Origin of the sequence: Micromonospora sp. NPDC049107 (assembly GCF_040648595.1) — a bacterium.
In the GTDB taxonomy this organism is placed as follows: Bacteria; Actinomycetota; Actinomycetes; order Mycobacteriales; family Micromonosporaceae; genus Micromonospora.
Genome location: NZ_JBEZEC010000003.1, coordinates 514,449 through 629,791, shown reverse-complemented (window position 1 = coordinate 629,791; position 115,343 = coordinate 514,449). Strand labels below are relative to the sequence as shown.

Genomic DNA, 115,343 nt, shown 5'->3' with positions numbered 1-115,343 from the left:
CACTCCCGCAACAATCCGGAAGCGCGTACCCGGGTCTGCTGCGTGCGCTACGGCAACGTCATGTACTCGCGCGGATCGGTGATCCCGCTGTTCATCGACCAGATCCTGCGCGGCGGCCTACCGACGGTCACCGAGCCGTCGATGACCCGGTTCCTGATGTCCCTGCCGCAGTCGGTCGACCTGGTGGAGCACGCCTTCCGGTACGGCCAGCCAGGCGACGTCTTCATCCGCAAGGCCGACGCCTGCACCATCGGCGACCTGGCCACCGCGCTGTGCAACCTGTTCCGCGTCCCGGCGAAGTTCAACGTGCTCGGCATCCGGCACGGGGAGAAGCTGTACGAGACGCTGGCCAGCCGCGAGGAACTCGCCCACGTCGAGGATCTCGGCGAGTTCCTTCGGGTGCCGGTGGACAGTCGTGACCTCAACTACTCCCTCTACTTCGAGGAGGGCGACGTCGAGAGCGGCAACATGGCCGACTTCCACTCGCACAACGCCCGGCGGTTGTCCGTACCGGAGATCGAGGCGCTGCTGCTGACGCTGCCCGAGGTACGGGCGCAGGTCGAGGCCGCGGCGGCGGCGGTCGTAACGGCATGAGCACCGGCACCGGTGGCCGGCGACCGGAGTTCGTCCCCCGCCGACGCAGCGGCCCCGGCGCGGACGAGCCGCGCCCGACGCGACGGGTCCTCGTCGTCGGCGTCACCGGCATGCTCGGCCACGCTGTCCTGCGGGAGCTGAGCGACGACGCGGACCTCGACGTCCACGGCGTCGCCCGGAGCATCGAGGACCGCGCGGGGTGGTACCCGCCGCGTCTGCTCGACCGGATCACCCCGGCCGTCGACGCGACCCGCTTCGACGAGGTCCGGCAGATCGTCGACGACCTGCGGCCGGACGTCGTCGTGAACTGCGTGGGTGTGATCAAGCAACGGCCGGACGTGCAGGACGCGGTGCAGACGGTCACCCTCAACGCGCTCTTCCCCCATCTGCTCGCCGAGGCCTGCGGGCCCCTCGGCAGTCGCCTGATCCACGTCAGCACCGACTGTGTCTTCTCCGGCCGGCGGGGTGGCTACGTCGAGGACGACCTGCCGGACCCGCCGGACCTGTACGGGCGGTCGAAGCTGCTGGGTGAGGCGCGCGGGGTCTCCGCGCTCACGCTCCGCACCTCGATCATCGGGCACGAGCTGGACACGAACCGCTCCCTCGTGGACTGGTTCCTCTCCCAGCGAGGCCAGGTACGCGGTTTCACGAGGGCCATCTACAGCGGCGTGACGACCGTCGAGTTCGCCCGACTGCTCCGGACGGTGATCCTGCCCCGGACGGAGCTGGCCGGGCTCTACCACGTCGCCGCCGAGCCGATCTCCAAGTACGACCTGCTCCGCCTGGTCGCCGAGGTCTACGGGTGGCCCGGTGACATCGTCCCGGACGACGAGTTCACCTGCGACCGGTCGATGAACGCGGACGCCCTCGCCAAGGCCACCGGGTACCGACCGCCGCACTGGCCGGACATGATCCGGGCGATGCACGCCGCCAGGGCCCGCTGGGCTGCCGAAACGGCCCAACCGGGCCTACAGGACCTGCCTCGCTGAGGGCGGTCCACCCAACGACCGCGGGCAACGCCGGCGGCCGGACTTCAAAGGACATCACGTGGGAAACCGGATGGGCCAACTGGGCCTGCTCGTCGTCGCGACGTGTCTGGTGGTGGTCACCACCGTCGCCGCCATCACCGCCCCGCTTGTCGCGACCGGGTTGGTCGCGCTGGTGCTGCTGCTCGCCTTCAGCCGGCGGGTCGACGGCTGGCGGTGGATGGTGACCCTGACCATGGGGCTACTGGTATGCGCCTCGTCCAACGTGCCGGCGCTCGTCGACGCCAGCTTCTACCCTCGGTACGCGGCGGTCAGCGGCCTGGTCCTCTGGGGCCTCTGCCTCCCGGTCCGGACGCCGGCCCGCAGCGATGCCTGGACCAGCGTGTTCGTCGGCGCGCTCTGGGCGATGGCCGGTCTCGCCACGGTGAGCTTCGCCTGGTCGGTGGTTCCGATGGAGACCCTCCAGCGGGGCGTCGCGCTGCTGCTCCTGGCCGCCCTGGTGCACGTACTCGTCCGGCGTCGATGGCCCGATCGTGCGGTCATGATGGCCGACCTGCGCGTGGTCTACCTGGTCCTCACCGCGTCCATCGTGGTCAGCCTCGGCATCGGGTTCGTCGACGGCACGCTCGTCGCGGCGACCTCCAGCGTCGCCCGGTTCCAGGGCCTCTACAACAACCCGAACATGCTCGGCATCGTCTGCGCCCTGACGATCCCGCTGGGCTGGGCCGTCCACCGGCAGTCCCGGCGGCCCGTCACGCTCCTCGGCCTGGCGCCGGCCGCCGTCAGCCTCCTGTTGTCCCAGTCGCGTACCGCGCTGATCGCCGTGCTCGTCGGCGCGCTCTGGCTCGTGGTGCGCCACGGTCTCGGCCGGGTGGTCCGGCTGGCCGCCGGGGCGACCGCCCTGCTGCTGGTGGCATACCTGCTCAACCTGCTGCCCACCATCTTCGCCGCACCCTGGATGCGCCAGTTCGTCATGCGCTTCACCGACCCCACCGGCGGCGACCTGTCCAACGGGCGAACCCAGATGTGGCAGACGACCATCGACCTGTGGTGGCAGAACCGGCCCACGCTGGGCTTCGGGTACGCATCGCGGAATCACCTGTTCGAGCTGGCCAGCGCCGACGAGTTCTTCGGGACCGCCGGCGTCAGCGTGGTGCACAACAGCTACCTCCAGCTGCTGCTGGAGTTGGGGCTCGTCGCGGTGCCACCGCTGGTGGTGTTGCTGGTGGCCGCCGGGCGGGTCGCGGTGCGGGCCCCGGTGCGGCGGGCCGACGCGGGGCTGGTCTGGCTCGTCGTCACCGGCCTGCTGATCCAGGTCACCGAGTCGGCCATGTTCGGCACGGGCCAGACCTATCCGTACGTGTTCTGGACCGTGGTCGCCGCCGCGCTGCTGCACCTGCCGAAGGATCGGGCCCCCGCCGGCCGGGACGCCGCTCAGGCCAACCCGCCCCACGCGGAGGCGCGCCGGCAACGGGCCGGCATGTTCGACGACGCCACACCGCGCCGACCCATCGTCCTGCTGCGCTGAGTGCCCGCCGGCAGCGCCGACGGCCGCCCCGGGATGCCCTGGCGCGTGCCTTCGGCGGGCGGGCGTCGCCTCAGTCGCCCCGGCCCGCCGTCACGAAGGCGCTGACCCGGTCCCGCCAGGAACGGTGGTCGAACGACTCCCGGGCCCGCGAACGGGCAGCTCCGCTCATCGCCGTCCACTCCTCGTCGCGCAGCCGCAACGCCCGCTCGATGGCCACCCGGACGTCGTCCGGGCCGTTGCCGTCGAGCACCAGACCCTCGATCCCGTCGTGGACGTAGGCGGCCAGGTCACTCGTGTGGTTGAGCAGCACCGGGCACCCGGCGGCGAGGCTCTCCGGCACCTTGGACGGAAACCCGTTGGCCGCGTACCCGCCGGTGGGGCGGACCAGCATCGAGAAGTGCGACTCCGACAGGAGGGTCAGCACGGTCTCGCGCGGAACGCGGCCGAGGAACCGCACGTCGGCCGAGACGGCGTCCAGCACCGTCAGGTCCAGGTCGGAGTGGGCGGCGGCGTCCCGCGCGCTCACCCCGGCGATCGTAAGGCTGACCCGCCGCTGCTGCTCCGGAGTGAGCCGGCTGAGCCCCCGCAGGATCACGTCGAGCATGTCCTTACGCCCGGGCGTGCCGGCGTAGAGCAGGCGCAGGCCCGCGCTGATCGGGGGTGGTTGCGGCGCCCGGAACTCGTCGCAGTCCACCTGCGGCGGCACCACCAGCACGTCCAGGCCGTGGCCCGTCAGGTAGTCGGCCAGCGTGGTGGAGACCGCCGTGGCCCGATCCACGAGCCGGGTCGCCAGGAACGTCGACCAGCGGTGCCGGACGAAGTACGGGGTGAGCCAGCCGCGGCGGAACTGCCGTCGGTCGTGGCGCTCGCTGGCGTCCACCACCACCGGGCAGCGCAGCACGAGGCGCAGGGTCGCCCAGTTGCCGAGGGTCAGCAGGGCCATCGGCAACAGCACGACGCTCACGTCCCCGCGACCCACCCGCGCCCGGCGGACGGCCCGCAGGACCCGCAGCGGCCGGGCGAGCCGGGCCGACGCGCGGGTGAGGTGGTGTCGACCTCGGATCCGCAGAGTGACCAGGTCGATCCCGGCCGCGCCGAGCTGCCCGGCCGGGAAGGCCACCTCGCACGGCCAGTCGTTGACGACGAGCGTGCGCGCACCCTCGGGCGCGGCGCAACGGGCGAGTTGCAGCAGCCGGTTCGAGGTGGCGTCCCCGTACGGGAACGCGTACGCGCCCACCAGCAGTGGACGCGGCCGGGCGGTGCGGGCGGTCGACCCCGCCGCCGGTCGCGGCTGCCGGCCGAGCACCGTTGTCTGATCGTTCATCTCTCTCCCCGTGTCGAGAAGGCGGGCGGCTGGGGCCGCGCCGGGCGGCGCGACACCCACCGGCGGTAGATCGCCAGGTGGGTGGTGACCGCCGTGTCGATGGCGAAGACGCTGCGCGCGAACCGTTCCGCCGCCGTCGAGGCCGAGGTCTGCTCGGTGTACGTCGCCGCCACGCACACCGCGTGCGCCCACTGCCCCGGTGCCGCCTCGGTGTCGACGATGGTCACGCCGGGCAGATGCTCGTTGATGAAGCGCACCCCCGGCAGGTCGGCGGCCACCGTGCCGATGCCGAGGGCGACCGGCTCCAGCACGCCCCCGGGCAGGCCCTCCAGGCAGGACGGGTGGACGACCACGTCGGCCTGGCTCAACAGGCCGCCCACGTCGTCGCGCGGGCCCAACAGGTGCACCCGCTCGGCCAGACCGGCGGCGACCGCCGCCGCCCGGACGCGCTCGTCGTCGACGTCGTCGCCCGGCCCGACGAGGACCGCGTGGGCCCGCACTCCCCGGGCCCGCAACTCGGCGAGGATCGGCGGCAGGAGCCAGCGCCGCTTCTCCGGCGAGGCCCGGCCGACGCTGACGCAGACCAGATCGGCCGGGCGCGCGCCGATCAACTCGCGTAGGTCGTCCCGACTGGGGCGACGCAGCCGGTCCAGGTCAAGTCCGTTGAGCACCACCCGGCAGCGGGGATCGTCGTACCAGCGCGGGTCGTAGGCGACGGCGAGCGAGCTGGGCGAGACGCCCAGGATGTCGGTGGCGAAGACCCGCAGCAACCGTCTGAAGGCCCGGCGGTAGACACGTCGGCGTAGATCGCGATGCTGGTTGTCGTCGCCGCGGAAGTGGGCGACGCGGACGGGCACACCCCGGAGGGCGGCGAGCGCGAGCAGCACCCCGGAGAAGTTGGCGCAGTCGACGTGCACCACATCGGGGCGTAGCCGCCGCAGCAGTCCGAGGAAGCGGGCGGCGAAGCGGAAATCGAGCGGGATCGGGGTGACCGTGCCGCCGTGCCGGCGGACCACACCGGCCAGCGGGCCGGGCCCGATGTGGTCGCTGAGCGTCGCGAGGTGCACCTGGACGCCGGCGGCCCAGAGCCGGGGCAGCAGTTCGGCGGTACGCATCTCGGTGCCGCCGAAGTTCAGCTCGCCGACGACCCGCAGCACCCGGCACTCCCCGGTCACGTCGACGCTCCCCTGGTGACCGCCCGCCGGTACCCCACGAACACGGCCGGCCACATGGTGAGCACGTACGCGACACAGGCGGCCACCGGCAGGCCGGCGAGCCCGAACCGTCGCAGCGCCCAGACCTTGAGCGCGGTCGCCAACAGCAGGAACGCGGCCCAGCCGACGAACTGCGGCCGGAGCAACCCGATGCTGTTCTGTACCAGGATCAGCGGTGAGGTGACCGCGATCAGGAGGGACCAGCTCGCCAGCCCGACCAGGACCGCGACGGGGATCTCGGTGCGGTCGATGCCGCCCACCCACAGGTCGATCAGCCGGTGGCCGTAGCCGACCAGCACGACCCCGACCGCCCCCACGATTCCCCCGTAGAGCAGCACCATGCGGCGCGTGTTGCGACGCACCCAGGCAACCTCGCCCCGCGCCAGAGCCGCGCCGTTGACCGGCCAGACCGTCATACCGACCAGGCCGACGAAGATCGAGAGGACGCCGAACAGCTTCCCCACCACCGCGTAGTGCGCCGCCGTGGTGGCCCCGAGGACGTTCGCGACGAGCGGGCTGTCCACGTTCAGCGCGATCGCCGACATCGTGGTGAGCGCGAAGAACCGCAGACCCAGCCGGAGCAGGCCGACCGCGGTGGCCCGATGCACGTGCTTCGGGCCCGGCCGCCGTCCGCGATCCTGCGACCAGAAGTACGTCACGCAGTTGAGCAGGTTGGTCACCGGCACGGCCAGCACCGCGCAGGCGATGACCGCCAGTGGTCGCCACCCGGCGGCGATGGCGCCGAGCACGGCCGCCATGCCCAACAGCGCGCCGGCCGACTGCCAGATGTTGCTCTGCACCACCTGGCCACGGGCGTATTGCACCCGCTGGACCAGCGAGAGCGGAATGTTGACCGCGAAGGCGCCGAAGCAGAGCAGGACCAGCGCGGGCGCCTCCGCGGCGACGCCCGGGTCGGTGACGTTGAACAGCGCGGCCCAGGACACCACGGGTACGACAAGCACGAGGCCCGCGAGCAGCGCCAGCGCGACCACACCGAGGGTGGCGAACGCGCTGGAGACCTCCCGGGCCTGTTGCCGGGGGTCGTCGGCCAGGTGACTGAGCCGGGTGAGCAGCCCGTTGCCCAGTCCCAGATCGGCGAACCAGGCCATCCCGGTGAGGGCGGTGACCGCTATCCAGAGGCCGTACCGTTGGTCGCCGAGGAATCGGAAGCAGGCCGGGGTGATGACCAGCGGGGCGCCCAGGCCGATGCCCTTGGCCACCATCGCGGCGGCGATGCCCACCGTGACGGAGCGATCCCGATCCTTCGACGCCGCCGAGGGCCGCTCGCCGGGCGCGAGCGTGCTGCCGGTCGGTGGCGCGGCGGCCGGCACCCGGGCCAGCGGCTCCGGTACGGCCCGACTCGCTGCCCGGGTCACCGAGGCGCGGCGGCTACGGCACGCTCGGCGTCCAACCGACCGGCCATCCACTCGACCGTCGCCCGCAGGCCCTGGGCACGGGCGACAGGTGCGACGTTCGGAAAGAGCTGACGCAGCGCGGCGTTGTCGGCGAGGGAGTGCGCGACATCGCCGGTGCGTGGCGGCGCGTACTCGCGGACGATCGGCCGGCCGCACAACCACTCAAGCTCGTCGAGGACCTGCAACAGGCTGGCCCGCGCGCCAAAGGCGAGGTTCACCGGGTGCGGGTGGTGTACCCGGCGGCGGACGGCGTCCAGGATGACGTCGCAGACCGTACCGACGTAGGTGAAGTCACGCGACTGCGTCCCGTCGCCGTGCACCACCGCGGGTTCGTCGCGCAGCGCGGCGTGCACGAAGCGGGGGATGACGGCCGCGTACGCGTGGTCGTGTCGCTGCCCGGGGCCGAACACGTTGAAGAAGCGGAAAGCCACTGTCGGCAGCCCGAACGACGCCTGGTGGGCCAGGGCGTACGCCTCGGTGGCGAGCTTGCTGGCCGCGTACGGGCTCATCGGGCGGGTCCAGGTCAGCTCGGTCTTGGGCAGGGCCGGGTTCATGCCGTACACCGACGAGGAGGAGGCGACGATGACGTGCGCGACCCGGTGTCGTCGCGCCGCCTCCAACACCATGAGGGTGCCGGTGGCGTTCGCGTGGTGGGAGGCCAGCGGGTCACTCAGCGACCGGGGAACGCTGGGCAACGCGGCCAGGTGGACCACCGCGTCGCGGCCCGTCATCGCGGCGTCCAGGGCGGCCGGGTCCAGGATCGAGCCCTCGATCAGCTCGACGTGCAGACCGTCGAGGTTGGTCCGCAGTCCGACCGAGAGGTCGTCGAGGACGGTCACCCCGCCGATGGTGGGCTCGACCATCGCGGCGCGGGCCAGATTGGACCCGATGAAACCGGCTCCGCCGGTGATCAGAATGCGCATGAAAACCCCCGTTTACACCGATCACCTGTTCATCGAGTGAACACGGGACACGTGACGGCGACAGCGGGAAATTCACCCTGTCCGGGTGCTGACCGAAAACGGCCAGCCTCGCCGCGGCGGCGCACAGTGAAGTTCATCGTCATGCGTTCGCGGCGGAGGTGCCGACCATGTCCGAGTTGATCGTCTACCGATCCAACGCCCTGATGTCCGTCAGGTCTCGCTTCGACGGCACGCGGGACCTGGTGATGCCGGCCAACCTGGCGTACGCCGAGGCGATGGTCGGCATGTGGCACTCGGGTCTACCCCAGGTCACCCTGGTGCCCTCGACCGCGACCGACGCCCAGGTGTGGCCGGTGATGTCCGCCGTCGGAACGAAGATCCACGACACCGCCGACGACAACTGCCCGATCAACACCGGCTGGTCGTACGTCGGCGGCAACCACGGCTACAACGTCGGCAACCAGATCGCCGTCGCCAATCACGGCAAGACGACAGTCGACGTGGGCTCGCAGTGGACCGACGGGACGCGCACCTTCACCCTGCTGGCCATCACCAACGCGGACAGCCTGCTCTTCGGCAACCCGTACACGATCGTCGACGGCATCGCGCAGGGCGCCCGGGTCAAGCCGGCCGCGCCGCTCACCCACCTCTCGGGGGCGACCCACACGGCGACCGTGCCGATCACGGGTCTGACGCCCGACGTGCAGATCCGTCCGGCCACCCACTCCCACACGGTGACCGTCGAGCTCGACGGACGGCCGGTGCCGGACGGCCGGTTCACGGGGCAGGAGCTGACCATCCGGGAGTCCTACGTTATCCCGTCCTACCAGGGGATGATCGACACCGCTCGGGCGAACGTCGGCACGCCCATCGCCACGATCATGTCGCGGATCCCGTCCCTGTGCCGCATCTCGAACGTCTACCGCTGGTCGCAGGGGGGTCTGCTGGTCCGGCAGACGGTGGCCGCGTTGGAACGCTTCGCGCTGAACGCCGGGGTGACCCAGTGCGGTCCGTTGACCCCGGTGGCCGGCGGCACCCGCCGGCAGTTCATGCCGAACGTGGGCACGGCCGGCGGTCTGAACTGGTCGGTGTGGGCCAACATCGACACGCTCGCGGCCCTCACCGACTTCACTCCGGCGACCCTCACGAACCGGCTGATGCCGGCGAGCAGCATGACCCAGTGGGTGGTCAACAGCGGCCAGGTCCAGCAGTGGGGCATCGCCGTCGGTCTGCTGCCGGTCGCCGACGGCGTGCCGGAGATCCGGTCCCGGCACACCACGGCCAAGGGCTGGTTCATCACCTCCAGCCTGAAGAAGAACTACCCGCAGCTGGTGTGGGGTCGCACCCTCGACGCCGGCGAATCAGTGACCGGCACCGCCTACCGGCGCTACCTCGCGCCGCCCTCGGCGGCCACCGAGATCGTCGTGTCGGACTCCGCCAACGACTTCGTGATGATCGAACGGGTCGAGGCGGTCGCCCAGACCCAGATGGCGGCGCCGCAACTGTTCCACCGGTTGCTGGTCCCGGCGGGGCCGACGAATCTCACCGTGCCGGACCGGGTCGCGGTGGCCGGCATCTCGTACGCCATGGCGGTGCCCACCGGGTACGGCATGTGGCGTGCGGAGCCCGGCCCGGCGCAGGTGGGGCCACTGCCCGGGACGACCTGCCCGCGCGGCAGTTACTTCCTGGCCCTCGCCGGCCCGACCCAGAACGTGACCTACACCGGCGCCTACCAGTCGCTCCTGCTGCACCCGGTGTACCTGGCGGAGCCCACCCCGGTCGACCGGGTGTGCGTCGAGGTGACCGTCGCGGGATCGGGGGTGCTGCGGCACGGCGTGTACGCCCACGATCCGACCACCGGTCGTCCCGCCCTGCTCGGCCCGATCGCCGACTTCGGCAGCGTCGCCGTCACCTCCGTCGGGGTCCGGGAGTCGGTGCTGAGTGTCCCCGTGCTGCTGCCCGCCGGCTGGCACTGGTACGGGCATGTGTGGCAGACCAGCGGTGTCACCCCGCCCACGTTGCGGGCCAGCAGCACCGGCGCGGCCACCGGCCTCAATCTCGGCACGAGTTCGGCGGCGATGACCGGCGACCGGTTCGGTTACGAGGTGACCGGGACGACCGGTGCCCTGGGGGCCATCACCCTCGCCGGAGTGCACCAACTGCCGCCACCGCGGGTCGCCTACCGGCGTGCCTGAGCGGGCCGGCGGGACTCAGACCGTCGTCACCCCGTAGATCTTCTTCATCGCCTCGTGCTTCTCCGGGACGGGAAGGTGCCCGATGCCCAGCGACTTGGCCTGCAACCGTTCGAGGTACTCGTCGGTGGTCCGCAGCGGGCGTGCCGGGACACCGGCCGCCACCGTGTTGTCGGGGATGTCGCGCGTCACGATCGAACCTGCCCCGATGACGCACCGGTTTCCGATGGTGACACCGGCCAGGATCATCGACCGCATACCGATGTACACGTCGTCGCCGATCGTGATCGGCGCGGTCCAGTCCAGGTCGGGGTGGTCCTTGCGCAGGATCAGCGTGCCGCCGTCGTGGGTGACGAACTGCACCTCAGAGGTGATGTAGACGTTGTCTCCGATGGTGATCAGCCACGGCTCCGAGCCGAACATCGCCCGGCTGATCCCGTAGAACCGGACCCGTCCGTTCAGCTTCACCCCCAGGGACCGCGCGAAGGCCTCGGGATTCCGGGTGGCGGCCAGGTGGTCCGCGACTCGTCGGACCATCGTGCGAACGCGACTGGGCACCTGCTGTCCTCGCTCATCGGAGCCGGCCGGGGTGGCGGACGACGGACCCGCCCACGCGGACCCGCCACTGCAACGAACCAGCTCCGGCCGGGGTGACGCGGTCCCGGCCAGCCGCAGGGGCGCGGCCCGCCGGATCAGCCGCAGAACTGTCGGGCGTGGTCCAGCACGTTGGGTTCGCGGAGCTGCTGTCGCCAGAGTCGGTATCGCCGGCCCGCGATCTCCTTCGCCTCGGCGCGCTCCCCGGCGGACCGGTCAGCGAGCCGGTCGAGGGTCTCGCTCAGGCCCGCCGCCGACGCCGGCCGGACCACCGCTCCCCCACCGGCCGCGATCAGGTCGCTGAACGGCGTCGCGTCGGAGCAGACCACCGGGCAGCCGGATGCGAGGCTCTCCAGGATGACGTGCCCGTAATTCTCGCCAAGTGTCGGAAAGAGGAACGCGTCGTACCGGCTGAAGGTCGCCATCACCTCGTCCGCCGCCAGTTCCCCGAGGTAGCGGACCCGCACATGATCGGGCATCGCGTCGATGAGTCGCCGGCAGCACGCCCAGTACTGCTCGTCCTCCCGCGGACCGTAGATGTCGAACTCCAGCGGGCGGGTGGCGCCAGCGACCGCCTCCAACGCCCTGGTCAGGTTCTTCATCGGGGAGATCCGGCCGACGAACACCAGCCGCAACGGCCCGTCGTGCGCGACGGCTCGGGGTGCCGGCTGTTCCGGGATGGGGCACTCGTTGCCGTTAACCATGATCTGCGCCCATGGCATGTTCGCGCGGATCTGGTCCTCCTCCAGCCGACTGCAGGCCTGCCACCGCACGTCGAGCCGGCGCAGCAACGGGGCCCAGACCGCGAGGAAGAGCCGCTTCTTGCGGGCCTTGATGGCGAGCGCGCCGGGCGAGAGCTCGCCGCGCGGGGCCAGCATGATCGAGCGGACCCGCACCAGCCGCAGCGCCACCGCCAGGATCGGCAGCACCGAGAAGAGCGACCAGAGGCTGTTGACGTAGACCAGGTCGAGTGGGCGGGACCGGACGTGCCGCGCCAGTCGCACCCAGTGCCGCAGCGCGAACGCGCCGAGATAGAAAATGGCGCAGCGGTCGTCGCGGCGCACCAACCGGCCGGACAGGCCCGGGTACGGTGTGGACGAGCAGAGGTCCCGGTCCGCGGTGACCAGGGTGACGTCGAGGTCGTCCGGCAGGGTGTCGAGGATGAACCGCAGCGAGCGGATCGGCCCGCCGCCACGAAAGCCCGGCTCGAACACGCGGGCGGTGGCGAGCACCCGGTACCCCGTCGTGGTCGTGGATCGCGCCGTGTTCCTCGGCGTTCCGGTGCTGTCGGGCGCACGCGTCATTGCCAGCTCGTTCACCTTGGGCTCACCTTCCGAAATCCTGTTCCGGCGTCGGTGCGGGCACGTCTGCGCACCTGGAACGCGCGAGGATCGGCCAGGGCGCCGCCGCTCACCCCGTCACCATCGGCACCGGTAACCGGTTCAGATGACGGAGAGCGGCCAGCGTTCTCCGTAGCCGAGGGAGAGCCGCGGTTGACGACCGACGTAGTGATCGTAGGCACCGGCGGGATGGGCCGAGAGGTATATGGGGTAATTCGCCTTTTGAATACCGTTTCGGGCGCTAGGGCATCCTGGCGGGTGCTGGGCTTCGTCGACGACTACCCCACCGAGAGAAACGTCGAGTCGGTACACCGCCTCGGCGTCGCCTTTCTCGGTCCGACCCGTTGGCTGGCCGCCCAACCGGCCAGCACCCACGTGGTGCTCGGCGTCGGGCACCCCCGGCTGCGCCGCGAGACCGACCAGACCATCTCCCGGTACGGCCTGCCGGCGGCCACGGTGGTGCATCCGGCCGCGGAGATCGCCCCCGACTGCGTCCACCAGCAGGGACTGTTCGCCGCCGGTGGCGCCCGGGTCACCACGAACGTGCTGGTGGGGCGGCACGTGCACCTCAACCAGAACTGCACGGTCGGGCACGACACGGTGCTCGGCGACTACGTCTCGGTCAATCCGCTCGCCGCGGTTTCCGGGTACTGCCGGCTGGAGGACGGCGTGCTGGTGGGTACCACTGCCGCGATCCTGCCGAAGCTGACCGTCGGCCGGGACGCCACCGTGGGCGCCGGCGCCTGCGTGACCCGCGACGTACCGCCGGGCGTCGTCGTGACGGGTGTGCCGGCCCGACCGGTGGAGCGGTCAGCGGCGGATGCCCGCCCAGTCGTGATGGCGGCGCACGGTCGACAGGATGAAGTCGACGACCCGGCGTGACGTATCGGGGACCTGGTAGTCGAGCGGGCAGGCGACCGAGCCCTCGGCCACCTGCGCCACCACCACCCGGATGGCCTCGACGACCCCGTCCGGATCGAGGCCGGTCATCACGATCGCCCCGCTGTCCAGCGCCTCCGGCCGTTCGATGGACTCGCGAAGGGTCACCGCCGGGAATCCGAGAATCGCGGCCTCCTCGCTGACGGTGCCACTGTCCGAGAGGGCGCATCGGGCGTTGCGTTGCAGGGTCACGTAGTCGAAGAAGCCGAACGGCTCGTGGAACGCCACACCGTCGAGGTGCAGGCCGTCACCGGCGAGCGCCTCCAGCCGCTTGCGCGTACGCGGATGCGTGGAGACCAACAGCGGCAGCCGCCACTGGTCGCGGACCGCCCGCAGGCATTCCAGCAGTCGACGGAGTCGGTCCGGGTGGTCGACGTTCTCCTGCCGGTGCGCGCTGACGACGAAGTAGCCGCCTGGTTCGAGTTCGAGTTGGGCCAGCACGGTGGACCCCTCGATCTGCCGCCGGTAGTGGTCGAGCACCTCCCGCATGGGTGAGCCGGTGTGCAGGATGCGACGCGGGTGCAGCCCTTCGGCGAGCAGGTTGCGCCGGGCGTGCTCCGAGTAGACCAGATTGAAGTCGGCGATGTGGTCGACCATGCACCGGTTGGTCTCCTCCGGCACGTTCAGGTCGAAGCAGCGGTTGCCAGCCTCCATGTGGTACACCGGCACGTTCATCCGCCGGGCCATCAGCGCCGAGATCGCACTGTTGGTGTCGCCGAGCACCAGCAGGGCGTCCGGGCGTAGCTCGGTGATCGCCTTCTCCGTACCGACCAGGACGGCACCCAGGAGGCTGCCGAGAGACTGGGTGTCGGCCCGCAGGAAGACGTCCGGCGCGCGGACCCCCAGTTCGCTGAAGAAGACGTCGGAGAGCGAGGGATCCCAATTCTGCCCGGTGTGCACCAGGGTGTGGTCCACGGTCCGGTCGAGCGCGTCGATCACCCGGGCCAGCCGGATGATCTCCGGCCTGGTCCCGACGACGGTCATCACGCGGGTCACTTGACGCCTCCTGGTGGCAGTTGGACGGATTCGGCCCGCTGGGCGGGCAGTGGACAGGGCTCCCGATGCGCCGGGTCGTGGATCACCCGCCGGGCCTGATCGAGGACGCTTATCGGCGCCCTGCTCGCCCGCCACCGGCGATAGGCGGCGCCCGCCTCGATCCGGGCCGCGTGTCGCTGCTCCGGGGTGGCGGTCGCCACCTGCGTGACGAGGGCGCCCAGCGCGGCCGCGGTCAGCTCGGTCAGGACCAGTCCGCCGCCGTCGCGCAGCACTCCCGTCCACGGTGTCCGGTCGGAGCAGACCACCGGGCAGCTTGCGGAGAGGCTCTCGGCGATGGCGTTGCCGTAGTTCTCCCCGCGGGTCGGCATGACGAAGGCGTCGTAGCGGGAGAAGGTCGGACAGACCTGCTCGGGCGGCAGCTCACCCCGGTAGCCGACGGCGACCGAGTCGGGCAGCTCGGCCAGGCGCTCCCGGCACCGTCGCCAGTACGCCGGGTCCTCCACCGGGCCGTAGATGTCCAGCCGCACCGGCACCGGCACGAAGGCGAGCGCGGCAAGCACCAGGTCGAGGTTCTTCATGGGCGAGATCCGCCCGATGAAGACCAGCCGCGCGTGGTGGGTCGAGAGCATCTCGACCGGCTCCGTCTGCGGCTCAGGGCCACGACTGACCGCTACGACACCGATCCGCGCCCGGGGCAGCACCCGCTTGATGTCGTTGGCCTCGACCGGCGTGGTGGCGTGCCACAGCACCCGACGGTCGAGCAGCATCCACCGCCAGGCGGCCAGGAAGATCCGCTTACGCAATCGGTGCACCCGAAGCGCGGCCGCGCCGAACTCACCTCGGGGGGCGACCAGGATGCGGCCCGCCCGCAGCAACCCGAGCCGGGCCGCGGCCATGGGCAGGATGGAGAAGGTCGACCAGACGCTGTTGACGTACAGCAGGTCGAAGCGGTCGGCGCGCAGCGAGCGCCAGAGCGACCGCCACTGCTCCGGCCGACGCACACCGAGATAGAAGACGTTCGTCCGGCCGACCCGGACCCAACGCCCGGAGAGCCCCGGATAGGGGTCGCGGCATCCGAGGTCGCGGTCGCGGGTCAACATCGACGTCTCGATGTCGTCGCTGGCCAGAGCGAGCACTTCGCCAATGGACCGGACCGGCCCTCCGGCCCGCCATCCCGGAGCGAAATAGCCGGCGGTGACAAGGACGCGGAATTTGTTTGCGTTAGCCGATGCCAAGCGTTCCTGGGCGTCCGCCGCGGGGGTGGGGTCGCCAACCATCCGCACTCCTCGCTCGTGCCACAGGATCAATTCACCCAACGATCGAAAGCTCGATACGTGACTGATCCTTCTCTCCACTGAGCTGGGAGGTTGGACGGGAAGAATAAATTCCGCCAGTTACCTGAAACCCGAGTTACGCCGACGTCGAGAGCGATATAAGGAAGCGCGGGGGAAATTGGCCCAGCAGGAGAGGGACTTCATGTCACGAACGGCGCTCATATCCGGTATCACCGGGCAGGACGGCAGTTACCTGTCGGAGTTCCTGCTCGACAAGGGATACACGGTGCACGGCATCAAACGGCGATCGTCCTCTTTCAACACCGAGCGGATCGACCACGTGGACGTTCATCCGCGCAGCGGCGACGCCCGCCTCTTCCTCCACTACAGCGACCTCTCCGACCCGGCCTCGCTGACGGCGCTGATCCGGGACATCCGCCCTCACGAGATCTACAACCTGGGCGCCCAGAGCCACGTCCGGGTGTCCTTCGACATCCCCACGTACACGGCGGACGTCACCGGCCTCGGGGCGCTGCGCATGATGGAGGCGGCCCGCTCCGCCGACATCGGCTGCCGGTTCTACCAGGCGTCCTCGTCGGAGATATTCGGCTCGACCCCACCCCCGCAACGCGAGGAGACCCCGTTCCACCCGCGCAGCCCGTACGCCTGCGCCAAGGTGTACGCCTACTGGTCGGCGGTGAACTACCGCGAGTCCTGGAACATGTTCTGCGCCAACGGCATCTTGTTCAACCACGAGAGCCCGCGCCGGGGTGAGAACTTCGTGACCCGCAAGGTCACCCGGGCGGTGGCCAGGATCGAGGCCGGCATCCAGGACAAGCTCTACCTGGGCAACCTGGACGCCGTTCGGGACTGGGGCTACGCACCGGAGTACGTCGAGGCGATGTGGCTCGCCCTCCAGCGGGACACCCCGGACGACTACGTGGTCGCCACCGGTGAGGGCCACACGGTGCGCGAATTCGTGGAGGCCGCGTTCGACCGGGTCGGGTTGGACTGGCAGCGGTACGTGGAGTTGGACCCCGCCTACTTCCGCCCGGCGGAGGTCGATGCCCTCGTCGGCGACTACTCGAAGGCCCGGCGCGCCCTGGGGTGGGCCCCGAAGACGCTCTTCAGCGACCTGGTCCGGATCATGGTCGACGCCGACCGGCAACTGCTCGAGGACGAGCGGATGGGGCGACTGATCCGGGTGGACCGGTGAGGGTCGCGGTCGACGCCGCACCCATCCGTCCCGGTCACGCCGCAGGGCTGGAAGCCTTCACCTACGGACTGTTGACCGGCATGGCCGCCGACGACTCCTGCGAGCTGCGGGTGAACGTCCTGCGGGGCACGCTGGACCAGTGGCGGGAACAGGTGCCCGTCGCGCGCATCGGCTGGACCGAGGTGACCCAGCCGCTGCGCTCCGACAACCCCACCGGCCAATTGCTGCGCAGGTGGACACCGACGGTGGTGCGCAACTCCCGTACGGTCCGCACGGCGGTCAACGCGGTCCGGCAACGCTCGGTCGTACGGCATGCCGACACCGACGTCACCCTGTTCCCGTTCCACTCTGCCCCGATCGGGTCGGGCCCCTCGGTCGTCGTCCTGCACGACACACGCCACCTGCGGACCGAGTTTCACGCCCCCGGCTTCGCGGCGGTCGTCCGGGAGAACGTGGCCCGCGCGGCGGCGATCGTGGTCACCTGGCCCCATCCGTACCGGGAAACCCTGCGTCTCTTCCCGGAGGCCGCGGAGCGGACCGTGCTCATCCCGACCCCGGCGTTCCAGCCGGCGCCGGAACGCGCGCACGCGCGGCCCGAACCGGGGCTGCTGGTCTACCCGTCGTCCACCGCGGAGCACAAGAACCACGCCACGCTGCTGGAGGCGATGGCGCTGCTGCCCGACTGCCGCCTGATCTGCCCGGGCCCGCTGGTCGAGCCCGAGGCGAGCCGACTGCTCGCCCGCGCCGCGCAGGCCGACCTGCGCGGCCGGGTGTCGTTTCCCGGCTTCGTCAGCCTCGACGAGCTGAACGCCATCTACGCGAGGGCGGACGCGGTGGTCGTACCCTCGCTCTGGGAGGCGGCCAGCGGCGCGATGCTGGAGGCGTTCACCTGGGGTCTCCCGGTCGCCTGCGCCGACGTCGAGCCGCTGCTCGACCAGTTGGAGTTCAACCACGCCGAGGCGGCGGTCTTCCGGGCGCGGGATCCACGGTCCCTGGCCGACGCGGTCCGGCACCTCCTCGACGACCGGGAGCGCTATGCCGCGGCCTCCCGGCGGGCGAACGACCGGCTGGCCGCTCGCACGTGGGCGGCCACCGGCCGCGACTACCTGGACGTCCTCGCCTGGGCGGCGCGGGGCGGATCGGGTCCGGTGCCCCGCTCCCCCTTCGTCACGACGGCGAACGACGCCGTGCCCAGCGGAGGTGACGGGCCATGAGCATCGCGGACGACACCTATCCGGTGGCCCGACCGAGCCTCTCCGCGTTGGAGGAGCGGTACGTCGTGGACGCCCTGCGGAGCGGGTGGATCTCCTCGCAGGGTCCGTACCTGCGGGACTTCGAGGAACGGTTCGCCAGTCGCTGCGCCGCCGGCACCGCGCTGACGACGAGCAACGGCACGGTCGCGCTGCACCTGGTCCTGGCGGCGGCGGGCATCGGGCCGGGGGACGAAGTGGTCGTCCCCGCGCTGACGTACGTGGCGACGGCCAACGCCGTGGCGTACTGCGGTGCGCGTGCCGTCTGTGTGGACGTCCTGCCGGGGAGCTGGTGCGTCGACCCGGCGGCGGTACGTGCCGCGATCGGCCCGCGTACCCGGGCGGTCATCGCCGTCGACCTGTATGGACATCCGGCCGACTACTCCGCCCTGCGGCAACTCTGTGACCAGCACAATCTGCTCCTGGTCGCCGATGCGGCAGAGTCGTTCGGCGCCACCCTCGACGGGCGGCCCACCGGCTCACTCGCCGACGTCACGACCTTCTCGTTCTTCGGCAACAAGGTGCTCACGTCCGGCGAGGGCGGCTGCGTGACCACCTCCGACGCGGCCCTCGCCGAGCGGATGCGTCTCCTCCGTAACCAGGGCATGGATCCGCACCGTCGGTACTACTTCCCGGTGCTCGGTTACAACTACCGGATGACGAACCTGTGCGCCGCGGTGCTCTGCGCCCAACTGGAGCGCGCGGACGAGATCATCGCCCTTCGGGACCGGGTCATCGCCGGTTACGAGGAGCAGTTGGCCGACGAGCCGACGCTGTCGGCGCAGCCGGTGGCCGCCGGGGTCCGCCGCGCGCCCTGGATGGCGGCCTTCCTCGTCGGGGCCGAGGGGGACGCCACGTCCCGGGATGCGCTGGCCCGTGCGCTCACCCGGCTCGGCGTGGAGACCCGCCCGTTCTTCGTGCCGATCCCGGACCTGCCGGCGCATCACGATCCGGGCGCGGACTGTCCGGTCACCGAGGACCTGAGTCGGCGCGGCCTCAATCTGCCCACGTACGCCGATCTGAGCGAGCCGGCGGTCAAGGCCGTGGTGGAGCGCGTCCGCGCCGCCCTGGCGACCATCGCCTGACCCGCCGCCGGACCGGCGCCCGACCGGGTCGGCGCCGGTCCGGCGGTCAGACCGGTTGGACCGCCGGTGGACGGTCGGCCGCACGGTCGGCCAGCAGCAGGAGATAGCTGCCGCCCCAGGCGACCGCGCTGGCCAGGGCCAACAGGACCAGCGCGCCGGCCGCACCGGGCGCGCCGAACAGAACCGCCCCGGCGACGACCGCCGGCACGCGCAGCCCGCCGAGCAGGAGGCCGAGTACGATCGCCCGCCGGCTCGCCCGTTCGATCCGCAGCCCGGCGAAGCCGATGGTGGCCGGCACGGCGAGCAGGCTCTCCAGCGCGAGCAAGACCAGCAGGCTCCGGGCGACGCTCCAGTTGGAGCCGAGCAGCTCCCTGCCGACCGCGTCCGGCAGCAGGGCGACCGCGACTGTCAACGGCCCGATGGCGGCGGCCACCAGCAGTGCCAGCCGGACAGCCGCCCGGGTCCGCACCGTGCGGGACTCGGCCCGGGTGCGGGCCAACTGCGGCAGGACCAGCGTGGCCGCCGTGGACAGCACCAGGTTGACCGGCCCCAGCAGCGTGCGCCCGGCGCTCAACGCACCGACCACCGCCGTGCCGGCGACCAGCGCCACCGCGGTCAGCGCCAGCTGCGCGGACCCGTTGGTCAGCAGGAACTGCGTACCGAATCCCACCGCGACGCGGGTCTCCGCTCGGCCGACGCGCCAGCCGGGCACCAGCGCGTACCCGCGCCGAGCCGCGACGACCAGGCCGATCAGCGCGCCGCCGCCGCCCCACAGGGCGAAGACAGATGGCGGGTCGATCACCCGGAACAGGCCGGCCAGCACGGCACACCCGGTGAGCGCGGCCCACGTGATCTCCTGGGCCATCGCCGCCGAGGGAGCGCCGATGCCGACGGCGACCGCCTTGGTGTAGTCGTAGAGGGCCAGACCGGGCAGGGCGAGGCCCGCGAACAGCAGGTAGGGCGAGCCGTACGCCACGCCGGCCGCGCAGACGAGGGTGCCACCGACGAGGCCGAGCAGGATCGCCCGCCGGGAGGCCGACGCGACCCCGACGCCGGTGGCCAGCACGGTGTCGGTCACGGTGCTCCGGACCAGCCCGGAGCCGACGATGTAGAACGAGAACGCCAGGGCGAACTGGCCCAGCCCACCGACCGACTCCAGTCGGGTCACGGTGATCGCCAGCAGCAGGTTGCCGCCGCTGGAGAGCCCGCCGACGACGAGCGCGAGCAGCGCCCGACGTCCGGTCCGTGGACCCTCTCGGGCGTCGGCGCGACCGACCGCGTGCCGGCCCACCCGTACGGTCACCGGCGCGCGGCCGGGATCGCGGGTGTTCGACCGGGCTCCGGGCGCCTGCGGGCCCCGTGCAGCGAGCGGCGGCTGAGCGCCAGGAGGACGAAGACCGGGATCGCCGCCACCACGTGTTGCAGGAAGCTGATCGTGGAGTCCGGGTAGGTGTTGGACCAGAGCAGCGGGTCGAAGAGCACCAGGCAGAAGAGGCTCAGCCGGATCGGGCCGGGTGCGCCCCGCCAGCGCAGCAGCACCGCCGCCACCGCGGCCCAGAACGCGTGCACGGCGACCACGCCGGCCGGACCGTCGAAGAACCAGATGTTGCCCAGCAGCAGGAATGTGTAGGCCGACGTCGGGCCACCGCCGATGTACTGGTTGATCCGCTGCCCGGTGGAGATCGCCGGACGGTCCGGATCGAGCACCCGGGGCACCAGCCCGTACCGCAGGTAGTCGGTGGCCACGGGCTGGCCCAGGTCGACCGGGACGTCGAAGCCCGCCACCACACTGAGCTGGCTGTCCAGCCGCAGCCGGTCCGTGGCGGTGACCTTGGTGTCCACCGCGACGCCGCGATCCTCCCGGATGCTGTTGCGCTGCTCGAACACCGCCGGCCACGCGAGGAAGACCACGACCGCGCAGAGCACCAGGTAACGCAGCCGGAAGACGCCGCAGAGCGCCCCGGTGGCCGCCATGAAGAACACCAGCGCGACAAGCGGAGCGGTGAGGGCCGTCAGTACCGCGACGTAGATTTCCGCGCCGACGAGGACGGCCAACCAGCCGTACAGCTTCGTCCGCGACAGCCGACCGCTCAGATGGCTGGCCACCAGCAACGCGAAGCCCAGAGCCGTCCAGCCGGAGAAGAGCGTGCTCACCATGGCGAGCGGTCCGTCGGACAGATCGCCGGAGATCTGGTTGACGATGCTGCCCCGACCGAGGTACGCCGCGAGCAAGTTCGCGGCGACGCTGGTGAGCGTGACCACGATGGCGATCGGGTACAGCCACGGATAGCGGGCGTGGGCGCGCCGGAAGCCGTCGCGCCAGCGCGGGTCGGGACGGCCGAACAGGCTGGCCATCGTCTCCACGGCGACACTGCCCAGCAACGCGAGCCCGACCAGATAGACGATGAAACCGGTCTCCGGATTCCGGTAGTAGACCGCCATCGGCAGGATCAGCAGCGCGTACGGGGCGAGCACGACGACGGTCACCGGATAGCAGCGGAGCAACCGACCGACGAGGTCCCGGTGGGCGCCCGACGCCCTGTTCCCAGGTGGGTGGTCCGTCCGCGCCTCGGTCGCACCGGTCGCCCCGCCGGGGAAGAGGGCAGCCCCGGGCCAGGTCATTGCGCGCGGGCCCCCTTCGAGATACGGATGGTCGCTCCTGACCCAACGAGCCAACCGACCGGGCGAAACGCCCTTGCGGACGCGAGCCTCGCGCGTAGACCCGTCGGACTTCCCGACCATAAATCAGACAACCGGTCATAGAAATGTGAAAACCGGATTCGGCGCCGCATATTCCGCTAAGCAGGTAGCGGATGGCCGTGGCCCCCTGACCTGCCCTGGGTCATCTTCGGCCACGGACAGGACAGGGAGTCGTAGATGCCCCCGGAGATGCAACGGGTTGAGCCAACGGCGTCAACAGCCACCGGCCGGGCCAGGGTGAGCCGCCGTCGGACTGCCATCTTCCTCGCCGCCGACGCCCTCGGCTGGGTCGGCGGGTTCACGGTCGCGGGCTGGGCCAGGTACGAGATGGCCCTCACCGTCGACCAAGCGGTCAATGCGGTACTGCTCGGTGGCGGTGCCGCCGTGCTGCATGTCGGAGTCAGCGCACTGCGTCGTATTCGTTCCGGTCGTCAGCCTCTCGGCACCGTCGAGGAAGTCCGTGGACTCGCCGGCACCACCGCCACCACGGCCGCGATCGTCCTCGTCGCCCTCCTCTCGATGGGCGAACGCCCAGTGCCGGCCAGCACCCCCGTGATCGGTGCCGCACTGGCGCTGCTGCTGATGCTCAGCTGCCGTCTTCTGCACCGCCACCGGCGCGACCGCGCGATGCGACCCGATGCCCGCTCGGCCACCCCGGTGCTCCTCTTCGGTTTCGGCGAGGCCGGGCAGGGGCTGGTACGCGCGATGCTCAGCGACCCGAAGGGCCGCTACCTTCCCGTCGGCGCGCTCGACGACGATCCGGGCAAACACGACCTGCGCATCGCAGGTGTCCCGGTGCTCGGCGGCCGGCAGCACCTCGTCGAGGTGATCGAGCGCACCGGCGCCACCACTGTCATCTTCGCCGTGGCGAACGCCGACGCCATGCTGATCCGGGAGGTGCGGGAGGCGACCCTACGCACGGGGGCGGCGTTCAAGGTGCTGCCGCCGGTCCGGGAGTTGGTGGATCACCGGATCACCGTCAGCGACGTACGGGACGTCCAGATCAGCGACCTGCTGGGCCGCCGGCAGGTGGTCGGCGACCTGACCCTGGACGATAACGGGCTGACCGGCCGACGTGTTCTGGTCACCGGTGCCGGGGGTTCGATCGGATCGGAGCTGTGCCGACAGATCATGCGCGCCAACCCCGGTGAGCTGATGATGCTGGACCGGGACGAGTCGGCCCTGCACAGCCTCCAGATGTCGCTCACCGGGCGCGCGCTGTTGGACGGCCCCGAACTCATTCTCGCCGACCTACGGGACGACGAAGGTGTACGCCGCATCATGCGGGAACGCCGCCCCGAGATCGTCTTCCACGCGGCCGCGTTGAAGCATCTGACCCTGCTGGAACGCCACCCGGGTGAGGCGGTCAAGACCAACGTCTGGGGGACGCTCACCGTCCTGGACGCCTGCCGGGATGTCACCCGCTTCGTCAACATCTCCACCGACAAGGCCGCCAACCCGATAAGCGTGCTCGGCTACTCGAAGCGCATCACCGAGATGCTGACCGCGCACGCCGCCGCCACGTACCCGGGCACCTTCCTGAGCGTCCGGTTCGGCAACGTCCTAAGCAGCCGGGGATCCGTGGTGACCGCCTTCCAGCGGCAGATCGAGGCGCGACAGCCCCTGACCGTCACCGACCCGCACGTGACCCGGTACCTGATGACGGTGCAGGAGGCGGTACACCTGGTTCTCCAAGCGGCGGCCATCGGGCGCGGCGGGGAGGCCCTGGTCCTCGACATGGGCGAACCGGTACGGATCGACGATCTCGCCCGGCGCATGGTGGAGCAGGCGGCCAGCCCGGTCCCGATCGTCTACACCGGGCTACGACCCGGGGAGAAGCTGCACGAGGACCTGTTCGGCAAGGGGGAGGCGGACCGCCGGCCGCTGCACCCGCTGATCTCGCACGTGACGGTACCGGTCCTGGACCCCTTCGAGGTGAGTGGACTGGACCCGTTCGACGAACCCGACAAGGTCACCGACCAGCTAGCCCGGCTCTGCGGCATCCTGCCCGGTCCGTTCTCCGACCGCCGCACCGGGATTCCGCTGGCCCGCTGACGCCGTCGCAACCGGGGCCGGCGCACACCCCGCGTCGGCCCCGGCGCGAGCTGACGGAGCCTTCCCACCCGACCCGCCACCCGTCACAGTTGGCTCCAGCATCGACGCGGACAGCAACGACCCGCCCATCGACCGATTGACATCAATCACGCCACACCGAAAGCTCGCGCCTACAGGTCCTTCACCCAAGGAGGCGCGATGAGACCGAGACGACTGGCGATCGCCAGCGTGGTCACCCTGCTCGGCGCACTCGCATTAACCCCGCCGGCAAGCGCGAAGCCACCGTCCGAACCGGGCGCCCGCGACGGCCTGGAGGTCTACGTCGGCACGGTCGACGCGAAACAGCGGGACCAGCTACGCGCGGCGGGGGTCGACCTCGGCCACGACGCGAAGACCGACTCGACCGGCAGGACGACCGTCGAGACGGTGCTCAGTCGCCGGCAGGCGAAGCGGCTGACCGACCAGGGCGTCCCGTTGTCGGTGAAGAAGGTGCGCGGCAAGGACGCGTCCCAGGCGCTGCGGGAGCAGGCGGCGGCGGGCTGGACGGCGTTCCGGCCCTACGGGGAGCCGGGCGGTCTGCGCGACGAGTTGAACGCCACGGCGGCCCGCTATCCCAAGCTGACCAAGGTGGAGACGATCGGCCGTACCCAGCAGGGCCAGCCGATCGTCGCCGTGAAGGTCACCAAGAACGCGCGGACCGTCGCGGACGGGAAGCGGCCAGCCGTGCTCTACGCCGGCGCGCAGCACGCCCGTGAGTGGATCACGCCGGAGATGACCCGTCGACTGATGCACCACGTGCTCGACAGCTACGGCACCGACCGGGAGATCACGAAACTTCTGGACACGACCGAGCTGTGGTTCCTGCCGGTGGCCAACCCGGACGGCTACGACTTCACCTTCACCACCGGCAACCGGCTGTGGCGCAAGAACCTGCGGGACAACAACGGCGACGGGCAGATCACCTCCGGCGACGGCGTGGACCTCAACCGCAACTTCGCCTACAAATGGGGGTACGACAACGAGGGCTCGTCACCGGAGCCGAACAGTGAGACCTACCGGGGTCCGGGCCCCAACTCGGAGCCGGAGACCAAGGCCCTGGACCAGCTCTTCAAGCGGGTCGGGTTCGAGTTCTTCGTCAACTACCACTCGGCGGCCGAGCTGCTGCTCTACGGGATCGGCTGGCAGGTGAGCACCCCCAGCCCGGACGACGAGATCTACAAGGCGATGGCCGGGGACGACGCGCACCCGGCGGTGCCCGGTTACGACCCCGACATCTCCGCCGAGCTGTACACGACCAACGGTGACACCGACAGCCACGCCACCGTCCGGTACGGCGCGCTGGGCTTCACCCCCGAGATGTCCACGTGTGAGGCCGCCTCGGCGGTCGACCCGGACGACGAGTGGCGCCCGGAGGACTGCGTCAGCGGCTTCATCTTCCCCGACGACGAGACGTTGATCGCTGGTGAGGTGAGCAAGAACCTGCCGTTCGCGCTCGCCGTGGCCAAGTCGGCGGCGCACCCGGACGAGCCGGTGTCGGTGGTCGGCCGGAGCACCCCGGACTTCGTGGTGGACGCCTTCGACACCTCGTACGGGCGCACCCAGCAGGTCGCCGCCATCACCCGGCGGGCGCTGAAGAACGTGAAGATGCACTACACGGTCAACGGCGGGCGACCGAAGAACGTCGCGGTCCGCGAGTGGCGCGGAGGCGAACGGTACGGCGACACTCACGACGACTACTACGCGGAGCTCCGCGGCACGGTCGGCGGCACGAAACCGGGTGACCGGGTGGAGGTCTGGTTCACCGGCAACAAACCCCGGTCCGGGGTGGTCGCCAGCGAACACTTCACCTACCAGGTGCACACCGACATCGGCGGCGACGTGCTGGTCCTCGCGATGGAGGACGTCACCGGCCTCAGCCCGACACAGACCGGCACCACCGCCAAGTACGCCGACGAGGTCGCGGCATCGTTGAGCGCCGCCGGCCGCAGCAGCGACGTGTACGACTTCGACGCGATGGGCCGCAAGGCGCCCCATCCGCTGGGCGTGCTGTCGCACTACAAGGCGGTGGTGTGGGAGACCGGCGACGACGTGATCATGCGCTCCCCCGGCCAGGTTGCCGGCACCGCGGCCAAGGCGGCGCTGGACACCGAACTGGCCGTGCGGGACTACCTCAACGAGGGTGGCAAGCTCCTGGTCAGCGGCCAGTACGCGCTGTACGCCCAGGGCGCCAACGGTTCGTACGTCTACCACCCGGACGCGCCGCCGGAGTGCACCAACGCCGACGATCCGGCCTGCCTGCCGCTGCTGAACGACTTCCAGCAGTACTGGTTGGGAGCGCACACCTACGTCAGCGACGGCGGTACCGCGCCGGAGGGAGAGCCGTTCCCGGTCGCCGGCCGCGACGGCACGTTCACCGGCTTCAACGGGCAGCTCAACGCGGCCGGTTCGGCGGAGAACCAGGGGCACACCGCGTCGTTCCTGACCACGTCGAGTTTCCTGCCGCCGGACGAGTTCCCGCAGTTCGCCAGCTCCGCGCCGGTGGGCTGGACCCGACCGGGCGGCGCGCCGTTCGACCCGCGTACGGGTGAGTGGTACCTGTACAGCGGGCAGGCCAACGAGTCGTACAAACGGCTCACCCGCACGGTGGACCTCAGCGGGGCGACCAGCTCAGAGCTGCGCTTCTTCACCTCGTACGAGATCGAGCAGAACTGGGACTTCCTCTTCGTCGAGGCCCACGAGGTGGGCAGCGACAACTGGACGACACTGCCGGACGTCAACGGCAAGACCAGCACGGTCACCGGGGAGAGCTGCGCCTCGGGTTGGGGCCAACTGCACCCCTTCCTCGCCCACTACCAGGGCGCGGGCTGCTCCCCCTCGGGGAGCACCGGAAGCTGGAACGCGGCGACCGGGACGTCGAGTGGGTGGAAGGAGTTCGTGGTCGACCTGACCGCGTACGCCGGCAAGCAGGTCGAGGTGTCAATCACGTACGCCTCGGACTGGGGGGCCCAGGGGCTCGGGGTCTTCCTGGACGACGCCCGGGTAATTGTCGACTCCGCGACCGTGGCGGAGACCTCGTTCGAGTCCGCCGACCTGGGCGGCTGGACGGTGGCCGGGCCGCCGGCCGGCTCCGGCGGCAACGCCAACGACTGGTCGCGCAGCCAGCAGGCGTTCGAGGAGGGCTCCGTGGTGGTCACCGGGGACACGGTGTACCTGGGCTTCGGGTTGGAGGGCCTCTCCCCAGCGACCCGCGATGACCTGGTCGCCCGCTCGTTGACCCACCTCACCGGTCAACGCCGCCCCTGACGGCGGCGAGGTGCGCCGGCGGTCCACGGACCGTCGGCGCACCTTCGGCGTACGCCGGGTGCGCCCCGCACCGATGTGATGAGCTGGACGGGTGTCGGGGCTGGGACTTGTGCTGCACCCCACCCGGGATGTCACCGAGGTGGTCGAAATCATCGAACGGTGGGCGACGCGTCACCGCAAGACGCTGTACGTGTCCGAGGAGGACCAGCACCGCGTCCCGTCCTCTGTCGAACCGGTGCCGGCGGACCAGGTGGCATCCCGCGCCGACGCGTTGATCAGCATCGGCGGTGACGGCACGATGCTGGGTGCGCTGCGCTCCGCCGTCCGCGACCCGAAGCCGGTGCTCGGCGTACACCTGGGTCGTCTGGGGTTTCTGGTCGAGATCGAACCGCCGGGACTGCCCGACGCGCTGAGCCGGCTGCTGTCGAAGGACTTCACCGTCGAGTCGCACGCGTGTCTCGCCTGCGACGTGTGCGGTGACGACGTCGTCGCATTCAACGACATCGCGCTGGTCCGCCAGCCGGGCGCCGGTTTCGTCAGCGTCACGCTCGCCATCGACGGCCAGCAGTACGGCTACTACCGCAGCGACGCCGTGGTGGTCAGCACCCCGATCGGTTCGACGGCGTACAGCTACGCGGCCGGCGGTCCACTGATCTCCCCGGCGGCGGACTCGGTGGTGATCACGCCGGCCGCGCCGATGGCCGGTATCTCCCGTGCCGTGGTGCTCTCCCCGGACGAGAAGATCCGGTTGGAGCTACAGCCCAACTCGTCGCCGGTCGTCGTGGAGATGGACGGTCTGGTCTTCCGCGACGCGGCGACGGAGGGGGCGGTGGACATCTCGTACCGCCGCGACGCCGGCCTGGTGGTCCGCTTCGACCCGCTGCGCTACCAGGAGCGCAACCAGTTGAAGATGACCCTGCTCGACCTGCCGTTCCTCCCCGAGCAACTCCGCGAACTACTCCCCGAAGAACTCCGCCGCCGCAGCCAGGAACTCCCCCCACCCGCCGACCCCCCACCCTGCTGACCCCCCACGCCCACCACCCCTGCCGCGCCCCCCACCCCCACCGCACCTGCCGCGTGATCAAGAGGTTTGCGTCACGACACGCCGGGCGGCGTGACGGAAACCTCTTGATCAACGCGGCCGGAGGGGTCAGGCCTGGGTCAGGGCCTGGTCTACCAGGGTTTTGGCTTCTTTTTGGATCTTCTTCAGGTGGTCGGGGCCCTGGAAGGACTCGGCGTAGATCTTGTAGACGTCTTCCGTGCCCGAGGGACGGGCGGCGAACCAGCCGGACTTCGTGCTGACCTTCAGGCCACCGATCGGGGCGTTGTTGCCGGGGGCGGTGGTGAGGGTCGCGGTGATCGGCTCGCCGGCCAACTCCGTGGCGGTGACCTGATCCGGGTTGAGCTTGGCGAGCACGGCCTTCTGCTCGCGGGTGGCCGGGGCGTCGATCCGGGCGTACGCGGGGGCGCCGAACCGCTCGGCCAGCTCCGCCCAGTGCTCGCTCGGGCTGCGCCCGGTGGTGGCCAGGATCTCGGAGGCCAGCAGGCAGAGCAGGATGCCGTCCTTGTCGGTGGTCCAGGTGGAGCCGTCACGGCGCAGGAACGACGCCCCGGCGCTCTCCTCGCCACCGAAGCCGACCGCCCCGTCGAGCAGGCCGGGCACGAACCACTTGAACCCGACCGGCACCTCCAACAGCGGCCGACCCAGATCGGCGGCCACCCGGTCGATCATCGAGGACGAGACCAGGGTCTTGCCGACGGCGGCGGCCGGCCCCCAGTGGGCGCGGGTGCGGAACAGGTGCCCGATCGCGACCGCCAGGAAGTGGTTGGGGTTCATCAGGCCGCCGTCGGGGGTGACGATGCCGTGCCGGTCGGCGTCCGCGTCGTTGCCGGTGGAGATCTGGTAGTCGGCGCGGGCGGCGATCAGCGACGCCATAGCGTTCGGCGAGGAGCAGTCCATCCGGATCTTGCCGTCGCCGTCCAGGGTCATGAACCGCCAGGTCGGGTCGACCGTCGGGTTGACCACCGTCAGGTCCAGCCGGTGCCGCTCGGCGATCTCACCCCAGTACGCCACGCTGGCACCGCCCAGCGGATCCGCGCCGATGCGGATGCCGGCGTCACGGATGGCGTCGATGTCGATCGCGGCCGGCAGGTCGTCGACGTAGTGCGCGAGGAAGTCGTACTCCCCGGTGGTGTCGGCGGCCCGGGCCCGCGCGTAGGTGATCCGGCGGACCTCCTTGAGCCCGGCGGCGAGGATGCTGTTGGCGCGGTCCTGGATCCACCGGGTGACGTCGGTGTCGGCGGGCCCGCCGTTGGTCGGGTTGTACTTGAAGCCGCCGTCGTCCGGCGGGTTGTGCGACGGGGTGATGACGATGCCGTCGGCGAGGCCGCTGGTACGACCCCGGTTGTGAGTGAGGATCGCGTGCGACAGCGCCGGCGTGGGGGTGTAGCCGTCGCGGCTGTCCACCAGCACGGTGACGCCGTTGGCGGCGAGGACCTCGAGGGCGTCCACGGCGGCCGGCGCGGAGAGCGCGTGGGTGTCCCGGGCGAGGAACAGCGGGCCGTCGAGGCCCTGCTCCCGCCGGTAGTCGCAGAGCGCCTGGGTGACCGCGACGATGTGGTCGGAGTTGAACGCGTTGCGCAGGCTGGAGCCGCGGTGACCGGAGGTGCCGAAGGAGACCTGCTGCGCCGGGTCCGCGGGGTCCGGATGCTCGGCGTAGTAGGCGGTCACCAGGCGCGGCACGTCGACCAGGTCGGCGGGCTCGGCGGGCTGGCCGGCACGGGGGTGGGTCACTGCGGGATCCTCCTCGGTGTGTGCGGGTCGGTCACGGCTCGACCTTCTGGCCCTTGCCGATGACCACGATGCCGTTGTCGGAGACGGTGTAGCGCTGGCGGTCCTTCTCCAGGTCGACGCCGATCTCGACGCCCTCGGGGACGAACACGTTCTTGTCCAGGATCGCCCGTCGGACCACCGCGTGTCGGCCGATCTCGACGCCCTCCATCAGCACCGAGCCCTCCACGTGCGCCCACGAGTGCACCCGCACCTTCGGCGACACGATCGAGTTCTCCACCAGCGAGCCGGAGATCACCACCCCGGGCGAGACCATCGAGCCGACCGCCCGGCCGACCCGCTCACCCCACTGGTGGACGAACTTCGCCGGCGGCCACGGCGGCTGCTCGGTGTAGATCGGCCAGTCGAAGTTGTAGAGGTTGAAGACGGGGTGCACGTTGATCAGATCCATGTGCGCGTCGTAGAACGAGTCGAGCGTCCCCACGTCCCGCCAGTAGCCCCGGTCCCGGTCGGTGCTGCCCGGCACCTCGTTGTCACGGAAGTCGTAGACGTTGGCCTCGCCCCGCTCGACGAGCATCGGGATGATGCTGCCGCCCATGTCGTGCTTGCTGCTCTTGTCGGCGGCGTCGCGCTCCACGGCCTCGCACAGGGCCCGGGTGGTGAAGACGTAGTTGCCCATCGAGGCGTAGATCTCGTCCGGCGCGTCCGGCAGGCCGACCGCGTCGGTGGGCTTCTCGCGGAACGCGCGGATCTTCCGGCCGTCCTCGCCGACCTCGATGACACCGAACTGGTCGGCCATCGACAGCGGCTGGCGGATGCCGGCGACGGTCACCGCGGCGCCGGAGGCGATGTGGTCCTCCACCATCTGCCGGGGGTCCATCCGGTAGATGTGGTCGGCGCCGAAGACGATCACGTAGTCGGGCTGCTCGTCGTTGATGAGGTTGAAGCTCTGGTAGATGGCGTCGGCCGAGCCGGCGAACCACCACGGGCCGCGACGCTGCTGCGCCGGCACCGGGGTGACGTAGTTGCCGAGCAGCGTGGACATCCGCCAGGTCTTGGTGATGTGTCGGTCGAGGGAGTGGGACTTGTACTGGGTCAGCACGACGATCTTGAGATAGCCGGCGTTTGCCAGGTTGGAGAGGACGAAATCGACCATGCGGTACATCCCGCCGAACGGGACGGCCGGCTTGGCCCGATCCGTGGTGAGTGGCATCAGGCGCTTGCCCTCACCACCCGCCAGGACGATCGCGAGAACCTTGGCAGCCATGCCCCGACGCTATCCACCCGCGTGCCACTTCACCACTCGTACGGGGAGTCTTCTGCACTAGGGTGCGGGGTCATGACGGAACCCACCCCGCTGCGCGTCGACCTGCTCACCCGCGAGTACCCGCCGGAGGTCTACGGCGGCGCGGGCGTGCACGTCGAGTACCTGGCCCGGGAGCTGCGTCGCCTCGCCGACGTCCGGGTGCACTGCTTCGGCCTGCCGCGCACCGAGCCGGGCGTCACCGCGTACGCCGATCCGCCCGGCCTGACCGGCGCGAACGCCGCGTTGCGGACCATGGGCGTGGACCTGGAGATGGCCGCCGGCGCCGCCGGCACCGACGTGGTGCACAGCCACACCTGGTACGCGAACCTGGCCGGGCACACCGCGAAGCTGCTGCACGGGGTGCCGCACGTGGTGACCGCGCACAGCCTGGAGCCGCTGCGGCCGTGGAAGGCCGAGCAGCTCGGCGGCGGCTACGCGCTCTCCTCGTGGATCGAGCGCACGGCGTACGAGTCGGCCGACGCGATCATCGCGGTCAGTGGTGGGATGCGCGGCGACGTGCTGACCGCGTACCCGCAGATCGACCCGGCGAAGGTCCAGGTGGTCTACAACGGCATCGACACCGTGCAGTACGCCCCGGACTCCGGCACCGACGTGCTCGACCGGCTCGGCATCGACCCGGCGCTGCCCAGCGTCGTCTACGTGGGCCGGATCACCCGGCAGAAGGGCCTGCCCTACCTGCTGCGGGCCGCCCGGGAGCTGCCGGCGGACACCCAGCTCGTGCTGCTGGCCGGCGCGCCGGACACGGCGGAGATCGCCGCCGAGGTCGAGGAGCTGGTGGCCGAGCTGCGGGCCAACCGCTCCGGCGTCGTCTGGGTGGCCGAGATGCTGCCCAAGCCCGAGGTGATCCAGGTGCTCACGCACGCGACGGTCTTCGTCTGCCCGTCGGTGTACGAGCCGATGGGCATCGTGAACCTGGAGGCGATGGCCTGCGAGACGGCCGTGGTGGCGACCGCCACCGGCGGCATCCCCGAGGTGGTGGCCGACGGCGACACCGGGCTGCTGGTGCCGATCGAGCAGGCCACCGACGGGTCGGGGACGCCGCTGAAGCCGGAGACGTTCGTGGCCGACCTGGCGGCGGCGATCAACGCGCTGCTCGCCGACCCGGCGCGTACCGAGCGGTTCGGCCTGGCCGGTCGACGGCGGGCGGTCGAGCACTTCTCCTGGGATGCCGTCGCGCGGCAGACCCTGGACGTGTACCGCTCCGTCGGCGGGCGCTGACGACATGCGGTACGACGAACTCGAAGCCGCGATCCTCGCACTCGTGGTCGCGGCGGGCGACGACGACCTGCGCGCGTTCGGCCTCGACACGGTCACCCGGCTGACCCGGGACGATCTGCTCGACACCGCCGTCGACGACGAGATGACCGAGGACGGGTGGGCGGCGCTCACCAGCGCCCGCAAGAACGTGCCGACGGCCGACGCGACGGAGCTGCGCGCGCTGCTGGTACGGATCGACGAGGGCATTCTCGCCGAGAGTGACCTCGATCAGGGTCTCCTGACGGCCTTCACCGCGCTGGAGCACTGGACCACCTACCTGGAGGAGAACGCGCGCGGGGAGATCTACGAGCTGGCCATCCGCTCGGTGGAGGAGGTCGACTTCCAGGCCTCGGCCGACCTCGACGACGTCCTCGCCACCCCGGAGATGGCCGCCGAGTACGCCCGGATCGAACGCCTGCTCACCGCCGGGCTCAAACCGCCGTCCCGGGAGGGGACTTGAGCAACGACGTCGCCTCGGCGCGGTAACCACCACGTCCGCCTCTAAGCGCGCTGGCCGCGATGCGGATCAGGTCGATGTTGACACCCGCAGCGCCACTCGGATCGTGCACCTTCAGCTTCACGTCGAGGCTCACCGCCGTCTCACCCCAACCCCGCGCCTCGAGGTTGAGGTGGGCCACCTTCTGCGACGCGAGATGCGGGAGGTAGCCGAGCGGGGCGACCTCGACGCCGTTCGCGCCCGACAGGGCATTGAGCTTGGACTGCTTCTTGGTGTTGGGGTTCTCGACCAGGTTGCGGAAGTCCTCGGTGCCGCCCAAATTGACCTGGTAGGAGCTGTCCAGGGTGAGGCCCCGCTCCTGGAGCAGCCGCAGCAGCGCGTCGTGCAGTACCGAGGTGCCGAACTGACTGGCCAGGTCGTCGCCGAGCAGCGGCAGCCCGGCCGCCTCGAACCTGTCGATCCAACCTGGATCGCGTGCGACCGGGTCCGAGGTGGTGTTGATGAAGGCGACACCGGCCGTCTGAGCTGCCTCGGCGTACGCCTGAGCGGTTTCCGGCCGGCCGCTCGGCGCCGAGTAGAGCAGCACCTCCGCCTCGGCAAGCGCCGCCGCCACCCGCCCCACCCCGGTCGCGTCGACGAGGCCCTTCGTGACGGGCACACCTGCTCGGGGTAGGTCGCAGTTCAGTCGGGGGAAGTTGTTGGGCGGCAGGAAGATCGCCTCGGTCAGGTCCCGACCGATCTTCTCCGGGGAGGTGGCGAAGGCCGCCACGACGTCGATGTCCCCCACCCCGAGCCCGTCGATCACCGGCCGGCGGATCCCGACCAGGCTGCCGCTCTGGCGGTAGAGAGCCAGCCCCTGCACCAGCGCCGACGTGTTGTTGCCGACACCGACAACCGCGACCCTGACCCGTTCGATCATGAGCGGAGGCTACGCCATTTGTGATGAGTAGACGTCTACCGAGCGTCAGCCGGGACGGTCGCCGCGCAGCCGGTCCCGGCAGAAGTCCCGGAAGGATCGGGGCGGGCGACCTGTCACGTCCGCGACGGTCGACGTCGTCCGGTCCTCCGCCCCTGCCGCTATCGCCGTGTCCAGGCTCGCGAGGAAGCGGGCGAAGTCCGGCGGTATGCCGTTCGCGGTGTGGCGGGCGGCCAGTTCCGCCGTGTCGATCGCACGGTGCTCGACCGGCCGGCCACCGACCTCGGTGAGGACGGCGGCGATCTCGCCGTAGCTCAGCGCCTCCGGTCCGGTGATGAGGTGGTCGGTGTTGTGCGGCGTCGGGTCGGTGAGAGCCCGCACCGCCACCTCGGCGATGTCGGCGGGATCGACGAAGCCGACCCGGGCGGTGCCGGTGGCGCTGACGATCTCGCCCTGCTCGCGAGCGCTGACGGCGTGCGGCTGCTCACCGACGAAGTTCTCCATGAACCAGGACGGCCGCAGTACCGCCCATTGCGCGAACAGCTCACCCAGCCGCACGTGCACCAGACCCAGCCCGTGTCCGGCCGGCGGAATGGCCGAGGAGCTGAGCAGAACCACCCGGCGGACACCGGCGCTGCGCGCCCGTTCGAGGAAGGGCAGCATGACCGGCACCGGATCGACCTCGCCGACCGGGGGGATGGCGTAGATCGCGCGTACGCCGTCCAGCGCGTCCGGGTGGGTGGTCGGGTCGTACCAGTCGAAGCGGAACCCTCCGGTCGAGGGGTGTCGGCTGGCGATCCGGGTGGGGTGACCACGCTCGGCGAGCGTGGCGGCGACGATGCGGCCGGTGGTTCCGGTGCCACCGATGACCAGGATCATGAGCGCACCAGGCCGCCGCCGAGCAGTTCCTGGGCGGCGATCGGATCCCAGTAGTCGCGATAGCGCACGAGCCGCCCGTCGCGAATGGTCAGCACGGCGATGTAGCGCACCTCGTACGGCCGACCCGTGGCGACGACGACACCGGAGGCGGCGAACTCGACGACGACGACCTCTGGATCCGTGGTCTCGTGCACGGTTCGATCGTGGATCTCGCGGACGTCGAGCAGGGCCGGGTAGTTGATCAGGTAGTCGTGCAGCTCGGCGCGGCCGGCTACGCGGCGCGGCTGGCCGGGCGGCGCGAACGGCAGCTCCAGCACCGCGTCCTCGGCGAACAGCGCGATGAACCCGGCCATGTCCTTGGCGAGCAGCAGCTCCATGGCGCGATGGAACACCGCGGTGGGGTGGTCCGACATGATCTCGTCCTTTCGTCGTCCGGCACGGCCACGATAAGATTCGGACCGCCGGTCCGCTTCGACTATACGGACCGGCAGTCCGTTTGGCGAGAGGGGTGTCCGATGCGGGCCGATGCGCTGCGCAACAGGGAGTCGGTGCTGGCCGCTGCCGGGCGTCTCTTCGACGCCGCAACCGACCCCGACCAGGTGTCGATGGACGACATCGCCACCGCGGCCGGCGTCGGCAAGGGCACCCTGTTCCGGCGCTTCGGCGACCGCATCGGGCTCATCCGCGCGCTCTACGAGCAACGGGGACTGCGGTTGCGGGACGCGCTCGCGGTGTCACCCACCCGGCCGGCCGCGGAACAGGCCGTCGACCTGCTGCGGGCCATGCTGCGCTTCAAGCTCGACAACCGGGTGCTCACGCTGGCGCTGGAGAGCGCCGGAGGCGGCAGCCCGTACCGCAACGAGGCGTACGACCACTGGCACGCCCTGCTCGCCGGCCTCGTCACCGAGGCACGCGGCCCGCAGTCGGCGGACTACCTGGCCCACGCGCTGCTCGCCGCCGTCCGCAGCGACCTGGTCGAGCACCTGCGCGACTGGCCCGAAGCTCGGTGGCACGCGGGACTGGACGCACTTGTCGGCTCCGTACTCGGCGACGACGGGAAGACGATGTGACGGCGGTCAGGCGACACCGAGAGTGGTGGCGAGCTGAACGATGCCGGCTGGCGCGTCGGCGGACCGCCACATGACCGTGACCAGCTTTCGTACCGCCGGGCGGTCGTGCACCTCGCCGGGTGCGGTGCGTTCCGCGTCGAGCAGCGCCCGGCCAGCCCGAAGCATGTCGCCGGTCAGCGCGTAGGCGCGGGCCACATCGAGGAGGTACGCGGCACGGTGCTCGGGCGGCAGCCACCGCCACTCCTCGCCGGTTACCAGCCGCTCGTGCCGAGCCGAGGCCGTGGTGACGTCGCCAAGGGACGCCTCGGCCACCACTCGGGCGGCCTCGACCACCGCCCAGCCGGCGATCCCCGTGGCCTGGTCGAGCGCGCGGAGTGCGCGGGCCTGGTCCTTGCCACCCGCGGCGGCGAGCGCAGCCTGGATCAGTAGCACGCCTCGAAGCGCGCCAGCCGGAGAGTCGTCACCGGCCCGAGACACATCGATGTGTTCGGCGGCGACGAGCGCGGCGTCCAGGGCGGATCGTCGTCGACCACGAGATCGCAGGGCCTGACTCAGTGACACGGTGGCGAGGCCGACCAACTGCGGGTCGTGGGTCGCCAAGGCGACTGCCATTTCCCGGTCGGCGGCCAACCAGGCCAGGTCCCCCTGGTCGACCTTGACCAGCGCCAGGGCGATGAGCGCGTACACCGACACCAGCAGCGCGTCCGTCGCGCCGGGGCGAGCCGCGTGTGCTTCCCGGGCCGCGTCGAGCAGGCCGGGCAACAGTGCCAGCAACGCTGGGTACCGAGCGTGGCGATAGCTCTGCTCGGCATGCTCCAGCCGGGCCCGCAACTCCTCCGCCAGCGGCAGTCGGTCCGCGCCCGGTAGGTGGTACCGGGCCAGCGCCGCCCGTACCCCGTCCACCCCGGCCACGACCGGAGTCGGCCGCACTGGCCGTGCCGCCAACAGGACCTCCACGTCGATGCGCAACGTCTCGGCGACCTCCCGGAGGTTCGATACCCGCTCCAACCGGCGTACCCCACGCTCGACCTTGTCCACCCAACTCTTCGACTTGCCGAGCCGGTCCGCGAACTGCTGCTGCGTCATGTTGCGCCGCACCCGCCACTGGGCGACCCGGCGACCCACCGGCAGCTCGTTCACCGCCGGCCCGTCGCGCTCACCGCACGACCCCAAGAACAAACAACAGGAGTACGACCACAGCGATCACGAGTCCGTAGAGGTACTGCCGCCGGGTGAGCGACGCCCGCGCCGGGAGCGGCGGACAGGGCACCTGATCCCCGTCCGGCAGCCGAGGACGCGCACCGGCAACGGGATTGGCCGGTGGCAACGGCCCATCCGGCGAACGTTCATACATCGTGCCTCCTGACCAGCGCGATCGAGATGGCGAACATTGGGGAACGGCGGCTGACCGGACGATCGACCCGGGGCGGAAGCGACCTGCGGGCACTCCCGCCCCGGCTGGAGGCACTCCGTTGCTGACGAGAGAACCCCTACCCATCCCAACTTAGAAGGCACTGCCGTCACAGTCAACAGAGCATGCACGGCGAGTTACCCAGAGTGCGAAGATCGGTGCGCTGACGAGAGGTGGCGCCACCATGCCGCAAGCACCGCTGTACGAGCAGATCATCGATGACGTCGCTGCTTCAATCCGCAGCGGCACCCTCAAACCGGGCGACAAACTGCCGTCCATCGCCGAGATGCGTGAGCAGTACCAGTCGAGCGCGTGGCCTGTGCGTTACGCCCTTCGGATTCTCGAGGAGCGAGGCTGGATCGTCACTCGCCAGGGCAAGGGCTCGTTCGTCGCACCGAACCCGCCCGCCTGAGCCCGAGCACAACGTCGCTCCCTCGATCGTTGGCGGCTGAGCGGTACGACACGCCGAGCGCATTGCTGCCGAGGCGCCAACGATCATCGCCGCCCGAATGCCACCACGGGCCGCGCTCCAGAACCCCCCACCTGGCCCGTTCGTGTGTGCCACACGGTCTTGATCCACTCGCCTTCCGGGAAATCGCGGCATCGAACGCGCACTGACACCGCGGTTTCCTGTAACGCGAGTGGATCAAGGCGGGAGCGGCCGGTCAGATGGACGCCTCTACCCACCGAGCCGCGGAGATCCGCGCAACTTCGGGGAAACTGCTGTCTCAACGCGCTGCGATGCAGCAGTTTCCCCGAAAGTGAGCGGATCTTGGGTCGGGTGCCCACCGGGCGGGTGCTTGGCCGCGCGCGAGCCGATCTCGCACAGTAGGTTGGCGGGGTGACAGGACGGTTCCCGATCGAAGACGTCTCCCCCGTCGTCTCGTGCGGGCGGTACCCGGCCAAGGCGGTCGTCGACGAGCCGGTTCCGGTGTCGGCGCGCGCCTACCGGGAGGGGCACGACGCGCTGGGCTGCAACGTGGTGTGGGCCGGCCCGGACGGCGAGAAACGGCCGTTCACCCGGATGCGCCCCGGCGAGCCCGGCCAGGACCGTTGGCACGCCACGATCCGCCCGGACGCCGTCGGCGCGTGGACCTTCACCGTCGAGGCGTTCGGAGACCCGTACCTGACGTGGCAGAACGCGGTGACCAAGAAGATCGCCGCCGGGCAGGGCCCGGAGGATCTCGCCAACGACCTGGCCGAGGGCGCGCGGGTGCTGGCCGCCGCCCGGGACCTGGTGCCGGCCGCCGACCGCGCGAGCGTCGCCGACGCGCTCACCGCCCTCGCCGCCACCGATCTGCCGTTACCGCAGCGCGTCGGGCCGGCGTTGGCCCTCGCCGACCTGCTCTGGGAGCACCCGGTGCGCGAGTTGGTGACGGTCGGTGACGCGTACTCCCTCTGGGTTGACCGCAAGCGGGCCCTCTTCTCGGCCTGGTACGAGTTCTTCCCGCGCTCCGAAGGAGCAGCGGGTGGGCGCTCCGGCACCTTCGCCACCGCGACCGGGCGGCTGCCGGGCGTGGCCGCGATGGGCTTCGACGTGCTCTACCTGCCGCCGATCCACCCGATCGGCCGGGTCAACCGCAAGGGCCGCAACAACGCGCTCACCGCCGGACCGACCGACGTCGGCTCGCCCTGGGCCATCGGCGCCGCCGAGGGCGGCCACGACACGATCCACCCCGACCTGGGTACGCCGGCGGACTTCCGGGCGTTCATTGAGGCCGCTGCGGCGCAGGGCCTGGAAGTGGCGATGGACCTGGCGTTGCAGTGCGCGCCGGACCACCCCTGGGTGACCGAGCACCCGGAGTGGTTCACCACCCGGGCCGACGGCAGCATCGCGTACGCGGAGAACCCGCCGAAGAAGTACCAGGACATCTACCCGGTCAACTTCGACAACGACCCGGAGGGCATCCGGGCCGAGGTGCTGCGGGTCGTGCTGCACTGGGTGGGCGAGGGTATCCGGATCTTCCGGGTGGACAACCCGCACACCAAGCCGTTCGACTTCTGGCACTGGCTGATCGCCGAGGTCAAGAAGGTCGACAAGGACGTGCTGTTCCTGGCCGAGGCGTTCACCCGGCCGGCCATCATGCACGGGCTCGGCAAGATCGGCTTCACGCAGTCGTACACCTACTTCACCTGGCGCACGACGGCCGCGCAGATGCGGGAGTACTGCGAGGAGCTGGTCGAGTCGGCCGACCACATGCGGCCCAACTTCTGGCCGAACACGCCGGACATCCTGCACGAATCGTTGCAGCACGGCGGCCCGCCGATGTTCAAGATCCGGGCGGTGCTGGCCGCGCTGCTCTCCCCCTCCTGGGGCCTGTACGCGGGCTACGAGCTGTTCGAACACGTGGCCCGCCCCGGCGCGGAGGAGTACCTGGACAACGAGAAGTACGAGCTGCGTCCCCGCGACTGGGCCGCCGCCGAGGCGCAGGGCCGCTCGCTCGCGCCGTTCCTGACCACCCTCAACCGGGTACGCCGCGACAACCCGGCGCTGCACCAGCTCCGCAACCTGCGGTTCCACGAGATCGACAACCCGGCGCTGCTGTGCTGGTCGAAGCACGACCCGGAGACCGGCAACACGGTCATCGTGGTCTGCTCGTTCGACTCCCGCGAGGTGCAGTGGGGCAACACCACGCTCGACATGCCCGCGCTCGGGTTCGACTGGCACGAGCGCTTCACCGTGTACGACGAGCTGACCGGCACCAGCTACGACTGGGGGCAGCGCAACGCGGTACGGCTCGACCCGTACCTGCAACCGGCGCACGTGCTGACCATCCGCCGCCCGACGCCGCCCGCCGTGCCCGAGCCGGCCGGCGTCGAACCGGCGGATCTCACCGTCGCCGACGTACCGGACGAGCTGTCCGGCGGCACCGCGCCGACGACCCCGGCCACCGAGCCACCGCCTCCGGCCACCGAGCCACCGCCTCCGGCGAGCGTCGCAGAGCCCTCGGCTACCCAGCCGTCGTCCCCGCCCACCGCGCCGCCGGCGACCGCGCCTCCGCCCACCGCGCCCCCGGCCACCGCGCCGCTGGCCCCAGCCACCACGACGCCACCCCCGGCTACCGCGCCCTCTGCCCCGGCCGTCAAACCATCTGCCCCGGTCGTCGAGCCATCTCCCCCGGCCGCCGCGCCCTCTGCCTCAGCCGCCGAGCCATCTCCCCCGGCTGCCGCGCCATCTCCCCCGGCCGAAGCGCCATCTGCCCCGGCCGCCTCGTCTGCGACCCCGGCCCGCAGTGCGGCGACGCCGGCCACCCTGGCGTCCCGCGCCGCGGCCCGTGCGGCTGCCGCCCAGTCCTCGGACGGCCGCCCGTCCGCGCCCCACCCGGCTGCCACCCGCCCGTCCCGCCCCGCGCCGACCGCTCCCGCCTCGAAGGACGACCGATGGACCAGCTGATCACCGGTGTGACGCACGACCCGCACGCGCTGCTCGGCGCGCACCCCGCCGAGGGGTCGACCACGATCCGCACGATGCGCCGGGGCGCGGGTGACGTGGCGCTGCTCGTCGGCGACGACCGGCACCCGATGAAGCGGGTGCACGACCTGGGCATCTTCGAGGCGCAGGTCGAGGGCAACGTGCTCGACTACCGGGTGGAGGTCGACGGCACCACGCACGACGACCCGTACCGCTACCCGCCCACCCTCGGCGAGCTGGACCTGCACCTCATCGGCGAGGGCCGCCACGAGCGGCTGTGGGAAGCGCTCGGCGCGCGGGTCTTCGACGAGGGCGTGGCGTTCAGCGTCTGGGCGCCCAACGCCCAGGGCGTCCGCGTGATCGGTGACTTCACCGGCTGGGGCGCGGACGACGGCTGGCCGATGCGCTCGCTCGGCTCCAGCGGGGTGTGGGAGCTGTTCGTCCCCAACGCGCGGGTCGGCGCCCGCTACAAGTACCGGGTGCTCGGCGCCGACGGGAAGTGGCGGGACAAGGCCGACCCCCTGGCGGCGTACGCGGAGGTGCCGCCGGCCACCGCGTCGGTGGTGCACCACTCGACGTACCGGTGGAACGACGCCGACTGGCTCGCCCGGCGGGCCGAACGGCGGCCGCACCAGGAGCCGATGAGCGTGTACGAGGTGCACCTCGGCTCGTGGCGGCCCGGCCTGGGTTACCGCGAGCTGGCCGACCAGCTCACCGCGTACGTCACCGAGCTGGGCTTCACGCACGTGGAGTTCCTGCCCGTGATGGAGCACCCGTTCGGCGGCTCCTGGGGCTACCAGGTGACCGGCTACTACGCGCCGACGTCCCGCTTCGGCGACCCGGACGAGTTCCGCCACCTCGTCGACGCCCTGCACGCCGCCGGCGTCGGCGTCATCCTCGACTGGGTGCCCGCGCACTTCCCGAAGGACGAGTGGGCCCTCGCCCGGTTCGACGGCACCCCGCTGTACGAGCACCCCGACCCCCGTCGCGGCGAGCACCCGGACTGGGGCACGTACGTCTTCGACTTCGGCCGCCGCGAGGTGCGTAACTTCCTGGTCGCCAACGCGCTCTACTGGTGCGAGGAGTTCCACGTCGACGGGCTGCGCGTCGACGCGGTCGCCTCGATGCTCTACCTGGACTACTCCCGCGAGGCGGGCCAGTGGGCCCCCAACCAGTACGGCGGTCGGGAGAACCTGGAGGCCATCGCGCTCATGCAGGAGGTGAACGCGACGGTCTACAAACACCACGCCGGCGTCGTGATGATCGCCGAGGAGTCCACCGCGTGGCCGGGGGTCACCCAGTCCACCGCCGGCGGCGGGCTGGGCTTCGGCTTCAAGTGGAACATGGGCTGGATGCACGACACCCTGCTCTACACGTCGAAGGACCCGATCTACCGCCAGCACCACCACCACCAGCTCACGTTCTCCCTGGCGTACGCCTGGAGCGAGAACTACGTGCTGCCGATCAGCCACGACGAGGTCGTGCACGGCAAGGGATCGCTGGCCGGCAAGATGCCCGGCGACACCTGGCAGCGCCTCGCCAACGTCCGGGCGCTCCTGGCCTACATGTGGGCGCACCCCGGCAAGCAACTGCTCTTCATGGGCTCCGAGCTGGCCGACGACCGGGAGTGGAGCGAGGAGCGCGGCCTCGACTGGTACCTGCTGCACGACCCGGCCCGCGCCGGCGTGCAGCGGCTCGTCGGCGACCTCAACCGCGTCTACCGGGACACCCCGGCGCTCTGGGCGCAGGACACCGAACCAGCCGGGTTCCGCTGGATCGCCGGCGACGACGTCGCCAACAACACCGTCTCCTTCGTCCGGATCGCCCCGGACGGCTCAACGCTGGTGTGCGTGGCGAACTTCTCCGCGCTACCGCTGCACGACTACCGGATCGGCCTACCGGCCGGCGGCACCTGGACCGAGGTGCTCAACACCGACGCCCACCACTACGGCGGCTCGGGGGTGGGCAACCTGGGCGAGGTGCACGCCGAGGACGTGCCCTGGCACGGCCTGGTGGCCTCGGCGGCCCTCCAGGTCCCCCCGCTGGGCGTCATCTGGTTGCTTAAGAAATAGCTTGCTGAAGCGGCTGGCTCATAGGCAAGACGGACGCTCGACATCCCCGATGTGTCATGCCCTTCTGGGATGCCGAGCGTCGCCATAGAGCGACCGAGCGTCCTTCGCCCGGCCTGAACCCTTTTCCATCTCTCGCGAGTGACCAGGGCAGGCGCCTGCGAAGCCGCGACACAGACACCATCTGCCAGGACGGCAGCGCCGGTTAGCATCTCGTTTGGTGCCCGCAGCACAATTGCCGAGTTTATCCCACTCCTGACACTACGGTACGTCCTATTGGGCGCCTTGCCGGCCTCGCGCCCGAGACCAAGCGGAGCACTCCTTCTTTTCGGCTTCAGGCTTTGACCGGGTGGCTGGGGGACTCCCCACTCGGGGAGCCCCCAGCCGGGGACGATCAGTAGCTCACCAGGAGCTAGCTACAGGGGCTACGACCACAGGGCCGAAAGCCTCCGCGCCGCCCAAGACCGATGGTTGAGGAATGTACCTGTCCTATCGGTTACGGAAGCTGCAGGTGTCTCTTAAAAGGTGCTGCAATATAATCATGCTTCGACCTGGATCGATAAGCCCTGACTGCCCTACAGCTAATCTTGTGGTGTCACGCGCAAGCAATATCGCCGCCACCCATCCGATGACTAATACGATCGCGGCTATGAAGAACAGGATCAACACCAACGGCTCAGCTAGCTGCTTGAGACCATCAATCCCCGCCATTAAAACCAGAATGACCATTGATGGCAATATCGCAAGTAAAGTTCGCAAGCTCCACACCGCCAATCGCCACCTCAATGTTCGAACAATAGCTTTCAACTCTTCCAATATTCTAACTTCCGATAGCAGGCACTACTGACTGAAAGGGTGGAAAGCTTCTGCGCAACTGATTCCACTCGAACCGGACCAAGCGAAGGGTGGAGCAGGAGTGAAAGAAGCTCCCCCTCCAATAGAGAAGCCGCCTTGATAGTTACCATTGCCATCACCCTCACCACTGATGCCGCCCACAACGCCTTCGCCTCCGGTCACCTGCCCGTAAGGATTACACCCGCCTTTGTCGTCGATATCTTGGTTAGAGTAGTTGAAGCCTACCGTTGCATCAGCGCCGGCACTAGGGCCGGTACCAACTTTGAATCCACCACCGAATCCCGGCCCATGCCGGTCCACCTCAATGCACAGCTCCCCCGCTATGGACGCACCCATTTGAGCTCCCAGTCCACCGCATATATTCAACGTCCCCCAAGGCTTAGGCTCCTCCTTTACAGGCTTCCTTCGCGGAGCGGCCACTTGACACGGTGCGTATGCCGAGTTGTAGTCACTCACCAGCACTCCGCAATCGTTTCGGAGCCAGCCTCCGGTGCGGAAACAGGAGGGGGGCGCCGCCGGAGAGAGGCATTGCCCACTTGAGTGGGCCAAACCCGGCCAGGGCTCCATAAACTCGACTGCTCCGGGAGTACCTGGCCCAGTATTGCAGTTCATACAGCGAAGCTTATTGGGTTTCGGCCGTGTCAAGTGTCGCGGCTTCGTCAGATCCCGAGATCCCAAGCAACGGGGCCAACAATCGGAGTTCTTGGCCTTGTTTTTACGGTTGCCTTTTTCGTCACCGAGGCGGTAATCGGGACAACTGGCCTGGGTGAGGCAGTCGGTGGGGATCAGCCCGGTGGGGTCGCTCGAGGTGACGGGTGTGTTGTTGGCGTAGGAGTAGCCGTTCCACTGTTGCGGCTGGGCTGCGTCCTGCACAGGATCGATGGAGATGAATCGACCGAGGATGGGGTCGTAGGAGCGGGCGCCGACGGTGGTGAGTCCGGTCGGGCTCATCGGCTTGTCGAGGAAGCCATGGTTGTCGGGTGCGGCGACGGCAGCACCCCGAGCGCCACCGTACGGCGTGTACTGCCGCCAGGTCGGATTTTGTGCGGTGTTGTCGAGGTAGAGCGACGGGGTGCCCTGGTGGTCGGCGATGGCGAAGGTGTACGCCGTGCCGCTCCCGGTGCGGATGCAGCTGCCGCCGCCGGGGAGGGCGTAGTACCGGCTACCGGTCACCACCGTGGAACTGGTGTTGAGGGTGTGTTGTTGCCCCGGCAGGTAGAGGGTGTTCTTGCCGGGCTCCTTTTGCAGCAGCAGGTTGCCGTCGGCGTCGTAGATGAAGCTGTTGTCGCCGCTGGCGCCTCCGGTCACGGTGGCGAGTTTGCCGGCGTCGTCCCAGGTGAGGGTCTGGTTGCCCTGGGCGGCGTTGCGGCCGGTGGTGTTGCCGGCGTTGTCGTAGGTGTACGACGTGGTGCCGGTTGCCCCGCCGGTTGTGGTGGTGGAGGTCAGGGTGTGGGGCTTGTTCTGACCGTTGCCGTTGTAGGCGTAGACGGTCTTGGTGTCGGTGCCGCCGGTGAGGTTGTGCTCGGTCTGCTGGGTGCGGTTGCCGATCAGGTCGATCTGCCAGCTGGTCCAGTAGGCGCTACCTCCGCCGATGGTGTTGCCGACCATGGACTTGTTGGCGTCCGTGGGCGTGGCGGCGCAGGCGTCGGTGCCGGTCCAGCCTTCGGCGAGTCGGGCCAGGCCGTCGTAGCCGTAGCACTGGGTCTCCGCCGGAGTGGTGGCACCCAACCTCTTGCTGGTCTTGCGGGTGATGTTGCCGACCAGGTCGTACTTGTACTCCTGCTCGTCGACATTCGACGGGGTAGCCGTCGAGCGGGTGACGAGCTGGTTGGTCAGCCGGCTGGTGTGCGGGTCGTAGGTGTTGGTGACATACGCCAGGTTCGTGTTCATGCCGAGGGTCTGCTGGTTGACCCGGCCGTAGGCGTCGTAGCTGACCCCGTTGGCATAGCCGTGCAGTCCACCGAGCGTCCAGGGCAGATCCATATCCGGCGAGTAGCCGTGTATCACGACTTCCGCGGGCAGCCCACCCTTGGCGGGGTAGGTGTCGGTCAGGAGCAAACCCAGCGTCGAGGTATAGGTGTGCCCGAACGCGTACGAGCCGCCGAGGGCGCCCTCGGCGCTGGGGATGGTGACCGTCGTGCCCAGCGAGCTACCGAAGACGTTGAACGCCTTCTGCTGCGTGGTGTACGCCTGCCCACCGCGGTAGGCGATGGTGGTGGTCAGCTTCCCGAGCGCATTGGTGACCCCCGAGACGCCGTTGCTGTTGTCGTACACCCACGCCGCCCGCTGGTTCGCCGACGCCTGGTTCGCCACCGTCGAGGCGTACTCCCCGGTCTTGCGGTTCAGGGAGTCGTAGGTGAACGACAGGGTCTTGCCGCGCCCGTCGGTGGACTCCTGCAGGTTGCCGTTGGCGTCGTAGCTCATGCTGCTGCCACCGGCATCCGGGTCAGACTTCGCCACGACCTGACCGAGCAGGTTGTACGTCGAAGTCCACACGTTGTTGCTGGCATCGGTGAGCGTCGACTGGTTGCCGTGCCCGTCGTAGCCGTACTTGCTGACCGTCGCCGTCCCGCCTGAGACGGCGAACGTGCCGGTGAACGTGTCCGACGGCGTCGTCACCGTGGGACGGACGCTGTACTCCTGCAACTCCTTCTTCCGACCCAGCGCGTCGGTGAGCGTGGCGGACACCACACCGCCGGCAGGCGGAACGACCGTGGTGCGGTCACCGCCGTGCACCGTAGTCGTCGTCGACACGGTCACACCGTTCTTGGCCGCCGCCACGATCACCGCGCGGCCCAGGCCGTCGTAGGTGGTGAACGTCTGGTTCGGCACCTGCTTACCCAAGTCAGCCGCCGACACCGGCGTGCTGACCGCCGGCGACGAACCGTCGTCCCACCAACCGTTGTACGACGCGCGGGTCCACCCGCGAGTGTCGTAGAACGTGTCCGTGATCATCCGACCACCCGCAGGGGTGACCGACTGGGTCTGACGGCTGCGCAGCAGCGCGTCGTAGATGGTGACCGACTTCTGGTAGCCGCCGGATTCGGTCAGTTTCTCCGTCGTGGTGGCGGACACCCCCGTCTTCGAGACGGTGTAGCCGAACTTGTAGTCTGCTCCGACGCTCGTGGCACGAGAGTTCAGCCACACCGACGTCCCGCGGCCGAGCGCGTCGTACCGCTGGGTGGTGACGACGCCGTTGGGGTCGGTGCTGACCAGCGGAATGCCGCGCTTCGTGTCGAGGGTGACGGAACCGGCGTGCCCTGCGGCGTTGGTGCTGGAGGTGGCCGTGACCAGTTTGACGGCGTTCATGGTGTAGCCGCTGCTGGTCTTGTTGCCCTTGGCGTCGTACGAGTCGGTGACCCGGCCGTAGTTGTCGTAGGTCGACCGCTCGGTGGTCTGCCAGACGTACGCGCCGGAGGTGTAATCCTTGGCGGTCTGGGTGAGGGTGACGTCGCCCTTGGACGGGGCGTTCGTCTGCGGGAACGTGGTGGAGAAGGTCTGGCCGTCGTAGAAGGTGCGTTCGGCCTTGACGACCTGGGCGGGCCGGCCGACGCTGCCGGGGGCGGTCAGGGTGTTGAGGCTGCCGGGCTCGGAGGCGGGGCTGCCCTGGGTGAACCCGCCGCAGGCCACCGCCACGGTTTCGGTCTGGCTGACCAGGCCGGCGAGGTTATTGCTGGTGTTCGCCGGAGCGTAGGTGTAGGTGGTGCACTGGTTGTACGCCGTGTCGACCGGCACGGTGTAGGTGTAGGTGTTCTTCAGCTCGCCGAACGTGGCGCTGGTGGTGTTCGCGTCGTAGCTGTTGTCGCTGGCGGTGGTACGCCAGGTCACCGATCCGCTGCTGGTGACGGCCTGGCGGGTGTACGTCTTGACCGGCGCGACCCACTGCGCCGTCAACGCCGACAGTCCGGTCCTGCTGCGGGTGGCGGTGGCGCCGGACACCCAGTACGAGGTGATCGTGGAGGAGTCGACGCGGCCGTTCTCGCCGAGGTACTTGGTGGTCTCCAACTCCTTGCCGGCGAGTTCGTCGACGTCCTCGTGGTTGCCGCCGACGGAGTCGGTCAGGTTCAGCACGATGCTGTTGTTGTTCTTCGACATGCCGCGGTAGTAGGCGGTCTCGGACTGGGTCCGACGGTCGTTGACACCGTCGCCGGTGAACGTCTGCACCTTGGCGTAGCCGCGGAACTGGCCGTAGCTGCGGTACTTGGACTTGACGACCTCGTTCTCGTCGTAGTGCCAGGCCGCGCCGCCGAGGTACTTGTAGCTGGTCGACAGGGCCGCGGCGCCACCGGTCGGGTCCGTCGAGGTGACGCGGGTGACGGCGTACTTGTTGAACCAGTCCTTGAACGGGTTCACGTAGCCGTCCGGGGTCCAGTAGACCGGGTAGCAGGACTTCGTGTTGACCGCCGGGTCGGTGCTGACCGGGGCGGTGCACGGCACCGGCAACTCGTAGGACGGCGAGATCACCGAACCGGTCTCGGTGGTGATCGTGGCGATGCGCTGGCGGTAGAACGACGGCAGGCCGCCGGTGATGTCGACCCGGTTGGGCAGCTTGATGCCGGTGAACGACACCGACGGCAACGTGATCGCCTCGGTGGACCCACCCGCGCTGGTGTCGTGACCGGTACGCGCGATATCGGTGAGCCACAACGTCGGCGAGGTGCCGTCACCGGTGGCCGGCATGCTGTGCGACAGGGCGTACGAGTCGACCTTCTCGTACTGCTTGGTGGCCGTGTTGTACTGCTGGGCCTCGATCGAGGTCAGGCGCACCGTGGAGAAGAACGACGGGCTCCAGTCGTCACAGTCGGTTCCCGAGGCGCAGATCAGGTCGAACGGCACGTCCGGCCAGTTCGCCTTGTTCGTCGAGTTCAACGGCTGACACGTCCCCGACAGGCAGCGGTCACCGGTGTTGAAGACCACCCGGTTCGCCACCGTGCCGTACGCGCCGCCGTCGGTGAAGCCGTAGTCGATGCGCGCCAGGTTGCTGTCCCGGATGTAGGACTCGTCCGAGGCGCCCTTGTTACGGCCGTAGAAGTTGGTGGCCTGGTCGTAGTAGTAGGCCATCGCGTTGCCGTGGGTGTCGGTGACGTAGTCCAGGTTCCATCGGTACGCCATCGTGCACACCGACGAGGTGAACCCCGCCGCTTTGTAACACGGGTCGCCGGAGTGCGGCGAGTACACCGGCGTGTGGTCCACCGACTTCGTCTCCGCCTTATCCGAGGCCCACCCTGGCAGCCGGTTACGGCCGAACTCGTAGCTCGTGCCGTCGCGCAGCGTCACCCGCCAGTAGTCGGTGTTGTACGTCCCCGAACCGTTGTTGGCGTTCTCGACGTGGGTGATCACCTCGCCGTTGTCCGACTCCGGCTTCCACACCTCCTTCGCCGCGTCCCACACCAGCGCCGTCGACGAGCCATTCAACGACAGCGTCAGCATCGGACCGTCGTAGCAACGGTCCGGCGTCTTCACCGGAGACGCGCTGCCACCCGGGTCGTCCATGCACGACGCGAACGTCTGCTCCACGAACGAACGCGGCGTGGACCAACCGTCACCCACCCACGAGGCCTGCGCGTTCGTCGACGCCGTTTGCCCGTCCACACTGCCCGAGTCGTACGACAACGCCACCGGCGGCACCAGATCCGAGGCCGCCGGCGGCACACTGATCGGATACGAGTACGTGAACGACCCCGTACTTCCACCACCGCTCCACGAACCCGACGGCTTCAGATCCGTGGCCGCATACGTGCCACCCTTACCGCCCTCCTCGCCGGCAGCCGCGACGGCCGCCAACACGGTCAGGCCGCCCGCCGCCCGGGAACCCGCGTCCGTCGTCATCGGCACCTCCGCCGACACCGACCTCGCCCCGGGGTCATTCGTCGACACCAACGGCGACGGCACCCGACACTCGCTCGCCGCCGGCGTCGTCAGCACACACGCGGGCAGACGCACCAGGCGCAACCGCGACCCGTAGTTACCGCCGAACGCCTCGGCGAACCCCGCGTAGTCCACGCCGACCCGAACCGCCCCCGAGGCTACGTCCGGAGTCACCGACAGCAGCACACCGTCTACCCCGGCAGCCTCGGCGGCCTTGCGGTCAGCGACCTTCACCGCCAGGGTGCGCGGGCCCGTCTTCTCCCCCGCTGGCTGAACCCACACCGGCGCATCCGCCACACGTGCCTTCGCCGCAGCCGCGCCCCGCGCCCCAACAAGCGGTGCGGCCGGCAGGTCGACCTTCGCGGAAACGGCCTTCGGCCACGCCGTACGCGTCGGCCGGTACGTCGACTTCGCGTCATCAGGCGGCGTGACGAACCTCGTCGGCAACGGCTTCACACCCTTGACCGACTGCCCCGGCGACGTCGCCGGGGCCTTCGCCACCTCCGGCCCCTTCGGCTTCGCCACCGCCGGCGCACCCGACAACAAGCCCGCCGCCACAGACATGGCCACGACAGTTGCGGCCAGACGTCTAGGACGTGTGAGCAGGCGTAATCCCCCGTAGACGGTCATGCAGACCTCACCTCTGCTCGATGAAATGGAAACCACGCAGGGTGATGGGTCGCGCACCCCCGTGGCGCGAACAATGTTTCATGTCCGACCGTCCACAAGGTCACGACACGGTAACGATGATCAGCCGCCAAAGCCCTCAAATGCGCTCCACTGAACGTCAAAGGGACGGCGTCGAGGACCCTCGGGCGTTTCCCGCAGCCGGCCACGCCTGCTTCACTGTGGCCGCTCGATCGGGCGCACCCACGCGCTCACGTCACTCACGGGGAGTACTTGACATGATCAGGAGACGACTGCGCCTACGCGCCGTCGCATCGGGCGCGGTGGCCGCCGTCGCCATCGCCACGGCCACGGTGCCGCTCGCCATACCAGCCGCCGCCGCACCGGCAGCGCCGAAGCCCGCCGTCGATCCGAAGAAGGCACTCGGCGTCGACGCGGCCCTGGCGCAGGCCAAGCGGACCGGTAAGCAGGTCGAGGCCACCGCCGCCGGCACCTCGACGGAGAAGCTGACCGCCCTTCCGAACGGCCAGATCCTGCTCAGCCAGAGCGCGGTGCCGAACCGCAAGCGCGTGGGCGCCGAATGGAAGCAACTGGACCCCACCCTGTACCGGCGGGCCGACGGCGCCGTCACCGCGACCACCACCACACACGACATCAGCCTGTCGGGCGGTGGCAGCGGGCCGATGGCACACCTGGTCAGCGGGGACCGGTCACTCACCCTGACCGCCCCCGTCGCGCTGCCGACCCCCACGCTCGCCGGGCCGACGGCGACGTACCCCAACGTCCTTCCCGGTGTGGACCTGACCGTGACGGTCAACGCCCAAGGCGGGTTCTCCCACGTCTTCGTGGTCAAGGACGCGACAGCGGCGAAGAACCCGAAGCTGGCCACGCTCGAACTGGCCACCACCGCCAAGGGGTTCACCCTCGACGCCGACGCGGTCGGCAACATCAGCGGTCGGGACCGCACCGGCGAGGCGGTCATCACCGCGCCGGCCCCGACCATGTGGGACTCCTCGGCAGCTGCCACCACCGCCCCGACCGGGCGCAGTGGCGCCGCGTCGACGACCGCGGCCCCGGGCCGGGCGGCTCGCACCGCCGCCATCGGGGTCTCCGTCTCCCCCGGCAAGCTCGCTCTCAAGCCCGACCGCAAGCTGCTCACCGATGCCGCGACCGTCTACCCGGTCTACATCGATCCCAGCTTCAACTGGAGCGTCACCGGACCGCGGATGTCCGGCTGGTCCAGCATCTCGTACCAGCACCAGTCGACGAACTACTGGAACAACACGCCCGACCCGCAGGGTCGGATGCAGGTGGGGAACTCCGGCGAGCAGCGCTCGAACACGCTCATCAACTTCCCGGTGCCGTACAGCACCCTCACGGGCGCGACGATCAACGACGCTACGTTCAAGATCACTAATACCTGGTCGTGGAGCTGCACCAAGAAGACGGTAAACGTCTACGCCCCCGCGACGACGTTGTCGAAGTCGAACGCCAGCTGGGACTACTGGGAGGACCAGAGCAAGGGCCCGCTCGCCGCGTCCGGGAGCTTCGCCTACGGCTACAGCGGCTGTAGCGCCCAGGGCGTGTCCTTCGACATCACCGACCAGATCAAGACCGACGTCGCCAACAAGAAGGCCACCCGGACCCTGTGGATGATCGGCGGCAACGAGGCCAGCGACGATGAGAGCTGGAAGGAATTCCTGGAGACCAGCCCCACGCTGGAAATCCGCTTCAACCACAAGCCCAACAAGCCGACCGGTATGACCACCTCACCGCGCACCGCCTGCGGCGGTGGGTCGATGGTCGGCGACAACCCGGTCTACCTGTACGCCCCGGTTTCCGACCCCGACGGGGGCACCCTCGGCGTGAGCTTCAAGCTCTGGAAGACCTCCGACTCCGCGCAGACCGCCCTGGCGTCCTCCAACCCGAACCTGCTCACGTACTCGTCCGGCAGCACAGGCGTGCTGATCGTGCCGGTCGCCACGCTGCGCTCCGCCGCGGGCGGCGCCATCACCAGCTTCTCCTGGAAGGTCCAGGCGACCGACTTCGGGGCGTCCAGCGACTGGTCGACGACCTGCAGCTTCACCTACGACCCCACCCGGACCGGCGCTCCCGACATCAGCCAGCCGCAGGGGCAGTCGAAGATCGGCGAAGAGGTCAGCTTCGCCATCACGCCGCCGAGCACCGGTACCCAGCCGGCCAGCTACAGCTACCAGCTCAACGGCCTGCCCCCGGTCAGCATCTCCGCCTCCGCCGGCACCGCCTCGGTGGTCGTGACGCCGACCCGGTTCACCAACACCCTCGCCGTGACCAGCCTCTCGACCGGTGGGAACTTCGGCGAGACCGCCACCATCACCTTCAACGCGGATCCCGCCGACACGGCGGCTGACGCGGACCTCACCGGTGACGGTGTCGCCGACCTGCTGACCATCGGCGCCCGCAACGGGCTGCCCGCCGGCCTCTGGCTGGGCACGGGCATGAACAGCGGCGCGGTACGCACCACGGTCAACGACCTCGGCGCCCGGGGCAACGGAGTCACCGGCAACGAGGACCCGTCCGACTTCAACAACGGCCAGGCCATCTCCGGCCACTTCTTCGGCTCCGGTCTGCAGGACGTCCTCGTCTACTACACCGGGGGCGTCAACGCGGGCAACGGCATCGTCCTGCGGGGCAGCGGCGACGGCTCGGTCATCCAGCCGTACAACAACCAGGTGAGCGTCTCCGGCGAACTGCTTGTCGACAGCAACGGCAACGCTCCGCTGCAGTTGGCAAACGCCGGCGACTCCCGAGCGACCGGAAGCACCATCCCGGACCTGATCGGCACCAGCGGCGACGCGACGAACGGGTACTTCCTCAACTACTACCCGATGGCCTTCGCGGCCGGCCTCTACTACTACGCGGGCAGCACCACGACGCTCACCCCGGCCGGTGGCGTGGACTGGAACAACTGGACGATCGCCACCGCCCAGGTCAGCGGCGGCACCGCCATGTTCCTCTGGAACAGCAGCACCGGCGCCCTGCACCTGTGGACGAACCTGGCGTACAACCAGGACACCAACCAGCTCACCTACACGCCGTACACGCTCTCGACCAACTGGAACCGGGGCGCGTCGCTGGCCCTGCGGGCCGCCGACGCCAACTCCGACGGCACTCCCGACCTGTGGAGCGTCGGCGGCAACGGCCTGACCACGGCGTACCTGGTGAGCGGCCTGGGCACCACGCCCACCATCGCCACCCAGCAGGCGCAGGGCCTGGTCACCGCCAAGCACACCTGGCCGCTCGACGACGGCACGGCCGGAGCGTCCGCGGCCACCGCCGGCGACATCACCGGTGGCAGCACTCTCACCGGCACCGGCAACGCGTACTGGCACGAGGGTGACCTCTTCAGCCCGGACCTGCGGCTCAACAGCGATGCCACCGGCACGGGCGTGGACGCCAACGGCACCGGCAGCCTGGTCAGCGCCGCCAGTCCGGTGCTGGTCGACACCACCAGGTCGTTCAGCGTCGCCGCCTGGGTGAAGCCCACCACCGCCGGAAAGATCATCCTTTCCGAGGAGGGATCGCGCTCGGCCCGGTTCATCCTCTGGCAGGAGCAGAGCGACAACACCTGGCGGTTCGGGATGGCCCGATCCGACAGCGACGCCTGGGCGTACGACCAGGCCATCAGCGCGCCCAACGCCCAGCTCGGAGTCTGGACACACCTGGTAGCCACCTACAACGCGACCACGAGCACGATGGCCCTGTACGTCAACAACAACCTCGCTGGCACGGCACAGCACGCCGCAGCCGTGTCCTGGCCCAGCACCGGTCGTTTCGTGATCGGTCACTACCGCTACAGGGGCGCGCCGAGTTCGTACTACTCGGGTCAGGTCAGCAACGTGCAGCACTGGGACCGGGCTCTGAACCCGGCCGAGGCCACCGCGCCGGGCAACTACGCCCAGATGCTCATCGCACCAAACGTCCGCGACATCACCGGCGACGGCCGGGGCGACATGCTGGTCAGGCAGGGCAACGGCGACGTGCTGCTGCGCCGCGGAACGAACCTGGACGGCACGCTCACGTTCGATGCCGGCGTGGTGGTGTGCGGCAAGTGCGGCGGTTACGACTCGTTCAACATGGCCGACGCCAACAATGACGGCAAGTTGGACTTCTTCATGCGGCAGATCAGCACCGGTGACATGTACGTCTATACGAACACGGTCGCCAGCGGCGACCCGGTCTGGGGTGGCCGCCAGTTGGTCTGTGGCAAATGCCTCAACTTCGGCCTGTCCGACCTGGGCGATGTGAACCGGGACGGCAAGACCGACCTGTTCGTCAAAGAAAACAGCACCGGGAACATGTACGCATACCTGGGCAGCGGTACTCCAGGCGGCGAAGTCACCTGGAGTACCCGGATCATGCTCTGCGAATTGTGCGGCGGGTACGATCAGGCGAGCGTCGAGGACGCCAACAACGACGGCAAGATTGACTTGATCATGCGCAATGCCAGCACCGGCGACATGTGGGTCTACCCCAACACGGCCGCCAGCGGAACGCCGGCCTGGGGTCCCCGTGTCCTGGTCTGCGGCAAGTGCAAGGACTTCGATATGAGTAGCCTCGGCGACGTCACCAACGACGGGAAGATGGATCTCATGGTCCGTCGCAGGAGCAACGGCACCCTGGCCCTCTACCCGGGCAACGGCGCCCCCGGCACCGTCACCTGGGCCTCGCCCACGCTGATGTAGAACCGAACACGATGTAACCCGAATGGCCGGAACCCCCCGGGCACCGCGAACTGCGGTACCCGGGGGGTTCGCCTATGCGGGCTGAGCCGGAGGGAGTAGAGGTCAGACCAGGCCGGCGTCGCGGAGGAGCTGCCACAGGCCGGCGCCGTCGGGCGCGGACAGCCACTTCTGCCCCACCGGCCCCGAGGACGGCCGTCCGGCCGGGGCGGGCAGGCTACCGGCCAGCACCGACTGGGTCGGGGACAGCCGACGGATCGCCACCCCGGCGACGTTCTCCGGGTGGGCGGCGGCGAACTCGCGGTAGATCTCCTGGTCGTGCTGGCCGTCGTCGCCGACCAGGAGCCAGCGCACGTCGGGAAACTCCTTGGCGAGCCGCGCGAGGGTGGAACGCTTGTGCTCCATGCCGCTGCGGAACCAGCGGTCGGCGGTCGGACCCCAGTCGGTGAGCAGCAGCGGACCGGCCGGGTAGAGGTGCCGGGACAGGAACCGCGTCAACGTCGGCGCGACGTTCCACGCGCCGGTGGAGAGGTAGAAGACCGGGGCGCCGGGGTGCGCGGTGACCAGTCGCTCGTAGAGCACCGCCATGCCGGGTACGGCGGCGCGGGCGTGCTCGTCGAGAACGAAGGTGTTCCACGCGGCGAGCAGGGGTCGGGGCAGCGCCGTCACCATCACCGTGTCGTCGATGTCGGAGAGGATGCCGAACTTGACCTCCGGGTCGAGGATGCGCACGGGGGCGTCGACGGGCTCGGCGTCGGGGACGCTGAGGCGTACGGTGCCCCAGCCGGGTGGCAGGTCGGCCTCGACGAGCGTGTCGACGAAACCGCTGCGGTCGGCCTGGGCCTCGTGCCGTACCCCGCCGGCCTCGATCTGCACCGTTACGTGCTTGGCGGGCAGGGTGGTGAAGCTGCGCCAGCCACGCACCTTGTCCAGCCGACCCCGCTGGCGGTTGTCCGGACGGCCCAGCAGCACCCGGCACATCACACGTACCCAGCCCGGCCGGCCGTAGCCGGTGTAGGCGACGATGTTCATCCGCCAGCCGGTGCGGCGCAGCCGACGCTCCACGAGCTGGTGCACGGCGTCTTCGATCCGCGCGGCCCGGTGCAGATTCGGCACGGCAAGTTCGCCGGCGGGTGTGGGTGGCACGCGCCAACCCTGCCACACGTCGTCGGCGACGGCCACGCGAGCGGGTCCGAACCGCAGCCCGCCAGCCAGGTCGTACTGCGCCGAAGCGGCCCGACCGACCGTCGGTCCGTGAAACACTCCGGTCGGGACGACGACGGGGGCGTGGTCGTGTCGCATCCAGAGCAGCACCGCGGGCGGTGGCGTCCGCGACTTGACCGGCCGGCGCTCGTCGCGCTGCTGTTCGGGCTGGTCGGCGTCGGGTACCGGCTGGTCCTGACGCTGTACACCGTCCCGGTGTCGAACAGCGACGAGGCGACCTTCGGGCTGGCCGCCCTGCACATCGGGCAGCGCCGGGAACACCCCGTCTTCCTCTACGGCCAGCACTACATGGGGATGCTGGAGTCGTACCTGGCGGCGCCCCTGCTCGCGGTCTTCGGGCCGAGCTGGCCGGTGCTGCGGCTGCCGATGCTGGCCCTGTACGCGGTCTTCCTCTACCTGGTGTACGCGCTCACCCGCCGGCTCTACCCGCCGTGGTTCGCCGTCCTCGTCGTCGGACTGCTGGCGCTGGGACCCGAGCGGGTGGTGCGTGACCAGCTCACCGTGGTCGGCGGTCGGCCGGAGGTCAAACCGGCGGTGCTGCTGATGCTGCTGATCGTCGTGGGGCTGGCCGCCGGGTCGGTGCGCCACCGTCGGCTGGCCGTCGCGCTGTTCGGGCTGCTGGCCGGGCTGGCCGCCTGGTCGGACTGGCTGATCCTGCCGTACCTGGCGGTGGCCGTGCTGGCCCTGCTCTGGGCGGTGCGGCGGGAACTGCTCGGCTGGGCCGGGCTGCTGCTGGTGGCGGGTTTCGTGGTCGGGATCGCGCCGATGATCGTCGACAACCTGCGTGCCGGGCCGGGTGAGGACTCGCTGACGGTGTTCCGGGAGGTCAGCACCAAGGCCGGCCCGCTGCCACCGTGGTCGGACCGGATCCGGGGCGGCCTGTTGGAGGGAGTGCCGCTGGCGCATGGGCTCTGCCCGGTCGACGGCTGCGGTCGCTGGCAGCAGTGGTTCGGACTGCTCTACCCGGCGCTGCTGGTGGCCGCCGCGGCGCTCGCGCTCGTCGCGTACCGCCGGGCCGTGGGCACGACACCCGGCGAGCCCGCCGCCGGCACCCTGCGCGGCGGCCGGGCCGAGGGCACGCCACGGGCCGCGCGGGTCGGGCCGGTGGTGCAGCTCGCGCTGGTCGTCGGGGCGGCGTTGACCCTGCTGTCGTACGTGCGTAGTCCGCTCGCCGCGACCAGTCCGCTGGACAACGCCCGCTACCTGTCGGTGCTGCAACTGTCGCTGCCGGCGGTGCTCTGGCCGCTCTGGGCGGCGGCCGTGGCCGGCTGGCGGGGCACGGTGGGCGTGCTCGGCCGGCTGATCGGCGCGCTGGCCGCCGCCGTGCTGGCGGCGCTGACCGCGACGACGCTGGTGGTCACCGTGCTCTTCGCGGTCAGCGGCGCCGCCGCGTCGCGGACCGAGGAGCGCCAGGCCCGGGAGTTGGCCGCCGCGCTGCGCGCCGACGGACCCCACGAGGTGTACGGGGATTACTGGACCTGCAACCGGCTGATCTTCAACACCGACGAGGCGGTGGTCTGCGGGGTGCTCGACGGCGACCTGTCCCCGGGGCAGAACCGCTACCGGCCGTACTGGCGGCAGGTCGGGCGGGCCGCGCGGCCCGGCTACGTGGTGGAGGTCGACTCGCCGATGGACCGGCGGCTGCGCCGGCTGCTCGCCGACCGACCCGACGCCGCACCGGTCCGCGAGGTGGGTGGCTATCGCGTGTACCACCCCGACACCCCGGTGCGGCCCTGGCGCTGAGCACGGGTCGTACGCTGGCCGGGCCGCCGCCGTACGCCGTCCGAGGAGACCCGATGCTCATCCTGCTGCCGCCCTCGGAGGGCAAGGCCGACGCCGGCACCGGACGGCGGTGGACGCCGGACAAGCTGTCACTGCCGGAGCTGAACCCGGCCCGCGAGCGGGTGCTCGACGCGCTCGTGGCGCTCAGCGCCGGGCCGGACGAGGAGGCGGCGTTGGCCGCGCTCGGGCTCAGCGACGGTCAGCGCGGCGAGCTGCGCCGCAACGCCCGGCTGCGGGAGGTGGCGACCGCCCCGGCCGAGCGGCTCTACACCGGGGTGCTGTACGAGGCGCTGGAGCTGGCCACGCTGCCACCGGCGGCGCTGCGGGCGGCCCGCCGGTCGATCCTCATCAGCTCCGGCCTGTGGGGCGCGGTACGCCTCGCCGACCGGATTCCGCCGTACCGCTGCCCGATCGGCGTCCGCCTGCCGGAGGTCGGGGCGCTGTCGGCGTACTGGCGCAGGGAGTTGACGCCGGTCCTGGCCGGCGCGGCCGGTCGGGGCCCGGTGCTGGACCTGCGCTCCGGCGCGTACGCGGCCACCTGGACGCCGCGCGGTGAGCTGGCCGAACGGACGGTCACCGTGCGGGTGCTGCACGAGCGGGAGGTCGACGGTGTGCCCGTCCGCTCGGTCGTGAGCCACTTCAACAAGGCGACCAAGGGGCGGCTGGTGCGGGATCTGCTCCTCACCGGCGCGAAGCCGCGCACCGCCCGGGAGTTGGTCGGCGCCCTGCGCGAGCTGAAGCACACCGTGGTGGAGGAACCGGCCGCCGCCGGGCGGGTCCGGCAGGTGGATCTGGTGGTCACCGAGCTGTAGCGCAGCGGGAGCCGCAAGATTTGCTCAAGGCTGGGCGGGACACATTCCGTAACGGCCGCGCAGGGGCCACGGTAGGGGAACCCAGACTCCGACGAGGGAGCCCCCGTTGGCCCGCGATCCCGCCCTGCTCGACCGGCCCCGCCCACCGGCGACGCCACCCCCGCTGGACTGGCTGACCCTGGGCGACGCGTTCGAGGCGTCCTGCCTGCTGCGCTGCACCGCGCCTCCGACGGGCGCCCGGTCGAGCGCCCCGCCACCGGCGCTCGCGCCGGGGGTCGAGTTCAACCGGGAGGACGCCGCGCAGCGGATGCGCCAGCTACTCGCCCGCCTCGACATTCCGGTCACCCAGGAGGTGACGGTCGGCGGACTCCGCCGCCGCTACGAGGTGCACCGGCTGTGGGTGCCGCCGGAGCACCGGGGCACGTACGGCCGGCTGATGGATGCCGGCTGGTGGCAGGGACGTCGGGAGCTGTTGGGCGGTCCCCTGCCGGGCGCCTCGCCGGCCCGCCGCCGGTGGGTGTCCCGCCTCGCGGCGGCGGCCTGGCGGTCGGCGCTGCTGGCCGGCGGGCGGCACGTGCGCCGGCACATCCTCGGTGTGCGGCTCACCGACCGGGAGTTGGCCGCCGTGCTGATCCGCGGCGCGGCCGTGCTCGACGTGCCGGCCGTACTCCGCCCGGGCACCGGTTGTTTCCTGGTGAGCGTGGCCGACGGGCCGGACCGGGAGCGCATCCTGCACAGCGCGTCGTTGGAGCCGGCGCGCGCCGCGGTGTCGACGCCGGGCCGCCGCCCGGTCTGCTGAGCGCAGGCCCGTACCGGCGGTACTGACGGGTGCGGGCTTGCGCCTGCCCGTCGGAGCGCGCACAGTGCACCGCGTGGGTCGTACCTCGTCTCCTCGGGCCGGTCGACGCCGCCCGGGAGCGGCGGCGCTGGCGCTGGTCGTGGCCCTGACCGTCGCCGGCTGCCGGGACGACCCGGCCGAGCCGGTGGAGATCCGGATCGCCACCGGCAGCCCCACCGCCGTCTACTACGCGTTCGGGCAGTCCCTCGCGACCATCCTCAACCGCGAACTGCCCGGGGTACGGGCCAGCGTGGTGATCACCGCGGCCTCGGCGGAGAACGTCCGCCTGGTCGGCTCGGGGGCCGCCGAGCTGGGTTTCACCCAGGCCGACGTGCTGCCCACCAGCCCGACGCAGAGCCCCTCGGTGGACGCGGTGGCCCGGGTGTACGACGACCAACTGCACCTGGTCACGACCGACGGCGGGCCGGTCCGTACGGTCGGCGACCTGCGGGGTCGGCGGGTCTCGGTGGGCGCGGCCGGCTCCGGCACCGAGATCACCGCCAGCCGGCTGCTGGAGGTGGCCCGGCTCGGCGGCGACGCGGTACGCCGGGAACGGCTCGGCCTGGACGACTCGGTGACCGCCCTGCGCTCGGGACGCATCGACGCGTTCTTCTTCTCCGGTGGTCTGCCGGTGCGGGGCATCGAGGAGTTGGCCGGGCGCAGCGCAACCCGGATCGTCGACCTGGGCGAGTGGACGGAGCCGTTGCGTGCCCGCTACGGGCAGGTCTACGTCTCCCGGGACATCCCCCGCTCGGTGTACGGGATGAACCCGGTGACCACGGTCGCCGACCCGAACTATCTGATCGTGCGGGCCGACCTGCCGGAGCCGCTGGTCCGGGACGTGACCCGACTGCTGATGGAGCGCCGGGCCGAACTGGGCGCGGCGCATCCGGCGGCGGGACGGATGAGCCCCCGCTCGGCGATCGCCACCGCGCCGCTGCCGCTGCACCCGGGCGCCGCCGCCTGGTACCGGGCCGCCAAGCCCTGAGCTGCCGGGTCGCCGCAGCGGGCACGCGGCCTGAGTCGCCGGTCCGCTAGCGCGCCGGGGTGGGCCACCGGTCGGCGGCCGGGTCCCCGTCCCCGTCCAGCGGCTCTTCCGCCGGCTCGGCGGCCGGGAACCACAGGCCGGCGACCAGCCCGCGCGGGGTGCCCGCTCGCATGGTGAGCCGCCCGTCGGAGGCGTCCACCAGCACGGCGGCGATGGTCAGGCCGAGCCCGGCGCCGTCGACGTTCTGCGCGTCCGGGGCCCGCCAGAACCGCTCGGTGGCCTGGCGAAGTTGGCTCTCGGTCATTCCCGGGCCGGTGTCGCGCACCTCCAACAGGACCCCGTCGTCGCGGCGGGCCACCGTCACCGTCACCGCCCCGCCGGCCCCGCTGAACTTCACCGCGTTGTCGATCAGGGCGTCCAGCGCCTGGTCGACGGCGGTCGGCACGGTCCGCGCGTACGCGGGAGCGTCGCTCGTGGCCAGGCGCAGCGCGACCGACCGGTGCCGGGCCAACGGCGCCCACGCGGCCACCCGGGAGGCCGCGACGGCGGCGGCGTCCACGCTGACCCGCTCGTTCTCCTCGCGTTCGGCTCGGGCCAGGGTGAGCAGCGCGTCGAGCACCAGCGCAAGCCGGTCGGTCTCCTCCAACGCCAGCCGGTGCTCGGAGCGCCCGTCCGCGTCGGTGAGGCTGGGACCCAGCTCCTCCACCCGCAGCCGCAACGCCGTGAGCGGATTGCGCAGCTGGTGGCTGGCGTGCGCGACGAAGGCACGCTGCCGGTCCATCACGTCGGAGACCACGTCGGCCATGTGGTTGAAGCTGGTCGCGAGCCGGCGCAGCTCCGGCGGGCCGAGTCGGTGCTGCACGCGGGCGCCCCGGTCGCCCTCGGCGATCTCGTGGGTGACGGCGTCCAGCTCGGTGACCGGCCGCAGCACCCAGCCGGCCAGGCCGAACGCGGTGAGCACGCAGGCCAGCACGACGAGCAGGCCGGCCACGGTGAGCAGCAGCCACCAGGTGGTCACGGCCCGACGGATCTCGCCGGCGGGTGTCACGATCACCACCGCGCCGAGGACCTCACCGCCGTCGTTGATGGGCACCGCCACCACCACCGGGCCGGCGGACCAGGGCCAGATCGACTCGGGCGCGCTGGACTGCTGCCCGGACAGCGCCACGTCCAGGACCGTGGCGGTGCCGGTGGACCGCCAGCTCGCCGAGTCCACGACGATGCCCCGGTCCCGGTCGACGACCGCCGCGCCGATCCCGTACAGCTCGTCGTAGCTGCGCAGCTCCGCCCCGATCGGGCCGGGCTCCCCGCCGCGCAGCGCCGGACCGGCCAGCGAGGCGAACCGGGTGGCGTCGGCGAGCCGGTCGGCGCGTACCCGCTCGGTCTCCCGGCTGGCCAGGGTCACCGCGAGCGGGCTCTCCAGCGCGACGAGGACGAGCACCATCAGCAGCAGGTAACTGATCACCAGTCGACGGCGCACGGGGTCCCCTCACGCATCGCGCAACCGGTAGCCGACCCCACGGACGGTCTCCACCAGCCGCGCGTCGCCCAGCTTGCCGCGCAACGACCCGACGTGCACCTCGACGGTGTGCGGATCGCCCCAGGTGGTGCCCCAGGCGTCGAGCAGGATGCGGTCGCGGGGCACCGCCACCCCCGGCTGGCGGGCGAGCGACAGCAGCACGTCGAACTCCTTGCGGGTCAGCGTTACCGCGCGCCCCGCCACCGTCACCGTGCGGGCGGCCACGTCGATGCGCACCGCCCCCGCCTCGATCAGGTGCCGCTCGGGGGCGGCATTGGCGGCCCGGCGCAGCACCGCCTCGATCCGGGCTTGCAACTCGACCATCGAGAACGGTTTGACCACGTAGTCGTCCGCGCCCAGGCGCAGCCCGAGGACCCGGTCGCGCTCCTCACCCCGCGCGGTCACCGCGATGATGCCGAGCTGGCTGCTGCGCCGGCGCAGCTCCCGACACACCTCGGTGCCGTCGCCGTCGGGCAGGGTCAGATCCAGCAGCACCAGGTCGCAGGGGGCGGCGGAGAGCGCCGCGGCGACGGTGGCGGCGTGCTCGACCTGGTAGCCACGACGGGTCAGGGCGGAGGAGAGCGCGGCGGCCACCCGGCGGTCGTCCTCCACCAGCAGGATCCGCACCGTGCCCCCATCCGTCGCAGCCGTCCTGCGAATGGTGGCAGAAGGCCGCCGCGAGCGGGAGGGCCGGCTCCGGTCAGGCCCTACAGACCGAACGTGTCGTCGGCGACCGCGTCCCGCACGCCGTCGGTGAAGCCGCGGAAACCGGGGTCGTCGTGCCGGGCGGGCACGCTGGTGACGTTGACGCCGCTGGCCTGGGTGACGGCGTCGACCAGGGGCGGAAAGTCGATCTCGGCATCGTCGAAGGCGTCGTCGTCCGCCTCGGCCAGGTTGATCACGTGCTGCACGTCGTCCGACGGGGTGTCCGGGTCCTCGGCCCACTCGCCGCCGGCCCGGTAGCACTCGTCGTACAGCCCGCGCTGGGTGTCGGTCCAGTCGTCGTCGTAGCTCGCCATCGTCCATCCCCTTCCGGCGGGTCAACCTGAGCATGACGGGCGGCGGCCGACGTCGGCGGCGGTACGGCCGAAACGTGGGCGACGTAGTCTGCGGAGGTGATCTACAAGCTGTTGCCGACCGTCGAGTGGGACGACGCCCGGGTCGCCGGCGCCGTCGCCGGCTCGGCCCTGGACCACCAGGACGGTTTCATCCACCTCTCCGCCGCCGACCAGGTGGTGGAGACGGCCCGCCGGCACTTCACCGGCGTCACCGGCCTCACCCTGCTGGGCGTGGACGAGGGTCGGCTGGCCGACGCCCTGCGCTGGGAGCCGTCGCGCGGCGGGCAGCTCTTCCCCCACCTGTACGGGCCGCTGCCGCTGAGCGCGGTGGTGACGGCACGGGCGTTGCCGGCGGACACTCCGGTCGCCGACGCGGTCGCCGCCCTGCTCGACTGAGTCACACCCCTTCGCCGCCGACACGACCGCGCCCGGTCCGACAGGTGTCGGGCCGGGCGCGGGACGTGGTGCGCGGTCAGCGGCAGAGCCGGGTGATCTCCTCGGCGAACCGGTCCATCGGGTTGGCCTCCGCCGGCCCCAACAGGTAGGTCTTCAGGTCGCGGCGTGCCTCCGTCATCGGGTCGTCGCCGGCCCGGGTCACCGCCACGATCTTCTCCAGCTCACCGCAGTCGGCGGAGAGCAGGTACGCGGCCCGCGCGGTCGGGTACTCCCGACGGAACTCGTCCTCCGGCAGGCCGGCCGGGTTGGCCACCACGTACGGCCGCTGACTCTGCACGAAGTCCGAGACCACACTGGACACGTCGCTGATCAGCAGGTCGGTCTGGTTGAAGCAGTCGAACAGCCCGGGGGTACGGCCGGTCACCACGACGTGCGCGGTGCCGTCCAGGGAGGCCGCGTTGGGGTTTCCACCGGCGGAGCGGATCGCCTCGACGATCCGGTCGTGCACCGCCTTGGCCGCCTTGGACCGGGACCCGGTGAGCGGGTGCGGCTTGTAGACCAGACGCACCCCGGGGTTGCTCGCCAGCAGGCCCTTGACGATCCGCTCACCCATCAACACCAGCGAGGTGTGGTACGGGTCGTCGTCGAGCCAGCCCTCCCAGGTGGGCGCGTAGAGCACGGTGAACGGACGGTCCACCGACTCGGCCCCGAAGGTGTGCACGCCGGCCAACTGCGGCCGGCCGATCTCCACGATGTCCGAGTCGAGCACGCCCACCCCGGCACGGGCGTACCGCTCCCGACCGGCCAGGCCCGCCACCCACACCTCGTCGTACACCTTGCTGTAGGGGTTGACGCTGGCCTGCTTGTCGCTGTCGCCGTGCCCCACGAAGACGTGCTTCATGCCGGGCTCGCGCAGCATGTGAATGTTCGCGCCGACGTTCGCGGCGTAGAGGGCGGCGCGGACGCTGCCGAGTTCGAGGTTCATGAAGTCCACCCCGGCCGGTACGCAGAGCACCGGCAGCCGGGTGTCGGCCAGCTCGAAGAACGCCTCCCGGCTGCGCATCAGCACCACCGCGCGCTGGTTCAGCGCCTCGGTCGGGGCGAGCCACATGTTGGCCTGGTAGACGTCCTTGGCCGGGCCGGCGAAGTAGAGCGCCACCTCGGGCCGGTGGGTGTCGAGCCAGCGCTGCACGGCCGGCATCAGCGGTCCCTGGCCGGAGCCTCGACCGCGCAGCCACGTCACGGCGATGATCGCGCCCACCACCCCGGTCGCCGCCACCGTCAGAGCGGCGGCGACGAAGTACGGCGTCGGCTCGTGCCGCACGGCGGCGACCACCGCGGCCGGGACCAGCAGGAGGTTCAGCAGAGGCATCCGGTCCCCCGCGACGGCTGCCGCCCAGGCCGGCGGGCGAGGGGCCGAGCGCAGGGGGCCCAGCTCGATGTTGCGGACCAGGGCAGACTGCGGGTTACGACGGTCGATCATGGTGGAGAGCGCGCCCGCGAAGACCGAGACGACCCACACCGCCGCCGGCAGGATCAGCAGGAAGCTCAACTCGACGCCGTCGAGCTCGACCTGGGCGGCGACCAGCAGCACGGCCGACAGGTCACGGGTCAGCTGCCGGTAGGAGAAGTTCAGGCCGACCTTCTCCAGCAGCAGCTGCGACGGCGGGGACCAGCGGGCGGCGGCGAACTCCCCGACCACCGCCGCCAGCCCGGCGACGGCGAACAGGCCGACCCAACCGAAGACTCCTGCGACGAGCATGACCAGGTAGGCCAGCACCAGCAGCGCGCTGCGGGCGGCCACTCCGATGCGTCCTGTCAACGTGCCGAACAACGAGTTCGCTCCCTACGATTTTCGAGGTGGACGCATGCCCGTGGTGCGTCGATGACACTCCCCGTCGCGCATGACCTACCGCGCGGCCGGAGCGGCGGGCCACGGATGTGGTGATCCACACCCCGTACGGCGGGCGGTAGTGATGACTGCGACCTTAACGCGAAGACACCCAGCGGTGTCGCTCGGGTATCGGGCGCACATTTCGGTCACCGCACCGAAACTGCCGGTGCCGCATTGTCGCGGCACCGGCAGACCCAGGGGCGGAATGCTCAGCCGACCCGCCGGAAACACGTCATCGCTCCGGGCTTGCCACGCTTCGCGAACTCCTGGTAGCCGAGCTGCGGCACCAGGTCACGGGCGTACTGGTTGCCGTTGTAGACGCAGATGGTGCCCACATCCAACCGATCGAGCGCCGGTGCCAACTCCGCCGGCGTCGCGGTGGTGGCGCCGTCGGCGAAGCTGGCGAGCAGCAGCCGGTCCTTGGCGAACTGGGAGTTGAGGTCGTACTCGACGAGGTAGAAGTCACGCGGTAGGACGACCCGAACCTGGCTGGTGACGACGAGCGAGGTCCGCATGATGGTCTTCGGCGCCAGCAGCAGGCCCGCGGGCCGGTCCAACCCCTTGATCCAGAAAGCGATCGACTGGCGCTGCTGCGGCAGCTTCCAGGTGGGCCGCTCGTGCACGTCGACCCAGCTCTTGGCGGACCACATCGGGGTGGCGAAGAGCGCGAACGAGGCGACCAGCAGCACCGCGATCCCACCGGACGCCGCACGACGCAGCACCGGCGTGGGGGCCGGCACGCGAACCGTGCAGAGCAGCCCGATCAGGGTCGGCAGGGCGAGCAGCCACGGCACCCGCCACAGCACGACCGAGATGCCGCTGAGCGCGCTCAACGTCTCCAGCACACCGGGGACGAACAGCACGCTCAGCGCCAGGGTCGCGCCGGCGGTGAGCAGCGCGGGCGTGCGCCGACGGGCCAGCAGTGGGCCGCACCAGAGCGCCAGGCCGGAGATCACGCCGACCACGCCGAACAGCAGGGTCCGCTTGTAGGTGTACGCCGCGTCGAAGAAGGCGTCGTCCGCGCCGTCGGCGCTCAGGCCGCCGAGCAGGATCCGGGACACCACCAGGGACCCGATCGGGTACGTGAGGGCGGCCACCGCCGCCACCACGGCGAGCTTCCAGCGCCCGACCAGCACCATGGCGAAACCGGCGGCCCCGACCAGCATCGGCAGGATGATCGCGGCGGTGTTGGTGAGTCCGATGGCGGTGATCGAGAGCGCCACGATGAGCAGCAGGCTGCGCCGGGTACGCCGGTCGAACCACTCGGTCAGGTAGAGCCACATCAGCGGGATGACGGCCGAGACGAACATGCCCTTGCCCTCGTAGAGCCGGGGCAGGTGGAAGGTGCCCAGCGCGGCGTCCCCACCGGCGACCAGGTACAGGTACGCGACGGCGACCGTGAAGGCGAGCACCGGCCGCCGGGGTGCCCAGCGCTGGGTCAGCCGCCAGAGCGCGAGCACCGCCAGCACCGCCATGATCGGCAGCATCACGTACCAGGTGGCCGAGGCGCCGTGGATCCCGAGCACGTTGGCGAGCGCGCCGTCGAACACCTCGATCGAGGGGATGGGGGGTTGCGAACCCATCGCCGGAAGGACGTTCTCGGAGAAGAGGAAGTCGTTGAGCGGAACGAGGTCCCGCTCGGCGATCCAGACCGACTTCCCGACGTAGTAGACGTCGTCCGGGGTGTTGCGGGCGAGGAAGAACGAGGAGATCCCGACCAGTACGGAGATGACCAGCGCGTACGCCGACTGCCCCGCCGTGGGCCTTGGCGCGATCGAGGTGGGCGTCGGGCCGTCCAGCCAGACCCGACGCAGCAGCAGGATCCCGCCGGTCGCCGCGAGCAGGCCCGCCACCGCCGGGATCCACCAGGAGACGGCGGCGCCGGTGCCGATGACTCCGGCGCTGACCGAGGCTACCGCGGCGGCGGCGAGCACGCCGATCAGCAGCCGCCGGTCGACGGCGGGCCGCGTCCCGGTCGGCTCGACCGGCTCGGCCGGTCCGCTCTCCTCGCGGAGGGCGGCGGAGCGGCGTCGGGCACGCAGCATCGCCACCACGGCGAGCAGGACGCAGGCGACCACCCAGATCCGGAAGGTCACCGACGGACGCAGATCCGCCAGGAAGGCCGCGTGGTAGATGACGGTGAAGAGCGCGAACGCGACCACGGCCCCGTCGGTGAGCAGCGTCGGGGCGGCGGCCACCAACGCGTGGACGCGGGCGGCGGGGCTACGGTCGGGGCCCTGACCCGACCGGGACACCGGCTCGGAGCGCGGCGTCGGGTCCGGGTCAGTGGGCGCGACGGCGATGCTGTCGACGTTGGCCACGGGCGTCCTTCTCGTCAGGCGGATCTGGGGGCGAAAGGTCGATGTCGGCTCGGTGACGGCCGGGTGTCAAGGGGGCAGCCTAGCGGAGCCGGGTGGCCCGCCAGGTCCCCGTCGTGGGTGGTGTCGCGGGCCGGGTCAGCCGGATACCGGCGTCGCCCTCGGCCGGGGTACGACGCCGGTCGCGCCGAGCCCGACGGCCACGGATTCGACCAGGTTGTCCAGGTAGCTGTCGGTGAGCGGCAACCGGGCGATGGCGAGCCGCCAGTAGAGCGGGCCGACGATCAGGTCGACGGCGGCGTCCGGATCGGTGTCGGCGGGCAGCTCGCCGCGCTGCACGGCGCGGATGACCAGGCGACCGCCGATCTCCTGCTGGCGGGCGCGCAGCACCTGACGCAGAGTCTCGTCGATGGCCGGGTTGCGGGCCGCCTCGGCCAGCAGGTCGGGGATGATCTGCGACGCCAGGGGGTGACGCAGCGCGTGCGCCACGGCCTGGAACAGCAGCGCGAGGTCGCCGCGCAGGGTGCCGGTGTCCAGCACCGGCAGCTTGCCGTGTGCGGCGGCGGCGACGATCTCCACCACCAGGTCGAGCTTCGAACTCCACCGGCGGTAGACCGCCGTCTTGCTGACGCCGGCCCTTCGGGCCACCGCCTCGATGGAGAGCCGGCCGTAGCCGACCGCGGCCAGCTCCTGCATGAGCGCGCGCCGGATGGCCGTGGTGATCTCGTCGCGCAGCACCGCCGCGCCGGCCGGTACGCGCCTCTTCTCGGTCGTCACCGAGGACTCTTCTCGCAGGTCACGCCCGCTAGAGTAGCGCAACGACGGTACGGTTGCGTCCCGACGTGTTTCGGACTACTGTCCACGCAGCGACGAGGCGGCGTCCCGCGCACAACTCCCACTAGGATTCCATCGTCGCGAGCAACCCGTCTGCACGAAAGATCGGAGTGCCATTTCCATGGCCACCACCGCGCTGGTCGACCCTGACACGGGCCTGACCCAGGCGCAGCTGGCCGCTCGGCACGGGCTACGGGTCGCCGGTGAGCGACCCACCCTCGTCGAGTACAGCCGCCGACTCTGGGCCTACCGGCACTTCATCGCCGCGTACGCCAACGCCAAGCTGGTCGCGTCCTACAGCAACGCCAAGCTGGGCCAGCTCTGGCAGGTGCTCACCCCGCTGACCAACGCCGCGGTCTACTACCTGATCTTCGGGGTGGTGCTGGCACAGAACAGCATCCCGAACTTCATCGCGTACCTGACCACCGGGTTGTTCATCTTCAACTTCACCCAGAGCGCGGTCCTGGCCGGCACCCAGTCGATCAGCAGCAACCTCGGGCTGATCCGGGCGTTGCACTTCCCCCGGGCCAGCCTGCCGCTGTCCACCACCATGACCCAGTTCCAGCAACTGCTGGCCTCGATGGTGGTGCTGGTCGGCATCGTGCTGGTCACCGGCGAGCCGATCACCTGGGACTGGCTGATGCTGGTGCCGGCGCTGCTGTTGCAGGCGGTCTTCAACGCGGGCGTGGTGCTGCTGGTCGCCCGGCTGGGCTCCAAGGCCAGCGACCTCAAGCAGGTCATGCCGTTCGTCATGCGCACCTGGATGTACGGCTCCGGCGTGCTCTACAGCGTCAGCCTCTTCGAGCGGCTGCCCGGCTGGGCGACGACGCTGGTCCAGTTCAACCCGCTGCTGGTCTACATCGAGCTGGCCCGGTACGCGCTGCTCGAGCAGGCGCCACTGCTCAACGAGTCGCTGACCCAGCTCTGGCTGGTCGCCGCCGGTTGGGCCGTGGTGGCCGGAATCGGCGGCTACATCTACTTCTGGCGCGGCGAACAGGAGTACGGCCGTGGTTGATTCCCTGCCGGCCGCCGACGAGGCGACCGTCTCCCTGCCGACGCTGACGCCCGAGCGGATCCCCACCGTGGTGGTGGACGACGCGCACATCATCTACCGGGTCCACCAGGGCGCCACCGGTGGCACCACTCCGGTGGCGGCGCTGCGCCGGCTGGTCAAGCGCACCAACGCGCCGAACGTGCGGGAGGTGCACGCCGTCAAGGGCGTGTCGTTCACCGCGTACCGGGGCGAGGCGATCGGGTTGATCGGCAGCAACGGCTCGGGCAAGTCCACCATCCTGCGGGCCATCGCCGGCCTGCTGCCGGTCAACCGGGGCGCGATCCACACCCAGGGGCAGCCGTCGCTGCTCGGGGTGAACGCGGCGCTGCTCAACGACCTGTCCGGCGAGCGAAACGTCGTGCTGGGGTGCCTGGCGATGGGCATGCACCCCGACGAGGTCGCCAAGCAGGCCGCGGGGATCATCGACTTCTCCGGGATCAACGAGCGGGGTGACTTCGCCAGCCTGCCGATGCGCACGTACTCGTCGGGCATGGCGGCCCGGCTGCGGTTCTCCATCGCCGCCGCCAAGAGGCACGACGTGCTGCTCATCGACGAGGCGCTCGCCACCGGCGACAAGGGTTTCCGCAAGCGCAGCGAGCAGCGCGTCCGCGAGCTGCGCGAGGGCGCCGGCACGGTGTTCCTGGTCAGCCACCAGCTCTCCTCCGTGCGCGACACCTGCGAACGGACGATCTGGCTGGAATCGGGCCTTATCCGGATGGACGGCCCGACCGACGAGGTCATCCGCGCGTACGAGGCGTTCGCTAACAGCAAGTAGAGTGCCGGCCAACCACCGGCATCGACACGGCAACCAGGACCGCGTCGCCCGCGTTGGGGCGGCGCGGTCCGCGCGTTAAGGTTCATTCCGTCGCCGCTCGGGCGGAACTTTCCGTTAACGCAACCCTGAGAGTGAGGATCCGGCAATGACGCAGGACCAGACCACTGGCCCGGACGCCGCAACGGAGACCCCCGCACCGTGGCGGCCCTCGCGGACAGTGGCCGTGGTGCTGGCCGGCGGCACCGGGACCCGGCTGGGCCTCGGCATCCCCAAGCAACTGCTCAAGATCGCCGGTAAGCCGATCATCGAGCACACCCTGGCGGTCTTCGAGGCCGCTCCGGAGATCGACGAGATCATCGTGCTGATGGCGACCGGTCACGTCGACGACGCCCGGCAGATCGTCGAGAAGGCCGGCCTGCGCAAGGTCACCCAGGTCATCGAGGGCGGCGACACCCGCAACGCGACCACCCGGATCGCGCTGGACGCGGTCGGCCCGACCGACTGCAACATCCTCTTCCACGACGCCGTCCGCCCGCTGCTCAGCGGCCGGATCGTGCGCGAGTGCGTCAACGCGCTGTGGACCTACGCCGCCGTCGACGTCGCCATCCCCTCCGCCGACACGATCATCCAGGTGGACGAGAACGACTGCATCACCGACATTCCGGTGCGCTCCCGGCTCCGCCGGGGACAGACCCCGCAGGCGTTCCGCTCCCCCACGATCCGTGAGGCGTACCGGATCGCCGAGAACGACCCCGACTTCGCCGCCACCGACGACTGCGGCGTGGTGCTGCGGTACCTGCCGGGCACGCCGATCAAGGTGATCGACGGCTCGGACGAGAACATCAAGGTCACCCACCCGGTCGACGTGCACCTGGCGGACAAGCTCTTCCAGCTCGCGGCCGCGCAGGCGCCCCGGCTGACCGATCACCGCAGCTACACCGAGGAGCTGACGGGCCGCACGATCGTGGTGTTCGGCGGCAGCTACGGGATCGGCCACGAGCTGACCGAGCTGGCGCGGCGCTACGGCGCGCAGGTCTTCCCGTTCAGCCGCTCCACCACGGGCACCCACGTCGAGCGCGCCGAGGACGTCGAGGCCGCGCTGACGACCGCCTTCGAGGCGACCGGCCGGATCGACCACGTGGTGGTCACCGCCGGGATCCTGGAGCGGGGCGCCCTGGCCGAGATGGACGAGGAGACGATGGACCGGGTGTTGCAGGTCAACTTCGTCGGCCCGGTGACCATCGCCCGGCAGGCCCTTCCGTACCTGCAGCAGACCAAGGGTCAGCTGCTGCTCTACACCTCCAGCTCGTACACCCGGGGTCGGGCCCGCTACGCCCTCTACTCGTCCACCAAGGCCGCCCTGGTCAACCTGACCCAGGCGCTCGCCGACGAGTGGGCCGACGTCGGCGTACGGGTCAACTGCATCAACCCGGAGCGGACGGCCACCCCCATGCGTACGCGGGCCTTCGGCGAGGAGCCGGAGAACACCCTGCTGGCCGCGGAGGCCGTCGCCCAGTCCTCGCTCGACGTGTTGATCTCCGACCTGACCGGCCAGGTCATCGACGTACGCCGGGCGCCTGGCGACGGCCCGTCCGTGCCGGCGCAGGCCGGCCCCGACCGGTCCGAGACGCCGGCCGCGGCGTCGACGAACTGACGTCGACGGCACCCCCGCGACACCGAGGGCGGCGATCGGAGCGACATGCGTGGTGACCTGGTTCGCAAGGTGGTCGCCCGGTGCCTGAGCACCGGGCTCGCCGTGCTGGCCTTCGTCGTGCTGGCCCTCACCGGCAGCACCGGGTGGGGCCTCGCGCTGGCCGTCGCCGCGCTGGTGGCGGCGGCCGCTGAGCAGCGGATCCGACCGGCCGCCGACCTGGTGGCCGAGAACGCCCTGATCGCCGCGGCGGTCCTGATCGGCTACTCCCGACGGCTCGACGACGGCTTCGACCCCGCGCTGGCCGCGACGGCGCTGGTCCTGCTGGGGCTGGTGCTGCTGGTGGGGCCGTTGCGTACCGCCGGCAACCTGGAGCTCCGGGCGGCCAACCTGCCGGTACGCGCCTGGACCCCGCTGATCGCTGACCGACTCGGCGTCACCCTGCTGGGGCTGCTCGCGGTGGTGGCCATCGCCGCCGCGTCGACCCTGCCGGCCGTCGTGGCGCTCGCCGCCAGCCTGCTGGTGGCCGCCGCCGCCGGGGCGGTCGCGCTGGACCTGGCCCGACGACGGTTCCGCCCGACCGCCGGCGGTGGGCAGGTCGCCCGCGCGCTACGCCGGCACGAGCCGGAGTTCCTGCTCTACTTCTCCGCACCGCCCGGCTCCGAGTACCAGGTCACCATGTGGCTGCCGTACCTCGAACGGATCGGCCGGCCCTTCCTGGTGCTGGTCCGTGAGCCGGAGTTCGTCGCGCCGATCGCCGCGGCCACCGACGCGCCGGTGGTCTACTGCCCCACGCTGCGCGCGATGGACGAGGCGCTGGTGCCGAGCCTGCGGGTGGCCTTCTACGTCAACCACGGGGCGAAGAACAGCCACTGCATCCGGTTCACCCAGCTCACCCACGTCCAACTGCACCACGGCGACAGCGACAAGGCGCCCAGCGCCAACCCGGTCTCGGGCATCTTCGACCGGATCTTCGTGGCCGGGCCGGCGGCGATCGACCGGTACGCCCGCGCCGGGGTGCAGATCCCGGCCGAGAAGTTCGTCGTGGTGGGCCGTCCCCAGGTCGAGTCGATCGAGGTGCGCCAGGAGCCGACGCGGGGCCTCGCGCACCCGACGGTGCTCTACACCCCGACCTGGACCGGGCACCACGCCGACGCCGACTACTGCTCGCTGCCGGTGGCCGAGGAGCTGCTGCGGCGGCTGCTGGGGCGCGGCGCGACGGTGATCCTGCGGGCGCATCCGTACACGACGCAGAACCCGGCGTCGGCACGCCAGTTGGGCCGGCTCACCGAACTGCTGGCCGTCGACCGCGCCCGCACCGGCCGGCAGCACGTGTTCGGCGCGGCCGCCCGGGAGCTGAGCCTGACCGAGTGCGTCAACCGCTCGGACGCGCTGGTCTCCGACGTCTCCGGGGTGATCTCCGACTACCTCTACTCCGGCAAGCCGTACGCCGTCACCGACATGGGTGACGAGGGCGACCGGTTCACCGAGCGCTTTCCACTGGCCGGCTCGGGCTACGTGCTGCGGCGCGACATGTCCAACGTGGACGCCGTGCTCACGGCCCTGCTGGACACCGACCCGCTGGCCGATGCCCGCTGGGTCACCCGCCGCCGCTACCTGGGCGACTTCCCGGCCGAGTCGTACGCCGAGGGTTTCCTGACCGCCGCCCGCCGCGAGCTGACCTCGGCCCGGGAACTACCCGCGCCCGCAGCCGCCTGACCGGTCAGCGGTACGGCTCCAGCAACGCCAGCACGGCCGCCGGATCCTCCAGGTGCGCGTTGTGCCCGAGACCGGACAGCGTGGCGACCGGTACGCCGTACTCCTTGAGCTGCGCGTCCGTGACCATCGGGTCGTGCTCCCCGCGGGCCAGCACCACCGGCACGTCGGTCGCCGCGAGCAGCGCGGCCAGATCGGGCGCGCCGACGGCGAACGCGGCGTTGTCCATCGCGAGCCGCCACCGGCCGTCGACCTGACGCAGACCGGCGTCGACCATCGGGTGGTCCGGGAGGACCAGACCGGTGAGGCCGGCGACCCGCAGATAGCGGCGGGCGGCCTCGGTGCGGCTGGTGAACCAGCCCACCGGGCGGGCGGCGAGGTCCGCGGCGCGGGCCAGCTCGGCCGGCGCCCAGACGGCCTTGATGCCCAAGCCCACCACCGCGTCCACCGGCAGACCGGCGGCGCGGGCCGCCAGCGCCAGGCCGACCACGCCACCGAGCGAGTGCCCGAGCACGACGATGCGGTCGTCGGAGGCCAGGCCCTGCGCGACCCGCTGGGCGAAACCCTCGAAGGAGTACGACGACAGCGGCGCCGACCAACCGTGACCGGCGAGATCGGGCGCCAGCCACCGGCCGGGCCAGTGCTGCTCCAGAAGTGGCGCCCAGGGCAGCCACACGTCACCCGTCGCCCCCATGCCGTGCAGCAGCAACAGGATCGGCTCACGGCCGGCTTGGCCGCCCGATTCATCCACCACGGCCGCAGTCTCCCACGGTTCGTGGCCCGGTACGAGAGCCGTTCACCCGCGTCGGGCCCCGACCTGGGAACGCCGCGGGCGCCGGCCCCTCGTGGGAGACGGCGCCCGCGGCGTCGTGGGGTGTCGCGCGTTGGTCAGGCGGAGTAACCCCGGGTGGCGATCCAGTTCGCCAGGTCGATCGTGGTGATCCAGTAGGCCGGGTCGGCGGCGTTCGCCGAGTCGGCAATCCGCACCGTACGGCCGTTGTCCTTGTAGCCGACGACGGCGATGTAGTGCCCACCGCCGTAGGAGTGGTAGCCGCCCTCGGTGTCGACGGCGTCGCCGGCGACGTTGGCCACCACGCCGCGGCCATCGGTGATGGCCTTGACGACGTCGGCCTGAAGGCGGTCCATCTGGGCCGGGCTGGGCGTGCCCGCGAACATGCGGGTGCGGTACGGGGAGCCCTTCACCTCGGCGTTGAGCACCCGGGTGGTGTCCTCGGCCGAGTTGGTGCCCATCTCGGTGGTGCCCAGTTCGGCGCCGAGCTCCTCCTGGGTGCGGTCGATGCCGCTGGCGCTGAGCGCGTTGCGGGTGGCCGCCGGGCCACAGTTGTAGTAGGTGTTCTGCGCCTCGTAGTCGTAGTCGAGCACCTTCGTCGCGGGCGGCTTCGGCGGCGTCGGCTTCCGGGTGACGTCCGGGTTGCTCGTGGCCTTCGCGGCGGGGGACGCGGCGCTGGTGGCCGGGGCGGCGGTGCTCGGCGCGACGCTCGCCGACGGAGCTGCGGACCGGAGTTCGCCACGGGAGGCGACGGTGTCACTGCGCATCTCGGCGACCGTGGTCGGGGTGCGCGAGCCGGCCGGGGCGTCGTCGGTGCCGGCGACCAGAGCGCCGGCGGTGGTGGCGATCGCGAGGGCCGCGGCGGAGGCGGCGACGATCTGGTACGGGCGCTCGGTCGCGAGGCGACGGAGCTGGCGCTTCAGGGTGTGCTTCACGAGGTCCTCCACGGTTCACAGGGAGAGCGGCACACCGGGGCTCGACCGGCATCCGGGCAGGCGTCAGCGCGCGGGCGGTGGCCCGCGGATGATGAGCCGCTCAGGGGAACGCCCGGCGCGGCCGGGCGGGAAGTGCGGTGACCCGGGGGGTCAGCTCACCGTCACGAGGCGGATGAGCGGGGACACCGCGTCGCCGTGGAGGCGGCGGAACAACAAGGGGGTCGAGGGGTGCTGCACGAGGATGGAACTCCTTCCGTCACCGCCTACCGGGTTAGCTGACGGATTCGGGCGGGAAGATCGCCCTACCGCGGGCCGTGGCTCGCGGATTCACCCCGGACTTACTGTGGGTCCCCGGTTCGTTGATCACGATTGAGCGGGTCGGCGCGGCGTCGCCTCCTGCGATCGGTAACCGCACCGGACGGGACGACAGTACTGGCCGGTACGCACTCTGCCAAGCCGCGCCCACCTGCGTAAACATCGATTGGCCCAGCAATTTCTGCGCGTTCTGCCGCTGACGTGACTCGATGGGACAACGGGTTCCGCCGGCACCTGTGGGCGACAACCGGACAGGTGGCCGACAACGCGGCCACAATCGCGGGCGCAATGGCCGCCGATGATGCCCGCCGCCCGATTTCCGCCGCCGGTGACCCGCCTCACATAACGGATCGGGCTCAACCGGCCCGGGCCGGACGCCAGCGTGCCACGAGGGCCGTACGCGACGGCCGCGTCGCGGTGCGCCGGGAGAACGCCGGGCTCGGCCGCGACCGGACCGCCGCCACGTACGCCTCCTCGGCGAGGACGCGCGCCGACTCGGCGGCCACCTCGGCGTCCCGCCAGGACGACCGCTCCCGCTCGGCGGCCGTCCGGTGCTCGGCCAGCCTCGCGTCACGGATCGCCCGGATGAGCAGCGTCTCCTGCTCGACCGGGTGCCGGCGGGGGTCCCAGCCGCGCCGGTGCCCGAACACGTCGCCGAGCTGAGCCATGGTCAACTCCCCCCGCCAGTGCGCCGCCATGGCGGCACGGTGCAGATAGCGCTCCCGGGCCGCGTACTCGGCGGGGGTGTGCGGGGTACGCGGTGTCGGCAACGCCCCGGCACCGGCGACCCGACGGGCGGCCGTGTCCGCCTCGTCGTACGCCGTCCAGGCCCGCTGCGCCTCGTCCTGAGCGACCAGCCAGTCAGCGCGCCGCCGTCGGGCGGTCCGCGCGGCCCGGGCGGCGGCCACGGCCACCTCCTCGGCGTACCGGCGCAGGTCGGCCATCTCGGCGACGGCCATCTCGCGGGCGGTGGGTGTCGGCGGCGTGGGGTCGGCCGCGGGCGAGTCCCGCTCCGGACGGGCCACCAGAACGGCGAGGACCGTCAGCGCCAGCAGGAACAGGGCCGACCAGATGGCGGCGGCCTGGGGCACCTCGGTCAGGAACTGGTAGAAGACGACGGTTTCCATGATCGACACCTCGGCATGAGCACGTAAGCGATGGGATGCCGCACGGGCGGGTGCGGGCGGTGTGTCGTCAGGTGTGGTGACTGGCGTTCGGTCTGGCGGCGTCGCCGGTGGTGGAGATCTCGGCGCGCCACACTCCGGCGCTCGCGGGACGGCGTGCCGCCCCGGTGACTGACCCCGCTAGGCCGGCGGGGCGCGGGGGGCCCGGCTGGCCGAGCCGGCGGCGCGGAGGGGCCGCTGCGAGCCCGTGCGCGTCGAGGTCACGCCCGCCAATGGGCGGGGCAACGCGTCCGAACCACCGTGCCGGGCGGGCTGCGGGTCGACCGACCGCGCGGAGGCGTCAGCGCCAAGCTCTGCGGCTCGTACCCCGCCGACCCTGCGGGTGACGGCGCGGTCGGTGACGGCGCGGTCGGTGCCGGCGCGGTCGGTGCCGGCGCGGTCGGTGGCGGCGCGGTCGGTGGCGGCCGAGCCGGTGGCGGCGCGGTCGGTGAGGACGGTGGAGAGGGCCGCGGTCGACGGTCCGAGCGGCTCCGCGAGGGCGAGCGACCCGATGATGGGCGGCGGGGCCGCGGCGGTCGATGCCGGCAGCAGCGCCGGGGCCGCGCCCAGGGCGAGCGACAGCACGGCGAGGCTGGTCAGCACCCGTGCCGCCCAGCGCGCCACCCACCACAGGGGACAGGTGAGCGCGACCGGGAGCACGTCCTCACGCTACCGTCGGGACCGCCCGGACGCATCGGCGACGGGCGTGTCGGCCAGCGCCGCGCCGACCCCGTCCGACCAGCGTGGACCAGGTGGCGTCAGCCGGCGCTGGTGGGTGCCACCGCGCCGGTCAAGATCGCGCTCGATCGTTGATGTAGTGGCCTCACTCGGCTGACGAGACCACTACAACCAGGATCGAGCGCGATCTTGCGCGTCTGGACGGGCGGGCACGGGCGGCACGCCGGCGTCACCGCTCCCGGCCGACGAGGTGGTGCGCTGATGGGGAACGAGCGGCGGGCGACCCGGGCGACGTGGCGCGAGCCGGCGCATCATCGGGGTCTCCACCCAGCGGTGCAGCAACCCGGCGAGGACCAGGTTCGCGAGCAGGAATCCGAGCACCACCGCCGGACCCCGCCAACCCCGGAAACCGGTCCCCCAGTCGCCGCTGAGCCGGAGCACGCTCGTCATCACCAGGACGTGCACCAGGTAGAAGGCGAACGAGACCTCGCCGAGCCAGACCAGCGGACGCGAGCGCCACGGCGAGCGCCGGCCGCGCACGTCGGCGTCGGCGGCCGCGGTGATCACCAACAGGTACGCGACGGCGAGCAGCGTGGTCCACAACTCGGCGCGGATCCACTGCGCGGCGGCCACCCAGGTGCCCACGAAGATCGCGGTGGCGGCGGTCAGGCCCGGCCCGCGCCACCGGCCCCGGAGCATCAGCTCGGCCGCCACCGCGCCCAACCAGAACTCCAGGGACCGCACCGGCGGGAAGATCTGGGTGAACCACCAGCGGCTTACCTCCGGCACCAGATGCTGGGCCGGCCAGAGCGCGAGGATCAGCAGCGGCAGCGCGACCACGAGCGCCCAGAGCACCGCGGGTCGCGCCCGGCGCAACAGGGGCAGCGCCAGCGGCAGACAGAGGTAGAAGAAGAACTCGCAGGACAGCGACCAGCTCACCGTGTTGACGCTGTAGAACCAGCCCAGCCGGGGGTCCCACGCCTGCAACAGCAGCAGGTTCTCCACGGCGACGGCCGGCAGGACGGGATCGGCGAACCACCCGGCGACCAGCAGCGCGGCGGCCCACAGCACCACGTGGTTCGGGTAGATCTTCGCGACCCGTCGACGCCAGAAGGTCAGCCGCGAGTCGCCCGGGCGGGCCGACCAGACCAACACGAAGCCGCTGAGAATGAAGAAGAACTGCACGCCGGACAGGCCGAGGGTGAAGAGGGCGTCGACGACGGCCTTGTACTCCGGCTCGGCGATGATCCGCATCGTCCCGGCGTGGAACCCGAAGACCAGCAGCGCGGCGATCCACCGCAGCCCGGTCAGCGACGGCAGCCGGGCGGGGGCGGCCGGCGCGGCCGGCGCGTCGGTGGTGCTCGTCATGCCGAGGCACCCTACCGGGTCACTCCCGGGTGAACCGGGCGGCCGTTGTTTACCTTCCGCTTCGCGGGTGTTCAGGGATTTCACCATCGGCGGCCACGTGTGGTTCCGGGGCTGGCCATCCACGTCGTCGAAGGTGGCGACGTGGTCAATGAGCCGACGCACGCGCCGCTGCTGAGCATCGTCGTGCCCGTCTACGGCGTCGAGGCTTACCTGTACCAGTGCCTCGAGTCGGTCCGGGCGGACATCCCGGCGGGCGAGTCGGAGGCGGTCGAGCTGATCGCCGTGAACGACGCCTCGCCGGACGGCTGCGGCGCGATGCTGCGGTCCTACGCCACCGGGCGCGACAACGTCCGCGTCGTACACCTGGAAGAGAACGTGGGTCTGGGCCTGGCCCGCAACGCGGGCCTCGACGTGGCCACCGGCCGGTACGTGTGGTTCGTCGACAGCGACGACTGGCTGCCACCGGGCACGATCGCGGCGGTGCTGGACCGGCTGCGTGAACACCAGCCCGACGTCCTCATGCTGGACCACCTGCGGGTGCACGAGGACGGTCGGCGGGAGGTCGACGCGAGCAGCCACCTGCTGCGCGGGGTGCCGGGCGTGGCCCGCCTGGCCGACCAGCCGCACCTGCTGCGGGTGCAGCACACGGCGTGGAACAAGGTGGTACGCCGGGCCTTTCTCGACGAGTTGGAGCTGCGCTTCTTCCCCGGCTGGTACGAGGACATCCCGTTCAGCCACCCGCTGCTGATCGGCGCGGAGAAGATCTCGGTGCTGGACCGGGTCTGCTACCTGTACCGGCAGGGCCGCCAGGGCGCCATCACCTCCACCCGCAGTGGCCGGCACTTCGACGCGTTCGGCCAGTACGAGCGGCTGATGGACTGGGTTGCCCGCCGGCACCCGGACGAGGGCCTGCGGGCCGAGCTGTTCGAGCTGATGATCAGCCACTACCTGGTGGTGGTCGGCAACGACGACCGGCTGCACCCACACCTGCGGCGCGCCTTCTTCCACCGGGTCGCCGAGCACTACCGCCGATACCTGCCCCCCGGCGGCTATCCGATGCCGCCGGGGGTCAGCGGGCTCAAGCACCGCCTGGTGGGGCGGGGTGACTGGTTGGCGTACTCGGCGCTGCGGCAGGCGCACCGGGTCACCGGACGGTGGCGACGGTCCGGCCCGACCGCCAGCGCCGACTCGTCGTCGACCGACGACCCCTCCCGAGCGGCACGGTCGACGAGCAGGCCGGACGGCGGGCACGCCGCCGGCAGGCCGGGACGGTCGGACGCGCTGGCCGGTGGCCGCCTGCCGTGACCCGTTCGGCGGGTGCCCGGGTTTTTCAGGTCGTCCACCCGTTCGGGGGGACGACGACAGCACCACCGCACGTCGGTGCGGGCGTAAGGGAACAGAGGTCGGAATGACGGCGACAATCAAGATCGGACCGCACGCGGTCGGTGCCGGAGAGCGGCCCTTCGTGGTCGCCGAGATGTCCGGTAACCACAACGGCGACCTGGACCGGGCGCTGGCCATCGTGGACGCGGTCGCCGAGAGCGGCGCGCACGCGCTCAAGCTGCAGACGTACCGGCCGGACACGATCACGATCGACGTCGACACCCCGGCCTTCCGCATCTCCGGCGGGCACGAGCTGTGGGGCGGGGAGAACCTGTACCGCCTCTACGAGCGGGCGCACACCCCGTACGAGTGGCACGCCCCGATCTTCGCGCGGGCCCGCGCGCGCGGGCTGACGGTCTTCTCGTCACCGTTCGACGCGACCGCCGTGGAGCTGTTGGAGTCGTTGGACGCCCCGGCGTACAAGATCGCGTCCTCGGAGCTGGTGGACCTGCCGCTGATCCGCTTGGTGGCCAGCACCGGCAAGCCGATGGTGATCTCGACCGGGATGGCGACGGTCGCCGAGATCGACGCCGCCGTACGGACCGCGCGCGACGGCGGCGCGGCGGGCATCGTCCTGCTGGCCTGCACCGCGTCCTACCCGGCACCCCCCGCCGACAGCAACCTGCGCCGCCTGCCGGTGCTGGCCGGCGCGTTCGACGTGCCGGTCGGGCTCTCCGACCACACGCCCGGTATCGGCGTGGCGGTCGCCTCGGTGGCGCTGGGCGCCTGCTTCATCGAGAAGCACGTGACCCTGGACCGGGCCGATGGCGGCGTGGACTCGGACTTCTCGCTGAACCCGGCGGAGTTGACCGCGCTCGTCGAGGAGTCGGGCCGCGCCTACGCGGCGCTGGGCGGCACCGCGATCGGCCCAACGCCGGCCGAGCGGGAAGGGCTACGGTTCCGCCGTTCGCTGTTCGTGGTCGAGGACGTCCGGGCCGGCGACCCGGTGACGGCACAGAACGTCCGGTCGATCCGCCCGGCCGGCGGCCTGGCCCCGATCGAGATCGACAGGGTGTTGGGCCGCACCTTCACCACCGACGTCCCGCGCGGCACCCCGCTGAGCTGGGACCTGATCTGACCGCTGTGCGGCCGGGTGCCCCGCCGCGCCGGTAGCGGCGCCGCGGGGTGCCCGGCTCTGCGGCCGGCAGCGCCCTGTGCGCCTCCTGTCGAGCTGCCCCGAAAATGGGGCGCGTGCCGTGGGTGCCATCCCGCCCCACCGATGGGGCAGCTCGACAGGAGGCACCCGACAACAGCGGCACCCCGCCGTCAGTCGCGGCCGCTCAGCCCCGCGCCCTGCTCGGGGGCGAAGCCGACGGTGACCACCAGGTCGGCGACCCGCAGGGTGCTCCAGAGGATGGCGACGTTCACCGGAGTGCCCAGCCCGTGCCGACGCCACCAGGTCGCGATCGGCACGTCGACCAACTTGCAGCAGCACTCGGCCCGGGTCCACCGGGCCCAGAAGTCAGCGACGCCGAAGTGGCGGGCCAGTGCCGGGGGAACCGGGGCGTTCGCGCGCTCCGCGTCGACGGCCACCCGCCAACCCGGCACCGGCGGGCCGTACCAGCCGACGCAGCGCCCGTCGTCGAGGTGACTGCGGGTCGTCGCCGAGGCCAGGTCGGCGGGCGTACCGATGCGTAGGTGCCGTTCGGCGGCGGCGAGCAGTCCCGGCACCGGGCGCAGGTCAGATGGAGGCGGCACCGTCCACCACGATGACCTGGCCGTTGATGTTGGTGTGCTCGCGCAGCAGCATCCGCACCACCGGTACGACCTCCTCCGGCTCGGTCAGGTGGCCGGTCGGGGTACGGCGCACGATCTGGTCGAGCTGGGTCGGGCCGAGCACGGCGGACATCTCCGAGGCGAAGAAGCCGGGCGCGACCGCGTTGACCAGCATCCGGCCGCCGAGTTCCCGGGCGAGCGAGCGGGTGGCGGCGTCCATGCCGCCCTTGGTGGCCGAGTACGCGACCAGGCCCGGGAAGCCACGCTGCGCGCAGATCGAGGTGATGTTGACGACGCGGCCCCGCAGCCCCTTGCCGAGCATCCGACGGATCACCAGCCGGGTCAGTTGCAGCGGCGCGGTCAGGTTGGTCTCGATGATCCGGGCGATGTCGTCGGTCGCGGTGTGCACGTGCAGGGAGTCCTGCCCGACGGCGGCGTTGTTGACGATGCCGTCGATCGGGCCGAGGCGCTGCTCCACCTCGCGGACGAAGCCCTGCGCGGCGCGCAGATCGGTGACGTCGACCGAACCGACGTGCACCCGGTCGGGGTGCTCGGCGGCGAGCTTCTCCAGCTCGGGGGTGACGGTACGGGCGAACGCGGCCACCCGTACGCCCGCGTCGAGCAGGTCGGTGACGATGGCCAGGCCCAGCCCCCGGGAACCGCCGGAGACGAGGACCACGGAGCTGGGGGGAACGAGCTTGGTGTCGGCGGGGTCAGACATCGCTCTTCAGGGTCTCCTTGACGGGAATCTCGGTCAGCACACGGATCCGGCGGGGCACGGCGTGCTCGGGCAGCCGGTCGGCGCACCAGCGGACCAGCGCGGCCTCGTCGGGCAGCGGGGCGTCCGCGTGCTCGGCGGGTGCGAGGACCACCTCGGCGACGACCATCCGACCGAGCACCGGGGCGCGGCGGCCGGTGACGCGGGCCCAGGCCACACCGGGATGCTGGGTCAGCACGCCACGGACCACACCGGCGGAGACCTTGCTCCCACCCACGTTGATCTCGTCGGTGTCCAAGCGACCTGTGATCAGCACCCGCCCGTCGACCACCTGCACCCGATCCCCGGTGCGGACCGGGCCGGAGAGCCCGACCCCGTGGTACGGGGAGGTGACGACCAGTTCGTCGTCGCGTACCGACAGGGTGGGTCGGCCCTCGGTTTCCCGGTCCAGCCACTCGGCGGGGAACCCGGCCCGCCCGTCGTGCACCACGATGGACGCGCCGACCTCCGAGGACGCGTAGATCCAGGAGATCCGCGCGGCGGGGAAGACCTCGCGCAGCTGGTCCAGGATCGCCTGGTCCACCGGCTCGCCGCCGAGGGTGATCTGACGCAGCGGCACCCGGGCCAGCGCGGCGGCGTCCCGGTAGAGGGTGCGCCGCCAGAAGGTGGGCGTGCCGGACGCGGCGTCGACCCCGTGCGCGGCGGCGACCGCCGGCCAGTCGTCCAGTTCGTCCGGCTCGATGACCACCAGGTGCTGACCGGGCTGGGTCAGCGACAGGGTCACGACCTGCCACCAGGCGTACGTGCCGGGGGCGTAGGGGCACAGCCAGGTCCGGTCCGGCTGGTCGGCCCGCACGGTGGTCAACGTGTCGAGGGTGTGCCCGACCCGCTTGGGACGGCCCGTCGACCCGGACGTCAGCAGCCACAGCCGGCCGGGTTCGGCGACGCGCGATCGGGCGGGCGCGCTGGGGTGCGCGCCGTCGTCGTCGAGGAGGGTCACGGTGAAGCCGGCGTCGTCCAGCTCCGCGCGCATCGTCGCGTCCACCCGACTCGCGGTGCTGAGCAGCAGCTCGGTGCCGTGCACGGCGTGCTGTCGCGCGGCGGCGAGCGCGTGCCGGGCGGAGTGCGCCAGCACCGCGGCGGGGTCGGGCAGCTGCGGCGTCGGCAACGTCCGCCAGGTCAGCGCGGCGCCGCCCACGACGAGCCGGTTGTCGACGCCGGCCGGTTCCCGACCCGCGGTGGCCGGGTGGGGGGTCGCGACGGTCACTGCTGCGAAAGCTCGACGAGGAAGTCGAGGACGTCGCCGACGGTGGCGATGCGGCGCAGGCCGGGAGCGTCGAAGTTCAGCTCCTCCCCCGTCTCGTCCTCCACGCGCAGGGCCAGCTCGGAGAAGTCCAGCGAGCGGAAACCGATGTCCCGCAGCTGCGCCGCGTCGTCGGCGGGCAGCTCCTTGTCCTGGTTCTTGAGCACCTGCGCCATGAGGTCGCGGATCTGCGCGCGACTCAATTCGTTCATGCGCCGGAGTCTACAACCCAGCGAATGGATAACTGCTTTCCCGGTAGGCCCGGGTAAGGTGCTCCGACCGGATGTGTTCAGACAGGAAAGCGGGAGCACGTGCTACGCGAAGCGACGGCGGACGACGTTCATCTGATGTTGTCCTGGCGTAATCAGGAAACCAACCGTCAGGTCAGCAAGACCAGCCACGAGATCACCGCCGAGGAGCACGCCCGGTGGTGGTCGGCGGTGCGCGACGACCCGACGCGGCGCGTCCTGACGTACGTCCACGACGACCGACCCTGCGGTGTCGTCACCTTCTTCGACCTGCGGCTGGACGCCCCGCGAACCGGGGCGTGGGGCTTCTACCTGGACGCCGACGGGCTGGCCGGGCGGGGCGAGACGCTGCCGGCCTGGCTGGGGGTGATGCGGGAGGCCGTGGAGTACGCCTTCGACGGGTTGCACCTGACTCGGCTCGACGGCGAGGTGCTGGCGCACAACACCGTCGTGCGGCAGATGAACCGACGTTTTCGATTCGTCGAGGGCACGCCACGGCAGGAACTGTCCGACGGGCGGGAAATCACCGTCATTCCGATTTCCCTGGCGCGTGAGGATCGTCGCCAACGGTGATTGCCGCCGGCATTTCCGCAATGGCGGTAAAGCGTTAGGCACCCGTACGCCCGGTGGACATCCACCGTTCACCGGAACGCGGTGACCACCGGGCGGTAATGGGCGTCGGAATCAGGCGCGCCGCCAGGCGGCCCAGTGCTGCCGTTCGTTGCCGCCGAGCCGGACGAAGCCGTACCTCGCGCCGTCCCAGTCGTCCGGCTGGCCGGGCGCCCAGCGGGCGAACACCACCTGCGCGGCGGCGGGCGGCTGTTCGCGGAACCACCGCACGTCGGTCCAGGTGACCTGGTGACTGAGGTTGAACCGCAGGATGTAGTGCACACCGGTGGAGGCCCAGACCCGCTCGCCGGGGCGTACGCCGACGTCGGCGACCCGGGGGGTCGGCGCGGTGCTCGCGGCCATCGGCCGCACCAGCCGTTGGTCGATCACCTGCATGGTGAGCAGGTTGACCACGACCAGGACGCCGAGCACGGGCAGCCGCAGCCGGGGCACCCGGACCGCGGCCACCAGCAGCACGCACGCGCCGATGCCGATCAGCGACCCGAGCACCGGACGCATCTCGCGCCAACCGTTGGTCAACGCCATCAGGTCCGGCGCGCCGAAGCCGCCGTAGCGCAGCGAGTGCCCTCGGCTGGCCACGTACGCGAGGCGACCGGCGACCAGCGCGCCGCCGGCGACCAGCAGGCCCACCGCGACCGCCGCCCGGCGCAGCGCCACCCGGCGCTCCTCGGTGAGCAGCACCCCGAGCCCGACCAGCAGCCAGAACGGGGCGAGCATCTGCACGTAGCGGCCGTAGATCGCGTCCAACGGCTTGCCGGTGATGCCGGCCAGGAGCACCGACGCGCCGCTGGCGACTCCGACGCTCACGACCAGCGCCACCCCCATCGTCCAGCGGGTGGCGTCACCGTGGCGCGGACGCCACAGCTCCTTGACGGCGGCGGCCCAGGCGATCCCGGCCAGTCCGAACGTGATCACCACGAGGTACCAGAGCTGGGTGGTGACGGCCGCCCCGACGCGGACCACCCCCTGGGCGGAGGCGACGGCGGCGACCGTGCCGCCCCCGGGGGTGCTGCCCAGCAGGTAGACCTTGTCCCCGAGGAGGCGGATGCCGGCCTCGTTGACCAGCGCCAGGGCCAGCACCGGCAGCAGCGCCGCGAGCACCGCGACGGGGGTGATCCGGCGGCGCACGAACAGCAGCAGGACCAGGCCGGCGTGCACGGCCACGATCACCAGACCGCGCGAGTGCAGCAGGTGGAACGACCCCACCAGCAGGCCCACGGTGGCCGCGGCGAGCGGCCCGGGGCGTTCGATCCAGCGGTGCACGGCGAGCAGCCAGGCGACCACGAGCGGCGCCATCACCGTGTCGATCATCGCGACGCCGGCGTAGAAGGCGGTGGCCGGCAGCGTGGCCGCCACCACCGCCGCGAGCAGCGCCGACGCGCGGGGCAGCCGGAGCACCCGGCGGCCCAGGAGGTACGCCAGCGGCAGCAGCGTCGAGTTGACCATCGCGTTGATCAGTTGGACGAGACGGTAACTGTCGGCGAAGTCGTGGTGACCGAGGAACGCGGGCGAGATGAGCATGGGGTATCCGACCCGGCGCAGCAGGTCGTTCTCGCTGCTGAACCCGCCCGGACCGCCGGCGAGGGCGCGGGCGGTGTTCAGATAGCTGTCCTCGTCGGTGTGGGCGATGGGCAGCGCGATGTGCCGCGACAGCCACAGGCGCCAGGCGACGCTCAGCACCCAACCGACGAACAGCAGCAGCGGCACCAGCCATCGGCGTGCGGGTGTCGCGGGCGGTGTCCCGGCCGGGACCGCCGGCCGTTCGATCACGTCGCTGCCGATTGCCATCAACGCCTCCTGAACCGTCGGCCGGACCGGCCGCTGGGCACGCCGGACAGGCTGGTGACGCTCGGGGATGATCCGCTCGCACCGAGGCGGTGCGGATGTCGGGTGAACGCGGCAACCACGACGCGCTCAAGGCTGCCGGGTCGCTCGCGCGGCCACTGTAGCGGCCGGATCTCCCCTGGTCAGCCCGCTTCCCGGCCGGTCGGAAATGTTCGCCTGCACGGTGCCCGCCATTCACGACGGCAGGGGAAGCGGTTAACCCGCGAGCGCCGGTGCGTTAACCCGCCGCCGTTAGCGTCTCACCCCGGTCGGCCGGCCGAGGGCCGCCGGTTCATCCACGATCACGGGAGCACCAAATTGAGTGAGTTGAATGGATCGTCCATTCTGATCACCGGGGGAACGGGTTCCTTCGGCAGGACCTTCCTCCGGCACATCCTCACCGAGGCCGACCCCGCCCGGGTGGTGGTCTTCTCCCGCGACGAGCTCAAGCAGTACGAGTTGCGCCAGCAACTCGGCGACGACCCGCGCCTGCGCTGGTTCATCGGCGACATCCGGGACCGGCACCGCCTCACGCGGGCGATGCACGGCGTGGACCACGTGGTGCACGCCGCCGCCCTGAAGCAGGTGGACACCGCCGAGTACAACCCGTCGGAGTTCATCGCCACCAACATCACCGGCTCGCAGCACGTGGTCGACGCGGCGATCGAGGCGGGCGTCAAGAAGGTCATCGCGCTCTCGACCGACAAGGCGTCCAGCCCGATCAACCTTTACGGCGCCACCAAGCTGGTCGGCGACAAGCTGTTCGTCTCGGCCAACCACTACGCCGCGCACCACCCGACCCGGTTCTCGGTCGTGCGCTACGGCAACGTGGTCGGCAGCCGTGGTTCGGTCGTCCCGCTGTTCCACCGGCTGGCCGCCGAGGGCAAGAGCCTGCCGATCACCGACAAGCGGATGACCCGCTTCTGGATCACCCTCGAGCAGGCCGTGCAGTTCGTCATGGACTCGTTCGACCAGATGCAGGGTGGCGAGCTGTTCGTGCCCCGGATCCCCAGCATGCGCATCCTCGACCTGGTCGAGGCCGTCGCCCCGGACGCCACCACCCACGAGATCGGCATCCGGCCCGGCGAGAAGCTGCACGAGGAGATGATCGCCCCGGACGACAGCCGGCGGACGCTGCGCGCCAAGGACCGCTACATCGTCCAGCCGACCATCGCCGGTTGGGGCTACCAGCCGCCGGTCGACTGCGAGCCCGTGCCGGACGGCTTCGCCTACCAGTCGGACACGAACGACGAGTGGCTCACCGTCGAGCAGCTACGCGAGATGCTCGGCCTGACCGCATGACAGGGATGCTCCCGTACGGCCGGCAGTCGATCTCCGAGGACGACGTCGCGGCCGTCGCCGGCGTGCTGCGCGGCGACTGGCTCACCACCGGGCCGCAGGTCGACGCGTTCGAGGCCGACCTGGCTCGGGTGACCGGCGCGGCAGGTGTCGCCGCCGTCTCCAACGGCACCGCCGCGCTGCACGTGGCGTACGCGGCGGCCGGTGTCGGACCGGGCGACGAGGTGGTGGTGCCGCCCATGACGTTCGTGGCGACCGCCAGCAGCGCTGTCGCCCTCGGCGCGAAGATCGTGTTCGCGGACGTCGACGAGGAGACCTTCTGCCTCGACCCGGCTGCCGCGGCGGCGGCGGTCACCTCGCGTACCAAGGTGGTTTCCGCCGTCGACTACGCCGGCCACCCGGCCGACTACGACGCGCTGCGCAAGGCCGTCGCGGGCACCGACGCCCTGCTGCTCGCCGACGCGGCGCACTCCATCGGCGGGACGTACCACGCTCGGCCGGTCGGATCACTCGCCGACCTGACCACGTTCTCGTTCTTCCCGACGAAGAACCTCACCACCGCCGAGGGCGGCGGGGTCGCCGCGCTGGATCCGAAGATCCTGGAGCGGGCCCGCCGCTTCCGTGGCGTGGGCATGGTCCGCGAGCGCGACGACCTGCGCCGCCCCGACGAGGGCGGCTGGTTCTACGAGGTCCCCGAGTTCGGGCTGAACTACCGCCTGCCGGACGTGCTCTGTGCCCTGGGCCGCAGCCAACTGCGCCGCCTCGGCGAGTTCGTGGCCCGCCGGGCCGCGCTCGTCGCCCGCTACAACGAGGCGCTCGCCGACCTGGACGGGGTACGCCTGCCCGTCCAGCAGCCGTGGGCCGAGCCGGCCTGGCACCTCTACCCGATCCGGGTGCTCGACGGCCGTCGCCGCGAGGTCTACGACCGGATGCGCGCGGCCGGCATCGGCGTACAGGTCAACTACATCCCGGTGCACTGGCACCCGGCCTTCGCCGACCTGGGTTACCGGCGCGGGTCGTGCCCGGTGGCCGAGTCGTTCTACGCCCAGCAGCTGTCGCTGCCGCTGTACCCGGGACTCAGCGACGCCGACCAGGACCGCGTCATCGACGCGCTGACCGCGATCCTGCGGGGCAGCGCGGTGCGTTCCGCCGCCTGATGGGAAGCTGATGCACCACGCGAACCACTTCTACGGCCACGCCCACGTGCTGGCCCGTTACGCCGCTCTCGGCGACCGGCATCCGCCACGGATCAACGGGTACGTGCAGCACGGCTGGAACATCGGCGACGGCCTGGCGCCGGGTCACCCGTACGCCGACCGCACGCCCAGCCTGCTCTGGTCCGAGCAGACCCGCCGCCGGGCCTGGTCGGTGGGGCGGCGCAACGTCGTCGTGATCGGCGCCCCGTTCACCTACCTGCTGGCGATGCGGCCGGACAACCCGCCGGAGCAGGAGCGGGAGGGCACCATCTGGTACCCGTTCCACGGCTGGGAGGGCCAGCACGTCAAGGGCGACCACCGGGAGCTGATCGCCCGCATCCGCGACACCGAGCCCGGCCCGGTGACGGTCTGCCTGTACTGGCACGAGTACGGCATGCGCCACGTCCGGCGGCTCTACGAGCGCGCCGGGTTCCGGGTGATCTGCCACGGCTACCGGGGACACTGGTGGAAGGACACCGACCCGGAGTTCCTCGACAAGCAACTGACCGAGCTGCGCCGGCACCGCCGGGTAGCATCCAACCGGCTGACCAGCGCGATCTTCTACGGCATCGCGGCCGGCTGCGAACCGGCGGTCTACGGCGACCCGATGATCCTGTCCAACGAGGACCCGACCTTCGGCGGCACCGCCCGCATCCGTCGGCAGTGGCCGGAGCTGCACGGCACCAGGGTCGACCTGCCCACCGCCGTCTCGATCGCCCGCGCGGAGCTGGGCGTCGACCACCGCTGCACCCCGGCCGAGCTACGTGAGCTGCTGGGTTGGGCGAACCTTGGGGAAGAAGAGGACGACAGTGACGACTGAGACCGCACCCGCCGGCCGGATCAGCCTGCCCGGCGGCGAGATGCTGGCCTGGTCCGACCTGCCGAAGGGGCGGTTGGCCGACGGCGGGCCGCTCGCCGCGCTGGCCGCCCGCGTCGTGCCGTCCGGCGCGCGGGTCCTGCTGGCCGGCCCGCACGACCCGGCGCTGCTCGACCGGCTCGCCCACGCCGAGGTGACCTGCCTGCTGCGCAGTCACCCGGACGCGGTGGTGCTCGCCCGGCGGGCCACCCGCGTCATCGTGGGCGGCCCCGCCGGCCTGCCCGACGACGAGACGTACGACGTGGTGATCGCCGCCGCCGGCCTGGACCCGATCGAGTCGGTGGAGGGCACCCGGCTCGGCTGGGACGGCGTGCTGGCCCGGCTGGTCGCGGCGGTACGCCCCGGTGGCGCGCTGCTGCTGCGCCTGGACAACCCGCTCGGGCTGCACCGGCTGGTCGCCACCACCCCCTGGTACGCCGCCCGCGACGACTCCGCCTGGGTCATCGGCGGCGTGCTCGACCCGGCCCACCCCGCCAACCGGGGCCAGCTCCGGCAGCGGATCACCGACAGCGGGCTCCGCCCGAGCGCCTGCTGGGCCGCGTACCCCGATGGCGCGACGGCGACGGCCCTGCTCGACGCCGACCAGCTCGACCACGGCGCGGGCCGCGGGCTGTTCGACGCGGTGCTGCACGGCGCCTGCGCCGGTGCCTTCGCTCCCGCCACGGTGCTCCAGGACCCGGCCCGGCTGGCGGTGGACGCCCTGCACGCCGGGCGGGCCGCGGACCTCGCGCCGGCCTGGCTGCTGCTGGCCCACCGGCCCGGCGGGCCCACGGACTCCCCCGGCGACGCGGAGCTGCCGGTGGCGCTGGTGCAGACCGGCTCGTCCGGCCAGCCCGGGATCGGTGTGCTGGAGGTGCGCGACGGCCCGTCCGGCTGGCGGTGGGGGCACGTCGCCACCGCCGACACGCGCGCGCCGAGCGCGCCGTTCGCCAGCCGCGAGGCCGCGTACCGGGACCCCGACGCGCTGACCGGACCGGTGCCGTCCGGGCGGCTGCTGCACACCCTGCTGCTCGACGCCGCGCTGCGCCGCGACCTGACCACGGTGCGCGCGCTGCTGCACGGGTACGCGGGCTGGCTCGCCGACCAGGCCGACGCCGACGGACGGCTGGTCGGCGCCGCCGCGCTGGCCAGTGCCGACAACATGGTGGTCGACGGGGAACGCTTCGCGGTACTCGACCCGAGCTGGCGGGCGGCCGACCGGCTCCCCGGCGACGTGGTGCTGGCCCGCGGGCTGTGGCGCTTCGCGGCGGCCCTGCTCACCGGCGGGTACGCCCACCCGTGGTCGTCCACCCTCGACGTCGCCGGCCTCACCGTCGTCCTCGGCGGGCTCGCCGGCCACGACCTGGACCGGACGACGGTGGCCGAGGCGGTCCAGGTCGAGGCGGCGATCACGGCCAGCCTGCACGGCCTGGACGCCGAGCACCGCACGGCCCTCGCCACCGACCTGCAGGCGGTCGAACCGACCGACCCGCCGCTCGGCGCGCACAGCTACCAGCAGTTGCGCGAGGCGTGGCGGCGCCAACGCGAGGAGATCAGTCGGCTGGCGGCCCTCACCAAGTGGACCGACGAGCTGCTCACCTCCCGGGAACGGGCGCTGCGCCGGGCCGAGGCGAAGATCGGCCTGCTCAGCGGGTCCATCAGCTACCGAGTCGGCCGGCTCGCCATCACCCCCGCCCGGCTGGCCAAGCGGGGTGCGCGTGCCGCGAAGCGACGTGCCCGCGCGGCGCTCGCCCCGAAGCAGCTCGTCACGGAGCAGGAGGAGCAGCAGTGACCGACGACGGCGGCGCTCCCGCGACGACGCGGCCCGACCCTGCGGCGCGGCCCGACCCTGCGGCGCGGCCCGACCCTGCGGCGCCGCCCGCCACGGCAGCGCGTCCGGATGCGACGGCCGACGCGGGAGCGGCCGCCGGAGCACGGATCGTCGGCATCGTGCAGGCCCGGATGGGCTCGTCCCGGCTGCCCGGCAAGGTGCTGCGCCCGCTCGCCGGGCGGTCCGTGCTCGGCCGCGTCGTCCGCGCCGCCCGCGACAGCGGCGTCCTGGCCGACCTGGTGGTCGCCACGAGCACCGACACGGTCGACGACGCGGTGGTCGACGAGTGCCGCCGGCTCGACGTGCCGTGCCATCGCGGCCCCGTCGACGACGTGCTGGGCCGGTTCGTGGGCGCGCTCGCCGCCCACCCGGGCGACGCGGTCATGCGCTTCACCGCCGACTGCCCGCTGCTCGACCCGGAGATCATCACGCTGGTGGCCTCGGTGTACCGGGCCGTACCCGGGTTGGACTACGCGAGCACGTCGATCGCGCGCACCCTGCCCCGAGGGCTGGACGTCGAGATCATCCGCGCGGACGCCCTGCGTACCCTGGACCGGCTCGCCACCGGCCACCACCGGGTGCACGTGACCTCGTACGCGTACACCCATCCGGAGCTGTTCCGGGTGCTCGGGGTCACCCTCACCCCGAACCGTTCGGCGCTGCGGCTGACCCTCGACACCGAGCAGGACTGGGCGCTGGTGAGCGCCGTCGCCGACCACTTCGGCGACGTCAGCGTGCCACTGGCCAAGCTCGCCGACTGGCTCGACGGGCAACCCCGGCTGCGCGCGCTCAACGCCGACGTACGCCAGAAGCGGCTGGAGGAGTCCTGAGCACGCTACGGGTCGGGCTGCGCTGCGACGCCGGGCCACGGCGCGGCGTGGGGCACCTCGTCCGCTGCCTGGCCCTCGCCGAGGAGTTCCTGGCCCGAGGCGCCCACGTCGCGGTGTTCGGCACGGTCGAGCGCGTCGGCTGGGCCAGCGCCGAACTGGCCGCGCGCGGCATCAAGCTGCACCCCGGCCCCGAGTCACCGAGCGAGCTGGTCGAGGCGGCCCGACGACACGACCTCGACGTGGTGGTCCTCGACTCGTACGAACTGGACCCGGCCGCCGCCGGTGCCCTGCGCGCAGCCGGCATCCTCACCCTCGCCGTGATCGACGGGGACAGCCGGGGCCAGGACGCCGACCTCTACCTCGACCAGAACTTCGGGGCGCGGCCTCCGGACCTGCCCGGACGGCTGCTCGCCGGCAGCGGGTACGCCCTGCTGCGCGACTCGGTCGTGACCGCCCGCCCGGCGAGGCCCCGGCCCGCCACGACGGTCGGCAGGCCACGGGTGCTCGCCTTCTTCGGTGGCACCGACGCGGTCGGCGCGGCACCGGCGCTGACCCGGGTACTGCTGGCCACCGGCCACCCGCTGGACCTCACGGTCGTCGTCGGGCGACCCGAGATCGAGGCCGAGCTGGAGGCGATCAGCCCTGGGCGGGGGCAGGTCGTGCGTCCCGTCCCGCCCACCGGCTCGCTGCCCACCCTGATCACCGAGGCGGACCTCGTGATCAGCGCCGCCGGCACCTCCACCTGGGAACTGTGCTGCCTCGGCGCGCCCGCTGCGCTGGTCTGCGTGGTCGACAACCAGCGCGAGTCGTACACCCGGGTGGTGCGCCACGGCCTGGCCGCCGGCCTCGGCGAACTGCCGGAGTTGACCGCCGCCGGGCTGCCCGGGCGGACCGCCCGAGCGACGGCGGCGCGAACGCTGAACGGGCTGCTCAGCTCGCCGCGACGCCGGGCGGCGCTGGCCGCCCGAGCCTGGGCCGCCGTGGACGGCCAGGGCCGCGCCCGCGTCGTGGACGCCGTGCTGGAGGCCATAACCCCAACCCCCACCAAACCCTGACCGCCGCCCCCGCTCCCCACTACTCCCCGCTCCCCGCTCCCCGCTCCCCGCGATCTTGCACTTGCTGTGGCGACACAAGGGGCGTCTACTCCCATATCGGCAACCGAAACTGCAAGATCGGCGCGGCGGGGGGCGCGGTGTGGGGGCGCGGCGAGGGGCGCGGTGTGGGGGCGCGGCGGGGGGTGCGGTGTGGGGGTGCGGTGTGGGGGCGCGGTGTGGGGGCGCGGCGGGGGGTGCGGTGTGGGGGTGCGGTGTGGGGGCGCGGTGTGGGTGGGGGCTGCGGGCGTGCGGCTCGGCACTCGCACGCTTGTACTAACGTGCTGTTAGGGTGGGCTGCATGGAGGTCGTTTACCAGCCGTCGATGCTCGATCTGACCGACGCGGACCCGGCCCTGGGGCCGCTGCCCGGCGCGATCCGGCGGCACGATCTCACCCGGGGCGCCTGGGTCGACCACCTCCCCGGCTGGGTACGCGGCTCCGACGCGGTCCTCGACACCCTGCTCGCCGAGGTGCCCTGGCGCGCGGAACGCCGGACCATGTACGACAGCGAGGTCGACGTGCCCCGCCTGCTCTGCTGGTACGACGGCGAACGGCAACTGCCGCACCCCGTGCTCACGGCCGCCCGCACCGCCCTGACCCGGCACTACGCACCCGAGCTGGGCGAACCTTTCGTCACCGCCGGCATGTGCCTCTACCGCTCCGGCCGCGACAGCGTCGCCTGGCACGGCGACACCATCGGCCGCTCCGCGCACACGGACACGATCGTCGCGATCGTCTCGTTCGGTTCACCCCGACCGCTGCTGCTACGCCCGCGCGGCGGCGGCGACAGCCTGCGCTTCCCCGTGGGACACGGCGATCTGATCGTCATGGGCGGCTCCTGCCAGCGCACCTGGGAACACGCCATCCCCAAGACCACCCGCCCAGTAGGCCCCAGGGTGAGCGTCCAGTTCCGCCCAATCAACGTCGCCTAACCCGGTCCCTCCCCCACCCCACCCGGCCCCACCCCACCCCACCCACCCCCCTCCCCGCTCCGCCCCGGTGATCAAGAGGTTTGCGTCACGACACGCCGGGAGCGATGACGCAAACCTCTTGATCACCAAGGAGGCAGCGGGGCCGGAGGGCAGAGGGGCCGGGGGGTGGGGGTGGGGGTGGGGGTGGGGGTGGGGAGCGCGGGGTTAGTCGCGTTCGATTAGGTGGCCTACTACCGTTGGGCCGAGCATCACGGCGAAGCCGCTGCCGTCGCGGCGGGGGTCCGCCGCCGGCAGTTCGACCGGCTCGCCGGTGGCGGTCGCGCCGACCGGGCGCGGCCCCACCCAGGCCACGGCGACGTCCGTCTCACCCTTGAGGAACCGGTGGGCACGCACGCCGCCGGTCGCCCGGCCCTTCGCCGGGTACGCCTGAAACGGCGTGACCTTGACCGTCGCTCCGGTGGAGGTGACCACCATCGGCTCGCCGTGACCCGGATCGTCGGTGCGTACCGCGCCGAAGAAGACCACCCGCGCCCCGGCCGGCAGGCTGATGCCGGCCATGCCACCGCCCTTGAGGCCCTGCGGGCGCACCACTGAAGCCGCGAAGCGCAGCAACGACGCCTCCGAGGTCACGAACGTCAGCGTCTCGGTGTTGTCGGTCAGCCAGGTCGCCCCGACCACCTCGTCACCGTCCCGCAGGCCGATCACCTCGAACTCGTCGGACCGCACCGGCCACTCCGGGGCGCAGATCTTGACCACGCCCTGCCGGGTGCCCAGCGCCAGCCCGGCTGAGGCGTCGGCGGCGCCGGCGAGCGGGGCCAGACCGACGACGGTCTCCCCCGCCTCCAGCGGCACCAACTCGGCCGCGGACATGCCGCCGCGCAGCGACACCGTGCCGGCCTGCTCGGGCAGCACCGGTAGCGGCAGTACGTCGATCTTGAAGGCGCGACCCGCGCTGGTGACCAGCAGCACCCGGCCACGGGCCGTGGAGTGCACGATCGCGCGTACCGTGTCGTGCTTGACCCGGCCGTTGCGCCGACGCCCCTCGGCGCTCTCCTCCGACTCGGCCGCGGTCCGGGCGACCAGCCCGGTCGCCGAGAGGATCACCTGGCACGGGTCGTCCGCGACCTCCAGCGGGCCGGCCGGCGCGGACGCCGCCAGCACCTCCTTCAGGTCACCGTCGACAAGGGTCGTACGCCGTTCGGTACTGAACTGCTTGACCACGGCCGCCAGCTCGTCGGAGACCAGCTTCTTGAGCACCCGCTCATCGTCGAGGATCGTGGACAGCTCGGCGATCTCGGAGCGCAGCCGGTCCTGCTCGGCCTCCAGCTCAATCCGGTCGAATTTCGTGAGGCGGCGCAGCGGCGTGTCCAGGATGTAGGTGGCCTGGATGTCGGAGAGGCCGAACTGGCTCATCAGAGCGTCCTTGGCCGCCTGCGCGTCGTCGCTGCCACGGATCAGACGGACCACCCGGTCGATGTCGAGCAGCGCGATCAGCAGACCGTCGACCAGGTGCAGGCGCTCTTCGCGCTTACGGCGGCGGTAGGAGCTGCGCCGGGTGACCACCTCGTACCGGTGGGCGAGGAAGACCTCCAAAAGCGCCTTCAACCCGAGGGTACGGGGCTGACCGTCGACCAGCACGAGGTTGTTGACGCCGAACGACTGCTCCAACGGGGTCAACCGGTACAGGTCGGCGAGGAGCGCCTGCGGGTTGACCCCCACCTTGCACTCGACCACGAGGCGGGTGCCGCTCTCGCGGTCGGTGAGGTCCTTGACGTCCGCGATGCCGGTCAGCCGCTTGGTCTTGGTGACCTCGTTGGTGATCGCCGCGATGACCTTCTCCGCGCCGACGCCGTAGGGCAGCTCGACCACGGTGATGGCCTGGCGGCCCCGGCTGCCCTCGATCGGGCCGATCTCCACCTTGCCGCGCATCCGCACCACGCCGCGCCCGGTCTCGTACGCCCGGCGCACCTCGTCGAGGCCGAGCAGCACGCCACCGGTGGGCAGGTCGGGGCCGGGGACGAACTCCATGAGCTTGTCCAGGGTGGCGTCCGGGTGGTTGATCAGCCAACGGGCCGCGGAGACCACCTCGGCGAGGTTGTGCGGGATCATGTTGGTGGCCATCCCGACCGCGATCCCGGACGCGCCGTTGACCAGCAGGTTCGGAAAGGCCGCCGGCAGCACGGTCGGCTGCGTCAACGACCCGTCGTAGTTGGGCTCGACGTCGACCGTGTCCTCGCCCAGCTCACCGACGAGCAGCATGGCCTCGCGGGACATCCGGGCTTCGGTGTAGCGGCTGGCGGCCGGGCCGTCGTCCGGAGATCCAAAATTTCCATGTCCGTCGATGAGCGGCACGTTGAGCGAGAAGTCCTGCGCCAGGCGGACCATGGCGTCGTAGATCGCCGTGTCGCCGTGCGGATGATACTTTCCCATCGCATCCCCGACAATTCGGGCGGACTTCACGTGCCCTCGGTCGGGGCGGTAGCCCTGCTCGTACATCGACCAGAGGATCCGCCGGTGCACCGGCTTGAGGCCGTCGCGGGCGTCCGGCAGGGCACGGGAGTGGATGACCGAGAAGGCGTACTCCAGGTAGGAGTCGGAGACCTCGGTGACCAGCGGATTGTCGAAGACCCGCGCGCCGGCCTGGTCGAACGAGGAGAGGTCGACCTTGTTGTCCTTGCGGCGTGCCATGACTCAGCTCTCCACTCGAATGAAACGTCGGCTCATGCGTCGATCGCCTCCCGGTCGACCCGGTCGGCGGAGTCGATCAGCCAGTTGCGGCGCGGCTCGACCTTCTCGCCCATCAGCAGTTCGAGGATGCGCTCGGCGGCGTCCACGTCGTCGAGGGTGATCCGGCGGACCGCGCGGGTGGCCGGGTTCATCGTGGTCTCCCACAGCTCGTCGGCGTCCATCTCACCGAGGCCCTTGAAGCGCGGGATGGGCGTGACGATCTGCTTGCCGGCCTTTTCCAGCTTGCGGACCGTCGCCTCCATCTCGGCCTGGGTGTAGGTGTAGACGGTCTGCGGGTTCCGCCCCTTGGTGGTGATCTTGTGCAGGGGCGGCATCGCGGCGTAGAGCCGGCCGGCCTCGATCAACGGCCGCATGTAGCGGGCGAAGAGGGTGATCAGCAGCGTACGGATGTGCGCGCCGTCCACGTCGGCGTCGGCCATGATCAGTACGCGGCCGTAGCGCAGCGCGGACAGGTCGAACGTCCGCCCCGAACCCGCACCGAGCACCTGCACGATCGCCGCGCACTCGGCATTGTCCAGCACCTGCTGCAGGTTGGCCTTCTGCACGTTGAGGATCTTGCCCCGGATCGGCAGCAACGCCTGGTATTCCGACGAACGGGCCATCCGGCTCGTGCCGAGGGCGCTGTCACCCTCCACGATGAACAGCTCGCTACGGTCGATGCCCGTGGCGCGGCAGTCGACCAGCTTCGGCGGCATGGACGCGCCCTCCAGGGCGGTCTTGCGCCGGGCGGCGTCCTTCTGCTGCTTCTGGGTGAGCCGCACCCGCGCCGCGTCGACGATCTTCTGCAGGACGACGCGCGCCTCGGCCTTGGTGCGCCGGTCCTCCAGCCAGGCCTTGACGTGCGCGTCGACGAGGCTCTGGATGACCTTGGTGATGCCGGTGGTCGACAGCTCGTCCTTGGTCTGCGAGGTGAACTGCGGCTCGGGAAGCCGCACGTGCACCACGGCGGTCATCCCCTCCAGGACGTCGTCCAGGGTGGGCGGCTCCTCCTTGGCCTTGAGCAGGCCGCGGGTGTTGCGGACGGCGTCGGCGAGGGTGCGCACCAGGGCCCGCTCGAAGCCCTTGCGGTGGGTGCCGCCGTGGGCGTTGCGGATGGTGTTGGTGAAGCACTCGAGGGTGCGCTCGTAGCCGGTGCCCCAGCGGAACGCCACCTCGACCTCGGCGCGGCGCTGCACGTTGGACTGCATGACGCCGTTGGCGTCGGCGGCGTTCTCCCGGTACGTCCCCTCGCCGTTGACCAGCAGGATGCCGGAGACCGGCCGGTCGCCGGCCGGCGCGAGGAACTCGACCATGTCGCTGAGCCCGTTGGGGTAGTGGAACCGCTCCTCGACGGGCGCCTCACCGGTCAGGTCGCGCAGCAGGTACGTCACGCCGGGGACCAGGAACGCCGTGTTGCGCAGCTTCATCCGGACCGCGTCGACGTCCAGCGCCGCGCCGGTCTCGAAGTAGCGCGCGTCGTGCCACCAGCGGATGGAGGTGCCGGTGCGCTGGCCGCGCTTCATCGCCCCGGTCACCTGGAGCCCCGGTCCGGCGGTGAAGGGCGCGTCCGGCCCGGCGCCGTCGAAGATCCCGGGTACGCCGTGCCGGAACGACATGGCGTGGATCTTGCCGGCGCGGCGGACGGTCACGTCGAACCGACGGGACAGCGCGTTGACCGCCGAGGCGCCAACGCCGTGCAGGCCGCCGGAGGTCTTGTAGCCGGAGCCGCCGAACTTGCCGCCCGCGTGCAGGCGGGTCAGCACCAACTCGACGCCGGAGATGCCGGATTTGGCGTGCACGTCGGTGGGGATGCCCCGGCCGTCGTCGTCGACCTGGACCGAGCCGTCGGGGTGCAGGATCACCTCGACGTTTGTCGCGTGGCCGGCGACGCCCTCGTCAGTGGAGTTGTCGAGGATCTCGTTGACGAGGTGACCCACGCCACGGCTGTCGGTGGAACCGATGTACATGCCGGGCCGCTTACGAACGGCGTCCAGCCCCTCAAGGTGGGTGAGGTCATCGGCCCCGTACAGGGTGTCAGGCTCTGCGGTCAACTGGTCGTACTCCCCGGTCTCGGCGGTGTGGTGCGGCGTCCCAACTGTCGGTCGGCCGGCGCGCGCCGCAGCGAGCCTAGCCCGAGACTGAGACAACTCCCGGAGCACCTACGCGACCCGCCGTGCTCGACCCGACGAACGTGAGCCACCGAACAGCCGCACAGTGAGCAGGGGACCACGCAGAGATACCCACCTCGGTACGATTCCTCACTTGCGGGGACGACGGACGCGGGGAGGCGGCCGGGGTGGACGACACGACACGCGACGCCCTGCGGCGCTCGGTCGGTACGGGTGCCCGGCGTTGGCTGCTCGCGGGCACCCTCCTGGCGGGGCTGCTCACCGCCGTGGCCCTCGTCGCGACCGCGGCGCCCGCCGATCGGACGTTCGTCGACCTGTCGGGTGCGGTCCAGAGTCTGCTGTCGGTGGCGACGCCACTGTTCGGCATCCTGCTCGCGCACGATCCGCGCCGGGAGTCCGGCGGTGTCGTCCCGACGGCGCTCGGAGTGCTGCTGCCGGCCGTCGTGATCGGGGTGGCCGGTGTGGTGATCTGCGCCGCGACGCTGGCGCTGAGCCCGGCCGACGGGGCGGCTGACCCGTGGCGGCATGCCGGCACGGTCGCGGTGGGCAGCGTGCTGGTGCAGGTGGTCGCCGGTCTGGTCGGCACCGGGCTCGGTCTGCTGCTGCGCTCGCGGGTGGTCGCGTTCCTCGCCACGATCGTCCTCCCGCTGGGCCTGTTCGGGCTGTTGGACGCCGTCGACGCGCTGCGTCCGGCGCTGCCGTGGCTCACCCCGTTCGGCAGCGTCCGCAACCTGCTCTCCGGGGAGATGAGCGCGCTGCGGTGGGCGCAGTGGCTGTGCGTACTCCTGATCTGGGGTGTTGGTCTGAACGCGCTCGGCGCGGCCGTGCGCGGCCGGCGTCACCCCTGACGTCGTCGACGGTCCGGCGTTCATCGCCCGTCCAGAGTGGGCGCACACCGCTGCGCCGACATCCACGTGTCGATCGTCGAAAGATTCTGTTACGGGCCATTGACGCCCGTTGCACGGGGGTGATCTGATCGCGCTCTCAGAGAATCTTTCATCTTTCGATGGATGGGAGCCCCATGCCCAGGTTCCGCCGCACCGCGCTCGCCGCGGCACTCACGATCGTCACGGCCGCGCTGTCGACCGCCGTCGCGCTGCCCGCCCCCGCGACCGCCGCGCTGCCCACCGCAGCCGTGGCGCTCGGCGACAGCTTCATCAGCGGGGAGGGCGCCGGCGCGTACACGCCGGTGGTCGACGCCAACGGGGTCACCCAGGGCTTTCCCGGCTGGACCGCCCCGAACAACAACGCGTACTTCTGCCACCGGTCGGCCAACGCCTCGCTGAACCAGGCGAACCTGCCGGGCATCCAGAACCGGTTCAACCTGGCCTGCTCCGGCGGCCAGCCGCACGACATCGCGACCGCCTCGCAGGCCCGGACCAACGGCCGTACGGTGGCCGCGCAGCTCGACCAGCTCCGTGCCGTCGCGCAGACCCAGGACATCGACCTGGTGCTGATCGGCCTTGGTTCCAACAACAGCTCGTTCACCTTCGGCAGCGTCGCGGAGACGTGCGCCAACCGGTTCATCGCCGACGCCTGGACCGGCTGGTGGGAGTTCTGGGCGTACCTGAACGGTCCGGTCGAGCAGAAGCCGTGCAGCGACGCCGACCTGGCCACCGCCGCGCAGTTCAGCGCCGCGACCGCGGAGACCACCGCCGCCGTACGCCAGATCCTCACCACCCTCGACCAGGTGGACGCGGACGGACAGCACCGGGTGGTGTTCCAGGACTACACCAACCCGCTGCCGCAGGAGCTGAACGCGGCGTTCCACGAGGAGGACGGCCGCGACGACACCCGGGACAAGTTCCGTGACCTCGGCGCCGAGCGGTACGCGGCCGGCTGCCCGATCCACCGGGCCAGCCTCGCCCCCGGGCACCGCTTCTCGCAGGGACTCGGCGGCATCGTGAAGTCCACTCGGGACACCCTGGCCGCCGAGTTCCCCAACGACGACCTGGTCTATCTGAACGTGCAGCGGGCCTTCGACGGCGCGCGGCTGTGCGAGTCGACGTCCAGCCCGGCCGGCGCGCTGGCCACCCCGATCCGGTTGCAGGACGGCGCCACGGGCACCTTCGTGACGAGCCTCGCCGGTAAGGACAAGATCGCCATCCAGCGGATCGCCAACACCTGCGTCAGCTACTTCCAGACGTGCCAGGAGTCGTGGCACCCCAACGCCACCGGACACCAGGTGCTCGGCCAGTGCCTCGCCGGCGCGGCCGTCACCGCCGCCCGCGCGGTGTCGTGTGTCCGTGCGAGCAACGGGGCGATCTCGGTCTCCTGACCGGTCTCGCCACCGGAGGCCCCGTCATCCGACGGGGCCTCCGTCGTGTCGACTCAGTCCTCCTGCTCGACCGGCGTCCGTTCGCCGTCGCGCTCCACCTCGATCGGCGCGTGGTCCTTGCGCGGCGCGACCTCGGCGGTGGTGCGGTGCGGATCGTTGTCCGGGTGCATGAGCACCGCGTCGGTCTTGGGGGTCTTCTCGCGGACCTCGTCCGGCTGCGACATGCCGTTCCCCTCTCCGTCGGCGTCCGCCTGACCTACCCACCGCCGCGCCGACGACTCCTCGGCGAAGACGGTTCGGCCCCCGAAGCCCGAATGTCCCCGTCGCGGGGATCGACCGGCGGACGACGGGGTTAGCCGTCCGGGCGACGGGTAAGCCGCCTCGCCCGACACGGCGGAAGGGGATCACACATGTCCGAACGACACACCGCACTGCGCTCGATGCACGATCTGGGTCTGGCGGCCTGGTTCGGCGGCTCCCTCATGGGTGCCTTCGGCGTCAACGGCGCGGCAGCGAAGATCAACGACTCGACCCAGCGGCTCCCGGTCGCCTCGGCCGGATGGTCCAAGTGGACACCGGTCAACGCGGCCGCGATCGGCGCGCACCTCGCCGGCGCGGTCGGCGAACTTGTCACCGAGAGCCCGCGGGTGGCGGCCCAGCGTGGAGTTGGCCGCGCCAGCGCCATCAAGACGGCGCTGACGATCGGCGCGCTGGCCGTCACCGGCTACAGCCGGTTGGTGGGTATGCGGTTGGAGAAGGCGGGCGGACCGCCGGTGAGCGGCGCCACCGAGCCCAACCACCAGACACCGGCCAGCGTCGCCTCCTCGCAGCGGCAGATGAAGCTGCTCCAGTGGGCGATCCCGGCGCTGACCGGATCGCTGGTCGTGGTCACCGCGTACATGGGTGAGCAGCAGAAGCCCGGTCAGGTGCTGCGGGGCCTGATGAGCCGTGCCGGCGGGATGCGCAGCGCCCCGATGGGCCTGGCCAAGATCGGCATGAGCGTCGGCGGCAAGCGCCAGATGGCGATGGCCGGACGCTGAGCGTCGGGCCGGCCGGGGCCCCGCCGGACCGTCGACGGCGGGACGCCGGCCGGCCCTGCGCCGCGCGGCACTTCGGGGTGGGCACGGGTCGCACCGGCGCCGGCCCACCCCGCGCCCACGCCCGGTGGACAGGACCGGGAGGGGCAACCCGTCCGTCGACAGCGGCGGACCGACCGAAGAGGTGGCCATGACGGCACACGAGGGACGCGGCGGTGACCGGCTCGAACCGGAGGCGACCAACCCGTGGGGAACCAGCGACGGCCTCGACGCCGACGCGCCCTGGGGCGCGGGCGACGACGCCCCGATGGACGAGGGCAGCGAGGAGACGGCGGTGCCCGAGGGGCGGCGCGGTGAACGGCGGGCGGGCTTGCCGGACGGGCAGAGCGGCCCGGCCGGACGGCACGGCTTCGGCTCGGTCGAGCCCACCCGCACCACGATGGCGGGGCCGGGCGCGCCGCCCGATCCCGCGCCCAGCGGACGGACGTTCCCCGACGAGGCGGAGGTCACCGACCGGTCCCAGGACGCGCTGCGCAGCCGGGGTCGCCGCTCCTGAACGCCGGCGCTGCCCGCAGGCCCGGACGGTGGGCACGCGCGAAGGCCGTCGGTCAGCCGCGCGAGGCCGCGACGGCCGGACCGTCGGGCGTCCGACGCGGCCCGACGGGCACCGGTGTGTCGCCGAGCATCGTCTCGGCGAGCAGCTGCGCCAGCCGCGTCGCGTCCCGCTGGGCCTGCCCGGCGCAGCAGTTGTTGAACAGGACGTGCAGGTCGTCGACGTCCTCGGCCAACCCGGCCAGCCGTTCCGCCCAGGCGCGTAGCTCCTGCTCGGCGTACGCGTAGCGGAACTTGTCCTGCTTGTCGCCGTCGCGCCACGCGTCACTGTGGCCGTGGAAACGGACGATCGCCGGCTCAGCCGTCCGCACCAGGATCGGCGGCACCGACGAGGGGTGCCCCTGCGGCATGTCGACGCAGACCAGTGAGAGGTCGTGCGCGCGCAGCAGATCCAGGGTCGCGGTCGTGGCCGCGCCGTCGAACCAGGACCCGTGCCGCAGCTCCACCGCCACCCGCCACGGCCGGCAGCGCTGCGCCAGCTCCACGATGCGCCGCTCGGCGGCGGCGCTTCGGGCCAGCCAGGGCGGAAACTGCAGGAGGACAGTGCCCAACTTGCCGGCGGCCGCGATCGGGGCCAGCGCCGCCCGGAAGCGGGACCACAGCTCCTCGTACGCCTGCTCGGGCAGGTCGCGGCGACGGACCCGGCCGGCGCCGGCGGTCGGCCGCAGGTCGCGTGGCAGCGCGGCGACCGGCGTGGGATGCCCGGTGAAGAGGCTGAACGCCTTGACGTCGAAGGTGAAGTCGTCGGGCGTGGCGTCGACCCAGCCCTGTGTCGTCTCCGGGACCGGGACGGCGTAGTAGGAGGTGTCCACCTCGACGAGCGGGAACCGGCCCGCGTAGAAGGCCAGCCGGCCGGCCGGCGTGTTGGCCGAGCGGGGATACCAGCCCGAGCGCAGCAGCGACTGGTCCGCCCAGGACGACGTGCCCACCTTGATGACACCCATGTCATTCAGTGGACAGTCCCGCACCGCGATCGGCAACCGCTGACGCCCGATGCCCACGTCGTGTCCGACCTGGAAGTGTCGGTGCCCGGTCCTAGGCTGCGGGCCGACGGACTTCGAGGAGAGGGCGACACCATGACCAGCACCGCGCAGCTCACCGGGGAACGGGCCGACCTGTTGCAGACGCTGCGCCGGCACCGGGGCTTCCTCCTGCAGACCGTCGACGGTCTGACCGACGAGCAGGCCGGCACCCGCAGCACCGTGAGCGAGCTCTGCCCCGGCGGGCTGATCAAGCACGTCGCGACCACCGAGGAGCGGTGGATGCTGTTCGCCGTGGGTGGCGCCGAGGAGATGCAGCGGACCGAGATCGACTGGGTCGGCCAGTTCCAGATGTCGCCGGGCGAGACCCTGGCCGGGCTGGTCGAGCGGTTCCAGGCGGTGGCCGCGCACACCGACGAGCTGATCGCCACCCTCGACCTGGACGCGGCGCACCCGCTGCCGCAGGCGCCCTGGTTCGAGCCGGGCGCGAGTTGGACGGTGCGTCGGGTCCTGCTGCACCTGATCGCCGAGACGTCCCAGCACGCCGGGCACGCCGACATCCTGCGGGAGGCGATCGACGGGGCGAAGACCATGGGCTGACCCGCGATCCGGCGGTCACCGGCCCGCGTGCACGTCGTGTTCCTCGTCCCCCGCGCGAGCGGATGTGACATCGCCCGCCAGAGCGGCGCTGAGGGACACGAGATGAACGCGGACCGGATGGACGGCGAGACCGCCGAGCAGCTGCTCGGCGGTCTTCCCGTCGACGAGTCCGCCGGCACGCATCCGGTCGGGCTGCTGCTGACGGCGGCCCGCGCCGCTGCGCGGCCCGGCGAGCTGGCCGGTCTGGGCAGCGCCGTGCGGGGCTTCCGCCAGGCCCAGGCACACCGCCACCGGTCTCCCCCGGCCCAGCGGGACGCGCCCGTGCAGGAGCAGGGCTCGACGGCTGCCGATCTCAGGACCGGAACGGGGACGTCGGGGGCCTGACCGGCTGGGTGGAGCGCTCGCCGGCGTACGCGTCGGTGCGGCCCCAGCGCCCGGGAACGCCGAGCAGGTCGACACGGCCGAACCCCGCGGGCAGAGCGGGCCTGACCAACAGGTCCTCACCGGTGGGTCGCAGACCCAGCAGGGTGCCGAGCAACATCAGCAGGCCTCCCGAGGACCACGACTTCGGGCGTCCGGCCGACGGCAACTGGACCGGATACTTCGTCAAGCTCCGTTCGTAGCCGGCGATCAGCTCGGGTACCGCCCCGCCGAGCGTCTGGGCCAGGTCGAAGATGCCCTTCGCGATCCGGGCCGCGTGCGCGTCGAACCGGTAGTGCCGCAGCCCGGCGGCGATCAGGGCGTTGTCCGACGGCCACACCGCCCCCAGGTGCGACCCCACCGGGTTGTACGGGCGCTGACCGGCGGCGTACGTCCGCACGCCCCAGCCGTTGAAGAGCTGGGGCCCCAGGAGGTGCTCGGCGACCGCCTCGGCCCGATCGTCCGCGACGATCCCGCTCCACAGCAGGTGCCCGATGTTTGACGACAGGGCGTCGACCGGTTCGCCGTACGGGTCCAGCGCCAGCGCGTAGTACTCCCGGTGGGGCAGCCAGAAGTCCCGGTTGAACCGCTCCTTCAGCGCCGTGGCCTCCCGGTCGAGACGGTCGGCGTACTCCGGGTCGCCCCAGAACTCGCGGGCCAGCCGGGCGCCGCGCCGCTTCGCGTCGTACGCGTAACCCTGCAACTCACAGGTGGCGCGGGGGAACTCGGGCAGCCGTCCCTGCGCGTCGATGATCGCGTCCGAGGAGTCCTTCCAGGACTGGTTGACCGCGCCGACGCGCTCATTGCGGCGCTGGTAGCGCACGTAGCCGTCGCCGGTCATGTCGCCGTACTCGTCGATCCAGTCCAGCGCCATCCGGGCCGGCTGGCGCAGCTCGCGGACGAGCTGGGCGTCACCGGACCAGCGCTCGTACTCGTCGAGCAGCACCACGAACAACGGGGTGATGTCCGCGGCGGCGTAGTACACCGCGCTCGGTCGCTCACCGAAGACGCTCGACTCGCCGTAACGGAGCTCAGAGACGATCTTGCCGGGCTCCTCCTCGCGTTCGTCGTCGAGGTGCCCGCCCTGCAGCAGGGCCAGCATCCGCAGCGTGGCCGGCGTCAACTCCGGGGTGAAGGCCAGCGTCTCCAGGCAGGTGATGATGCTGTCCCGCCCCAGGAAGGCCATCGACCACGGGAGGCCGGCGACCGGCACGCGCTCGGCGGTCGACAGTGGCCGGTACCGCAGCGCGGCCAGGTCGGCGAGGCTCCCCCGGTACATCTCCTCCAGGCCCCCGCGCTCGGCCACCAACCGCGGCGCACGGTCCAGCCAGGCCGCCAGGTCCTCCCGCATCCCGGTGCGGACGGCCCGCTGGTGCGCATGGAGGCTGGCGCGCATGTCCTGGCCGCCCTCCCCGACGACGGTCAGGACGACGTGCAGGTCGGTCTCCCAGCGCCCGTGCGGGGGGATGCGGATCCGGAACGTCATCCCGCCCTCGTCGACGTCGACCGCGGCGGTGCTGCTGACCGTCGTCTCCCGGACGAACCGCTGCCGCTCGTAGCGCAGGGTGAGCCGTTGGCGCGCGGAGTCGACGTCGACCCGTACGTCCCGCCGCCGCAGGTTCCCGATCTCGGTGATGTCGGCGAAGTCGCTGCCCATCTCCATCCGTACGCTCAGCTCGGCGGGCTGCGGCGAGTGGTTCAGCACGGTGATCTTCTCGTGGAAGCAATCGTGGACCGAGCGGTGCCGGATGATCGACAGGTCGGCGTCGACGTAGTGGCTCGCGGCGCCGGGCACCAGGAAGAACCGGGTCTCGAAGTACGTCATGTCGTCCCGGGAGAGGGCGTTGATCCGCTCGCCGTCGACGGTCAGCACCCAGTGCGAGAGGAAGCGCGTGTCGAACGCGAAGAGCCCGACGGGCGCCTGTGGATCCACCTCGACGTCACCCTGGGCGTCGCTGATGGCGAACACGTTGCCGGCGAGGACGTGCACGAGCTCCTGCCTCATGGTTGGCCGCCCGGCCCGCCGGTCGCCGCCCGCCCGGCCGGCGCGCTCCGCCGGGCCAACGCGGCCCGCCCCAGCTCGCGCGGGTGCCGGGCGCCCCTCGGCCCCGGCAGGACACGCCGCAGCACCAGCAGCAGCCGCATGTCGCCCCGCAGGGTCAGCTCGTTGCGCAGCAGCGCCGTGCCCGGGGGCAGGTCACCGTTGACCAACTCGTCGAAGACCGCCCGGGGCGCGCGGACGACCAGGTCCGCGTCGTCGGCCGAGCGGCTGACCCGGATGTGCTGGTCCGCCACGGTCAGGTACCAGTGCTCGGTGTACCCGTCGTCGCGCAGGTCCAGCCGGAGCGTCCCGGCCATCGTCTCGGGCAGGTCGAAAGGCCGGCCCGTCTCCAGGTGCTCCAGGTAGCTCGTCGCCGTCGTGCCCATCACATCCCCTCCCGCATCCCCGCAGAGTCCCTCGCGCCAGGGTGATCGGGAGTCACCCGAATCGGGTGAACCCGCGAGCTCCGCGCCCCCGCGATCTTGCACTTTCGGTGGTGACATATCGGTCGAGAGAACGCGAATCGACAGCAGAAACTGCAAGATCGCGCGGGGACTCGGGGGCGGGGAGGGTTGGGTTTGTTTGGCACGGGGGGTGGTGGGCAGGCAGCGACGCCAGGACGGCGACGGCAAGGGGGGTCGACATGCGGGCGCTGCGGCTGCGGGAGTGGAAGTCGACACCGGAGCTGGTCGAGGTTCCCGAGCCGACGCCAGGTCCAGGTCAGGTGGTGGTACGGATCGGAGGCGCGGGCGCCTGCCACTCGGATCTGCACCTGATGGACGAGTTCGAGCCGGGCGCGATGCCGTGGAATCCGCCGTTCACCCTCGGGCATGAGAACGCGGGCTGGGTACACACACTCGGCGACGGGGTCTCCGGGTTGACGGTGGGGCAGCCCGTGGCGGTGTTCGGCTCGTGGGGGTGCGGCACCTGCGCCCGGTGCCGCCTCGGCATCGACCCGTACTGCGAGAACCCGGCCGGCGCGCCGGTGCCGAGCGGAGGTGGCGGGCTGGGCCTGGACGGCGGGATGGCCGAGTACCAGTTGGTCCCGGACGCGCGGCATCTCGTGCCGCTGCCGAACGGGCTCGACCCGGTGCACGCCGCCCCGCTGACCGACGCGGGTCTCACCCCGTACCACGCCATCCGGCGGTCGTGGCCGAACCTGCCGCCGGGCAGCACCGCCGTTGTGATCGGCGTCGGCGGGCTGGGACACGTCGGCGTGCAGATCCTCAAGGCGACCACGGCCGCGCGGGTGATCGCCGTGGACACCCGCGCCGAGGCGCTCGACCTGGCGCGGGAGTACGGCGCCGACCGCACGGTCACCCCGGGCCCCGAGGCCACCGAGGAGATCCGGCGGGCCACCGGTGGGCGGGGCGCCGACGTGGTGCTGGACTTCGTCGGCAGCGACGCCACCCTGACGCTCGGCGCGGCGGTGGCCCGCACCGTGGGTGATCTCACGATCGTGGGCATCGGTGGGGGCACGCTGGGAGTCTCGTTCTTCTCCGTGCCGTACGAGGTGAGCATCGCGACGACGTACTGGGGGAGCCGGCCCGAACTGGTGGAGGTGCTGGACCTCGGCGCGCGGGGCCTGGTCCGGCCGAAGATCACCACGTTCGCGTTGGAGGACGCGCTTGACGCGTACCGGCAGATGCGCGACGGGACGCTCGAAGGCCGGGCGGTGATCGTGCCGTGAGCCCGGCGGACGCCGGGCGTCAGCCGCGCTCGAGCAGGCCCCGGACGTAGGCGGCCTGGCCGGCATGCTGCGCGTCGTCGTCGGCGATGCTGACCAGCCGCACGCCGAGGCTGACCGGCGGGTCCCACGACTCGTCGACGATGCGGTCCAGGTCCGCCGGGCGCAAGCCGGCGAGAAACGATCGGGTACGCGCCGCGACCGCGCCGTAGTAGTCGACGAGCGCCTGCGCGCTCTCCGGCCGTACCCCTGCGACCTGGGCGGGCGTGTGACCGTAGCCGGTGTCGTGCGGGTCGGCGACGAGCCCGAAGCGCCCCGCCCAGTCGCCACCGGTCCAGATCTGCTCGGCGTCGAGCAGGTCGGCGACGTGGTGGTCCTGGACGCGGGTCAGGTGCCAGACGAGCCAGCCGATCGAGTTGGCCCCCTCGGCGGGCGCCCAGCGCAGCTGCTCCGGCGTGAGGCCGTCGACCGCCGCGCGGACGAGGTCGGGCAGCCGGTCGTACGTCTCGGTCAGCAGGTCACTCACGTCCACGGGTACGCCTCCTGGTGGGTCTTGGATCACCGTACCGCCGGCCACCGACGGCCGAACCTCGGCCGCTACCGTGATCACGTGGTCGCCGCGCTGGAGCTGTATCTGGACCCGGACGCCACGCGGCGGATCCGGGTGCTGTGGGACGCCCTGGAGGCCGAGGGTGTGCAGAGCATGCGCTCGCTGCTCCAGCAGCGCCACCGCCCGCACGTGTCCCTCGCGGTGGCGCCCCGTTTCGACCCGGAGCGGGTGGCCGAGGCGCTGAGCGGAACGGTCGTGGCGGCTCCGCTGCGCCTCGACTTCCAGCACGCCGGGCAGTTCGTCGGTCGGGTGCTGTGGCTCGGTCCGACGCCGACGGCGGAACTGCTGGCGCATCACCGGCTGGTGCACGGCCGACTCGCCGCCGCCGGTATCGAACTGGTCGAGCACTACCAGCCGGGGCGCTGGGTGCCGCACTGCACGCTGTCCATGCGGGTGCCGAACACGCTGATGGCCGCCGCGGTGCGCCGCTGTCTGGAGGTGCTGCCGCTGACGGCGACCGTGGTCGGCGCGGCGCTCACCGACCACGCCCGTGGTATCGCCCACCCGCTGCGCTGAGCAGGCCCGACCGCGGGGCAAGTTGTCCGGTTTGGCGGGCCTGAGTCGGGAAACCGAAAACAGGGGGTGCGGACGCGGCCCGACGTGGGATGGTTCGACGTGGATGCCGTACCGGTGGCGACCCGCGTGCGCGGGTCGCCCGGCCGGGCGCGCGGGGCACACCGCGTCGCCCGCGACGGCTTCGACGACGAGAGGCAGGGCCCATGCAGGCTCAGCGCAGGCCACCGCGGAGCGAGCGGAGCCAGACCAAGCACGACCGCACCGGCGGTGGCCTGACCGGTGCCGCCACCCCGCTGACCATCTGGGCCGCCGCCGTGCTGCTCGGTCGCATCGGCGCCGGCGACGACGACCTCGAGGACGAGCGGCACATCCTGCGCGGCATCGAGTGAGCGTCGTTCACAGCCAGCCGCGGCGCTTGAAGACCAGGTAGAGGGTGCCGCAGACCAGCACCATGAGCAGGAGCGCGAACAGGTAGCCGAAGCGCCAGTTCAACTCGGGCATGTGCACGAAGTTCATCCCGTACACCGTGCCGATCAGGGTGGGGGCGAACAGGATCGCGGCCCACGAGGAGACCTTCTTCAACTCCTCGTTCTGCGCGTAGCTGGCGGCCGTGAGGCTGCGCATCTCCTCGTTCTGCTGCTGCGAGACCAGCGTGGCGTTGACGGTGAGGATGTTCTGCAGCAGGTGCCGGAACCCGTCCACCCGCTCCACCACCTGGGTGAGGTGGTCGATGACGTCACGCAGGTAGCGGCGCAGCTCCTCGTCGGTGCCGTAGCTGCCGGCGCCGGCCGCCAGGGAGTCGAGCATGCCCAGCAGTGGGCGGGCGGCCCGCTGGAACTCGATGACCTCCCGGCTGAGCCCGTAGATGCGCCGGCTGGCGTTCGGGTCACCACCGAACACCTGGGTCTCGATCTCGTCGATGTCGTTCTCCAACCCGGCGACCACCGGCGCGTACCCGTCGACGACCTGGTCCAGGATCGCGTACAGCACCGCCTCGGGGCCCCGGGCGAGCATCGGCGCGTCGGCCTCCATGCGACGTCGTACCGCGGCCAGGTCGGGCGCCTCTCCGTGCCGGACCGTGACCACGAAACCGGGCCCGATGAACAGGTGCAGCTCGGAGAACTCCACCTCCTCCCGCAGGTCGTCGTAGCGGGCGGCGCGCAGCACCACGAAGAGGGTGTGCCCGTACCGTTCCAGCTTGGGCCGCTGGTGCGCGTTGATCGCGTCCTCAACCGCCAGGTCGTGCAGACGGAACTCGCGCGCCAACGAGGAGATCTGGTCGATGTCGGGGCGGTACAACCCGATCCAGGCCATCGCGTGGTCCTGCGTCTGCAGGCAGGCGTACGTCTCGGCGAGACCGGCCGGTGAGGCGAACCGGTGTCCGCGGATGTAGACCGCGCTGTCCACCAGACGGCCGGTGGACGGGCTCCCCGGCTGTGCGGGCGGGACGGCCCCGACCCGGGCCTCGTGCTCGTCGAGCTGACGGCCGAAGCCGTCGCCCCGGCGGAAGCGGCGGCCACCAACCACGAGCCCGCTCCCCTCCCGGCGCTGCCCGGCCCGGGGTTCGGGACGGGGGCGCTGCTTCCCCGGTGCTTACGACCCGAAACCCGGGGCCCCGGGCCGGTGCACGCGACGGACGGTTTCCGCACACCGCCGGACGGATGGCGACCACACGGCGGATACTCGCGGTGACCATGGGCGGGACGGGGGTGACGCCGGTGGAGGTGAACAGGCGTGCCGGCCGGCGGACCGACCGGGTACGGCGCTGGCTGCTCGCCGACGAGTCGCAGCAGCCCGTGCCGCAGGGCCCCGGCGGTCGCCCACCCGAGCAGCGCCACCACCCGTGGTGGAAGGTGATGTGCCTGACCGGCGTCGACTACTTCTCGACGCTGGGCTACCAGCCGGGGATCGCGGCGCTGGCGGCGGGGGCGCTCTCGCCGGTGGCGACCCTGGTGCTGGTGCTGGTGACGCTGCTGGGCGCGCTGCCCGTCTACCGGCGGGTGGCGGTGGAGAGCCCGCACGGCGAGGGTTCGATCGCGATGCTCGTACGCCTGCTCAGCTACTGGCCGGGCAAGCTGTTCGTGCTGGTGCTGCTGGGCTTCGCGGCCACCGACTTCATCATCACCATCACCCTGTCCGCGGCCGACGCGACCGCCCACCTCGACGAGAACCCGTTCCTGCCCAGCGGCCTCAAGGGTCACGAGGTGGTCGTCACGCTGCTGCTGGTGGCGCTGCTCGGCGCGGTGTTCCTCAAGGGGTTCGGCGAGGCCATCGGGATCGCCGTCGTCCTGGTCGCGGTCTACCTGACGCTGAACGCGGTGGTGATCGCCGACGCGCTGTGGCGGGTGGTGAGCCACCCGAGCGCGGTCGGGGACTGGACGAACGCCCTGACCACCGGACACGGGGATCCCCTGCTGGTGGTCGGGCTGTCCCTGCTCGTGTTCCCGAAGCTGGCGCTGGGTCTGTCCGGTTTCGAGACCGGGGTGGCGGTGATGCCGCACATCCGAGGGGACCGCCAAGACTCGGAGGACCGGCCGTTGGGCCGCATCCGGGGCGCGCGGCGGCTGCTCACCACGGCCGCCGCGACGATGAGCGTCTTCCTGATCACCAGCAGCGTGACCACCACCGTGCTGATCCCGCCCGAGGCCTTCCGGCCGGGCGGGGCCGCCAACGGCCGGGCACTGGCCTACCTGGCCCACCAGCATCTCGGCGGGGTGTTCGGCACCGTCTACGACCTCTCCACCATCGCGATCCTCTGGTTCGCGGGGGCGTCCGCGATGGCCGGGCTGCTCAACCTCGTACCCCGGTATCTGCCCCGCTACGGCATGGCGCCGACGTGGGCTCGCGCGGTCCGGCCGCTGGTCCTGGTGTTCACCGGCGTGGCGTTCCTCATCACGATCATTTTCTCCGCCAGCGTCGACGCGCAGGGCGGCGCGTACGCCACCGGGGTTCTGGTGTTGATCACCTCGGCGGCGACGGCCGTGACGCTCGCGGCGCGGCGGCGGCGTCAGCGCGGTCGCGCGGTCGCGTTCGGGGTCATCACGGTGGCGTTCGTCTACACCACCGTGGCGAACGTGGCAGAGCGGCCCGACGGCGTGAAGATCGCCGCCTGCTTCATCGGCGCGATGATCCTGGTGTCGGCGCTGTCGCGGGTGTCGCGGGCGTTCGAGCTGCGGGTCGACCGCGTCCAGCTCGACGAGCTGGCGAGCGCGATGATCGACGAGCGCTCCGGACGTCGCATCCGCCTGGTCGCGCACGAGCCGGAGCGCCGCGACCTCGCGGAGTACCGCGACAAGCTGGCCCAGACCATGGCGGACAACGACTTCCCCGACGACAGCGACGTGATCTTCGTCGAGGTCCGGGTCACCGATCCGTCGGACTTCGAGACGGGGTTGCTGGTACGCGGCAGCGTGGCGCACGACCGTTTCCCGGTGCTCAGCCTGGCCAGCTCCTCGGTGCCCAACGCGCTGGCCGCGCTGCTGCTGGAGATCCGCGACCGCAGCACGCGCCGCCCCCACATCTACTTCGAGTGGACCGAGGGCGGCCCGGCCCGCAACGTGCTGCGTTACCTGGCGTTCGGGCAGGGCGAGATCGTCTCGGTCACCCGAGAGATCCTGCGCCGCCAGGAGCCGGACCGGACGCGCCGGCCCCACGTGCACGCCGGCTGACCGGCTCGCCGAGCGCGGGTCGCGGCCGGTGAGGGTGGTCATATCGGCTGGACGACCGACCGGTGGCTGCTGCTAGCCTCGGCGCAGGTCATGAGTGCCAGCGCGAAGCCCCGGCTCGCTGGCCGGCAACCCTCCTCCGCGGTGGGGTGCCCCGGGTGAAGACCAGGCACCGGCGGGACGTCGGTGCAAGCGTGGCCTGGCACCCAGGTCAGCACCAAGACCCGGGAGACCGCATGCACATCCTCAGCCCCACGCCACCGGCCGTCCGGCGTACGCCGGCCCTGACCCGGCGCCGCCACGTGGACCTGATGCGAATGCGCAGCGCGGCGTGTACCGCCGCCTAAAGCGCTGACCCCTCCCCACCCCGCCCCACCCTTCTTCGCGTCGATCATGAAGTTGTTGCCCGCCTGACCGGCGTGTCGCGGCAATAACTTCATGATCGACGGGATCGACGCATCCCTTTGGAGTTAGTTATGCGTATTTCTTCTCGTTTTGTTGCTGTTGGGGTTTCTTTGTTGACCGTTGGTTTGCTGGGTGCTTGCTCGGGTGGAGGTGACTCTTCGGGGAGTGGCGGCGGGAACCCGTACGGTCTGGCGCAGCCGGGTGTGCTGCGGGCCGGCACGCTGACCGACGCCCCGCCCAACGTGTACCTCAAGGACGGCAAGTTCACCGGCTTCGACAACGACCTGCTGACCGCCGTGGCCGGCAAGCTCGGCCTGAAGGTGGAGTTCGTCGGCACCGACTTCTCCGCGCTGCTCTCCCAGGTCAACAACCACAAGTTCGACGTCGGCAGCTCCTCGATCACCATCACGGAGGCGCGCAAGAAGACCGTCGACTTCGGCAACGGGTACGACTTCGGCTACTTCGGGCTGGACGTGCCGGCCGGCTCGCCGATCAAGGGATTCGACCAGCTCACCGGCGAGCGTGTCGTGGTGGTGCAGGGCACCGTCCAGGACGACTACGCCACCGGCAAGCAGCTCGACCCGGTCCGCGTGCCGGACTACAACGGCGCGATCAACCAGCTCAAGGCGGGCACGGCCGACGCCTGGATCGCACCGGCCGAGATCGGCGAGAAGTCCGCCGCCGACAGCAACGGCAAGATCACCGTGGCGGCCAAGCAGCTCAGCCCGGCGCCGACCGCGTACGCCGTCGCCAAGGGCAGCGACAAGCTGCGCGAGGCGCTGAACAAGGCCCTCGACGAGGTCATCGCCGACGGCACCTGGAGCCGGTTGCAGGCGCAGTACTACCCGGGCCGGCCGATCCCGGCGGACTTCAAGCCGGGCAGCGGCAAGGCGACAGCCCCGTCCGCGTCCGGGGTCGGCGCAACCGTCGGCGTCCGCGTCGGCCGCCTCCTGAGCGGCCGGCGGTGACGAGCGAGCAGGGCGGCAGGAGAGGCGAACGATGGATCCGTTGAGCACCCTCTGGGAAACGTTCTTCGACGTCGACGCGATGCGCGAGGCGTTGCCCGAGATGCTGACCGTCG

The 115,343-nt window shown here is 71.4% G+C and carries 90 protein-coding genes, 1 pseudogene and 2 riboswitches (2 of these 93 cut by a window edge); of the genes and pseudogenes, 49 read left to right on the top strand and 42 right to left on the bottom strand.

The features are described 5' to 3' along the window. The 3 genes in view from AB0B55_RS11050 to AB0B55_RS11040 are tightly spaced (at most 58 nt apart) and all read left to right on the top strand, a layout consistent with a single transcriptional unit that may run on beyond the window. On the top strand, nt 1–594 hold the 3' portion of the coding sequence (locus tag AB0B55_RS11050) for a polysaccharide biosynthesis protein (RefSeq protein WP_357119952.1). Its footprint begins 450 nt before the window's first position; the window shows 594 of its 1,044 coding nt (coding positions 451–1,044); its start codon lies beyond the left edge, outside the window; its stop codon occupies nt 592–594. Continuing rightward, the gene (locus AB0B55_RS11045) at nt 591–1,583 is read left to right on the top strand and encodes an SDR family oxidoreductase (protein ID WP_357119956.1); all 993 of its coding nucleotides are present in this window, start codon (nt 591–593) and stop codon (nt 1,581–1,583) included. Before AB0B55_RS11050 ends, AB0B55_RS11045 begins: the two co-directional genes overlap by 4 nt. Nucleotides 1,584–1,641: 58 nt before the next feature. Next, on the top strand, nt 1,642–3,108 hold the full coding sequence (locus tag AB0B55_RS11040) for an O-antigen ligase family protein (protein WP_357171574.1): 1,467 nt from the start codon (nt 1,642–1,644) through the stop codon (nt 3,106–3,108). 70 nt (nt 3,109–3,178) lie between these two features. Here AB0B55_RS11040 and AB0B55_RS11035 read toward each other — a convergent pair whose 3' ends face one another. From AB0B55_RS11035 to AB0B55_RS11020, 4 genes are read right to left on the bottom strand one after another with little or no spacing between them, the layout of a single operon-like run. Next, nucleotides 3,179–4,432, bottom strand: coding sequence for a glycosyltransferase (locus AB0B55_RS11035; protein ID WP_357119962.1), 1,254 nt, complete (start codon nt 4,430–4,432; stop codon nt 3,179–3,181). Beyond that, entirely contained in the window at nt 4,429–5,607 is a 1,179-nt protein-coding gene (locus tag AB0B55_RS11030; RefSeq protein WP_357171573.1) for a glycosyltransferase, read from the bottom strand. The genes AB0B55_RS11035 and AB0B55_RS11030 overlap by 4 nt, the downstream gene beginning before the upstream one ends. Next, nucleotides 5,604–7,022 carry an oligosaccharide flippase family protein gene (locus AB0B55_RS11025; RefSeq protein WP_357119968.1) on the bottom strand — a complete coding sequence of 473 codons (1,419 nt, stop codon included), beginning with the start codon at nt 7,020–7,022 and terminating at the stop codon, nt 5,604–5,606. Before AB0B55_RS11025 ends, AB0B55_RS11030 begins: the two co-directional genes overlap by 4 nt. Next, entirely contained in the window at nt 7,019–7,984 is a 966-nt protein-coding gene (locus tag AB0B55_RS11020) for an NAD-dependent epimerase/dehydratase family protein (RefSeq protein WP_357119971.1), read from the bottom strand. The genes AB0B55_RS11025 and AB0B55_RS11020 overlap by 4 nt, the downstream gene beginning before the upstream one ends. 167 nt (nt 7,985–8,151) lie before the next feature. On the opposite strand from AB0B55_RS11020, the gene AB0B55_RS11015 reads away from it, so the two are divergent. Beyond that, complete coding sequence (locus AB0B55_RS11015) at nt 8,152–10,179, top strand: hypothetical protein (protein ID WP_357171572.1); 2,028 nt, start codon at nt 8,152–8,154, stop codon at nt 10,177–10,179. 15 nt (nt 10,180–10,194) lie between these two features. Here AB0B55_RS11015 and AB0B55_RS11010 read toward each other — a convergent pair whose 3' ends face one another. Both AB0B55_RS11010 and AB0B55_RS11005 read right to left on the bottom strand, forming a co-directional pair. Then, complete coding sequence (locus tag AB0B55_RS11010; protein WP_357119977.1) at nt 10,195–10,713, bottom strand: acyltransferase; 519 nt, start codon at nt 10,711–10,713, stop codon at nt 10,195–10,197. Nucleotides 10,714–10,868: 155 nt separating this feature from the next. Further along, on the bottom strand, nt 10,869–12,089 hold the full coding sequence (locus AB0B55_RS11005; RefSeq protein ID WP_357171571.1) for a glycosyltransferase: 1,221 nt from the start codon (nt 12,087–12,089) through the stop codon (nt 10,869–10,871). 189 nt (nt 12,090–12,278) lie between these two features. Between AB0B55_RS11005 and AB0B55_RS11000 the strand changes: the two genes are divergently transcribed. After that, a complete protein-coding gene (locus AB0B55_RS11000) occupies nt 12,279–12,992 on the top strand; it encodes an acetyltransferase (protein ID WP_357171594.1) in 714 nt (237 codons plus the stop codon). Here AB0B55_RS11000 and wecB read toward each other — a convergent pair. Next, nucleotides 12,921–14,045: a UDP-N-acetylglucosamine 2-epimerase (non-hydrolyzing) gene (gene wecB / locus AB0B55_RS10995; protein ID WP_357171570.1), complete on the bottom strand. Its 1,125-nt coding sequence runs from the start codon at nt 14,043–14,045 to the stop codon at nt 12,921–12,923. The two genes, AB0B55_RS11000 and wecB, sit on opposite strands and share 72 nt — an antisense overlap. Beyond that, on the bottom strand, nt 14,042–15,181 hold the full coding sequence (locus tag AB0B55_RS10990; RefSeq protein WP_357171569.1) for a glycosyltransferase: 1,140 nt from the start codon (nt 15,179–15,181) through the stop codon (nt 14,042–14,044). The genes wecB and AB0B55_RS10990 overlap by 4 nt, the downstream gene beginning before the upstream one ends. Before the next feature lie 340 nt (nt 15,182–15,521). Here AB0B55_RS10990 and gmd point away from each other — a divergent pair, with 340 nt between their 5' ends. Genes gmd through AB0B55_RS10975 form a run of 3 tightly spaced genes read left to right on the top strand, consistent with a single transcriptional unit; the run spans nt 15,522 to nt 18,870 of the window. Next, nucleotides 15,522–16,535, top strand: coding sequence for a GDP-mannose 4,6-dehydratase (gene gmd, locus AB0B55_RS10985; RefSeq protein ID WP_357171568.1), 1,014 nt, complete (start codon nt 15,522–15,524; stop codon nt 16,533–16,535). Next, nucleotides 16,532–17,749, top strand: coding sequence for a glycosyltransferase (locus AB0B55_RS10980; RefSeq protein WP_357119992.1), 1,218 nt, complete (start codon nt 16,532–16,534; stop codon nt 17,747–17,749). The genes gmd and AB0B55_RS10980 overlap by 4 nt, the downstream gene beginning before the upstream one ends. Continuing rightward, nucleotides 17,746–18,870 carry a DegT/DnrJ/EryC1/StrS family aminotransferase gene (locus AB0B55_RS10975; RefSeq protein ID WP_357171567.1) on the top strand — a complete coding sequence of 375 codons (1,125 nt, stop codon included), beginning with the start codon at nt 17,746–17,748 and terminating at the stop codon, nt 18,868–18,870. The genes AB0B55_RS10980 and AB0B55_RS10975 overlap by 4 nt, the downstream gene beginning before the upstream one ends. Before the next feature lie 46 nt (nt 18,871–18,916). Here AB0B55_RS10975 and AB0B55_RS10970 read toward each other — a convergent pair whose 3' ends face one another. Together AB0B55_RS10970 and AB0B55_RS10965 are read right to left on the bottom strand one after the other, a co-directional pair. Next, entirely contained in the window at nt 18,917–20,173 is a 1,257-nt protein-coding gene (locus tag AB0B55_RS10970) for a hypothetical protein (RefSeq protein WP_357171566.1), read from the bottom strand. Then, on the bottom strand, nt 20,170–21,357 hold the full coding sequence (locus tag AB0B55_RS10965) for a hypothetical protein (RefSeq protein WP_357120000.1): 1,188 nt from the start codon (nt 21,355–21,357) through the stop codon (nt 20,170–20,172). The genes AB0B55_RS10970 and AB0B55_RS10965 overlap by 4 nt, the downstream gene beginning before the upstream one ends. Before the next feature lie 390 nt (nt 21,358–21,747). On the opposite strand from AB0B55_RS10965, the gene AB0B55_RS10960 reads away from it, so the two are divergent. The 3 genes from AB0B55_RS10960 to AB0B55_RS10950 all read left to right on the top strand — a co-directional run bounded on the left by AB0B55_RS10960 (nt 21,748) and on the right by AB0B55_RS10950 (nt 27,952). Then, entirely contained in the window at nt 21,748–23,625 is a 1,878-nt protein-coding gene (locus tag AB0B55_RS10960) for a nucleoside-diphosphate sugar epimerase/dehydratase (RefSeq protein ID WP_357120003.1), read from the top strand. 198 nt (nt 23,626–23,823) lie between these two features. Beyond that, the gene (locus tag AB0B55_RS10955; RefSeq protein WP_357171565.1) at nt 23,824–26,928 is read left to right on the top strand and encodes a M14 family zinc carboxypeptidase; all 3,105 of its coding nucleotides are present in this window, start codon (nt 23,824–23,826) and stop codon (nt 26,926–26,928) included. A 91-nt stretch (nt 26,929–27,019) separates the two neighbouring features. Further along, complete coding sequence (locus tag AB0B55_RS10950) at nt 27,020–27,952, top strand: NAD(+)/NADH kinase (RefSeq protein WP_357120009.1); 933 nt, start codon at nt 27,020–27,022, stop codon at nt 27,950–27,952. Between the two features lie 126 nt (nt 27,953–28,078). Here the strand turns inward: AB0B55_RS10950 and pgm are convergent, their stop codons facing one another. Together pgm and glgC are read right to left on the bottom strand one after the other, a co-directional pair. Next, on the bottom strand, nt 28,079–29,722 hold the full coding sequence (gene pgm / locus AB0B55_RS10945) for a phosphoglucomutase (alpha-D-glucose-1,6-bisphosphate-dependent) (RefSeq protein ID WP_357120012.1): 1,644 nt from the start codon (nt 29,720–29,722) through the stop codon (nt 28,079–28,081). A 31-nt stretch (nt 29,723–29,753) separates the two neighbouring features. Next, nucleotides 29,754–30,986, bottom strand: a complete 1,233-nt coding sequence (gene glgC / locus AB0B55_RS10940) for a glucose-1-phosphate adenylyltransferase (protein WP_278138510.1) — start codon at nt 30,984–30,986, stop codon at nt 29,754–29,756. Between the two features lie 72 nt (nt 30,987–31,058). Here glgC and glgA point away from each other — a divergent pair, with 72 nt between their 5' ends. Further along, nucleotides 31,059–32,264, top strand: a complete 1,206-nt coding sequence (gene glgA, locus AB0B55_RS10935) for a glycogen synthase (RefSeq protein WP_357120016.1) — start codon at nt 31,059–31,061, stop codon at nt 32,262–32,264. Nucleotides 32,265–32,268: 4 nt separating this feature from the next. Continuing rightward, nucleotides 32,269–32,763, top strand: coding sequence for a hypothetical protein (locus tag AB0B55_RS10930; RefSeq protein WP_357171564.1), 495 nt, complete (start codon nt 32,269–32,271; stop codon nt 32,761–32,763). Here AB0B55_RS10930 and AB0B55_RS10925 read toward each other — a convergent pair. The 3 genes from AB0B55_RS10925 to AB0B55_RS10915 are packed head-to-tail and all read right to left on the bottom strand — an operon-like array spanning nt 32,735 to nt 34,968. Further along, entirely contained in the window at nt 32,735–33,679 is a 945-nt protein-coding gene (locus tag AB0B55_RS10925) for an inositol-3-phosphate synthase (protein WP_357171563.1), read from the bottom strand. The genes AB0B55_RS10930 and AB0B55_RS10925 overlap by 29 nt on opposite strands. 45 nt (nt 33,680–33,724) lie before the next feature. After that, the gene (locus AB0B55_RS10920; protein WP_357171562.1) at nt 33,725–34,555 is read right to left on the bottom strand and encodes an ergot alkaloid biosynthesis protein; all 831 of its coding nucleotides are present in this window, start codon (nt 34,553–34,555) and stop codon (nt 33,725–33,727) included. Then, entirely contained in the window at nt 34,552–34,968 is a 417-nt protein-coding gene (locus AB0B55_RS10915) for a nuclear transport factor 2 family protein (protein ID WP_357120028.1), read from the bottom strand. The genes AB0B55_RS10920 and AB0B55_RS10915 overlap by 4 nt, the downstream gene beginning before the upstream one ends. Before the next feature lie 102 nt (nt 34,969–35,070). Between AB0B55_RS10915 and AB0B55_RS10910 the strand changes: the two genes are divergently transcribed. Then, nucleotides 35,071–35,625: a helix-turn-helix domain-containing protein gene (locus AB0B55_RS10910; RefSeq protein ID WP_357120031.1), complete on the top strand. Its 555-nt coding sequence runs from the start codon at nt 35,071–35,073 to the stop codon at nt 35,623–35,625. 6 nt (nt 35,626–35,631) lie between these two features. Here the strand turns inward: AB0B55_RS10910 and AB0B55_RS10905 are convergent, their stop codons facing one another. Continuing rightward, entirely contained in the window at nt 35,632–36,765 is a 1,134-nt protein-coding gene (locus AB0B55_RS10905) for a helix-turn-helix domain-containing protein (RefSeq protein ID WP_357171561.1), read from the bottom strand. A gap of 455 nt (nt 36,766–37,220) precedes the next feature. On the opposite strand from AB0B55_RS10905, the gene AB0B55_RS10900 reads away from it, so the two are divergent. From AB0B55_RS10900 to glgB, 3 genes and pseudogenes are all read left to right on the top strand, one after another. Beyond that, entirely contained in the window at nt 37,221–37,448 is a 228-nt protein-coding gene (locus AB0B55_RS10900) for a winged helix-turn-helix domain-containing protein (RefSeq protein WP_355618591.1), read from the top strand. Between the two features lie 429 nt (nt 37,449–37,877). Then, nucleotides 37,878–39,932: pseudogene (locus AB0B55_RS10895) on the top strand (maltotransferase domain-containing protein); the annotation flags it as partial. A gap of 485 nt (nt 39,933–40,417) precedes the next feature. Then, complete coding sequence (gene glgB / locus AB0B55_RS10890) at nt 40,418–42,520, top strand: 1,4-alpha-glucan branching protein GlgB (protein WP_357171560.1); 2,103 nt, start codon at nt 40,418–40,420, stop codon at nt 42,518–42,520. 837 nt (nt 42,521–43,357) lie between these two features. On the opposite strand, the gene AB0B55_RS10885 is transcribed toward glgB, so the two are convergent. After that, nucleotides 43,358–49,765, bottom strand: coding sequence for an RHS repeat-associated core domain-containing protein (locus AB0B55_RS10885; RefSeq protein WP_357171559.1), 6,408 nt, complete (start codon nt 49,763–49,765; stop codon nt 43,358–43,360). Between the two features lie 380 nt (nt 49,766–50,145). Between AB0B55_RS10885 and AB0B55_RS10880 the strand changes: the two genes are divergently transcribed. Continuing rightward, nucleotides 50,146–54,591 (top strand): LamG-like jellyroll fold domain-containing protein, encoded by a 4,446-nt coding sequence (locus AB0B55_RS10880; RefSeq protein ID WP_357171558.1) that lies wholly within the window; start codon nt 50,146–50,148, stop codon nt 54,589–54,591. A 102-nt stretch (nt 54,592–54,693) separates the two neighbouring features. Here AB0B55_RS10880 and AB0B55_RS10875 read toward each other — a convergent pair whose 3' ends face one another. Next, nucleotides 54,694–55,734, bottom strand: a complete 1,041-nt coding sequence (locus AB0B55_RS10875) for a phosphatase domain-containing protein (protein ID WP_357120051.1) — start codon at nt 55,732–55,734, stop codon at nt 54,694–54,696. 147 nt (nt 55,735–55,881) lie between these two features. Here AB0B55_RS10875 and AB0B55_RS10870 point away from each other — a divergent pair, with 147 nt between their 5' ends. The 4 genes from AB0B55_RS10870 to AB0B55_RS10855 all read left to right on the top strand — a co-directional run bounded on the left by AB0B55_RS10870 (nt 55,882) and on the right by AB0B55_RS10855 (nt 60,232). Beyond that, entirely contained in the window at nt 55,882–57,555 is a 1,674-nt protein-coding gene (locus AB0B55_RS10870) for a hypothetical protein (RefSeq protein ID WP_357120783.1), read from the top strand. 53 nt (nt 57,556–57,608) lie between these two features. Continuing rightward, nucleotides 57,609–58,406 carry a peroxide stress protein YaaA gene (gene yaaA / locus AB0B55_RS10865; protein WP_357171557.1) on the top strand — a complete coding sequence of 266 codons (798 nt, stop codon included), beginning with the start codon at nt 57,609–57,611 and terminating at the stop codon, nt 58,404–58,406. Nucleotides 58,407–58,512: 106 nt separating this feature from the next. Beyond that, nucleotides 58,513–59,205: a hypothetical protein gene (locus tag AB0B55_RS10860; RefSeq protein ID WP_357171556.1), complete on the top strand. Its 693-nt coding sequence runs from the start codon at nt 58,513–58,515 to the stop codon at nt 59,203–59,205. A gap of 73 nt (nt 59,206–59,278) precedes the next feature. After that, the gene (locus tag AB0B55_RS10855; protein WP_357120060.1) at nt 59,279–60,232 is read left to right on the top strand and encodes a TAXI family TRAP transporter solute-binding subunit; all 954 of its coding nucleotides are present in this window, start codon (nt 59,279–59,281) and stop codon (nt 60,230–60,232) included. A 46-nt stretch (nt 60,233–60,278) separates the two neighbouring features. Here AB0B55_RS10855 and AB0B55_RS10850 read toward each other — a convergent pair whose 3' ends face one another. The 3 genes from AB0B55_RS10850 to AB0B55_RS10840 all read right to left on the bottom strand — a co-directional run bounded on the left by AB0B55_RS10850 (nt 60,279) and on the right by AB0B55_RS10840 (nt 62,770). Further along, a complete protein-coding gene (locus tag AB0B55_RS10850; RefSeq protein WP_357120063.1) occupies nt 60,279–61,712 on the bottom strand; it encodes a HAMP domain-containing sensor histidine kinase in 1,434 nt (477 codons plus the stop codon). Nucleotides 61,713–61,721: 9 nt separating this feature from the next. Continuing rightward, nucleotides 61,722–62,378: a response regulator transcription factor gene (locus AB0B55_RS10845; protein ID WP_355050323.1), complete on the bottom strand. Its 657-nt coding sequence runs from the start codon at nt 62,376–62,378 to the stop codon at nt 61,722–61,724. An 80-nt stretch (nt 62,379–62,458) separates the two neighbouring features. Further along, nucleotides 62,459–62,770: a hypothetical protein gene (locus AB0B55_RS10840; protein WP_355050324.1), complete on the bottom strand. Its 312-nt coding sequence runs from the start codon at nt 62,768–62,770 to the stop codon at nt 62,459–62,461. 96 nt (nt 62,771–62,866) lie between these two features. Between AB0B55_RS10840 and AB0B55_RS10835 the strand changes: the two genes are divergently transcribed. Further along, the gene (locus tag AB0B55_RS10835) at nt 62,867–63,205 is read left to right on the top strand and encodes a DUF952 domain-containing protein (RefSeq protein ID WP_357120068.1); all 339 of its coding nucleotides are present in this window, start codon (nt 62,867–62,869) and stop codon (nt 63,203–63,205) included. Between the two features lie 76 nt (nt 63,206–63,281). On the opposite strand, the gene AB0B55_RS10830 is transcribed toward AB0B55_RS10835, so the two are convergent. The 3 genes from AB0B55_RS10830 to AB0B55_RS10820 form a co-directional block, all read right to left on the bottom strand. After that, the gene (locus AB0B55_RS10830; RefSeq protein ID WP_357120072.1) at nt 63,282–65,039 is read right to left on the bottom strand and encodes a CDP-glycerol glycerophosphotransferase family protein; all 1,758 of its coding nucleotides are present in this window, start codon (nt 65,037–65,039) and stop codon (nt 63,282–63,284) included. Between the two features lie 269 nt (nt 65,040–65,308). Beyond that, nucleotides 65,309–67,420 carry a DUF6077 domain-containing protein gene (locus AB0B55_RS10825; RefSeq protein ID WP_357171555.1) on the bottom strand — a complete coding sequence of 704 codons (2,112 nt, stop codon included), beginning with the start codon at nt 67,418–67,420 and terminating at the stop codon, nt 65,309–65,311. Between the two features lie 135 nt (nt 67,421–67,555). Continuing rightward, nucleotides 67,556–68,194 carry a TetR/AcrR family transcriptional regulator gene (locus AB0B55_RS10820; protein ID WP_355050328.1) on the bottom strand — a complete coding sequence of 213 codons (639 nt, stop codon included), beginning with the start codon at nt 68,192–68,194 and terminating at the stop codon, nt 67,556–67,558. 178 nt (nt 68,195–68,372) lie between these two features. Between AB0B55_RS10820 and AB0B55_RS10815 the strand changes: the two genes are divergently transcribed. The 4 genes from AB0B55_RS10815 to AB0B55_RS10800 all read left to right on the top strand — a co-directional run bounded on the left by AB0B55_RS10815 (nt 68,373) and on the right by AB0B55_RS10800 (nt 73,450). Next, nucleotides 68,373–69,266: an ABC transporter permease gene (locus tag AB0B55_RS10815; protein ID WP_357120079.1), complete on the top strand. Its 894-nt coding sequence runs from the start codon at nt 68,373–68,375 to the stop codon at nt 69,264–69,266. 4 nt (nt 69,267–69,270) lie between these two features. Then, nucleotides 69,271–70,080, top strand: coding sequence for an ABC transporter ATP-binding protein (locus AB0B55_RS10810; protein ID WP_357120787.1), 810 nt, complete (start codon nt 69,271–69,273; stop codon nt 70,078–70,080). Between the two features lie 145 nt (nt 70,081–70,225). Further along, nucleotides 70,226–71,734: a bifunctional cytidylyltransferase/SDR family oxidoreductase gene (locus tag AB0B55_RS10805; protein ID WP_357171554.1), complete on the top strand. Its 1,509-nt coding sequence runs from the start codon at nt 70,226–70,228 to the stop codon at nt 71,732–71,734. Between the two features lie 45 nt (nt 71,735–71,779). After that, the gene (locus tag AB0B55_RS10800; RefSeq protein WP_357171553.1) at nt 71,780–73,450 is read left to right on the top strand and encodes a CDP-glycerol glycerophosphotransferase family protein; all 1,671 of its coding nucleotides are present in this window, start codon (nt 71,780–71,782) and stop codon (nt 73,448–73,450) included. 4 nt (nt 73,451–73,454) lie between these two features. Here AB0B55_RS10800 and AB0B55_RS10795 read toward each other — a convergent pair whose 3' ends face one another. From AB0B55_RS10795 to AB0B55_RS10775, 5 genes are all read right to left on the bottom strand, one after another. Continuing rightward, entirely contained in the window at nt 73,455–74,201 is a 747-nt protein-coding gene (locus AB0B55_RS10795; protein ID WP_357171552.1) for an alpha/beta hydrolase, read from the bottom strand. Nucleotides 74,202–74,335: 134 nt separating this feature from the next. After that, on the bottom strand, nt 74,336–75,184 hold the full coding sequence (locus AB0B55_RS10790) for a C39 family peptidase (protein ID WP_357171551.1): 849 nt from the start codon (nt 75,182–75,184) through the stop codon (nt 74,336–74,338). 233 nt (nt 75,185–75,417) lie between these two features. After that, a riboswitch (cyclic di-AMP (ydaO/yuaA leader) is annotated at nt 75,418–75,558 on the bottom strand. A 285-nt stretch (nt 75,559–75,843) separates the two neighbouring features. Beyond that, a complete protein-coding gene (locus tag AB0B55_RS10785) occupies nt 75,844–76,614 on the bottom strand; it encodes a hypothetical protein (RefSeq protein ID WP_357120094.1) in 771 nt (256 codons plus the stop codon). Between the two features lie 177 nt (nt 76,615–76,791). Continuing rightward, nucleotides 76,792–77,310: a hypothetical protein gene (locus AB0B55_RS10780; RefSeq protein WP_357171550.1), complete on the bottom strand. Its 519-nt coding sequence runs from the start codon at nt 77,308–77,310 to the stop codon at nt 76,792–76,794. A 183-nt stretch (nt 77,311–77,493) separates the two neighbouring features. Continuing rightward, the gene (locus AB0B55_RS10775) at nt 77,494–78,696 is read right to left on the bottom strand and encodes an acyltransferase (RefSeq protein WP_357171549.1); all 1,203 of its coding nucleotides are present in this window, start codon (nt 78,694–78,696) and stop codon (nt 77,494–77,496) included. Nucleotides 78,697–78,837: 141 nt separating this feature from the next. On the opposite strand from AB0B55_RS10775, the gene AB0B55_RS10770 reads away from it, so the two are divergent. Both AB0B55_RS10770 and pseI read left to right on the top strand, forming a co-directional pair. Then, nucleotides 78,838–80,001: a glycosyltransferase gene (locus tag AB0B55_RS10770; RefSeq protein ID WP_357171548.1), complete on the top strand. Its 1,164-nt coding sequence runs from the start codon at nt 78,838–78,840 to the stop codon at nt 79,999–80,001. A gap of 103 nt (nt 80,002–80,104) precedes the next feature. Beyond that, nucleotides 80,105–81,157, top strand: coding sequence for a pseudaminic acid synthase (gene pseI / locus AB0B55_RS10765; RefSeq protein ID WP_357171547.1), 1,053 nt, complete (start codon nt 80,105–80,107; stop codon nt 81,155–81,157). Nucleotides 81,158–81,345: 188 nt separating this feature from the next. On the opposite strand, the gene AB0B55_RS10760 is transcribed toward pseI, so the two are convergent. Genes AB0B55_RS10760 through AB0B55_RS10745 form a run of 4 tightly spaced genes read right to left on the bottom strand, consistent with a single transcriptional unit; the run spans nt 81,346 to nt 84,028 of the window. Continuing rightward, nucleotides 81,346–81,777, bottom strand: coding sequence for a hypothetical protein (locus tag AB0B55_RS10760; RefSeq protein WP_357171546.1), 432 nt, complete (start codon nt 81,775–81,777; stop codon nt 81,346–81,348). Beyond that, nucleotides 81,761–82,516 (bottom strand): SDR family NAD(P)-dependent oxidoreductase, encoded by a 756-nt coding sequence (locus tag AB0B55_RS10755; protein WP_357120112.1) that lies wholly within the window; start codon nt 82,514–82,516, stop codon nt 81,761–81,763. The genes AB0B55_RS10760 and AB0B55_RS10755 overlap by 17 nt, the downstream gene beginning before the upstream one ends. Next, complete coding sequence (locus AB0B55_RS10750; protein WP_357171545.1) at nt 82,509–83,780, bottom strand: AMP-binding protein; 1,272 nt, start codon at nt 83,778–83,780, stop codon at nt 82,509–82,511. The genes AB0B55_RS10755 and AB0B55_RS10750 overlap by 8 nt, the downstream gene beginning before the upstream one ends. Then, nucleotides 83,777–84,028 (bottom strand): acyl carrier protein, encoded by a 252-nt coding sequence (locus tag AB0B55_RS10745; protein WP_357120118.1) that lies wholly within the window; start codon nt 84,026–84,028, stop codon nt 83,777–83,779. The genes AB0B55_RS10750 and AB0B55_RS10745 overlap by 4 nt, the downstream gene beginning before the upstream one ends. A 99-nt stretch (nt 84,029–84,127) precedes the next feature. On the opposite strand from AB0B55_RS10745, the gene AB0B55_RS10740 reads away from it, so the two are divergent. Next, nucleotides 84,128–84,637 (top strand): GNAT family N-acetyltransferase, encoded by a 510-nt coding sequence (locus AB0B55_RS10740; RefSeq protein ID WP_355050343.1) that lies wholly within the window; start codon nt 84,128–84,130, stop codon nt 84,635–84,637. Between the two features lie 111 nt (nt 84,638–84,748). Here AB0B55_RS10740 and AB0B55_RS10735 read toward each other — a convergent pair whose 3' ends face one another. Beyond that, entirely contained in the window at nt 84,749–86,482 is a 1,734-nt protein-coding gene (locus AB0B55_RS10735) for a hypothetical protein (RefSeq protein WP_357171544.1), read from the bottom strand. Between the two features lie 354 nt (nt 86,483–86,836). Here AB0B55_RS10735 and pseB point away from each other — a divergent pair, with 354 nt between their 5' ends. The 7 genes from pseB (at nt 86,837) to AB0B55_RS10700 (ending at nt 94,555) form a co-directional block, all read left to right on the top strand. Next, complete coding sequence (gene pseB / locus AB0B55_RS10730) at nt 86,837–87,820, top strand: UDP-N-acetylglucosamine 4,6-dehydratase (inverting) (protein WP_357120124.1); 984 nt, start codon at nt 86,837–86,839, stop codon at nt 87,818–87,820. Then, nucleotides 87,817–88,974 carry an aminotransferase class I/II-fold pyridoxal phosphate-dependent enzyme gene (locus AB0B55_RS10725; RefSeq protein WP_357120127.1) on the top strand — a complete coding sequence of 386 codons (1,158 nt, stop codon included), beginning with the start codon at nt 87,817–87,819 and terminating at the stop codon, nt 88,972–88,974. The genes pseB and AB0B55_RS10725 overlap by 4 nt, the downstream gene beginning before the upstream one ends. Nucleotides 88,975–88,984: 10 nt before the next feature. Beyond that, complete coding sequence (locus AB0B55_RS10720; RefSeq protein WP_357171543.1) at nt 88,985–89,833, top strand: hypothetical protein; 849 nt, start codon at nt 88,985–88,987, stop codon at nt 89,831–89,833. After that, complete coding sequence (locus tag AB0B55_RS10715; protein ID WP_357171542.1) at nt 89,823–91,661, top strand: class I SAM-dependent methyltransferase; 1,839 nt, start codon at nt 89,823–89,825, stop codon at nt 91,659–91,661. Before AB0B55_RS10720 ends, AB0B55_RS10715 begins: the two co-directional genes overlap by 11 nt. 146 nt (nt 91,662–91,807) lie before the next feature. Continuing rightward, the gene (locus tag AB0B55_RS10710; protein ID WP_357171593.1) at nt 91,808–92,530 is read left to right on the top strand and encodes a glycosyltransferase family protein; all 723 of its coding nucleotides are present in this window, start codon (nt 91,808–91,810) and stop codon (nt 92,528–92,530) included. Then, nucleotides 92,527–93,585: a spore coat protein gene (locus AB0B55_RS10705; protein ID WP_357171592.1), complete on the top strand. Its 1,059-nt coding sequence runs from the start codon at nt 92,527–92,529 to the stop codon at nt 93,583–93,585. The genes AB0B55_RS10710 and AB0B55_RS10705 overlap by 4 nt, the downstream gene beginning before the upstream one ends. A gap of 337 nt (nt 93,586–93,922) precedes the next feature. Continuing rightward, nucleotides 93,923–94,555, top strand: a complete 633-nt coding sequence (locus AB0B55_RS10700; RefSeq protein ID WP_357120136.1) for an alpha-ketoglutarate-dependent dioxygenase AlkB — start codon at nt 93,923–93,925, stop codon at nt 94,553–94,555. A 204-nt stretch (nt 94,556–94,759) separates the two neighbouring features. Here AB0B55_RS10700 and AB0B55_RS10695 read toward each other — a convergent pair whose 3' ends face one another. Next, a complete protein-coding gene (locus AB0B55_RS10695; RefSeq protein WP_357171541.1) occupies nt 94,760–97,243 on the bottom strand; it encodes a DNA topoisomerase IV subunit A in 2,484 nt (827 codons plus the stop codon). Nucleotides 97,244–97,275: 32 nt separating this feature from the next. Then, on the bottom strand, nt 97,276–99,333 hold the full coding sequence (locus AB0B55_RS10690) for a DNA topoisomerase IV subunit B (protein ID WP_357120142.1): 2,058 nt from the start codon (nt 99,331–99,333) through the stop codon (nt 97,276–97,278). A gap of 245 nt (nt 99,334–99,578) precedes the next feature. Here AB0B55_RS10690 and AB0B55_RS10685 point away from each other — a divergent pair, with 245 nt between their 5' ends. Both AB0B55_RS10685 and AB0B55_RS10680 read left to right on the top strand, forming a co-directional pair. Further along, on the top strand, nt 99,579–100,259 hold the full coding sequence (locus tag AB0B55_RS10685) for a hypothetical protein (protein ID WP_357120145.1): 681 nt from the start codon (nt 99,579–99,581) through the stop codon (nt 100,257–100,259). Between the two features lie 173 nt (nt 100,260–100,432). Further along, the gene (locus AB0B55_RS10680; RefSeq protein ID WP_357171540.1) at nt 100,433–101,689 is read left to right on the top strand and encodes a hypothetical protein; all 1,257 of its coding nucleotides are present in this window, start codon (nt 100,433–100,435) and stop codon (nt 101,687–101,689) included. 53 nt (nt 101,690–101,742) lie between these two features. Here AB0B55_RS10680 and AB0B55_RS10675 read toward each other — a convergent pair whose 3' ends face one another. Next, nucleotides 101,743–101,913 carry a hypothetical protein gene (locus AB0B55_RS10675; protein ID WP_355050353.1) on the bottom strand — a complete coding sequence of 57 codons (171 nt, stop codon included), beginning with the start codon at nt 101,911–101,913 and terminating at the stop codon, nt 101,743–101,745. Between the two features lie 186 nt (nt 101,914–102,099). Between AB0B55_RS10675 and AB0B55_RS10670 the strand changes: the two genes are divergently transcribed. After that, the gene (locus tag AB0B55_RS10670; protein ID WP_357120151.1) at nt 102,100–102,729 is read left to right on the top strand and encodes a hypothetical protein; all 630 of its coding nucleotides are present in this window, start codon (nt 102,100–102,102) and stop codon (nt 102,727–102,729) included. Between the two features lie 187 nt (nt 102,730–102,916). Beyond that, nucleotides 102,917–103,282, top strand: coding sequence for a hypothetical protein (locus tag AB0B55_RS10665; RefSeq protein ID WP_357120154.1), 366 nt, complete (start codon nt 102,917–102,919; stop codon nt 103,280–103,282). Between the two features lie 52 nt (nt 103,283–103,334). On the opposite strand, the gene AB0B55_RS10660 is transcribed toward AB0B55_RS10665, so the two are convergent. After that, a complete protein-coding gene (locus AB0B55_RS10660) occupies nt 103,335–104,282 on the bottom strand; it encodes a DUF72 domain-containing protein (protein ID WP_357120157.1) in 948 nt (315 codons plus the stop codon). A gap of 132 nt (nt 104,283–104,414) precedes the next feature. On the opposite strand from AB0B55_RS10660, the gene AB0B55_RS10655 reads away from it, so the two are divergent. Continuing rightward, nucleotides 104,415–104,918 carry a DinB family protein gene (locus tag AB0B55_RS10655; RefSeq protein ID WP_357120160.1) on the top strand — a complete coding sequence of 168 codons (504 nt, stop codon included), beginning with the start codon at nt 104,415–104,417 and terminating at the stop codon, nt 104,916–104,918. A gap of 102 nt (nt 104,919–105,020) precedes the next feature. After that, a complete protein-coding gene (locus AB0B55_RS10650; RefSeq protein ID WP_357120163.1) occupies nt 105,021–105,302 on the top strand; it encodes a hypothetical protein in 282 nt (93 codons plus the stop codon). Here the strand turns inward: AB0B55_RS10650 and AB0B55_RS10645 are convergent. Together AB0B55_RS10645 and AB0B55_RS10640 are read right to left on the bottom strand one after the other, a co-directional pair. Then, the gene (locus tag AB0B55_RS10645; protein ID WP_357171539.1) at nt 105,271–107,343 is read right to left on the bottom strand and encodes a glycogen debranching N-terminal domain-containing protein; all 2,073 of its coding nucleotides are present in this window, start codon (nt 107,341–107,343) and stop codon (nt 105,271–105,273) included. The two genes, AB0B55_RS10650 and AB0B55_RS10645, sit on opposite strands and share 32 nt — an antisense overlap. Further along, a complete protein-coding gene (locus AB0B55_RS10640; protein WP_357171538.1) occupies nt 107,340–107,765 on the bottom strand; it encodes an SCP2 sterol-binding domain-containing protein in 426 nt (141 codons plus the stop codon). The genes AB0B55_RS10645 and AB0B55_RS10640 overlap by 4 nt, the downstream gene beginning before the upstream one ends. Nucleotides 107,766–108,022: 257 nt before the next feature. Between AB0B55_RS10640 and AB0B55_RS10635 the strand changes: the two genes are divergently transcribed. Next, nucleotides 108,023–109,069 carry an NAD(P)-dependent alcohol dehydrogenase gene (locus tag AB0B55_RS10635; protein WP_357171537.1) on the top strand — a complete coding sequence of 349 codons (1,047 nt, stop codon included), beginning with the start codon at nt 108,023–108,025 and terminating at the stop codon, nt 109,067–109,069. Between the two features lie 19 nt (nt 109,070–109,088). On the opposite strand, the gene AB0B55_RS10630 is transcribed toward AB0B55_RS10635, so the two are convergent. Then, the gene (locus AB0B55_RS10630) at nt 109,089–109,598 is read right to left on the bottom strand and encodes a DUF664 domain-containing protein (protein ID WP_357171536.1); all 510 of its coding nucleotides are present in this window, start codon (nt 109,596–109,598) and stop codon (nt 109,089–109,091) included. 78 nt (nt 109,599–109,676) lie between these two features. Between AB0B55_RS10630 and AB0B55_RS10625 the strand changes: the two genes are divergently transcribed. Both AB0B55_RS10625 and AB0B55_RS10620 read left to right on the top strand, forming a co-directional pair. Next, nucleotides 109,677–110,192 (top strand): 2'-5' RNA ligase family protein, encoded by a 516-nt coding sequence (locus tag AB0B55_RS10625; protein ID WP_357171535.1) that lies wholly within the window; start codon nt 109,677–109,679, stop codon nt 110,190–110,192. Between the two features lie 203 nt (nt 110,193–110,395). After that, entirely contained in the window at nt 110,396–110,581 is a 186-nt protein-coding gene (locus tag AB0B55_RS10620; protein ID WP_357120179.1) for a hypothetical protein, read from the top strand. Between the two features lie 7 nt (nt 110,582–110,588). Here AB0B55_RS10620 and corA read toward each other — a convergent pair whose 3' ends face one another. Then, entirely contained in the window at nt 110,589–111,719 is a 1,131-nt protein-coding gene (gene corA / locus AB0B55_RS10615; RefSeq protein WP_357120182.1) for a magnesium/cobalt transporter CorA, read from the bottom strand. Nucleotides 111,720–111,853: 134 nt separating this feature from the next. Here corA and AB0B55_RS10610 point away from each other — a divergent pair, with 134 nt between their 5' ends. The 3 genes from AB0B55_RS10610 to AB0B55_RS10600 all read left to right on the top strand — a co-directional run. Further along, nucleotides 111,854–113,860, top strand: a complete 2,007-nt coding sequence (locus AB0B55_RS10610) for an amino acid transporter (RefSeq protein ID WP_357171534.1) — start codon at nt 111,854–111,856, stop codon at nt 113,858–113,860. Between the two features lie 86 nt (nt 113,861–113,946). Beyond that, nucleotides 113,947–114,058: riboswitch (SAM riboswitch) on the top strand. 407 nt (nt 114,059–114,465) lie between these two features. Then, complete coding sequence (locus tag AB0B55_RS10605; protein ID WP_357171533.1) at nt 114,466–115,230, top strand: ABC transporter substrate-binding protein; 765 nt, start codon at nt 114,466–114,468, stop codon at nt 115,228–115,230. A gap of 31 nt (nt 115,231–115,261) precedes the next feature. Beyond that, a protein-coding gene (locus tag AB0B55_RS10600; protein ID WP_357120191.1) for an amino acid ABC transporter permease crosses the window boundary here: on the top strand, nt 115,262–115,343 show its start. It continues 692 nt past the right edge of the window; only the first 82 of its 774 coding nucleotides appear in the window; the start codon lies at nt 115,262–115,264; its stop codon lies beyond the right edge, outside the window.

Bases quoted from the DNA above. Each gene is read 5' to 3' on its own strand.
- AB0B55_RS11045 (WP_357119956.1), top strand. From the start codon at position 591: ATGAGCACCGGCACCGGTGGCCGGCGACCGGAGTTCGTCCCCCGCCGA.
- AB0B55_RS11035 (WP_357119962.1), bottom strand. From the start codon at position 4,432: ATGAACGATCAGACAACGGTGCTCGGCCGGCAGCCGCGACCGGCGGCG.
- AB0B55_RS11020 (WP_357119971.1), bottom strand. From the start codon at position 7,984: ATGCGCATTCTGATCACCGGCGGAGCCGGTTTCATCGGGTCCAATCTG.
- AB0B55_RS11015 (WP_357171572.1), top strand. From the start codon at position 8,152: ATGTCCGAGTTGATCGTCTACCGATCCAACGCCCTGATGTCCGTCAGG.
- AB0B55_RS11010 (WP_357119977.1), bottom strand. From the start codon at position 10,713: ATGGTCCGACGAGTCGCGGACCACCTGGCCGCCACCCGGAATCCCGAG.
- gmd (WP_357171568.1), top strand. From the start codon at position 15,522: ATGTCACGAACGGCGCTCATATCCGGTATCACCGGGCAGGACGGCAGT.
- AB0B55_RS10975 (WP_357171567.1), top strand. From the start codon at position 17,746: ATGAGCATCGCGGACGACACCTATCCGGTGGCCCGACCGAGCCTCTCC.
- AB0B55_RS10960 (WP_357120003.1), top strand. From the start codon at position 21,748: ATGCCCCCGGAGATGCAACGGGTTGAGCCAACGGCGTCAACAGCCACC.
- AB0B55_RS10955 (WP_357171565.1), top strand. From the start codon at position 23,824: ATGAGACCGAGACGACTGGCGATCGCCAGCGTGGTCACCCTGCTCGGC.
- glgC (WP_278138510.1), bottom strand. From the start codon at position 30,986: ATGGCTGCCAAGGTTCTCGCGATCGTCCTGGCGGGTGGTGAGGGCAAG.
- glgA (WP_357120016.1), top strand. From the start codon at position 31,059: ATGACGGAACCCACCCCGCTGCGCGTCGACCTGCTCACCCGCGAGTAC.
- AB0B55_RS10930 (WP_357171564.1), top strand. From the start codon at position 32,269: ATGCGGTACGACGAACTCGAAGCCGCGATCCTCGCACTCGTGGTCGCG.
- AB0B55_RS10925 (WP_357171563.1), bottom strand. From the start codon at position 33,679: ATGATCGAACGGGTCAGGGTCGCGGTTGTCGGTGTCGGCAACAACACG.
- AB0B55_RS10920 (WP_357171562.1), bottom strand. From the start codon at position 34,555: ATGATCCTGGTCATCGGTGGCACCGGAACCACCGGCCGCATCGTCGCC.
- AB0B55_RS10915 (WP_357120028.1), bottom strand. From the start codon at position 34,968: ATGTCGGACCACCCCACCGCGGTGTTCCATCGCGCCATGGAGCTGCTG.
- AB0B55_RS10910 (WP_357120031.1), top strand. From the start codon at position 35,071: ATGCGGGCCGATGCGCTGCGCAACAGGGAGTCGGTGCTGGCCGCTGCC.
- AB0B55_RS10900 (WP_355618591.1), top strand. From the start codon at position 37,221: ATGCCGCAAGCACCGCTGTACGAGCAGATCATCGATGACGTCGCTGCT.
- glgB (WP_357171560.1), top strand. From the start codon at position 40,418: ATGGACCAGCTGATCACCGGTGTGACGCACGACCCGCACGCGCTGCTC.
- AB0B55_RS10880 (WP_357171558.1), top strand. From the start codon at position 50,146: ATGATCAGGAGACGACTGCGCCTACGCGCCGTCGCATCGGGCGCGGTG.
- yaaA (WP_357171557.1), top strand. From the start codon at position 57,609: ATGCTCATCCTGCTGCCGCCCTCGGAGGGCAAGGCCGACGCCGGCACC.
- AB0B55_RS10840 (WP_355050324.1), bottom strand. From the start codon at position 62,770: ATGGCGAGCTACGACGACGACTGGACCGACACCCAGCGCGGGCTGTAC.
- AB0B55_RS10815 (WP_357120079.1), top strand. From the start codon at position 68,373: ATGGCCACCACCGCGCTGGTCGACCCTGACACGGGCCTGACCCAGGCG.
- AB0B55_RS10805 (WP_357171554.1), top strand. From the start codon at position 70,226: ATGACGCAGGACCAGACCACTGGCCCGGACGCCGCAACGGAGACCCCC.
- AB0B55_RS10800 (WP_357171553.1), top strand. From the start codon at position 71,780: ATGCGTGGTGACCTGGTTCGCAAGGTGGTCGCCCGGTGCCTGAGCACC.
- AB0B55_RS10785 (WP_357120094.1), bottom strand. From the start codon at position 76,614: ATGGAAACCGTCGTCTTCTACCAGTTCCTGACCGAGGTGCCCCAGGCC.
- AB0B55_RS10775 (WP_357171549.1), bottom strand. From the start codon at position 78,696: ATGACGAGCACCACCGACGCGCCGGCCGCGCCGGCCGCCCCCGCCCGG.
- pseI (WP_357171547.1), top strand. From the start codon at position 80,105: ATGACGGCGACAATCAAGATCGGACCGCACGCGGTCGGTGCCGGAGAG.
- AB0B55_RS10755 (WP_357120112.1), bottom strand. From the start codon at position 82,516: ATGTCTGACCCCGCCGACACCAAGCTCGTTCCCCCCAGCTCCGTGGTC.
- AB0B55_RS10745 (WP_357120118.1), bottom strand. From the start codon at position 84,028: ATGAACGAATTGAGTCGCGCGCAGATCCGCGACCTCATGGCGCAGGTG.
- AB0B55_RS10735 (WP_357171544.1), bottom strand. From the start codon at position 86,482: ATGGCAATCGGCAGCGACGTGATCGAACGGCCGGCGGTCCCGGCCGGG.
- AB0B55_RS10725 (WP_357120127.1), top strand. From the start codon at position 87,817: ATGACAGGGATGCTCCCGTACGGCCGGCAGTCGATCTCCGAGGACGAC.
- AB0B55_RS10720 (WP_357171543.1), top strand. From the start codon at position 88,985: ATGCACCACGCGAACCACTTCTACGGCCACGCCCACGTGCTGGCCCGT.
- AB0B55_RS10700 (WP_357120136.1), top strand. From the start codon at position 93,923: ATGGAGGTCGTTTACCAGCCGTCGATGCTCGATCTGACCGACGCGGAC.
- AB0B55_RS10695 (WP_357171541.1), bottom strand. From the start codon at position 97,243: ATGGCACGCCGCAAGGACAACAAGGTCGACCTCTCCTCGTTCGACCAG.
- AB0B55_RS10680 (WP_357171540.1), top strand. From the start codon at position 100,433: ATGCCCAGGTTCCGCCGCACCGCGCTCGCCGCGGCACTCACGATCGTC.
- AB0B55_RS10675 (WP_355050353.1), bottom strand. From the start codon at position 101,913: ATGTCGCAGCCGGACGAGGTCCGCGAGAAGACCCCCAAGACCGACGCG.
- AB0B55_RS10670 (WP_357120151.1), top strand. From the start codon at position 102,100: ATGTCCGAACGACACACCGCACTGCGCTCGATGCACGATCTGGGTCTG.
- AB0B55_RS10665 (WP_357120154.1), top strand. From the start codon at position 102,917: ATGACGGCACACGAGGGACGCGGCGGTGACCGGCTCGAACCGGAGGCG.
- AB0B55_RS10660 (WP_357120157.1), bottom strand. From the start codon at position 104,282: ATGGGTGTCATCAAGGTGGGCACGTCGTCCTGGGCGGACCAGTCGCTG.
- AB0B55_RS10655 (WP_357120160.1), top strand. From the start codon at position 104,415: ATGACCAGCACCGCGCAGCTCACCGGGGAACGGGCCGACCTGTTGCAG.
- AB0B55_RS10650 (WP_357120163.1), top strand. From the start codon at position 105,021: ATGAACGCGGACCGGATGGACGGCGAGACCGCCGAGCAGCTGCTCGGC.
- AB0B55_RS10645 (WP_357171539.1), bottom strand. From the start codon at position 107,343: ATGAGGCAGGAGCTCGTGCACGTCCTCGCCGGCAACGTGTTCGCCATC.
- AB0B55_RS10640 (WP_357171538.1), bottom strand. From the start codon at position 107,765: ATGGGCACGACGGCGACGAGCTACCTGGAGCACCTGGAGACGGGCCGG.
- AB0B55_RS10635 (WP_357171537.1), top strand. From the start codon at position 108,023: ATGCGGGCGCTGCGGCTGCGGGAGTGGAAGTCGACACCGGAGCTGGTC.
- AB0B55_RS10620 (WP_357120179.1), top strand. From the start codon at position 110,396: ATGCAGGCTCAGCGCAGGCCACCGCGGAGCGAGCGGAGCCAGACCAAG.
- AB0B55_RS10610 (WP_357171534.1), top strand. From the start codon at position 111,854: ATGGCGACCACACGGCGGATACTCGCGGTGACCATGGGCGGGACGGGG.